This window comes from Rugamonas rivuli, from assembly GCF_009380165.1.
GTDB classification, from domain to species: domain Bacteria; phylum Pseudomonadota; class Gammaproteobacteria; order Burkholderiales; family Burkholderiaceae_D; genus Rugamonas; species Rugamonas rivuli.
Genome location: NZ_WHUF01000007.1, coordinates 166731 through 279524, shown reverse-complemented (window position 1 = coordinate 279524; position 112794 = coordinate 166731). Strand labels below are relative to the sequence as shown.

Annotated in this window: 109 protein-coding genes and 1 pseudogene (2 of these 110 running past the window's edge); 39 read left to right on the top strand and 71 right to left on the bottom strand. The window is 62.1% G+C overall.

The genetic code is table 11. From position 1 onward, the window contains the following. Positions 1-468, bottom strand: partial view of a M3 family metallopeptidase gene (locus GEV01_RS25080; RefSeq protein ID WP_235914563.1) — the 5' portion only. Its footprint begins 1656 nt before the window's first position; only the first 468 of its 2124 coding nucleotides appear in the window; its start codon is at positions 466-468; the stop codon falls past the left edge of the window. 215 nt (positions 469-683) lie between these two features. Here GEV01_RS25080 and GEV01_RS25075 point away from each other — a divergent pair, with 215 nt between their 5' ends. Together GEV01_RS25075 and GEV01_RS25070 are read left to right on the top strand one after the other, a co-directional pair. Beyond that, entirely contained in the window at positions 684-1049 is a 366-nt protein-coding gene (locus GEV01_RS25075) for an MmcQ/YjbR family DNA-binding protein (RefSeq protein ID WP_152808237.1), read from the top strand. Between the two features lie 10 nt (positions 1050-1059). Next, positions 1060-1821, top strand: a complete 762-nt coding sequence (locus GEV01_RS25070) for a hypothetical protein (RefSeq protein WP_217428491.1) — start codon at positions 1060-1062, stop codon at positions 1819-1821. Between the two features lies 1 nt (position 1822). Here GEV01_RS25070 and GEV01_RS25065 read toward each other — a convergent pair whose 3' ends face one another. Continuing rightward, the gene (locus tag GEV01_RS25065; RefSeq protein WP_328595617.1) at positions 1823-2287 is read right to left on the bottom strand and encodes a TMEM175 family protein; all 465 of its coding nucleotides are present in this window, start codon (positions 2285-2287) and stop codon (positions 1823-1825) included. On the opposite strand from GEV01_RS25065, the gene GEV01_RS25060 reads away from it, so the two are divergent. Next, entirely contained in the window at positions 2230-3804 is a 1575-nt protein-coding gene (locus GEV01_RS25060) for a recombinase family protein (RefSeq protein ID WP_175023207.1), read from the top strand. The genes GEV01_RS25065 and GEV01_RS25060 overlap by 58 nt on opposite strands. A 35-nt stretch (positions 3805-3839) precedes the next feature. Here GEV01_RS25060 and GEV01_RS25055 read toward each other — a convergent pair whose 3' ends face one another. Beyond that, the gene (locus GEV01_RS25055) at positions 3840-4619 is read right to left on the bottom strand and encodes a tetratricopeptide repeat protein (protein ID WP_235914562.1); all 780 of its coding nucleotides are present in this window, start codon (positions 4617-4619) and stop codon (positions 3840-3842) included. Here GEV01_RS25055 and GEV01_RS25050 point away from each other — a divergent pair. After that, a complete protein-coding gene (locus GEV01_RS25050) occupies positions 4570-4941 on the top strand; it encodes a helix-turn-helix domain-containing protein (protein WP_152808229.1) in 372 nt (123 codons plus the stop codon). The genes GEV01_RS25055 and GEV01_RS25050 overlap by 50 nt on opposite strands. Positions 4942-5091: 150 nt before the next feature. Here GEV01_RS25050 and GEV01_RS25045 read toward each other — a convergent pair whose 3' ends face one another. Both GEV01_RS25045 and GEV01_RS25040 read right to left on the bottom strand, forming a co-directional pair. Beyond that, positions 5092-5412, bottom strand: a complete 321-nt coding sequence (locus GEV01_RS25045) for a hypothetical protein (RefSeq protein ID WP_217428489.1) — start codon at positions 5410-5412, stop codon at positions 5092-5094. A 101-nt stretch (positions 5413-5513) separates the two neighbouring features. Continuing rightward, entirely contained in the window at positions 5514-6176 is a 663-nt protein-coding gene (locus tag GEV01_RS25040) for a recombinase family protein (protein WP_152808225.1), read from the bottom strand. 135 nt (positions 6177-6311) lie between these two features. On the opposite strand from GEV01_RS25040, the gene GEV01_RS25035 reads away from it, so the two are divergent. Continuing rightward, positions 6312-7223, top strand: a complete 912-nt coding sequence (locus GEV01_RS25035; RefSeq protein ID WP_152808223.1) for an AbiTii domain-containing protein — start codon at positions 6312-6314, stop codon at positions 7221-7223. Between the two features lie 3 nt (positions 7224-7226). Here the strand turns inward: GEV01_RS25035 and GEV01_RS25030 are convergent, their stop codons facing one another. The 3 genes and pseudogenes from GEV01_RS25030 to GEV01_RS25020 form a co-directional block, all read right to left on the bottom strand. Continuing rightward, complete coding sequence (locus GEV01_RS25030; protein WP_152808221.1) at positions 7227-7538, bottom strand: hypothetical protein; 312 nt, start codon at positions 7536-7538, stop codon at positions 7227-7229. Positions 7539-7604: 66 nt separating this feature from the next. Then, positions 7605-7826, bottom strand: coding sequence for a hypothetical protein (locus tag GEV01_RS25025; RefSeq protein ID WP_152808219.1), 222 nt, complete (start codon positions 7824-7826; stop codon positions 7605-7607). 885 nt (positions 7827-8711) lie between these two features. Continuing rightward, positions 8712-8885 (bottom strand): annotated as a pseudogene (locus GEV01_RS25020) (TMEM175 family protein); the annotation flags it as partial. A 153-nt stretch (positions 8886-9038) separates the two neighbouring features. On the opposite strand from GEV01_RS25020, the gene GEV01_RS25015 reads away from it, so the two are divergent. Then, the gene (locus GEV01_RS25015; RefSeq protein ID WP_152808215.1) at positions 9039-9395 is read left to right on the top strand and encodes a hypothetical protein; all 357 of its coding nucleotides are present in this window, start codon (positions 9039-9041) and stop codon (positions 9393-9395) included. Between the two features lie 14 nt (positions 9396-9409). On the opposite strand, the gene GEV01_RS25010 is transcribed toward GEV01_RS25015, so the two are convergent. Then, complete coding sequence (locus GEV01_RS25010; RefSeq protein ID WP_152808213.1) at positions 9410-9856, bottom strand: SRPBCC family protein; 447 nt, start codon at positions 9854-9856, stop codon at positions 9410-9412. A 172-nt stretch (positions 9857-10028) separates the two neighbouring features. On the opposite strand from GEV01_RS25010, the gene GEV01_RS25005 reads away from it, so the two are divergent. Both GEV01_RS25005 and GEV01_RS25000 read left to right on the top strand, forming a co-directional pair. Further along, positions 10029-11663, top strand: coding sequence for a TonB family protein (locus tag GEV01_RS25005; RefSeq protein WP_152808211.1), 1635 nt, complete (start codon positions 10029-10031; stop codon positions 11661-11663). 49 nt (positions 11664-11712) lie between these two features. Further along, the gene (locus GEV01_RS25000; RefSeq protein WP_008443008.1) at positions 11713-12180 is read left to right on the top strand and encodes a heme-degrading domain-containing protein; all 468 of its coding nucleotides are present in this window, start codon (positions 11713-11715) and stop codon (positions 12178-12180) included. A gap of 14 nt (positions 12181-12194) precedes the next feature. Here GEV01_RS25000 and GEV01_RS24995 read toward each other — a convergent pair whose 3' ends face one another. The 4 genes from GEV01_RS24995 to GEV01_RS24980 form a co-directional block, all read right to left on the bottom strand. After that, positions 12195-12410: a SlyX family protein gene (locus GEV01_RS24995; protein ID WP_008443009.1), complete on the bottom strand. Its 216-nt coding sequence runs from the start codon at positions 12408-12410 to the stop codon at positions 12195-12197. 37 nt (positions 12411-12447) lie between these two features. Further along, positions 12448-12903, bottom strand: coding sequence for a cache domain-containing protein (locus GEV01_RS24990; RefSeq protein WP_235914561.1), 456 nt, complete (start codon positions 12901-12903; stop codon positions 12448-12450). 64 nt (positions 12904-12967) lie between these two features. After that, complete coding sequence (locus tag GEV01_RS24985) at positions 12968-15028, bottom strand: UvrD-helicase domain-containing protein (RefSeq protein ID WP_152808209.1); 2061 nt, start codon at positions 15026-15028, stop codon at positions 12968-12970. 52 nt (positions 15029-15080) lie between these two features. After that, complete coding sequence (locus GEV01_RS24980; RefSeq protein WP_152808206.1) at positions 15081-16073, bottom strand: zinc-binding alcohol dehydrogenase family protein; 993 nt, start codon at positions 16071-16073, stop codon at positions 15081-15083. A gap of 101 nt (positions 16074-16174) precedes the next feature. On the opposite strand from GEV01_RS24980, the gene GEV01_RS24975 reads away from it, so the two are divergent. Together GEV01_RS24975 and GEV01_RS24970 are read left to right on the top strand one after the other, a co-directional pair. Further along, positions 16175-17083, top strand: a complete 909-nt coding sequence (locus tag GEV01_RS24975; RefSeq protein WP_152808204.1) for a LysR family transcriptional regulator — start codon at positions 16175-16177, stop codon at positions 17081-17083. A gap of 82 nt (positions 17084-17165) precedes the next feature. Beyond that, the gene (locus tag GEV01_RS24970) at positions 17166-17648 is read left to right on the top strand and encodes an SRPBCC family protein (RefSeq protein WP_070358817.1); all 483 of its coding nucleotides are present in this window, start codon (positions 17166-17168) and stop codon (positions 17646-17648) included. 1 nt (position 17649) lies between these two features. On the opposite strand, the gene GEV01_RS24965 is transcribed toward GEV01_RS24970, so the two are convergent. Beyond that, positions 17650-18786, bottom strand: coding sequence for an HD-GYP domain-containing protein (locus GEV01_RS24965; protein ID WP_152808202.1), 1137 nt, complete (start codon positions 18784-18786; stop codon positions 17650-17652). A 77-nt stretch (positions 18787-18863) separates the two neighbouring features. Beyond that, on the bottom strand, positions 18864-20306 hold the full coding sequence (locus tag GEV01_RS24960; protein ID WP_152808200.1) for a dihydrolipoyl dehydrogenase: 1443 nt from the start codon (positions 20304-20306) through the stop codon (positions 18864-18866). Between the two features lie 144 nt (positions 20307-20450). Between GEV01_RS24960 and GEV01_RS24955 the strand changes: the two genes are divergently transcribed. Beyond that, a complete protein-coding gene (locus GEV01_RS24955; RefSeq protein WP_152808198.1) occupies positions 20451-21341 on the top strand; it encodes an ArgP/LysG family DNA-binding transcriptional regulator in 891 nt (296 codons plus the stop codon). Here GEV01_RS24955 and GEV01_RS24950 read toward each other — a convergent pair. Beyond that, entirely contained in the window at positions 21338-23371 is a 2034-nt protein-coding gene (locus GEV01_RS24950) for a primosomal protein N' (RefSeq protein WP_152808196.1), read from the bottom strand. The genes GEV01_RS24955 and GEV01_RS24950 overlap by 4 nt on opposite strands. Before the next feature lie 783 nt (positions 23372-24154). Next, positions 24155-25237 (bottom strand): uroporphyrinogen decarboxylase, encoded by a 1083-nt coding sequence (hemE, locus tag GEV01_RS24945; protein ID WP_070267788.1) that lies wholly within the window; start codon positions 25235-25237, stop codon positions 24155-24157. Between the two features lie 114 nt (positions 25238-25351). Here hemE and GEV01_RS24940 point away from each other — a divergent pair, with 114 nt between their 5' ends. The 4 genes from GEV01_RS24940 (at position 25352) to GEV01_RS24925 (ending at position 34030) form a co-directional block, all read left to right on the top strand. Next, positions 25352-27325, top strand: coding sequence for a S9 family peptidase (locus GEV01_RS24940; RefSeq protein ID WP_152808194.1), 1974 nt, complete (start codon positions 25352-25354; stop codon positions 27323-27325). 6 nt (positions 27326-27331) lie between these two features. Beyond that, the gene (locus tag GEV01_RS24935; protein ID WP_152808192.1) at positions 27332-31495 is read left to right on the top strand and encodes a DEAD/DEAH box helicase; all 4164 of its coding nucleotides are present in this window, start codon (positions 27332-27334) and stop codon (positions 31493-31495) included. 103 nt (positions 31496-31598) lie between these two features. Next, positions 31599-33560, top strand: a complete 1962-nt coding sequence (locus GEV01_RS24930) for a DUF885 domain-containing protein (RefSeq protein ID WP_152808190.1) — start codon at positions 31599-31601, stop codon at positions 33558-33560. 119 nt (positions 33561-33679) lie between these two features. After that, entirely contained in the window at positions 33680-34030 is a 351-nt protein-coding gene (locus GEV01_RS24925) for a CCDC90 family protein (protein ID WP_152808187.1), read from the top strand. A gap of 8 nt (positions 34031-34038) precedes the next feature. Here the strand turns inward: GEV01_RS24925 and tatC are convergent, their stop codons facing one another. From tatC to GEV01_RS24775, 30 genes are all read right to left on the bottom strand, one after another. Then, positions 34039-34794 (bottom strand): twin-arginine translocase subunit TatC, encoded by a 756-nt coding sequence (tatC, locus tag GEV01_RS24920; RefSeq protein ID WP_008443039.1) that lies wholly within the window; start codon positions 34792-34794, stop codon positions 34039-34041. Further along, a complete protein-coding gene (tatB, locus tag GEV01_RS24915) occupies positions 34795-35289 on the bottom strand; it encodes a Sec-independent protein translocase protein TatB (protein ID WP_008443040.1) in 495 nt (164 codons plus the stop codon). A gap of 40 nt (positions 35290-35329) precedes the next feature. Beyond that, complete coding sequence (tatA, locus tag GEV01_RS24910) at positions 35330-35533, bottom strand: Sec-independent protein translocase subunit TatA (protein ID WP_026334731.1); 204 nt, start codon at positions 35531-35533, stop codon at positions 35330-35332. Between the two features lie 124 nt (positions 35534-35657). Continuing rightward, complete coding sequence (locus GEV01_RS24905) at positions 35658-36029, bottom strand: histidine triad nucleotide-binding protein (protein ID WP_008443042.1); 372 nt, start codon at positions 36027-36029, stop codon at positions 35658-35660. Positions 36030-36050: 21 nt separating this feature from the next. After that, positions 36051-36389, bottom strand: a complete 339-nt coding sequence (locus tag GEV01_RS24900; RefSeq protein ID WP_008443043.1) for a phosphoribosyl-ATP diphosphatase — start codon at positions 36387-36389, stop codon at positions 36051-36053. Then, positions 36386-36847 (bottom strand): phosphoribosyl-AMP cyclohydrolase, encoded by a 462-nt coding sequence (gene hisI / locus GEV01_RS24895; RefSeq protein ID WP_070267799.1) that lies wholly within the window; start codon positions 36845-36847, stop codon positions 36386-36388. The genes GEV01_RS24900 and hisI overlap by 4 nt, the downstream gene beginning before the upstream one ends. Before the next feature lie 24 nt (positions 36848-36871). Continuing rightward, positions 36872-37633, bottom strand: a complete 762-nt coding sequence (gene hisF, locus GEV01_RS24890) for an imidazole glycerol phosphate synthase subunit HisF (protein WP_070358809.1) — start codon at positions 37631-37633, stop codon at positions 36872-36874. Next, positions 37633-38427 carry a 1-(5-phosphoribosyl)-5-[(5-phosphoribosylamino)methylideneamino]imidazole-4-carboxamide isomerase gene (gene hisA, locus GEV01_RS24885; protein WP_008443046.1) on the bottom strand — a complete coding sequence of 265 codons (795 nt, stop codon included), beginning with the start codon at positions 38425-38427 and terminating at the stop codon, positions 37633-37635. The genes hisF and hisA overlap by 1 nt, the downstream gene beginning before the upstream one ends. A 32-nt stretch (positions 38428-38459) precedes the next feature. Then, complete coding sequence (gene hisH / locus GEV01_RS24880) at positions 38460-39098, bottom strand: imidazole glycerol phosphate synthase subunit HisH (RefSeq protein ID WP_152808185.1); 639 nt, start codon at positions 39096-39098, stop codon at positions 38460-38462. Positions 39099-39108: 10 nt separating this feature from the next. After that, positions 39109-39699: an imidazoleglycerol-phosphate dehydratase HisB gene (hisB, locus tag GEV01_RS24875; protein ID WP_090324507.1), complete on the bottom strand. Its 591-nt coding sequence runs from the start codon at positions 39697-39699 to the stop codon at positions 39109-39111. Between the two features lie 19 nt (positions 39700-39718). Then, positions 39719-40813 (bottom strand): histidinol-phosphate transaminase, encoded by a 1095-nt coding sequence (gene hisC / locus GEV01_RS24870; RefSeq protein ID WP_152808184.1) that lies wholly within the window; start codon positions 40811-40813, stop codon positions 39719-39721. A gap of 13 nt (positions 40814-40826) precedes the next feature. Next, positions 40827-41645: a DNA-methyltransferase gene (locus GEV01_RS24865; RefSeq protein WP_070267811.1), complete on the bottom strand. Its 819-nt coding sequence runs from the start codon at positions 41643-41645 to the stop codon at positions 40827-40829. Further along, the gene (gene hisD / locus GEV01_RS24860; RefSeq protein ID WP_152808182.1) at positions 41642-42958 is read right to left on the bottom strand and encodes a histidinol dehydrogenase; all 1317 of its coding nucleotides are present in this window, start codon (positions 42956-42958) and stop codon (positions 41642-41644) included. The genes GEV01_RS24865 and hisD overlap by 4 nt, the downstream gene beginning before the upstream one ends. Positions 42959-42964: 6 nt before the next feature. Continuing rightward, positions 42965-43627, bottom strand: coding sequence for an ATP phosphoribosyltransferase (gene hisG, locus GEV01_RS24855; RefSeq protein WP_008443069.1), 663 nt, complete (start codon positions 43625-43627; stop codon positions 42965-42967). Between the two features lie 2 nt (positions 43628-43629). After that, a complete protein-coding gene (gene murA, locus GEV01_RS24850; protein WP_116991405.1) occupies positions 43630-44880 on the bottom strand; it encodes a UDP-N-acetylglucosamine 1-carboxyvinyltransferase in 1251 nt (416 codons plus the stop codon). A 6-nt stretch (positions 44881-44886) separates the two neighbouring features. Continuing rightward, positions 44887-45123, bottom strand: a complete 237-nt coding sequence (locus GEV01_RS24845) for a BolA family protein (protein ID WP_070267817.1) — start codon at positions 45121-45123, stop codon at positions 44887-44889. A 15-nt stretch (positions 45124-45138) separates the two neighbouring features. After that, complete coding sequence (locus GEV01_RS24840; protein ID WP_152808180.1) at positions 45139-45906, bottom strand: ABC transporter permease; 768 nt, start codon at positions 45904-45906, stop codon at positions 45139-45141. After that, positions 45903-46817 (bottom strand): ABC transporter ATP-binding protein, encoded by a 915-nt coding sequence (locus tag GEV01_RS24835; RefSeq protein ID WP_008443082.1) that lies wholly within the window; start codon positions 46815-46817, stop codon positions 45903-45905. Before GEV01_RS24835 ends, GEV01_RS24840 begins: the two co-directional genes overlap by 4 nt. A gap of 184 nt (positions 46818-47001) precedes the next feature. Beyond that, positions 47002-47427, bottom strand: a complete 426-nt coding sequence (locus GEV01_RS24830; protein WP_152808178.1) for an STAS domain-containing protein — start codon at positions 47425-47427, stop codon at positions 47002-47004. An 11-nt stretch (positions 47428-47438) separates the two neighbouring features. Then, positions 47439-48080 (bottom strand): MlaC/ttg2D family ABC transporter substrate-binding protein, encoded by a 642-nt coding sequence (locus tag GEV01_RS24825; protein ID WP_152808176.1) that lies wholly within the window; start codon positions 48078-48080, stop codon positions 47439-47441. A 31-nt stretch (positions 48081-48111) separates the two neighbouring features. After that, on the bottom strand, positions 48112-48975 hold the full coding sequence (locus GEV01_RS24820) for an MlaA family lipoprotein (RefSeq protein WP_152808173.1): 864 nt from the start codon (positions 48973-48975) through the stop codon (positions 48112-48114). Then, on the bottom strand, positions 48972-49442 hold the full coding sequence (gene mlaD / locus GEV01_RS24815; protein ID WP_070267829.1) for an outer membrane lipid asymmetry maintenance protein MlaD: 471 nt from the start codon (positions 49440-49442) through the stop codon (positions 48972-48974). The genes GEV01_RS24820 and mlaD overlap by 4 nt, the downstream gene beginning before the upstream one ends. A gap of 36 nt (positions 49443-49478) precedes the next feature. Beyond that, positions 49479-50264 (bottom strand): lipid asymmetry maintenance ABC transporter permease subunit MlaE, encoded by a 786-nt coding sequence (gene mlaE / locus GEV01_RS24810; protein WP_008443093.1) that lies wholly within the window; start codon positions 50262-50264, stop codon positions 49479-49481. Continuing rightward, positions 50261-51076, bottom strand: a complete 816-nt coding sequence (locus GEV01_RS24805) for an ABC transporter ATP-binding protein (RefSeq protein WP_152808171.1) — start codon at positions 51074-51076, stop codon at positions 50261-50263. Before GEV01_RS24805 ends, mlaE begins: the two co-directional genes overlap by 4 nt. Positions 51077-51320: 244 nt before the next feature. Next, positions 51321-52784 (bottom strand): glutamate synthase subunit beta, encoded by a 1464-nt coding sequence (locus tag GEV01_RS24800; RefSeq protein ID WP_008443097.1) that lies wholly within the window; start codon positions 52782-52784, stop codon positions 51321-51323. Positions 52785-52898: 114 nt separating this feature from the next. Next, positions 52899-57626 (bottom strand): glutamate synthase-related protein, encoded by a 4728-nt coding sequence (locus GEV01_RS24795; RefSeq protein WP_152808167.1) that lies wholly within the window; start codon positions 57624-57626, stop codon positions 52899-52901. Positions 57627-57818: 192 nt separating this feature from the next. Further along, complete coding sequence (locus tag GEV01_RS24790) at positions 57819-58520, bottom strand: REP-associated tyrosine transposase (RefSeq protein ID WP_152808165.1); 702 nt, start codon at positions 58518-58520, stop codon at positions 57819-57821. Between the two features lie 100 nt (positions 58521-58620). Then, on the bottom strand, positions 58621-59301 hold the full coding sequence (locus tag GEV01_RS24785) for a response regulator transcription factor (protein WP_008443102.1): 681 nt from the start codon (positions 59299-59301) through the stop codon (positions 58621-58623). A gap of 55 nt (positions 59302-59356) precedes the next feature. Further along, positions 59357-60490 (bottom strand): PAS domain-containing sensor histidine kinase, encoded by a 1134-nt coding sequence (locus tag GEV01_RS24780; protein ID WP_328595615.1) that lies wholly within the window; start codon positions 60488-60490, stop codon positions 59357-59359. Beyond that, positions 60491-63640: a DEAD/DEAH box helicase gene (locus GEV01_RS24775; RefSeq protein ID WP_152808163.1), complete on the bottom strand. Its 3150-nt coding sequence runs from the start codon at positions 63638-63640 to the stop codon at positions 60491-60493. A 216-nt stretch (positions 63641-63856) separates the two neighbouring features. Here GEV01_RS24775 and GEV01_RS24770 point away from each other — a divergent pair, with 216 nt between their 5' ends. The 3 genes from GEV01_RS24770 (at position 63857) to GEV01_RS24760 (ending at position 67187) form a co-directional block, all read left to right on the top strand. Beyond that, entirely contained in the window at positions 63857-66205 is a 2349-nt protein-coding gene (locus tag GEV01_RS24770; RefSeq protein WP_152808161.1) for a Tex family protein, read from the top strand. An 81-nt stretch (positions 66206-66286) separates the two neighbouring features. Then, positions 66287-66598 (top strand): Grx4 family monothiol glutaredoxin, encoded by a 312-nt coding sequence (grxD, locus tag GEV01_RS24765; protein ID WP_008443113.1) that lies wholly within the window; start codon positions 66287-66289, stop codon positions 66596-66598. Beyond that, positions 66591-67187: a UbiX family flavin prenyltransferase gene (locus GEV01_RS24760; RefSeq protein ID WP_152808160.1), complete on the top strand. Its 597-nt coding sequence runs from the start codon at positions 66591-66593 to the stop codon at positions 67185-67187. Before grxD ends, GEV01_RS24760 begins: the two co-directional genes overlap by 8 nt. A 30-nt stretch (positions 67188-67217) precedes the next feature. Here GEV01_RS24760 and GEV01_RS30855 read toward each other — a convergent pair whose 3' ends face one another. The 3 genes from GEV01_RS30855 to GEV01_RS24750 all read right to left on the bottom strand — a co-directional run bounded on the left by GEV01_RS30855 (position 67218) and on the right by GEV01_RS24750 (position 69327). Beyond that, positions 67218-67388, bottom strand: a complete 171-nt coding sequence (locus GEV01_RS30855) for a hypothetical protein (protein ID WP_008443115.1) — start codon at positions 67386-67388, stop codon at positions 67218-67220. Positions 67389-67635: 247 nt separating this feature from the next. After that, positions 67636-68043 (bottom strand): hypothetical protein, encoded by a 408-nt coding sequence (locus GEV01_RS24755; RefSeq protein WP_008443116.1) that lies wholly within the window; start codon positions 68041-68043, stop codon positions 67636-67638. Positions 68044-68286: 243 nt separating this feature from the next. Further along, positions 68287-69327 (bottom strand): MBL fold metallo-hydrolase, encoded by a 1041-nt coding sequence (locus GEV01_RS24750; RefSeq protein ID WP_152808158.1) that lies wholly within the window; start codon positions 69325-69327, stop codon positions 68287-68289. An 87-nt stretch (positions 69328-69414) separates the two neighbouring features. Here GEV01_RS24750 and GEV01_RS24745 point away from each other — a divergent pair, with 87 nt between their 5' ends. The 6 genes from GEV01_RS24745 (at position 69415) to GEV01_RS24720 (ending at position 76051) form a co-directional block, all read left to right on the top strand. After that, positions 69415-69810, top strand: coding sequence for a MerR family transcriptional regulator (locus GEV01_RS24745; protein WP_152808156.1), 396 nt, complete (start codon positions 69415-69417; stop codon positions 69808-69810). 82 nt (positions 69811-69892) lie between these two features. Next, positions 69893-71077, top strand: a complete 1185-nt coding sequence (locus GEV01_RS24740) for an isovaleryl-CoA dehydrogenase (protein WP_152808154.1) — start codon at positions 69893-69895, stop codon at positions 71075-71077. Between the two features lie 133 nt (positions 71078-71210). Beyond that, complete coding sequence (aceK, locus tag GEV01_RS24735; RefSeq protein WP_152808152.1) at positions 71211-73034, top strand: bifunctional isocitrate dehydrogenase kinase/phosphatase; 1824 nt, start codon at positions 71211-71213, stop codon at positions 73032-73034. Further along, the gene (locus GEV01_RS24730) at positions 73027-74226 is read left to right on the top strand and encodes an acetyl-CoA C-acyltransferase (protein ID WP_152808150.1); all 1200 of its coding nucleotides are present in this window, start codon (positions 73027-73029) and stop codon (positions 74224-74226) included. Before aceK ends, GEV01_RS24730 begins: the two co-directional genes overlap by 8 nt. Before the next feature lie 4 nt (positions 74227-74230). Continuing rightward, positions 74231-74899: an SDR family oxidoreductase gene (locus GEV01_RS24725; protein ID WP_152808148.1), complete on the top strand. Its 669-nt coding sequence runs from the start codon at positions 74231-74233 to the stop codon at positions 74897-74899. A 24-nt stretch (positions 74900-74923) separates the two neighbouring features. Then, on the top strand, positions 74924-76051 hold the full coding sequence (locus GEV01_RS24720) for an acyl-CoA dehydrogenase family protein (RefSeq protein WP_152808146.1): 1128 nt from the start codon (positions 74924-74926) through the stop codon (positions 76049-76051). Positions 76052-76159: 108 nt separating this feature from the next. Here the strand turns inward: GEV01_RS24720 and arsH are convergent, their stop codons facing one another. From arsH to GEV01_RS24690, 6 genes are all read right to left on the bottom strand, one after another. Continuing rightward, on the bottom strand, positions 76160-76864 hold the full coding sequence (gene arsH / locus GEV01_RS24715; RefSeq protein ID WP_152808144.1) for an arsenical resistance protein ArsH: 705 nt from the start codon (positions 76862-76864) through the stop codon (positions 76160-76162). Positions 76865-76876: 12 nt separating this feature from the next. Continuing rightward, a complete protein-coding gene (locus GEV01_RS24710; protein WP_152808142.1) occupies positions 76877-78157 on the bottom strand; it encodes an arsenic transporter in 1281 nt (426 codons plus the stop codon). Continuing rightward, positions 78157-78639 carry an arsenate reductase ArsC gene (locus tag GEV01_RS24705; protein ID WP_152808140.1) on the bottom strand — a complete coding sequence of 161 codons (483 nt, stop codon included), beginning with the start codon at positions 78637-78639 and terminating at the stop codon, positions 78157-78159. Before GEV01_RS24705 ends, GEV01_RS24710 begins: the two co-directional genes overlap by 1 nt. Then, the gene (locus GEV01_RS24700) at positions 78636-78950 is read right to left on the bottom strand and encodes an ArsR/SmtB family transcription factor (RefSeq protein WP_152808138.1); all 315 of its coding nucleotides are present in this window, start codon (positions 78948-78950) and stop codon (positions 78636-78638) included. The genes GEV01_RS24705 and GEV01_RS24700 overlap by 4 nt, the downstream gene beginning before the upstream one ends. Before the next feature lie 373 nt (positions 78951-79323). Further along, entirely contained in the window at positions 79324-80241 is a 918-nt protein-coding gene (locus tag GEV01_RS24695) for a YihY/virulence factor BrkB family protein (RefSeq protein WP_152808136.1), read from the bottom strand. Between the two features lie 20 nt (positions 80242-80261). Then, positions 80262-81983 carry an ABC transporter substrate-binding protein gene (locus tag GEV01_RS24690; protein WP_152808134.1) on the bottom strand — a complete coding sequence of 574 codons (1722 nt, stop codon included), beginning with the start codon at positions 81981-81983 and terminating at the stop codon, positions 80262-80264. 108 nt (positions 81984-82091) lie between these two features. Here GEV01_RS24690 and GEV01_RS24685 point away from each other — a divergent pair, with 108 nt between their 5' ends. Next, positions 82092-83330, top strand: a complete 1239-nt coding sequence (locus GEV01_RS24685; protein WP_152808132.1) for a nucleoside recognition domain-containing protein — start codon at positions 82092-82094, stop codon at positions 83328-83330. A gap of 11 nt (positions 83331-83341) precedes the next feature. Then, entirely contained in the window at positions 83342-84826 is a 1485-nt protein-coding gene (gene dacB, locus GEV01_RS24680; protein ID WP_152808130.1) for a D-alanyl-D-alanine carboxypeptidase/D-alanyl-D-alanine endopeptidase, read from the top strand. 12 nt (positions 84827-84838) lie between these two features. On the opposite strand, the gene GEV01_RS24675 is transcribed toward dacB, so the two are convergent. From GEV01_RS24675 to GEV01_RS24655, 5 genes are all read right to left on the bottom strand, one after another. Beyond that, positions 84839-85840, bottom strand: coding sequence for a Gfo/Idh/MocA family protein (locus GEV01_RS24675; RefSeq protein WP_152808127.1), 1002 nt, complete (start codon positions 85838-85840; stop codon positions 84839-84841). After that, complete coding sequence (locus tag GEV01_RS30970; protein ID WP_268878374.1) at positions 85837-86799, bottom strand: fatty acid desaturase; 963 nt, start codon at positions 86797-86799, stop codon at positions 85837-85839. Before GEV01_RS30970 ends, GEV01_RS24675 begins: the two co-directional genes overlap by 4 nt. Next, positions 86792-87517, bottom strand: coding sequence for a CDP-alcohol phosphatidyltransferase family protein (locus GEV01_RS24665; RefSeq protein WP_152808124.1), 726 nt, complete (start codon positions 87515-87517; stop codon positions 86792-86794). The genes GEV01_RS30970 and GEV01_RS24665 overlap by 8 nt, the downstream gene beginning before the upstream one ends. Positions 87518-87519: 2 nt before the next feature. Next, the gene (locus GEV01_RS24660; RefSeq protein WP_152808122.1) at positions 87520-88281 is read right to left on the bottom strand and encodes a hypothetical protein; all 762 of its coding nucleotides are present in this window, start codon (positions 88279-88281) and stop codon (positions 87520-87522) included. Positions 88282-88495: 214 nt separating this feature from the next. Further along, positions 88496-89392 carry a LysR family transcriptional regulator gene (locus tag GEV01_RS24655; RefSeq protein ID WP_152808120.1) on the bottom strand — a complete coding sequence of 299 codons (897 nt, stop codon included), beginning with the start codon at positions 89390-89392 and terminating at the stop codon, positions 88496-88498. A 110-nt stretch (positions 89393-89502) separates the two neighbouring features. Between GEV01_RS24655 and GEV01_RS24650 the strand changes: the two genes are divergently transcribed. Further along, on the top strand, positions 89503-90480 hold the full coding sequence (locus GEV01_RS24650; protein WP_152808118.1) for an aldo/keto reductase: 978 nt from the start codon (positions 89503-89505) through the stop codon (positions 90478-90480). 8 nt (positions 90481-90488) lie between these two features. Here GEV01_RS24650 and GEV01_RS24645 read toward each other — a convergent pair whose 3' ends face one another. Both GEV01_RS24645 and GEV01_RS24640 read right to left on the bottom strand, forming a co-directional pair. Further along, positions 90489-91610 carry a hypothetical protein gene (locus GEV01_RS24645; RefSeq protein WP_152808116.1) on the bottom strand — a complete coding sequence of 374 codons (1122 nt, stop codon included), beginning with the start codon at positions 91608-91610 and terminating at the stop codon, positions 90489-90491. Between the two features lie 311 nt (positions 91611-91921). Further along, positions 91922-92389, bottom strand: coding sequence for a hypothetical protein (locus tag GEV01_RS24640; protein WP_152808114.1), 468 nt, complete (start codon positions 92387-92389; stop codon positions 91922-91924). 430 nt (positions 92390-92819) lie between these two features. Between GEV01_RS24640 and GEV01_RS31450 the strand changes: the two genes are divergently transcribed. Together GEV01_RS31450 and GEV01_RS24630 are read left to right on the top strand one after the other, a co-directional pair. Beyond that, complete coding sequence (locus GEV01_RS31450; protein ID WP_152808112.1) at positions 92820-94073, top strand: HlyD family secretion protein; 1254 nt, start codon at positions 92820-92822, stop codon at positions 94071-94073. 15 nt (positions 94074-94088) lie between these two features. Beyond that, positions 94089-96227: a peptidase domain-containing ABC transporter gene (locus GEV01_RS24630; RefSeq protein WP_152808110.1), complete on the top strand. Its 2139-nt coding sequence runs from the start codon at positions 94089-94091 to the stop codon at positions 96225-96227. Between the two features lie 18 nt (positions 96228-96245). Here the strand turns inward: GEV01_RS24630 and GEV01_RS24625 are convergent, their stop codons facing one another. From GEV01_RS24625 to GEV01_RS24605, 5 genes are read right to left on the bottom strand one after another with little or no spacing between them, the layout of a single operon-like run. Next, positions 96246-96857, bottom strand: a complete 612-nt coding sequence (locus GEV01_RS24625) for a M15 family metallopeptidase (RefSeq protein WP_152808108.1) — start codon at positions 96855-96857, stop codon at positions 96246-96248. A gap of 16 nt (positions 96858-96873) precedes the next feature. Further along, positions 96874-97743, bottom strand: coding sequence for an N-acetylmuramoyl-L-alanine amidase (locus GEV01_RS24620; RefSeq protein WP_152808341.1), 870 nt, complete (start codon positions 97741-97743; stop codon positions 96874-96876). A 22-nt stretch (positions 97744-97765) separates the two neighbouring features. Further along, positions 97766-98665: an N-acetylglucosamine kinase gene (locus tag GEV01_RS24615; protein ID WP_152808106.1), complete on the bottom strand. Its 900-nt coding sequence runs from the start codon at positions 98663-98665 to the stop codon at positions 97766-97768. 16 nt (positions 98666-98681) lie between these two features. Beyond that, positions 98682-100343, bottom strand: coding sequence for a glycoside hydrolase family 10 protein (locus GEV01_RS24610; RefSeq protein WP_152808104.1), 1662 nt, complete (start codon positions 100341-100343; stop codon positions 98682-98684). 42 nt (positions 100344-100385) lie between these two features. Beyond that, entirely contained in the window at positions 100386-101573 is a 1188-nt protein-coding gene (locus GEV01_RS24605) for an MFS transporter (protein ID WP_235914560.1), read from the bottom strand. A 145-nt stretch (positions 101574-101718) separates the two neighbouring features. Between GEV01_RS24605 and GEV01_RS24600 the strand changes: the two genes are divergently transcribed. Together GEV01_RS24600 and GEV01_RS24595 are read left to right on the top strand one after the other, a co-directional pair. Continuing rightward, on the top strand, positions 101719-102009 hold the full coding sequence (locus GEV01_RS24600) for a type II toxin-antitoxin system TacA family antitoxin (protein WP_152808101.1): 291 nt from the start codon (positions 101719-101721) through the stop codon (positions 102007-102009). Beyond that, complete coding sequence (locus GEV01_RS24595) at positions 102006-102506, top strand: GNAT family N-acetyltransferase (protein ID WP_328595614.1); 501 nt, start codon at positions 102006-102008, stop codon at positions 102504-102506. Before GEV01_RS24600 ends, GEV01_RS24595 begins: the two co-directional genes overlap by 4 nt. On the opposite strand, the gene GEV01_RS24590 is transcribed toward GEV01_RS24595, so the two are convergent. From GEV01_RS24590 to GEV01_RS24580, 3 genes are read right to left on the bottom strand one after another with little or no spacing between them, the layout of a single operon-like run. Next, entirely contained in the window at positions 102503-102955 is a 453-nt protein-coding gene (locus tag GEV01_RS24590) for a GNAT family N-acetyltransferase (RefSeq protein WP_152808099.1), read from the bottom strand. The two genes, GEV01_RS24595 and GEV01_RS24590, sit on opposite strands and share 4 nt — an antisense overlap. After that, positions 102952-103833, bottom strand: coding sequence for an N-acetylmuramic acid 6-phosphate etherase (locus GEV01_RS24585; protein ID WP_152808097.1), 882 nt, complete (start codon positions 103831-103833; stop codon positions 102952-102954). Before GEV01_RS24585 ends, GEV01_RS24590 begins: the two co-directional genes overlap by 4 nt. An 11-nt stretch (positions 103834-103844) precedes the next feature. Next, positions 103845-104585, bottom strand: coding sequence for a GntR family transcriptional regulator (locus tag GEV01_RS24580; RefSeq protein WP_008443158.1), 741 nt, complete (start codon positions 104583-104585; stop codon positions 103845-103847). Positions 104586-104749: 164 nt separating this feature from the next. On the opposite strand from GEV01_RS24580, the gene GEV01_RS24575 reads away from it, so the two are divergent. The 8 genes from GEV01_RS24575 to bioB form a co-directional block, all read left to right on the top strand. Beyond that, positions 104750-105184, top strand: a complete 435-nt coding sequence (locus GEV01_RS24575) for a YchJ family protein (protein ID WP_152808095.1) — start codon at positions 104750-104752, stop codon at positions 105182-105184. A 45-nt stretch (positions 105185-105229) separates the two neighbouring features. Further along, positions 105230-106852 carry a carboxyl transferase domain-containing protein gene (locus GEV01_RS24570; RefSeq protein ID WP_152808093.1) on the top strand — a complete coding sequence of 541 codons (1623 nt, stop codon included), beginning with the start codon at positions 105230-105232 and terminating at the stop codon, positions 106850-106852. A 13-nt stretch (positions 106853-106865) separates the two neighbouring features. Next, a complete protein-coding gene (locus GEV01_RS24565; RefSeq protein WP_235914559.1) occupies positions 106866-107741 on the top strand; it encodes a dienelactone hydrolase family protein in 876 nt (291 codons plus the stop codon). A gap of 8 nt (positions 107742-107749) precedes the next feature. Continuing rightward, positions 107750-108535 (top strand): enoyl-CoA hydratase/isomerase family protein, encoded by a 786-nt coding sequence (locus GEV01_RS24560; RefSeq protein ID WP_152808336.1) that lies wholly within the window; start codon positions 107750-107752, stop codon positions 108533-108535. Positions 108536-108638: 103 nt separating this feature from the next. Continuing rightward, positions 108639-109985, top strand: a complete 1347-nt coding sequence (gene bioA / locus GEV01_RS24555) for an adenosylmethionine--8-amino-7-oxononanoate transaminase (protein WP_152808088.1) — start codon at positions 108639-108641, stop codon at positions 109983-109985. Positions 109986-109987: 2 nt separating this feature from the next. Further along, positions 109988-111172 carry an 8-amino-7-oxononanoate synthase gene (gene bioF / locus GEV01_RS24550; protein ID WP_152808086.1) on the top strand — a complete coding sequence of 395 codons (1185 nt, stop codon included), beginning with the start codon at positions 109988-109990 and terminating at the stop codon, positions 111170-111172. Between the two features lies 1 nt (position 111173). Further along, positions 111174-111956, top strand: a complete 783-nt coding sequence (bioD, locus tag GEV01_RS24545) for a dethiobiotin synthase (RefSeq protein WP_152808084.1) — start codon at positions 111174-111176, stop codon at positions 111954-111956. A gap of 17 nt (positions 111957-111973) precedes the next feature. Next, positions 111974-112794, top strand: partial view of a biotin synthase BioB gene (bioB, locus tag GEV01_RS24540; RefSeq protein WP_152808082.1) — the 5' portion only. 229 nt of this gene lie beyond the right edge of the window; only the first 821 of its 1050 coding nucleotides appear in the window; the start codon lies at positions 111974-111976; its stop codon lies beyond the right edge, outside the window.

Genomic DNA, 112794 nt, shown 5'->3' with positions numbered 1-112794 from the left:
ATCGAGCTTGAGCTTGTCGCGCTTGTCGTACAGCGACTTGACGCGGGCGTACAGCTTGGCGTTCAGGTAGATGGCGTCGCCGTGGGCGGCCATCTTCGGCGACATTTCGCTATCGATGGCGTCGAGCTTGTCGTTGGTGTTGGCGCCCTGCAGGTTGCCGAAGGTGGTCTGCACGCGGGTCAGCAGCTCGCCGGATTTTTCCATCGCGACCACGGTGTTCTCGAAAGTGGCCGGCTGCTTGTTGTTGGCGATCGCCTCGATTTCCTTCAGCTGGATGCGCATGCCTTCGACGAAGGCCGGCTTGAAGTGCTCGTCCTTGATCTGGTCGAACGCCGGGTAGTGGAACGGCAGCTTGCTGGCGACGGCCAGCGGATTGCCGGCCAGCGCGGCAGCGGGAGCAGCCAGCACGGTCTGGGTGAAAGCCAGGCCGAGGGCGGCCGCGATAACGAGCATCTGAGGACGGGACATGATCACATCTTTCATTTAAACGACGAAGGAAAATGCTGACGCAGCGAAGCGCAGCATGGAAGCGCAAGATCATATCAGGGTGACATGGCGGCAGTCACTGGCAAAAAATGCTGCACTGCACTTGGTTGGAAAGCGGGGGCATTTCCCGAAGAAAGCTTTGCCGAATTGTCATTTTTGCAGCTACACTGACGTTTCGATGCAACGTGGCCATACACATGAATACTGAACAGCTGAAACGGCATTGCCGGCAGTACCCCGGCGCGGTGGAAACCCTGCATGGAGAACCGTCGAACATCCTGGTCTACAAGGTCGAGGACAAGACCTTCGCGTATTTCAAGACCAGCGAGCCTGAGCAATGGCGCTTCAGCCTGCGCGTGACGCCGGACCGCTTCCTGGAGCTGACCGACCGCCCGGGCGTGAAGCCGGCCCGCTACATGGGCCGTTTTCACTGGGTGACGATCGTCGATGTGGGCCAGTTCCCGGCCGACTACCTGACCGAGCTGGTGGCGGCCTCGTACCGCCGCGCGGTGGAGTCGCTCAGCAAGGCCAAACAAAAGACGTTGGCAACGCACGATGAATAAGGACAAGCCCATGTTCCGCCTGCTTCCCCTGGCCGGCCTGCTGGCCGCCGGCTGCTGTGCCGCCGCCGTCTCCGTCGCCACCTTCAAGCAAGTGATGCCGCCGCCGGGCCTGTACCAGATCGATACCGACGGCACCATACGCATGCCCGACGCCGGCACCAGCGCCCGCCAGCAAACAGACGGCGCCAGCGGCGACGTCACGGCCACCACCACCGCCCCCGGCGGCAAAGCCCGGCAGGACTTCAAGGGCGACGGCCCGATCCGCTTTTGCGTGCCGGCGCATCAGGTCGTCCCGCAGGTGCTGCCGGCGAACTTGGGGGCGGCAGCCTGCAAGACGCTGTCGACCACCGGCGGCGGCGACAGCATCGTCCACATCGCCCAGTGCGCCGGAGGGCGCTACAAGCTGACGGTGCGCCGCCTGAGCGAAAACACCTGGGAATTCATCGACCATGCCGACCTGGGGCCCACGCCCGGCGCACCCAGCATGGAAGCGCTGCGGCCGATGATGGAGCAGATGGCGAAGAACGGCACGCCGGAAGAGCGCGCCAAAGCGCAGCAGGCGCTGGCGGTGCTGCCTCAACAGCAGGCCGCGATGGACGCCGGGCGCGCGCAAGCCATGGCGGCACTGGCCAAAGCGCAGGCCGACGCCAAGACGCCGCAAGAGGCGGCGGCCGTGGCCAAGGCCATGCAGGCGATGGGACAAACGGGCATCCACATGCAGACCGATGCGCGCCGCGTATGGACGCGCATCGCCGAGCACTGCGGCAGCTAGATCAGCGGCGTTCGAAGCGGCGGTCGGGGATGAACCACATCATCGCCACTGCCACGTAGATGGCGAAGCCGGCCATCGGTGCGAGCAGGGACACGCCGATGCCGGTCAAATACAGCAGCGAGGACAGCTTGCCCTTGCGGTCCTTGCCCAAGGCGACGCGCAGCGCCTCGTTGTTGTTGGCCAGGCACTTGGCCAGGATAAAGTAGGCGCTGCTGGACATGAACAGGATGAAGCCATAGCAGGCCAGCGGCAGCGCGGCGAAATGGTTCTCGCCGACCCAGCTGGTGACGAACGGCACCAGCGACAGCCAGAACAGCAAATGCAGATTGCCCCACAGCGCGCCGCCGGTGATGTGGCTAACGGTGTGGATCAGGTGATGGTGATTCCACCAATATGTATAATACCCCCATGCAAAATACCTACCTCTACATCCGCTACTCAGACGACAAGCAAGCTCAGGGATCAAGCTACGAACGCCAACTAAGCCGGGCCAAGGAATACTGCTCTACCCTGATCGAAGACCGGGAACATGTCTACTTTGATGCGGGCAAGAGCGCCTTCAAAGGTGAGCACATGGCGGCAGGCGGTGAACTCAAACGGTTCTACGATAATGTCAAAGATGGACTTGTTCCCCACGGCAGCACGCTACTTGTAGAAGACTTGGACCGGCTGTCCCGCGCAGGGATGTGGAAAGCATCGGAAAAGCTGCGCGAGCTTGTCGAGAATGGGATAGCCGTCGTGACTCTTCGGGACGGCAAACGTTACGCCGGTGTACTGAACGTATCGGACGGCATTACAGCGCTCATCAAGCAGGACTTAGCAAATGAGGAAAGCGAGAAGAAGAGCGACCGTGTAGCCAAGAGCTACATAGATCGATATGCCAAGGCGCGTACAGGCGTGAAGGTGAAAGTTCTGCTTCCAAGCTGGATCGAGTGGGTGAGCGATAGCGAGTACAAACTCAAGGAGAAGGAAGCAGAGGTTGTGCGGACCATCTTCAGCATGGCGGCAGAAGGCTATAGCTACGCTGTAATCGCCAAGACACTGAATCAGCAAGGCATTGAACCATTCCGTAGTCGAGGCAAGGGGAAACTCTGGATTACTGCCAGCTTATTTGCGATCATCAAAGGTAGAGCCGCAATCGGCGACTATGCACCACGCGATGGCGGAGGTCTGATCGAAGGCTACTTTCCTGCCGTGGTGGACCGAACGACTTACGAAGCTGCACAGGGAGCACGCGCTGAGCGCAAGAAGGATAAGGTAACTCGCATCAGCACTTTTAATTTCAACATCTGGAGCAAGGTAGGAATCTGCGGGTGGTGTCAACGGCCACTTCATTGCCTTCCCAAGGGCAGGAATGCCAAACGATACCTTGTTTGCAGCGGAAAGACAGGGGGCACCTGCGATGCTCCGAATATCAAATCAGAACGAGCAGAACTGGCTTTCAGAGAGGTGCTCTTGCATGCCGTAAGTGCTGATTACTTCATTGGCGACAAGAGGCACGAGGAAATGGAGCTTCGGCAACTTGCAGGACAGATCGCGGAGATTGCAGAGAAGCGCCAGCGAGTGCTGGACATGTTTATAGATGAACCCTTAGACGAATTCGTGCTGACATTAAAGGCTTACAAAGCCAAGTTGGAGGTGCTCAAGGCACAGAAGGCAGAATTGGAACAGAAGGCCGCACGCGAGGTAAGTGTGGCCCGTAGCCGAGCCTTGCTAATGGCGAAGATCGATCTCATTGAAACGAGTTCTCGTATGGATGCAAACGCTCTTTTGAAGCGCCTTGGCATTAGCGTTGAAATCCTGCGTTCCGACCAACAGATCAATTACACCGTCAGACAAGGCGGCAAGAAAATTCTCTTCATCTACGACCGCGATGGGAAGATTGAGTCGATCAGCTACAGCCAGGAAACCGCACAAAAAATGTTCGACCTTGGAGACACAGCGGAACTTGAATACTTTGTGGAACTGTCCGAATTGGAATAGATAGGATGCCGTCGATCATAGGCGGCACCCATAACTTAATTTTTTGTTGGGTGCCTGCCGAGCCACTCAGTTGCCAGCTTCCTTGCCTGTGCTATCTGCGTAGGGTGGCCGTCTTCCAGTTCCAGTAGCCATGCAACAGCCTCTCGTACGCCATTTTTTCTAGCAATAGACGCCCATTTCATGGCTTCGACATAGTTTATCGGGGTTGCTTTTCCATCGACATACAACAGTGAGGCTAAGTATTGAGCCTCCACATGTCCATGCTCAGCGGCTTGGATACACCAGTCAAACGCCTGTACATAGTCAACTGGCTTGATCTTCCCAGACTGGTACATCAAGCTCAACTGAAACTCCGACGGAGCGTAGTGCTGGGCTGCTGCCTTTTGATACCAAGATGCCGCTTGGTCATAGTCCTTAGGGACAATTTCACCCTCACGATACGCGTCTCCCAAGGCATCTTGCGCGTTGGGATTACCTTGCTCCGCAGCTTTTCGATACCAGAACATTGCCTGTGACGGATTTTTCTTCAGATTATCTTTTCCTCGTTTGTACAGACCAGCAAGGGAGGTTTGAGCATAAGGATCACCGCTTTCAGACAAAGCTTTCAGCTTATTGATGGCAGCAACGGCTTTTGCTTTTCCACCCGGAGTGGCCTCAAAAATTGTGACCTCTAATCGGAGTTTGATCGCGACTGCTTCGCGTGCATCTCTTGTGTCGCCCCCCGTCAGTCCAGTGTCCGGGGTGGCTGTAGCATAAGCCGAACATATGAAAGCAGGCATCAACGCCAGCAAAAGTAGAAAGCATGTTTTTTTCAACAAAAACTCCGTGAGGTTAGTTGCATTTGCGGGATGTGATCCCGTAGAGCGAACTTTATCACAGAGGCAACATACGAGGGTGCCCACCCCATCCAAACATAGTCGCCATCCTGTGCTTACAGCACTTGGAACAGCCATTCGTCAAAGCAGGCGCAAGCTGAAATTGAGCCAAGAAGAACTTGCTCAGTTAGTAGGTATGGACCGAAGCTACATCGGCCAGATTGAGCGGGGCGAGAACAGCGTTGCGATGCTTCCACTGGTTGCAATAGCCGAAGCTTTGAACACTACTGTCGCGGCACTAATGACGGAAGCAGGCTTGTAGGTGTCAAGCCGGTGCGGTTATGCGCTTTGTTTGCTGGCGCTGGACAGTCAAAAAAAATTGCAAGCCCCCCCCTACTGACTGAACAGATGTGGCTAGGCCAAAGATATTCGACCGGGGCTTCTGAAAATATGTAGGCCGTCAGCAGAGCACTTAGCTTTGCTTTCGACCAGCACGCTCGCCCCTAGCAAGATCAACCGAACGACCAAGGCATAGGCTCGCTAAGGCGCAGTATCCCGTCACATCGCTATCAAACTGCGTGGACTTAGCGCGTTCGAGCAGTTCGTCCCCAACAGCTTTCCATCGCTCGCTTTCCGATGAACTCGCAAGAGCGTTAAGCATCGCCAACACATCCTCGTTAACTTTGCTGTTCTGCGGTGCCATGATCGGCAAAGCCATAAGAATCATCTGCATTACTTTCGCTGTCTCGTCCATGATTTCCCCCTGAGATTGTCTATTGATGAGATCAATCATACATCGGGAGATGTATTACGAAACACGTCGAACGTAATACGAAATCCATGCTTCCTGCGCCTCTAGCGCCAATTCGATGTCTCGTGACGCGAGGCGCAAGACTAGGTAGTTGCTTTCAACAGTCTTGATACAGTGGACTGGTGCCACATTTTTCCCAGTGCAGTAGCAGTACCTCTCTCGTTCAACTCTGCTGCGATCTGAGCCATCGTCATGCCTTGCGCTTGAAGTTGCTTAATGGTGGGCAGCAGCTTGGCATTGAAGGCCGCAGCCTTGGCTGCATTCGTAGCTTGCCCTGCCGCCTGTGCTTCCGCTAGATTGGTGCGGTTGCCTAGCTGGACACCCTTAGCCCTAAGACTAGCAAGCGCTGCCTTGGTGCGAGAGCCGATCAACTTGCGCTCCTTCTCGCTCAAGGCCGCATACAGGTGCAAGATGAACGGATCAGTATCCACACCCAGTTCAGCAACTACGAACGGCACACCACGCGCCATCAGACCAGAGATGAACGCTACGTCACGTGATAGCCGGTCAAGCTTCGCAACGATGACCGGGCAACGAAGCCTCTTCGCCTTGGTGAGCGCCTGCTTCAAGCCGGTACGATCTTCAAGGCCCAGCTTCCCACTGGCTACCTCTGTTACTGCTTCCACGATGGTGAAGCCTTCCGCTGTTGCGAACTGCTCGATAGCGCGCTGCTGCGCTTCCAGACCAAGGCCGCTCCTACCTTGCTCAGAGGTCGATACGCGGAGGTATGAAATAGCTTGCTTCATGGATGGTTTACCTGCTGGCGTGAATTATGCATCCATTATATGAACGTTTAATGGTCGCATGCAAGAAAAAGCTAAGCTTCCGTCAGCAAAGTAGAGCTGATATGCTCATCACTTCTAACCCAACCAACATGGCGGATGAAACTTCTGGACGATATCGTTGATTTGCTAATGCGCGAAGACGGCTCACTTCAAGAGGCGCTGCTCCGCACTAAGGTGCTATTGCACAAAATCGGACAACAAACCTTGGTCGATTGGGTCAGTAGCGAATTGACCGGGTACGCAAGGACTGATCAACTGCCTGATTATCGCTGCGTACGAGGGCGGGTGTACGGGAACATTTCTGATGGCTACAACGTCTACAAAAGAACGCTTATCCCGATCATGCACCTCAGTGAGCAGCAGCGAGATTACTTGGAAGGCGATGGTATGCGCCAAGCCTTAGGCGTCATGGAGAAGCTGTTAGCAACCGCCACTAGCACGAGTAGCTTAGCTATTCCAATAGCCCCAGAATTCAACCAGTCCATGGCTGGGTCACTTGCAACGGGTTGCTATGTTGAACAGGCTTGGGCGCAAACCGAGATGTCACAAGTACGACAGGTCTTAATCGAGGTCCGTTCACGTTTGCTGGATTTCATTTTGACGCTTCAGGGCGAGATAGGAGCAACCGTGTCGGTCGAAGATGCAAAACAGGCTACCGCTGGAATGGACGTACAGGGCATGTTTACAGGAGCCGTTTTGAAAGGCAATGTGACTGTACTCGTCGGGAACCACAATCATCAAAGCGTCCAGATTACTACCACCAAAGGCGACATGGCTGCATTGGTGGCTGAACTGAAGCGCCACAATGTAACCGATGAGGATACTGACGCCCTGACGGCTGCAATCCGCAACGATCCTACACCGACTGTCGCAGGGCAGTATGGGCCAGCGACACAGGGCTGGATGAAAAGCATGATGAACAAAGCCATCGAGGCTTCATGGAACATAGAGTTAGGCATCGCCGGAGGATTGCTGACATCTGCACTCCAGCGATACTACAACCTGTAAGTCCTAACGCACTCGCGATGCGAGTAGTTCCAGATCATCTTCGGTTGCCAATCCTGTCGAGAGCGCGTGTGCAAAACCCCATGCGAGCGATGAGTCGTTGTCGAAGCGTTTCATTTTCAGTAGTTGCATCTGGACGCTGTTTGCGGTCCAGTGCTTTGCCATCAGTGTGTAGACCTTGAACTGATTGAGGCGGTCAGCGAGGTACTGACTGGTGTATCCCTTGCGGATACCGATTAGTAGGTGGTGAACGATATTGTGAACCTTGGCCTTGGCCTTAGGGGCTTTGCATTTCTCGATGTACGCATCGTATGACATAGTTGCTACTCCTTTGCATTTGATTGATAAGTTGTGTTTTCATGTTTTCGTCCTTGGGTTGGTTGGTTAGTGCTCTGTCGGTTCGACTTGGAACCCTGCTGCATAACTTTGGAAGCCGTAGGCTTGCAGAAGCTGCTCTACCGCTTGCTCGTTGAATGGGTAGGTGGTTGATGATCGGATGCGTTGGTTAAGATATCCGGCTATTTGCTCTGGACTCAGGCCAGTGTCTACACAGTGAATGACGTAGCTTTCTGTGATTCGATTGCGTGCTTGCTCGATGCTGGTCATGCTCTCCTTCTTGGGTTACGTTACGTGTATGTGCCTGTTCAACAGGTGTATGTACGTGTTGATCCCCTTCCCTGAGCCATAGGACCACATTTGCTGATGCAAAAAGACGGTTCAAATGCTGAAGGGAATTGGCTCAATCACGCCAGTAGCGACTTGCTTTTTCACGTTAGAATTGGATTTAACCCGTAGGTGGGTTGTCACAGCTTGTCTCACGTACCCGGCTCACCATGATGTGATTACCATTGACCGTGGGGGCTGCCTGCTGAGTATTCTGTGTGTTGGTGCAAGAGTCTGGGGTATTGTTACTGAACTGCGCCCCAGATTGATTGACCGTGCCGGACCGTGATGGCACCCCCTCTAATACCCGGCTCACTTTGCGCGCTCTTATTTCCGGGAAGGGCGACGTGTCTTTGCAGAGTTACCCCCCGTTGACCGTCAATTTTCATACAAATTTCCATACCACGAATTATAGCATGAAGTCAACATATTTGTCGATATCTTAAATAACAACAATTCATTTTTTGCAATTATCGACACCATCACTCCATTTTGCAAACGTCTATGTCATAGTGGGTAGACATCCGGCTTGATCAAACACCCAAATTATTCGCACAAAAATTAAGCAAATCGAGGGGTTGTCTGTTGATTAGACAGAGCACAACCGAATTTGAGCAATACAACGTTCAAGTACATCTGAATTGTACGGTTGCAATCCGTTTCGTCAACAAAGCGATTAGAGGGGTGCAGATGTCGATTGGCTAGGTGTGTACCACCTAAGCAAGGTTTTGCCTGTAGAGGGGTCATACAACGCCCTGTAAGCGGTTGGAGAGTTTGGACAGGGAAAAATAGTCAAAATTCAGGTGGGTTATTTCTATACTGAAGCTTGTTCCAGTAGATGCCGACGTAGATGAAGCTCAGCACATAGCTGAGGAACACCGGCCACAAAGGCTGCAACGCCGCCCAATCCGCACCATGCGGCACCTTCAGTTCCAGCACCATGATGGTGATGATGATGGCGATGACGCCATCGCTGAATGCTTCCAACCTGCCCTTGCCCATGCCTGCTCCCACTCATCTTAAAAAATTACGGCAAGCTTAACCGAATCCTTCGCTGCCGGGGGCAGCCGTAGCGTTCAGAGCTGCATCAATCGTGTGCGCTATGCTGCGCATGCATGCTGGCGTAAAGTGATGGATGCCGCAGAGGAGTCCACCATGAATGGCAATAATCAACCCCAGCAGGAACAACACCGCATCGCCAAACGTGTTGCGCACCTTGAGACGGCGATCGACTACCAAGGCAAGGCTGTACAGGATCTGCGCGAGGAAATGCTGGCTGGATTCGTCCGCACGGACGCCGGCTTCGTTCGTACGGACGTCGGCTTCGTTCGTGTGGATGCCAACTTCACTCGTGTGGATGCAGAATTTGCTCGTGTACATGCCGAGTTTGTTCGCGTGCATGAGCAACTGACAAAGATACGCACCGTCGACTTCCGCATTCTGCTAAGCATCTGCCTGAGCACAGCCCTGGGCACGATGAGCTTGGTCGTGAAACTCTTCGGCCTGCTCTAATGCGCTAGCCGGCATCACTCGCGTATCTCAGGCTCCACCAGCTGCGCCAGCAGCACCAGCGATTCCTGCCAGCCCAGGTAGCACGCCTCCACCGGGATCACCGACGGTATCCCCTCCTGTACCACCTTCAACTCCACGCCGCAGAACACGTCGCGCAGCGTCACCGTGGTCTTCATCGCGCCCGGCAGATTCGGGTCATCAAAAGTACCGGTGTAGACCAGGCGCTCGTTCGGCACCAGCTCCAGATACTCGCCGCCGAAGCTGTGCTGCCCGCCGGTGGTGAAGTTGGTGAACGACATGCGGTAGCTGCCGCCGACCTTGGCGTCCAGCGCATGCACGGTGTTGGTAAAGCCATGCGGCGGCAGCCACTTGGCCAGCGCGGCGGCGTCCAGGAAGGCGCGGTAAACCCGGTCGGCCTTGGATTTGAAAACGCGGTGCAGTTGTACAGTATTCGTAGTCATGATCGTTGCTCCTGTGAGTGTGAAGGACGTCCCTCCATCCCTACGACGAACGACGCCCTGGAAATTCGACACGCACGATGGACGCCGCCGCACCTATCCTGCCCGTAATGGACAAGGAACGACTTTGCACCTATCCTGCCTGTTTTCAAATATGAAACATTAAGGATACGCTATGGCCCAGACTTTTTCCACCCGACGCTTGCTGGCTGCGGCACTGGGCATCGCGGTTTCGCTGGGCACCTGCGCTGCCGATGCGCCCAAGCTCAGGACTGCGGATTTCGAGGGCTGCGCCAAGCCGGTCTGGCCGAAGGAAGCACTGCGCAAGGAACAGACCGGAACCGTCACGCTGGCCTTCCTGATCGGCACCGACGGCAGCGTCGCCGACGCCAAAATCACCAGCTCCAGCGGCTTCCCGCTGCTGGACGACGCGGCCGTGACCGGCCTGCGCTCGTGCCGCTTCAAGCCCGGCATGGTGGACGGCAAGCCCGTCAGCGCCTGGCAGCAGATGCAGTACGTCTGGACGCTGGACGGCCCGTCCACCTTGAAGCCCGACCTGGCGGCGGTCAACCAGTACCGCGACGCCGCGCTGGCCGGCGATGCCGATGCGCTGTACCAGCTGGCCAAGGCCTACAGCAACGGCGAAGCCAACCAGGCCGTGACGTTGGGCCAGTTCCGCACGCTGCTGGATCACAGCCTGCCGGAAGCACAGTATCTGCTGGGCTTGCGGCTGGCCACCGGCCGCAGCGCGCCATCCAACCAGGTCGAAGCCGCGATCTGGTACCACAAGGCCGCCGAAGCCGGCCACGTGCAAGCGCAGGTTGAAACGGGCTACCGCTACGAGCACGGCAACGGCGTCACGCAAGACTATGCGCAGGCGATGGACTGGTATCTGAAGGCGGCCGAGCAAGGCGACCATCAGGCGGAAAACAATATCGGCCTGTTGCACGCCTACGGCCGCGGCGTGCCGCTCGACCGCGCCGTCGCGGCCGAGTGGTACCGCAAGGCGGCCGAAGGCGGCCATGCATGGGGCCAGGCCAATCTGGGCATGTTCTACCTGTATGGCCGGGGCGTGGAGAAAGACCTGCCGCTGGCGCAGCAATGGCTGGAACGGGCCGCTGCCCAACACAATCCCGCCGCCGAGCGCGATCTGTCCTCCATGTACCTGCGCGGCGAAGGCGTGTTCCACAGCGACGAGGAAGGCGCGCGCTACCTGCGCCAGGCCGCGCAGGACGGCGACACCGCCTCGCAAATCCGCTGGGGCATCGTGCTGACCTACGGCCTGCTCGGCGAGAAGGCCGATCCGGTCCAGGGCCTGGCGTTCCAGCGCACCGCCGCCAAGACCGGCAGCCCCGTCGCCCAGAACAACATCGGCTATGCCTTTGAAATCGGCAGCGGCGTGGCGCAGGACTATGCCGCCGCGCGCGACTGGTACACGCGCGCCGTCGCCCAGGGCAACGGCAACGCGCAGGCCGCGCTGGGCGGCATGTACGAACAGGGCAAGGGCATGGCCAAGGACTTGAGCAAGGCGGCCTCGCTGTACCAGGCTTCCGCCGCGCAAAACAATGCGGACGGCCTGTATCGCCTGGCGATGCTGACCGAGGCCGGCCGCGCCGTGCCGAAAAGCGCGTCGGACGCGGTCGATATGTACCGGCGTTCGGCCGAGCTGAACTTCCTGTCCGCCATGCGCCGCCTGGCTACCGCTTACGAAAAAGGCGAGCTGGGCCTCAAGCCGGATGCGGCGCAAGCCCAGCAGTGGCGGGAGAAGGCCGAGCAACGGGCCGCCGGCCCGCGATTCGTCTTCCGCTAATCCGGGCGGCTCGGCTACACTGCCGTCTTGTACCGGACAAGGATCAAGAATGGAAAACTACGCCGAGCTGCTGGAAACCCTGGCGCTGCAGGAAAAGGAATTGCAATTCACCACCTTCACCAGCGACACCGCGCTGGCGCTGGGCTTGAAAGTGATCGAGCTGGCCAGGCAGCGCGACAAGAGCGTCACGGTCAACGTCACCGTCAACGGCAAGGTGCTGTTCCATCACGCGATGCAGGGCGCCACGCCGGACCAGGCCGACTGGATACGCCGCAAGAGCAATGTGGTGACGCGCTTCGGCCGCTGCTCCTTCCACATCGGCACCGATTATAAAAATCGCGGCGTGGTGTTCGAGGATGTGAAATATCTGGACCCGAAGGAATACGCGCCGTACGGCGGTTCCTTCCCGGTCGTGGTCAGGAATGTCGGCCTGATCGGCACGGCCACCGTCTCCGGCCTGCGCCAGGCGGAAGACCATGCGATCGTGGTCGAAGCACTGCGGGCCGTACTGGCGTAACCGTATTGGCCTGATCAGTAATGCGGTGGCGGTTCGTGCGCCAGCGCGCCGCCGCCTCCGCTGCTTTGGGCCTGGTCGCGCACATGCTGGACCAGCGCCGCGCACATCTGCTCCAGCTTGTCGATCTGCTGCTGTTGCTCGTAGACGCGCTGGTTCAGCGACTCCACGATGTGCTCCTGGTGCGCCAGTTTGATTTCAATATCGATGAAGCGGTCTTCGGTGGTGCTCACGGCATACTCCCTGCTGGAAAGCACGCATTCTACCGCCTTACTTGAGGTAGACCCCGCCGCAGACCACCAGATCGTCTTCCGGCACGCAATACATGGCCTTGGGTTCGATCTGGCCGCTGGTCGGATTGGTGAACTTGTAGTCCTGCCAGAACGGCTGCTTTTTCTTCGCCAGCTCGACGCGCTCCTTGACGAAGGCCTTGCCGTCGACGTCCTTAATTTCCATCAGGTTCTTGCCGATCATCTTGGCGTTGGCGCCGTGCGCGCGCACCACGCCGTCGAGGCCGTACACGGTCAGGTACAGGTCGCGGTCGCTGAACTGGCCGTCCTTCTTGCTGATCTCGGCGTAGGTTTTGTCCTTGCCGTTGGCCTTCAAAAACTTCAAGCCCTTGTGCACCATCGCCTCGGCTTCCGGCTTGGTGGCGAACTCTGCGGCATGTGCCATCGGCAGCAGGGCGCAGGCGAAAACGAGAGACGCAATGAGTGGGGTACGCAAGGATCACCTCCGTCGGTATCGCGCCAGGACGGCACAAGCCGATGCTAGCACAAGGCCAGCCCGATTACGTCTTCGGTGTGGTTAATAGTTCCTTCATGCGTGCCAGCCGCTCCTTCGGCGTCATCACTTCGGACTCGGCCGGCACGGCGGTGCCGACGTCGAGCTCCATCTCCTTGATGAAGCGCGACGGATCGCAATGCACCTGCTCGCCCGCGCGCTTGCGCTTCTTGCACCAGGTGATCTGCAGCGTGCGCTGCGCGCGCGTGATGCCGACGTACATCAGGCGCCGCTCTTCCTGCACGCGGGCGGCGATGGTCTCGGCCGGCGCATCGGCATCGCCCTTGTGCGGCAGGATGCCTTCCTCGACGCCGACCAGGAACACGTGCGGATACTCCAGTCCCTTCGACGCATGCAGCGTCGACATGCGCACCGCGTCCGGATCCTCGTCCTGGCCTTCGAGCATGGACATCAGCGCCACCATCTGCGTCAGCTCCAGCACGTTCTTCTCTTCGCTGTCGCGGTCCTTGCCGCCACGGCCGCGCTCCTTCAGCCAGTTGGTGAACTCCAGCACGTTCTGCCACTTGCCCTGGGCCGCGCGCTCGTCGAACATATCGTACAGATAGGATTCGTAGTTGATCGCTTCCAGCAAATCGTCCAGCACCTGGGCCGCGTTGTCGCCGCTGCCGCTCGGGCCAGGCCGGCTGGCGCGCGCTTCGAGGTTGTTGATGAAATTGCAGAAGTCGCGCAGCGGGCCCAGTTGCCGGTCGGTCAGCAAAGCTTCGATGCCGCCCTTGAACACCGCCTCGAACAGCGAACACTGCCATTGTCCGGAGAAGGTGCCCAGCGTTTCCATGGTCGACTGGCCGACGCCGCGCCGTGGCGTGGTGACGGCGCGGATGAAGGCCGGATCGTCGTCGGTGTTGGCCAGCAGGCGCAGATAGCTGATGATGTCCTTGATCTCGGCCTTGTCGAAGAAGCTCTGGCCGCCGGAGATCGTGTACGGGATGCGTTCCTTGCGCAGGCACTGCTCGATGATGCGCGCCTGGTGGTTGCCGCGATACAGGATGGCGTAGTCGGACCACTTGTTCTTGCGTTCGAAATGGTCGGCCGAAATCATGATCGCCACCTGCTCGGCTTCCTGGTCGTCGTTGGCCATGCCCAGCACCTTGATCGGCTCGCCGAGGCCGTGCTCGGACCACAGCGATTTCTCGAACAGCTTGGGGTTGTTGCCGATCACCGCGTTGGCCGCTTGCAGGATGCGGGTGGTGGAGCGGTAGTTCTGCTCCAGCTTGATCACCGCCAGGTCGGGGAAGTCGGTCTGCAGCGTCTTCAGGTTTTCCACCGACGCGCCGCGCCAGGCGTAGATCGCCTGGTCGTCGTCGCCCACGGCGGTGAACATCGGCTTCTTGCCGACGCCCGTCACCATCAGCTTGACCAGCTCGTACTGGCAGGTGTTGGTGTCCTGGTACTCGTCCATCAGCAGGTAGCGCAGGCGGCGCTGCCACTTGTCGCGGATAGGCTCGTTGTTGCGGAACAGTTCCACCGGCAGGCGGATCAGGTCGTCGAAGTCCACCGCCTGGTAGGCCGACAGCGTGGCCACGTAGCTGGCGTAGATGCGCGCCGATTGCGCCTCGTCCTCGTCCTTGGCCTTGTCCAGCGCGATCATCGGATCGACCAGGCCGTTCTTCCACAGCGAGATGTCGGTCTGGATGCGCCGCACCACCTGCTTGTCGGTGGTGATGGCCAGGTCCTGGATCAGCGAGCCGCAATCGTCGGCGTCCATGATGGAGAAGCGGTCCTTGAGGCCGACGCCGTTGGCTTCCTGGCGCAGGATCTTCACGCCCAGCGAGTGGAAGGTCGACACCGTCAGCTGCTTGGCCTGGCGCGGCTGCTTGAGCAGCTTGGCGATACGCTCCTGCATCTCCAGCGCGGCCTTGTTGGTGAAGGTCAGCGCGGCGATGGTGCGCGGATCGTAGCCCCGGTCCTCGATCAGGTGGGCGATCTTCTGCGTGATCACGCGCGTCTTGCCCGAACCCGCGCCGGCCAGCACCAGGCATGGGCCGTCCAGGTACATGACGGCCTCGCTTTGCGGGACATTAAGACCGAATTGGGGGGCTTTGGACATCGGGTGACGATCTGGCTAGGGAACAGCCAGTCATTGTACAGCCCCCGGCCGCTTAGAAGCCCGACAACACGATCTTGCCGATGGTGCGGCGGCCTTCCAGCGCCTCGTGCGCGCGGCGCAGGTTGGCGGCGCTGATCTTGCCGTAGACCTCGCCCAGCGTGGTCTTCAGCTTGCCGGCGTCGATCAGCGCTGCCACTTCATTGAGCAGCTTGTGCTGTTCGATCATGTCCGGCGTGCCGAACATCGAACGGGTGAACATCATTTCCCACACCCAGGTCACGCTCTTGGCGAACAGCTTGTCCATGGCCAGCGGCGCGGTGTTGTGGACGATGCTGACCACCTTGCCCTGCGGCGCCACCACCTGGGCGATGGCGTCGAAGTGCGGGTCGGTGTCGCTCAGGCACAGCACGTAGTCGACGTCGGCGATCTCCAGCGCCAGCAGTTGCGCCGCCATGTCGCCGTTGTGGTCGATCACATGGTCGGCGCCCAACTCGCGCACCCACTTGGCCGACTCGGGGCGCGAAGCGGTGGCGATCACCGTCAGACCTGCCAGCTGCTTGGCCAGCTGGATGGCGATCGAACCGACGCCGCCGGCGCCGCCGATGACCAGCACGCGCTTGCCGGCGTCGGCGCCGTCGCGGCTGATCGCCAGGCGGTCGAACAGCGCTTCCCATGCGGTGATCGAGGTCAGCGGCAGGGCGGCGGCGTGATTGAAGTCCAGGCTGGCCGGCTTGCGGCCGACGATGCGTTCATCGACCAGATGGAATTCGCTGTTGGCGCCGGGACGGATGATGCTGCCGGCGTAGTAGACGGTGTCGCCGACCTTGAACAGGGTCACGTCCGGGCCGACGGCGGTGACGGTGCCGGCAGCATCCCAGCCCAGCACGCGCGGGGCGGCGTCGGCCGCTTCGCCGGCGCGCACCTTGGTGTCGACCGGATTAACGGAAATGGCTTCGATCTTGACCAGCAGATCGTGGCCGGTGGCGGCAGGCACGGCGATTTCCACATCTTGCAGGGCGGTGTTGGTGACGGCGATGGCTTTCATGGCGTTTCCTTGAAATAAGTTTGGATGGACGCAGTATGATTTGCCGCATTGCTTTTGATAATTGGCATAATGGTGAAATCATTCTTCATCAAAACAATCAAATGGCTCTGGACCTGACCGACGTGGCGCTGTTCGTGCGGGTGTGCGCGACCCGCAACCTGTCCGCCGCCGGACGCGAGTTCGGCCTGTCGCCGGCCGCGTCCAGCACCCGCATGGCGCAGCTGGAAAAGCAGCTGGGCGCGCGCCTGCTGCACCGGACCACGCGCCAGATCACGCTGACACAGGACGGCGAAGTATTCCTGGAACGGGCAATGGCGCTGCTGGACGCGGCCGAGCAGGCGTCCTCGGCGGTCGGCCACGGCAACGCCCAGCCGCAGGGCTTGCTGCGGGTGGCGGCCTCGGTGACATTCGGCCGGCTCTATCTGGTGCCGGAGGTGCCGCAGTTCCTGAAGGAGCATCCCGGCGTGCAGCTGGACCTGCGCCTGTCCGACAGCACGCACGACCTGGCGGCGGACGGCATCGACGTCGCCATCCGCATCGGCCCGCTGCGCGATTCGGCGCTGGTGGCGCGGCCGCTGGCGCCGAGCAAGCTGGTGTTGTGCGCCTCGCCCGAGTATCTGCGCCAGCGCGGCGTGCCGCAGCAGCCGTTCGACCTGTTGCAGCACGAATGCCTGGTGTTGCAGGCGATGAACCCGTGGCGCTTGCGCGAGCGCGACGGCGGTGAATTGCTGCTGCGCGTGAGCGGCCGCTTCCGCAGCGACAACGGCGAGGCGCTGCGCGACGCCGCCATCGCCGGCCTGGGCATCGGCCTGTCATCGACCTGGTTGGTGGCGGAACAGCTGCGCAGCGGCGCATTGGTACGGGTGTTGCCCGGCTACCAGACCACCGATTCGGTGATTTCCGCCGTCTACCTGAACCGCCGTTTCCTGCCGCCCAAGAGCCAGGCCTTCATCGACTTCTTCAGCCGGCGCTTCGGGCCGGAACCGTACTGGGACGAGGGCATCGCCTGAGCCGGCGCAGTCGCCTTTGTGACAGATGCGTTACCATGCGGGGATGAGGCGCGCGTGCGCCTGGCTTTGACATGGTTTTCCTATGAAATTCGAACATCTGATAGAAATTAACGACCCGCTCAACCCGCTGCTCGATGCGCTGAGCATCAAGCAACTGTGGAGCGGCCTGGTGCTGCGCGCCGAATCGCCGAAGCTGTTCGTGCCGCACCTGGACGAGTGCACCATCACCGACCGCAGCGAGAACGGCTTCAGCCGCAGCCTGCGCTACGGCGAGCTGGTCATCGACGACCGCGTGGTGCTGGAACCGATGCGCCAGGTGCGCTACGAGGTGGCGGCGCAGCAGGACATCAGCCAGTCGAGCCTGACGATGACCATCGAAACGCCGACCGCCGACACGCTGTACGTGCGCTTCCAGTACGACGACGGCCACGATGCAGCGACCGACGCCGCCAATGCGATGTACGACGAATTCCGCCGCTCGGCCTACCAGGAATCGGATATCGACACCATCCGCGTGCTGCGCGACCTGGCGCAGCAGGGCCGGCTGGACGCGCTGCTGAACTGAGTCAGACCGCCGCGCTGCGGCCCCACACCTGTTCCATGCGCAGCGGCGGCGCCTGCAGCGCGGCCACCTGCGCCGTGCTCAGCACTTCGCGAATGGCGTGCAGTTCGCCGCGCGTGTCGCGCTGCAGGAACAACTCCAGCGGCGCACCGCGCGGACCGATCACCGACGTCACATGCGGCGTGGTCGATTGCAGGCCGCGGCGCGACACCACGCCAATCTCGCCATTGATCAGCCGCACCCAGGTGCCGATGGGATAGATGCCCAGCTCGCGTATCAGCAGCGTCACCAGATTGCCGTCGATGGTGACGTTCGACTCCAGCAGCAGATCGCGCAAGGCCGCGTGCGGCGCCAGCGTCTTGCGCCACACGCGCTCGGCGACGCGGGCCGCGTAACGGTCGGCCAGCGCCAGCAAGCGCGCCAGCGGTGGAATCTGCGCGCCCGACTTGTGCAGCGGATAGCCGCTGCCGTCTTCGTTTTCATGGTGGTACAGGATGCAGTCCAGCCAGGCCTGGTCGGTGATGCCGGCCTGGCGCAGCAGCTGCACGCCGGCCTCGGGATGGGCCAGCATCGCGGCGCGGTCGGCGGCGTTGGGTTCGGCGCGGCTGTCTTGCAGGCGCTGGTGTTGCGCCAGCATGGCGACATTCATGGTCAGCGCGGCCAGCGTCAGGCTCAGGGTATCCTCCGGCGACAGCTGCTTCGCCTTCGCCAGCACCTGCACGATGACGGCGGTATCGACGCTGTGGCGCACCGCGTACGGCGTGGCCGTTTGATTGTGCAGCAGGGTGGCGGTGGCGGCGTCGACGTTGACGGCCACGGCGTCGGCGACCAGCAGGGCCACTTCTTCCAGGCGGCGGCGCAAGTCCGGCGGTGCCGCGTGCGCGGCCAGCGAAGGCAGCAGCGTCTGCAACGCCAGGCTGGCGGCGTTGAGCTTGCGCAGCGCCGAGTCCGGCTCTTTGGCCGCATCCTGCTGGCCGCTGTGATCCTCGAAGGAACCGCGCTCCACCAGGTAATCGATCTGATTGGCGCTGGCGATCATATGACCTTTGCGGACCAGCAGGGCGCCATTCTCACCGTACACATTCCACGGTATCAACATGCCCAGTTTCAGATCGGCTGCCGTCACTTTACGTATCTTCATTGCCGTTGATAAAAAACTATCGAGCCAGCAGCATACGGGGTTTCAGTGAGAATGTGTGAGTTTGTTGTATTTTGACCCTAGGGTCCGGGCGTGCAATCGACGCAGGCGCAATCGTGGGCCGGCGCGTTGGCCAGCTGGTGCGCCAGGTCGCGCAGCGCGGTGCGCACGCCTTCCTCCACCACCGGGTGGTAGAACGGCATGTCCAGCATGGCGCTGACGGTCAGCCCGGCCTGGCAAGCCCAGGACAGCAGATGGCCGATGTGCTCGGCGCGCGGGCCTATCATCTCGGCGCCCAGGAAGCGGCCGGTGGCGTGCTCGGCATACACGCGCAGCATGCCCTTGTTCTGCAACATCACGCGGCTGCGGCCCTGGTTTTCAAACGACACCTTGCCGACGGCGAAACGGCCGGCGTACGACGCGCACAATTCCTCGTAGCTGGCGCCCAGCGTGGCGATCTGCGGTTCGGTGAAGGCGATGGTCAGCGGCGTGCGGCGCAGGCCGGCCTGCACGGCCGGATAGCGCGCCGCGTTGTCGCCGGCGATGCGGCCCTGGTCGGCCGCTTCCGGCAGTTGCGGGCGTTCGTTGTCGGCGTCGCCGGCGATGAAGATGGCGCTGCTGCCACATTGCATCGTCTGCTTGTCATACAGCGGTATGCCCTGGTGATCGCGCTCCAGGCCGGTGTTCTCCAGACCCAGCTTGTGCACATTCGGACGCCGGCCTATCGCCGACAGCAGGTAGCTGAAATGCTCGGTGCGCCGCTGGCCGCTGGCGTCCTCGCTGGTCACATCCAGGCCGTCGCCCTGCTGCGCCACATGCACCACCCTGGTCTTGAAGCGCACGTCAAGCTCGTCGGCCATGGCGCGGCGCGCCACGTCCAGCACCTCGGGATCGCTCAACTGGGCGACGCTGCCGCCACGGCCGAACACGGTCACGCGCACGCCCAGCCGCGCCAGCGCCTGGCCCAGCTCCAGGCCGATGACGCCGGTGCCGGCCACGGCGATCGATTCCGGCAGCTCGTCCCAGTAAAACACCTCGTCGCTGGTGATCACGCGCGGGCCGGCCGCGCGCCACTCGTCCGGCACGATGGGCGTGGAACCGGTGGCGATGACGAAACGCTCGGCCTCGATCAGCGTGTGCTCGTCGATCTGCAACTGGGTCGGGCTGAGGAAGCGCGCATGGCCGTGGATCTTGTCCTCGGCCGGATAGCCGTTGACGCTGTCGACGACGAAGCCGACAAACCGGTCGCGCTCGCTGCGCACACGCGCCATCACGGCCTTGCCATCGATGCGCACTTCGCCCGCATGCACGCCGAAGGCCGGCGCCGCTTGCAGCGCGTGCGCCGCCTCGGCCGCCGCGATCAGCAGCTTGCTGGGCATGCAGCCGACGCGGGCGCAGGTGGTGCCGTAGACATGGGATTCGATCAGCAGCGTTTTTTTGCCGCCGGTGGTGGCGGCGCGGTAGGCGGTCATGCCGGCGGTGCCGGCGCCGATGACGGCGACTTCGGTACGTAGCGTTTTCATGCGCAAAGTCTACACCGTTTGGGCAGCGGGCATCGGCGCCTGCCAAATCCGGCGGCCGCGCACGATTGCTTGTAATCGAGTTTTACTTCAGGGCAAAAGAGTATTAGTATCTCTTATCGTTTTCAATTTTTATAAGTGCAGCTTATGGGAACACTGGACTATCGCGCACTCGCCGTGCTGGACGCCGTCGCCAGCCAGGGCAGCTTCGAAAAAGCCGCCCTGGCGCTGGGCATCAGCCAATCCGCCGTGTCCCAGCGCATCAAGGCGCTGGAGGACGCCGCCGGCCGCCTGCTGATCGTGCGCGGCCAGCCGGCCGTGCCGACCGGGCTGGGCCAGAGGCTGGTGTCGCACCACCGCAACGTCAAACTGATGGAAGCGGCGCTGGACATCGACCTCGGCCACAAGGTCAGCATGCCGGAGATCGCGCTGGCGGTCGATGCCGCCAGCCTGGCGACCTGGTTCCCCATGAGCTTGCAACCCCTGCTGTCGCCGCCGCGCTGCCAGCTGAAGGTGCAGCTGGCCGACCAGCGCATGGCCCTGCATCTGGTGCAGGAGGGTAGCGTGTTCGGCAGCATCGCCGCCGCCCAGGAGCATCCCGACCCGCACGCCAACGGCCCGGACGTGACGCCGCTGGGCAAGCTGCGCTATGTGTGCGTGGCGACGCCGGCGTTTGCCGGCCACTGGTTCGGCGACGGTTTCTCGCTGGAAGCCGCGCGGCTGGCGCCGGCCGTGGTCAGCGACCAGGATATGATGGCCGGCTTCCTGCGCACGGTGCTGGACCTGAACGGCCCGTATCCGCACCACACCATGCCGCAGTCGGCCGCCGTCACCGAATGCATCCACGGCAGCCTGGCCTACGGGCTGATGCCGCAGATCCAGGTGGCCAGCGCGCTGGCCAACGACCGGCTGGTGGACCTGGCGCCCGGGCACTACGTCGACGTGGCGCTGAACTGGCACGCCTGGAACTTGGACACGCCATTCACCCGCGCGCTGACCGAACAGATAGTCGCCACCGCGCAGCGTTTTTTGATCTAGATATCCAGCGGATCGACTTCCAGCGACCACTTCACGCGGCTCTTCATTTCCCGCAGAGTGAGTAACCACTCCTTCAGAAAGGCTTGCAGCATGGGCCTCGACGCCGACTCCACCAGCAACTGGGCACGGTCGACGTTGTGCACCCGCGTCATGCTCATCGGAATCGGATCGTTGATCGTGATGCCCGGATGCTCGACGCAATCGCGGGCGATGGTCAGGAATTCAATGGCCGTGGCCAGCTCCGGCGCCTCGGCCCGCAGCAGCGCCTGGAACAGATACGGCGGCAAGGCGGCCTGCTCGCGTTCCTCCAGCAGGGCCGACGCGAAGTGGTCGTAATCGTGGTTCACCACCGCGCCGTACAGCGGATGCTGCGGGTAGCGGGTCTGGATCAGCACCTCGCTGGCGCTGCCGCCTTCGGCCCTAGCGGCGCGGCCGGCGCGGCCCGCCACCTGCATCAATTGCGCGAACAGGCGCTCACTGGCACGGTAGTCCTGCGAAAACAGCGCCGTGTCCGGGTTCAGAATGCCCACCAGCGTCAACTTTTTGAAGTCGTGCCCCTTGGCCACCATCTGCGTGCCGATCAGGATATCGACCTCGCCCCGGTGCACCGTATCGAAGGCCGCCTGCGCGCTGCCCTTCTTGCGGGTGGAGTCGGCGTCGATGCGCAACACCCGCGCTTCCGGGAACAAGGCTTGCAAGCCTTCCTCCACGCGCTGCGTGCCGCGTCCCAGCGGTTGCAGGTCGACATTGCCGCAGGTGGGGCAATGGCGCGGGATACGCATCTCCAGGCTGCAATGGTGGCAGCGCAGCCGGTGCTCCGGGCGGTGCAGCACCATGAATGAGGTGCAGCGCGTGCATTCGCTGATCCAGCCGCAGGATTCGCAGCAGATCACCGGCGCATAGCCGCGCCGGTTCAGGAACAGCAGCGACTGCTCGCCGCGCTCCATGCGCTGTTTGATCGCCGCGATTAAATGGGACGTCAGCCCATCCTTGGGCTTGTCGCGTTCCATGTCCAGCAGCTTGACCTGCGGCAGCACGGCGTCCTTGACGGCCCGCTCGCGCAGCTCCAGCTTGCGGTAGCGGCCGGACTGCGCGTGGTGCCAGCTCTCCAGCGACGGCGTGGCCGAGCCCAGCACGATGGGGATGCCCAGCTGCCAGGCCCGCCACACGGCCAGGTCGCGCGCCGAGTAGCGCAAGCCTTCCTGCTGCTTGTACGAAGGATCGTGCTCCTCGTCGATGACGATCAGTTTCAGGTTCGGCAGCGACGCCAGGATCGCCAGCCGCGTGCCCAGCACGATGCGCGCCTTGCCCTGGTGCGCCGCCAGCCAGTGCAGCATGCGCTCGCCTTCGGACAGGCTGCTGTGCAAGGTCGCCAGCATCACGCCCGGGAAGCGCGCGCGGATATTGCCCTCCAGCTGGGGCGTCAGGTTGATTTCCGGCACCAGGATCAGGATCTGGGCGTCGGCGTCGCGCGCCAGCACTTGCGCGCAGGATTGCAGGTAGACCTCGGTCTTGCCGCTGCCGGTCACGCCGTACAGCAGCGTCGGCTTAAACCCTTGAGCGCCGCCGATGGCGTCCGCCGCCGCCTGCTGCGAGGGATTGAGTTGCGGCATGTTCAACGGCGTGCCGTCGTGCGGCGCGTCCAGCTTGGCCAGCTTCTTCAGCGCCCGGTCCAACGCCACCGTGGTCAGCACGCGCAGATTCTTCGGCAAGCCCGGCAGCGCCACCTCGCCCAGCGGACGCTGGTAGTAGTCGGCGGCGAAGCCCGCCAGCGCCAGCCACTGCGGCGACAGCGGCCCCAGCTGGCTGCGCACGGCCAGCGCATCCTTCAACTTATCCACCGGCACATCGGTCTCGGCCGCGACGCCGACGATCAGGCCCATCACCTCGCGGCGGCCGAACGGCACCAGCGCCAGCTGGCCGACCTGCGGCTGCTCTGTCGCGTCGCAATGCCAGCGGTAGTCGAAAATCGCGTTCAACGGCGTGTCGAGCGCAATCTGAAGAATGCAATGGTGGAAAAGGCCCTGCATAGATCCCGTCACAGTAGAAAATTCTTGCGGCAATTGGGCGCAAATACCGCCCCGACTGGGGCGCTTTGATGTATCCACAGTTTTTGTGGATAACTTTGTGGACAAAGGAATCTTAATCCCCGGAAAGCATAGACATCAAACTTGGTATCGTCGTAAACCGGGCAAAAATTCAAAATTATTTCTCTTTAAAATCAAACACTTGGAAAATGCTTCCTAGGAGAAGAAAAATTCTCGTTTTTTCTCCGCCGCTGTGCATAAGTGAAGTATTTAGGATGGTTTTTTTGGCGAAATCAAGCACTTTTTAGAACTTATCCACCGATATTGCAAAGCACAACACGGTACTTTCAGTGGACCGCAACACAGATACCTTATGTGTAAGGTTTGTCTGTTCGCAACTTCGTTATCACGGCCTAAACTTTGCCTAAAAATCGTGCAACGCAACATAAAGCTCAGGCAAAACAGCAACATTATGGCTAAGTCACGGTTTACTAAGTACTTTTATTTTTTATCCACAGTTTTTGTGGATAACTTTGTGGACAATGAGGAAATAAACTAGTTTCAGTCCCCCGTCAAGGTTTACGACTTGCCATCTATTGCCTCTTCGGCAAAAAAATTAACCGTTCATAATCAATGACTTGCGGAGTCTCCACGGGCTACGAAAAAAGCACTGCCTATTATTTCCGCAGCAAAAAAAATTGTGCATAAGTCGGTATTGCTTTCCTCCGCGCACCAATGAAAAAGGGCACGCCTCTTGCGAAACGTGCCCTTTGTTCGCAGACTACATCAACCGGCGCGCTGAGCCTTGCTATGGCTGTGAACGGCTTCGACCATGGCGGCGACGTTCTCCGGCGGCGTGAATTGCGAGATGCCATGGCCCAGGTTGAATACATGGCCATTGCCGTCGGTCGGCTTGCCGTAGGCGTCCAGCACCTTGTGGACTTCGGCGCGGATCTGGTCCGGGCTGGCGAACAGGATGGCCGGGTCCAGGTTGCCCTGCAGGCCGACCTTGTGGCCCACCAGCTTGCGCGCCTGGGTCAGGTTGACGGTCCAGTCCAGGCCGACCGCGTCGGCGCCGATGTCGGCGATCTGCTCGATCCACTGGCCGCCGCCCTTGGTGAAGACGATGGCCGGGATCTTGACGCCATCCTTGTCACGTTTCAGCAGGGAAACCACCTGCTGCATGTATTTCAGCGAAAACTCCTGGTAGGCGCCGTCGGCCAGCGCGCCGCCCCACGAGTCGAACACCATCACCGCCTGGGCGCCGGCGTCGATCTGGGCGTTCAGGTACTCGGCCACGGCCTTGGCGTTGATGCTCAGGATGTGGTGCATCAGGTCCGGGCGGTTGTACAACATCTTCTTAATGGTGTGGAACTCGCGCGAGCCCTGGCCTTCGACCATGTAGCAGGCCAGCGTCCACGGGCTGCCGGAGAAGCCGATCAGCGGCACGCGGCCATTCAATTCGGTGCGGATCTGGGTCACGGCCTTGAACACATAGTCCAGCGAGCCCAGTTCCGGCGCGCGCAGCGCCAGCACGTCGGCCTCGGTTTTCAGCGGACGTTCGAATTTCGGGCCTTCGCCTTCGACGAAGTACAGGCCCAGGCCCATCGCATCCGGCACCGTCAGGATGTCCGAGAACAGGATGGCCGCGTCCAGCGGGAAGCGGTCCAGCGGCTGCAGCGTCACTTCGGTGGCGTAGTCGGGATTGGTGGCCAGGCCCATGAAGGAGCCGGCCTTGGCGCGCGTGGCGCGGTATTCCGGCAGGTATCGCCCCGCCTGGCGCATCAGCCACACAGGCGTGTGGTCGGTCGGCTGGCGCAACAACGCGCGCAAGAAGGTGTCGTTCTGGAGCGGGGCAAATTGTGGCATGGAAGGCAATCGAAATCGGTCAAAAGACTATTATCGCATCCTGCGCGGATTTTTTTTGCTGGATGATAGGCCGTTCATTCACTATCATGCGTAGCACCCGACTTTGGAGACGCCATGACATCAGCTGAATTGAAAATGAGCCCTATCACCGCGCCCTACGGCGCCTGGCCATCGACCATCAGCGCCGCGCGCGTGGCCGCCGGCGCCACGCCCCTGTCCACGCTGATGCTGGGCGGCGCCGATGGCAGCGACATCTTCTGGCTGGCGGGCCGCGCCGCCGAAGCGGGCCGCAACACCCTGCTGCGCCACCACGGCGTGACCACCGGCGAACTGACGCCGGCCCCCTTCAATGTGCGCAGCCGCGTACACGAATATGGCGGCGGCGCCTATGCGGTGGACGGCGATACCATCTATTTTTCGCATTTCGCCGACAACGTCGTCTACAAACTTGATGTAGCCGACGATGGCGCACCCCCGGTGGCGCTGACCACGGCCGGCAAGCAGCGCTTCGCCGACTTCGTGGTGGACCGCGCGCGCAACCGCCTGATCGCCGTGCGCGAGCTGCATGGCGATGATCCGCACGCGCAGCCGGTCAACACCATCTGCGCCATCAACGCCGACGGCAGCGAGACCGTGCTGGCGCAGGGCGCCGATTTCTACTCGTCGCCGCGCCTGTCGCCGGACGGCCGCTCGCTGGCCTGGCTCAGTTGGGACCATCCGCGCATGCCGTGGCAAGGCACGACCCTGTGGCTGGCCGACATCGGCGACGACGGCCTGCCCGCAACACCGGTACGCATCGCCGGCGGCGCCGAGGAATCCATCTGCCAGCCCGAATGGTCGCCGGACGGCCTGCTGCACTTCGTCTCCGACCGCAGCGGCTGGTGGAACCTGTACCGCCTGTGCCGCGAACGCGATCGCACCGAGGGCCTGTGCCCGATGGAGGCGGAATTCGCCTCGCCGCACTGGACCTTCGGGAACTCGATGTACGGCTTCCGCTCGGCCTCCGAAATCATCTGCACCTACATCGACAAGGGCGTGAGCCGCCTGGCACGCCTGCTGCCCGGCAGCGGCAAGCTGGAAGCGATCGCCAACCCCTACGAGGAAATCCGCGAACTGCGCGTGGCCAAGGGCTATATCGCCATGCTGGCCGGCGGCCCCACCATCCCGATGGAACTGGCGCGCATCGACTTCACCGAGGAGGGCGTGGAAATCCTGGCGCAGTCGATCGAGGAACTTCCGGAGGAGGACTACCTGTCCATCCCGACCAGCATCAGCTATCCGAGCGCCAACGGCCGCACCTCGCACGCCTTCTTCTACCCGCCGCGCAACCGCGACGTGCAAGCGCCCGAGGGCAGCAAGCCGCCGGTGATCGTCATCAGCCACGGCGGCCCGACCGGCATGACCGTCAACACGCTGAACCTGAAGACCCAGTATTGGACCAGCCGCGGCTTCGGCGTGCTGGATGTGAACTACGGCGGCAGCACCGGCTTCGGCCGCGCCTACCGCGACCTGCTCAAGGGCCAGTGGGGCATCGTCGATGTCGAGGACTGCGTGGCCGGCGCGCAGGCGCTGGTCGAACGCGGCCTGGCCGACGGCGAGCGCCTGATCATCCGTGGCGGCAGCGCCGGCGGCCTGACCACGCTGTGCGCGCTGACCTTCCACAATGTGTTCAAGGTCGGCGCCAGCTACTACGGCGTCTCCGACCTCAAAGGGCTGGACCAGGATTCGCACAAATTCGAATCGCACTACAATGAGTACCTGATCGCGCCGCAGCCGCAGGCCGAGGCGCTGTACCAAGCCCGTTCGCCGATCAACCACACCGGCAAGCTGGCGCGCCCGATGATCTTCTTCCAGGGCCTGGACGACAAGGTCGTGCCGCCGCAGCAATCGGAGATGATGGTCGAGGCGCTGAAGGCGCGCGGCGTGCCGGTGGCCTACGTGCCGCTGGAGGGCGAAGGCCACGGCTTCCGCAAGGGCGAAAACATCGTCCGCACGCTGGAGGCGGAGCTGTACTTCTACCAGCGGATGTTCGGCCTGCACGATCCGGCCGCCACGCCGCCGGTACACATCGATAACCTGAAAGACTGACCCCGCATGGCCGACGCTAAGCTGCTCGCCGAATTTGACGCGCTTGAATTCAACGAAAAAATGATACTGGCGCTGCTCGCCCTGATCGGCGAGCCGGTGGGACGCACGGCCATCCTCGATCACCTGAACCACGCGCGCATCGAAGACAAGGACGGCAATCCCTACGGCGTCGGCACGCTGGACGAAGCGTTGCGCAAGCTGGAGCGGCTGGCCTACATCAGCGTGATGACGGGACGCGGCTTTGTCTGCAACCCCAAGCTGCGCTGGCCGGCGATGCGCGCCTCCATCGGCACGCACGCGCTGGACGACTTGTGCAGCGCCTACGACGAGCTGGTGCCGATGCGCCAGACCTGGAACAGCTTCGAACCGCGCAGCTACCGCGCCGGCATGGCCCGCCTGCGCATGGGCCTCCTGCGCGGCGTGGCGCCGCAACAAATCCAGCCGATACTGGCGTTCTGCCTGGGCAGCTACGAAGCGGCGCAGCTGCACCCGATAGTCGACATCTTCGGCCGGCCGTTCGAACCGGGCATGCTGGCGCGCGTGCATCCGCTGCTGCAGGACGACGTGCTGATGGTACTGCTGCAAAACGCCCAGCACGAATTCCTGACCGTGCCGGTGATCCGCGAATTCTGCGAGCAGCACATGCAGCGCCGCCTGGCCGTCAAGGACGACATCAGCCCCGAGCTGCGCATGGCGCTGGCGGAAGACGCCATCCTGTGCGGCCGCCTGGACGACGCCAAGCGCTACCTGGAACGCACCGCCGGCCCGCAGAGCCAATACCTCGCCAGCGCCCTGGTGCTGCTGCGCGGCGCCAGCGGCGCGGCCATTGTCGGCTTCGACGCGGCCCTGAAGACGCTGCGCCGCGACACCGGCAAACGCAAACACCTGTTCACCGGCATGTCCGGCTACCTGTACCTGCTGTCGATGCTGCGCAGCGGCGACGCCAAGCATCTGAAGGCGGCCGAGGCTTATCTCGAAATCGCCGTGCGCATGCCGCAGAACCACGACACCGCCGTCATCCAGCAGATCGACATGCTGCGCCAGATCCGCGCCGGCACCATGCAGACCGATGCCGTCGCCGCGCTGGCCTGGGACAACAGCCTGCAAACGCAGATGTTCCAGTGCCTGCTGTTCTTCTGGTTGTCGCTGCCGCAGCTGTCCGAGCGCAAGGCGCAGCTGCAGGAGCTGGCGCAGAACGCGGAACGCGCGGGCTACCTGTTCATCGCCGGGCAGGCCGCCTGCCTGCTGGGCCACCTGGGCGACGTCGAGCAGCAGCGCCACGCCAACGCGCTGCGCGCGCGCCTCGGCTATCCCGACATGAGCGTGTGGTTCGAACGGCAGGAGGCATGGCAACGGCAGCTGACGGCGCTGATCAACCTCCAGCAGCCCGCCACCGCCGATGCCGCCGGCAGCACGCGCCTGGTGTGGATGCTCAACTACGACAACCGCCACGGCCTGACCGACGTCGCGCCGGTCGAGCAGAAGCGCGATGCGCGCGGCCTGTGGAGCAAGGGCCGCGCCGTCGGCCTGAAGCGGCTGCGCTTCGAGGCCGAGCAGTTCGACTTCCTGACGCCGCAGGACATCCGCGCCTCCGAGGCGATCTCGGTAGCGCACCGCAGCTACCAGTCCAGCGGCCTCGCTTACGAGATCGATCCGCAGCGCGCAGCGGCAGCGCTGATCGGCCACCCGCTGCTGTTCTGGGTCGATGCGCCGGACACGCGGGTGGAAATGCTGGCCGGCGAGCCTGAGCTGCTGATCAAGAAAAGCCCGGGCAACCTGGAGCTGAAGCTGCATCCACCGATACCGGACGACAGCTCCTCCGTCATCGTCAGCAAGGAGACGCCGACCCGCCTGCGCGTAGTGAACATCCTCGACGAGCACCGCCGCATCGCCGCCATCGTCGGCGATGGCCTGAACGTGCCGGCGCACGCGGAGCAGCAGGTGCTGCATGCGATCAGCTCCATCTCGTCGCTGGTGACGGTGCAGTCGGAAATCGGCGGCGCCGCGCCGGACATGGAGCAGGTGGAAGCCGACATGCGCCTGCACGTGCACCTGCTGCCCTACCAGCATGGCCTGAAGATGCAGGTGCTGGTGCGTCCTCTGTCCAACGGCGCCTACTACGCGCCCGGCGCCGGTGCGGACAGCGTGATCGCCGACGTGAACGGCAAGCCGGTACAGGCACGCCGCAAGCTGATCGACGAACGCGACGCCGAGCGCGAACTGATCGCCAAATGCCCGGTGCTGGAATCGGCCGAGCAGGAGCACGGCGAATGGCTGCTGGGCCAACCGGCGCTGTGTCTGCAACTGCTGGTGGAGCTGCAAGAGATGCCGGCTGCCGGCATCGTACTGGCCTGGCCGGAAGGCGAAAGCTTCCGCGTCACCGCCAAGGTGGAAACCAAGCAGCTGCGCCTGGCCATCAAGAGCAACAAGGACTGGTTCGCGGCCAGCGGCGAATTGCAGATCGATGAAGGCAAAGTCATGGATCTGAAAACGCTGCTGGAGCTGATGCAGAAGAGCCAGAGCCGCTTCGTGGAACTGGGCGAGAACCGCTACCTGGCGCTGACCGAGGAACTGCACCGCCGCCTGATGGAAGTCTCGGTCTACGGCGAGATCACCGAGGACGGCGTGCGCCTGCATCCGCTGGCGTCGTTCGCGCTGGAGGAACTGGCCGACGATATCGGCGGCCTGAAATCGGACAAGCTGTGGAAGGAACACCTGGAGCGCATGGCGGCGCAGGCGGCCTTCGTGCCGCAGCTGCCAAGCACCCTGCAGGCGGAGCTGCGCGATTATCAGCTGGAAGGCTACAACTGGCTGTCGCGCCTTGCCCACTGGGGCGTGGGCGCCTGCCTGGCCGACGATATGGGCCTCGGCAAGACGCTGCAGGCGCTGGCGCTGATCCTGTCGCGCGCGCCGCAAGGCCCGACGCTGGTGGTGGCGCCAACCTCCGTCTGCATGAACTGGATCAGCGAAGCGGCGCGCTTCGCGCCTACGCTGAACGTCAAGCTGTTCGGCGCCGGCGACCGCGCCGAGACCCTGTCCACCTTGCAGCCCTACGATCTGGTGGTGACCAGCTACGGCCTGCTGCAACTGGAGTCCGCGCTGTTCGCCGGCGTGCAGTGGAATACCATCGTGCTCGATGAAGCTCAGGCCATCAAGAACGGCGCTACCAAGCGCTCGCAGGCCGTGATGGCATTGAAGGGCGACTTCCGCATGATCGCCACCGGCACGCCGCTGGAAAACCACCTGGGCGAGTTGTGGAACCTGTTCCGCTTCATCAATCCGGGCCTGCTGGGCAGCATCGAGCAGTTCAACCTGCGCTTCGCCGCGCCGATCGAAAAACCGCAGGACCACCGCGCCGAAGTGGGCGCGCGCAACCGCCTTCGTCGTTTGATCCAGCCCTTCATGCTGCGCCGGACCAAGGCCCAGGTGCTGACCGAACTGCCGTCGCGCACCGAGATCACGCTGGAAGTGGACCTGTCGGCCGAAGAAACCGCGCTGTACGAATCGCTGCGCCGCGCCGCGCTGGAAAACCTGGCCGCCGTCGAAGGCCCTGCCGAGAAAAAATCGATCCAGATCCTGGCCGAGATCATGCGGCTGCGCCGCGCCTGCTGCAATCCGAACCTGGTGGCGGCGGAACTGGGCCTGAAGAGCAGCAAGCTGGCGGCCTTCGCCCACCTGCTGGAAGGCTTGCTGGAGAACCGCCACAAGGTGCTGGTGTTCAGCCAGTTCGTCGACCACCTGTCGCTGATCCGCGAGCACCTGGACGCCAACAACATCAGCTATCAATACCTGGACGGTTCCACGCCCATGGCCGAGCGCAAGAAGCGCGTCGACCTGTTCCAGGCCGGCGAGGGCGATGTGTTCCTCATCAGCCTGAAGGCGGGCGGCGTCGGCATCAACCTGACCGCGGCCGACTATGTGATCCACATGGATCCGTGGTGGAATCCGGCGGTGGAAGACCAGGCCTCGGACCGCGCACACCGCATGGGCCAGCTGCGTCCGGTGACGATCTACCGGCTGGTGGCGCGCCACACCATCGAGGAAGGCATCGTCGACCTGCACCAGCACAAGCGCGACCTGGCCGACAGCCTGCTGGAAGGCAGCGATGTGTCGGGCCGCATGTCGGCCTCCGAGATGTTGAATATGCTGCAAGAAGGGATGCGAAAGTAGCCGTCCAGTTACAAACCGGAGGCTCTCAAACGGGCCGATTAGTGATAATCTCCTCCGCTTCGGCCCGGCACGCCCGGCCACCATATCGACAAGGCTGTTCAAGATGATCAAGACAAAAATCGCACTGGCTGTATTGATGACGACGCTCGCCGTCGCACCAGCCGGCGCCACCACGCACCACAAGGCGGCCAGCACCTCGGCCAAGAGCAAGAGCAGCGGCAAATCCGCGCACACGAGCCACTCCGCGCACGCCAAGAGCGGCGCCAAGTCGGCCAAGAGCAGCAAGGGCAGCAGCAAATCCAGCGGCAAGCACGGCAAGGCGAAAGCCGTCGCCGCCACCGCTGCGGTCGCCGCAGTGGCCGCGCCATCGCTGAAGCCGTCCGGCACGCCGGAGCGCCGCCAGGACCGGTCCTTCGATGGCCAGAGCAGCCAGTTCCTCAACGCGCTGTGGCGCATCGATTCGGAAAGCGCGATCTACGCCGGCAAGTACGATACCGCCGCCACGCTGTCGATCCCGGACAAGGCGGGCCAGGCCAAGGAGCTGGCTTTCATCGACGAATGGAAGCAGCGCTTCGGCGCGATCAACGCCAGCCAGCTGTCGGCCAAGCAGCGCACCGACCTGGCGCTGCTGATCAACAAGCTCGACAGCGACCGCTTCCGCCTGACCACGCTGAAGGAATACGAGTGGAACCCGGCCAGCTACAACGTGGCCGGCCCGATCGACCTGATCCTGAACACCGAATACGCGGCCCAGCCGCAGCGCCTGCGCACGCTGCTCAAGCGCATCGCCGGCATCCCGGCTTACTACGAGGCGGCGCGCGCCAACATCGTCAATCCGACGCGCGAGCACACACGTCTGGCGATCGCGCAGGCGCCCGGCGTGCAGACGCTGCTGACCGAGGTGGACAAGGCGGCGCAGGCATCGATCCTGACGCCGGTGGAGAAGCAGCTGTTCACGCAACGCGTCAATGCGGCACTGACGGCGGTGGACAGCTACGTGGCCTTCCTGACCGAGATGGACAAGCAGATGGACGCCAACGGCCGCCGCAGCTTCCGTCTGGGCAAAGAGCTGTACGAGAAAAAATTCGCCTTCGACATCCAGTCGGGCAGCAGTGCCGAGCAGACTTACCAGAAGGCCTTGGCCGCGCGCGAAGAGCTGCTGGCCAATATGGACCGCATCTCGGACGAGCTGTGGGAAAAGACCATGGGCGTCGCCGTCAAGCCGGCCGACCGCTTTGCCAAGATCGGCAAGGTGATTGACAAGCTGTCCGAACGCCATGTGAAGCGCGAGGATTTCTTCGCCGAGATCCGCCGCCAGGTGCCGGTGCTGCAGGACTGGGTGATCAGCCACAACCTGCTGACGCTGGATCCGAAGAAGCAGCTGGAAGTGCGGGCGACGCCTGCCTACCAGGCCGGTGTGGCGGGCGCCAGCATCGATGCGCCGGGACCGTATCGTCCGCAGGACCGCACCTACTACAACGTGACGCCGCTCGACGGCGCGACGCCGGAGGCGGCCGAGAGCAGCCTGCGCGAGTACAACCACTGGATCCTGCAGATCCTGAATATTCACGAGGCGATACCGGGACACTACGCGCAGCTGGTGTATGCGAACAAGTCGCCGTCCATCGTCAAATCCATCTTCGGCAATGGCGCGATGGTGGAGGGCTGGGCGGTGTATGGCGAGCGCATGATGCTGGAGTCGGGCTACGGTGATAACGCGCCGGAGATGTGGCTGATGTATTCGAAGTGGAACCTGCGCAGCGTGACCAACACCATCCTCGATTACAGCGTGCATGTGCTGGGCATGACCGAGGAACAGGCCATCGATCTGCTGACGCGCCAGGCCTTCCAGACGCGCAGCGAGGCGGTGGAAAAGTGGCATCGGGTGCAGGTGTCGTCGGTGCAGCTGACTAGCTATTTCAGCGGCTACAGCGAGATCATGGAATTGCGCGAGCAGCGCAAGCAGCAGTTGGGCGCGAAGTTCAACCTGAAGGAATTCCACGAGCAATTCCTGAGCTACGGCAGCGCGCCGGTGCGCGTGATCAAGGGCTTGATGGCGCAGTAAAAATGCATGGGTTTGCGCGCACTTGAGTGCGCGCAAACGACTCATCCATTGATTCGATACGCTAGTGAGCCGGCTCGCATTCGGGCCGGTTTCTGCTACGATTAAATCAGGGAGCGGTCATGAACATGCCTATTAAATTCGACACTCTTTCATATGCCAGAAAGCTTGAGGAAGCCGGGCTTCCTCAGCAGCAAGCCGAGGCCCAGTCACTGGCCTTGCGCGACGCGCTAGCCGAATCCACGGTAACACCCGGCGACATGCTACTGCTGAAGACAGACCTTATCGCCCGGCTGGAGATACTACGCAGCGATCTGCAAGGGCAAATCGACACGTTGAAAGCGCAGATCGCCGAGTTGAAAGCGCACATGAATATCCGGTTCAACATACTTTACATGCTGACCGGACTATCCTTGGTGCTACATGGCGTGACGCTCGGCGTGCTCTTCAAAATATTGAGCCGGCTACCATAGCCAGAAACTCAGGCCTTCTCTTCCGGCGCCGTCGACATGCGGACGAACATCGGCGCTACCAGCAGGCCCAGCTCGAACAGCAGACACATCGGAACCGCCAGCGAGAACATGCTGACCGCGTCAGGCGGCGTAACGATCGCGGCAATCACGAAAGCGCCCACGATGGCGTAAGGCCGTATCTCTTTCAGCTTGGCCACCGTCACCAAACCCATACGCACCAAAATCACCACCACCACCGGCACCTCAAAGGTCGCGCCAAACGCCAGACACATCGACATGACGAAATCGAGATAGTTCTCGATATCCGGCGTCACCGCAATCGACTGCGGCGAAAATTCCGAGATGAACTGGAACACGCGCCCGAACACCAGGAAGTAGCAGAACGCCACGCCGGACATGAACAGCACCGACGACGAAATCACCAGTGGCGCAATCAGCCGCTTCTCATGCGCGTACAAACCTGGCGCCACGAAGGCCCACAGCTGGTACAGCACCCACGGCAACGACAGGATGATGGAAATGACCAGCGTCACCTTCATCGGCACCAGGAAGGGCGAGATCACGCCGGTGGCGATCATCTTCGAGCCGACCGGCAGCGAAGCGATCATCGGCCGCGCGATGTAATCGTAGATCTGCGACGGACCAGGCCAGATCATCAGCGCGATACAAACAATGGCAATACCGATCGACGCCTTGACCAGACGGTCGCGCAGCTCGATCAGGTGAGAGATAAAGGTCTCTTCGCCCTTTTCAGGTGTAGTCATTTAGTAGAACGAAGAAGAGGAGTTGCTGCCGGGACGGAAGCGCGCCACGCGCGCGGCGCCGGAAGTCACGTGCATCTTGCCGCCGTGGCGCTGCTTGTACCATCCGGGTATGGCCGAATTACGCACCAGCTTCTTGCGGCGGAATTCGCGCGCCTTGCGCGACAGGTCGTCGGTGGTGACGTGGCTGATGCTCGGCGAGTGAATGGTCGGCGTGTCGTGCCAGGCGTTTTCCACCTCGGCCACGTGCTGCGACATCGAACTCTCGACGTCCGCCTTCACGCTTTCCGCCGCCGCCTGCACTTCCTTCTGGAGGTTTTTCAACTCTTCCAGTTCGATTTCGCGCGAGACTTCGGTTTTGACTTCGTTCAGATAGCGCTGGGCGCGGCCGTACAGCGTCCCGGCCATGCGAGCCACCTTGGGCAGCTTTTCAGGACCGATGACGACCAGCGCAACCACGCCGATCACAGCAAGTTTGGTAAGACCGAGATCGATCATAAGGTAGTTTCAGCGTGAAGGGAGCATGGGCTCCCCCAGCTTATTTCTTCTCTTTAGCGTCGACGTCGATGGTGCCGGGAGCGGCAGGAGCGGCCGGCTTGTCGTCGTCGCCCTTGACGCCGTCCTTGAAGCCTTTAACGGCCTTGCCGATGTCCGAACCCATATTGCCCAGCTTTTTGGTACCGAAAACCAGCATTACGATGACCAGAACGATTAACCAATGCCAAATACTGAATGAACCCATCATATTCCCCTTGCAAGGCGCGCGCGCCCCAATTGTCCGTTGATTCGAGAACTGCTGCGACAGTATAAGCGAACCGCCGCGTGTCATGTAGATGTCATGCAGCTATCGATATAACGCTGCCGTGTTAGCGCTGTCCGCGCCATGGGTGCGGGCCGCCGATCACGTGCAGATGTAGATGGTACACCTCCTGGCCGCCGTTAGGTCCACTGTTAATCAGCGTCTTGTAACCGCCGGTCGGCGAACCGTCCGCATCATAGCCGACGCCGCAGCCGGCTTCCTCTGCCAGACGGGGGGCCAGCGCCAGCATCTTGCCCAGCAGCGGCGCTTCGTTGGCGCTGCAATCCGACAAGGTCGCGAAATGTTTCTTCGGGATCACCAGCAAATGCACCGGCGCGGCCGGGTTGATGTCCTTGAAGGCCAGCAAATCCTCGTCTTCATAGACGATGGACGATGGAATTTTCTTTTCGGCTATTTTGCAAAACAGGCAGTTTTCCACAACGACTCCGTAAATGGGGGATTATTCTTTGCGGGCGGCTTTTTCATCGATGCCGGAAACGCCTTCGCGGCGCGCCAGCTCGTCGAGCACCTGCTGCGGCTTCAGATCGAACTGGGCCAGCAGCACCAGCGTATGGAACCACAGGTCGGCCACCTCGTACAGCACCTTGCCGCTGTCGCCGCCGGCGCGCGCATCCTTGGCGGCCATCACGGTCTCGGTGGCTTCCTCGCCGATTTTCTTCAGGATGGCGTCATCGCCCTTGGAGAACAGCTTGGACGTGTAGGACGTCGCGGGATCGCCTCCGTTGGCCAGTTTGCGCGATTCGATGATGTCGGCCAGGCGGTCCAGGATAGTGCTCATGTCGATTTCTTTGCTTTGGTTTTCGCCACGGTGGCGGGAGTGTAGATTTCCGTCGGGTCTTTCAGCACCGGCTCGGTGTTCTGCCAGTCGCCTTCCAGCGCGTCGCCTTCGAACTTCTGGAAGAAGCAGGAATGGCGGCCGGTGTGGCAGGCGATGCCGCCGGCCTGCTCGATCTTCAGCAGCACCACGTCCTCGTCGCAGTCGAGGCGGATTTCCAGCACCTTCTGCACGTGGCCGGACTCCTCGCCCTTGTGCCACAGCTTCTTGCGCGAGCGGCTCCAGTAGACGGCCTCGCCCAGCTCAACCGTCTTGGCCAGGGCGTCGCGGTTCATCCAGGCGAACATCAGCACATCGTTGCTGCCCGCTTCCTGGGCGATGACCGGCACCAGGCCGTGCTCGTCCCATTGGATTTTCTTCAGCCATTTAGCCTTGGCCAAGGCGCTTGCGGTGGTCGACATCTTACTTTTCCATGCGGTTAAAAACTACGCCAGGCGCATCGGAATGCCCTGTTGCGCCATGAAGCGCTTGGCTTCCTGCACCGTGTGCTGGCCATAGTGGAAGATACTGGCCGCCAGCACCGCGTCCGCCTTGCCCAGCTTGATGCCGTCGGCCAGGTCTTGCAGGCCGCCGACGCCGCCCGAGGCGATCACCGGGATGCCGATGGCGTCGGACACGCCGCGCGTCAGGCCCAGGTCGAAGCCGGACTTGGTGCCGTCGCGGTCCATGCTGGTCAGCAGGATTTCGCCGGCGCCCATCTGCTCCATTTTCTTCGCCCATTCGATGGCGTCGATGCCGGTGGCCTTGCGGCCGCCGTGGGTGAACACTTCCCACTTGCCGGGCGCGACCTGCTTGGCGTCGATCGCCACCACGATGCACTGCGAGCCGTGCTTTTGCGAAGCGTCGTACACCAGCTGCGGATTCGACACCGCCGACGAGTTCATGCTGACCTTGTCCGCGCCGGCGTTGAGCAGGCGGCGCACATCGGCCACCTCGCGCACGCCGCCGCCCACCGTCAGCGGAATGAACACCTGCGAAGCGACGGCTTCGATGATGTCCAGGATCAGGCCACGGTTGTCGCTGGTGGCAGTGATGTCGAGGAAGGTCAGCTCATCGGCGCCCTGCTCGTCGTAGCGGCGGGCGATTTCCACCGGGTCGCCGGCATCGCGCAGCTCGGTGAAATTGACGCCTTTGACGACGCGGCCATCGGTCACGTCCAGGCAGGGGATGATGCGTTTAGCGAGCATTATTCTTCCGTGTCTTCTTCTTCGACCAGGTCACCACTCAGCTCATCGGCGCGCAACTGCGCCGACGCCAGATCGATGGTGCCTTCGTAAATCGAACGGCCGCAGATCACGCCTTCGATGCCTTCGTCCTGGACAGCGCACAGCGCTTCCACGTCGCCCAGGTTGTGCAGGCCGCCCGAAGCGATGACCGGGATCTTGACCGCCTGCGCCAGCTTGACCGTGGCTTCGATGTTCACGCCGCCCATCATGCCGTCGCGGCCGATGTCGGTGTAGATGATCGATTCGACGCCATAGGCTTCGAACTTCTTGGCCAGGTCGATCACTTCGTGGCCGGACATCTTGCTCCAGCCGTCGGTGGCGACCTTGCCGTCCTTGGCGTCCAGGCCGACGATGATGTGGCCGGGGAAGGCGCCGCAGGCGTCGTGCAGGAAGCCCGGCTCCTTGACCGCTGCGGTGCCGATGATGACGTAGCTGATGCCGGCATCCAGGTAGCGCTCGATGGTGTCGAGGTCGCGGATGCCGCCGCCCAGTTGCACGGGGATTTCGTCCAGGTCGTTTTCTTCCGCGTATTCCTGCACCACTTGCAGGATGGCCTTGACCGCGGCTTCGTTCTTCGGCTTGCCGGCGAAGGCGCCGTTCAGGTCGACCAAGTGCAGGCGGCGCGCGCCTTGCTTCAGCCAATGCAGGGCCATGTCGGCCGGGTCTTCGGAGAATACGGTGGCGAGTTCCATATCGCCTTGTTTCAAGCGAACGCAGTGACCGTCTTTGAGGTCGATGGCAGGAATGAGCAGCATGATGGTTTCAGTAGATTAAAGGGTAAGTGAAATCAAGGGTTCCAGTGAACGAAATTTTTATACAACTGCAATCCGGCCGCGGCGCTTTTCTCCGGGTGGAACTGGGTCGCAAAAATATTATCACGGGCGACGGCACAGCTGAACGCCGCACCGTAGACAGTTTGTCCGACGGTGTGCTCGTCCCGCTCCGGCTGGGCGAAATAGCTGTGCACGAAATAGAAGTAACTGTTGTCCGCAATATCCTGCCACATCGGGTGAGACGCGTTTTGATGGACTTGGTTCCAGCCCATCTGCGGCACCTTGAAGCGCGAGCCGTCTTCCTGCATCTGGTCATCCAGCTGGAAGCGCACCACCTTGCCCGGCAACAGGCCGAGGCCGGCGGCATTGCCTTCCTCGCTGCCATCGAACAGCATCTGCTCGCCGATGCATACGCCCATCAGCGGCTTGGTCTTCGCGGCCACCAGCAGCGCTTCCTGCACGCCGGATTCGCGCAGGCTGCGCATGCAGTCCGGCATGGCGCCCTGGCCGGGCAGCACGATGCGGTCGGCGGTTTCGATATCGGCCACTTCGCCGGAGATCAGCACATTGGCTTCGGGCGCGACGGCGCGCAGGGCCTGCGCAACCGAGCGCAGATTACCCATGCCGTAATCAACTACTACGATTTTTTTCATGATGTATGTTTTACAGGCTGCCCTTGGTCGACGGGATCGTACCGGCGGCGCGCGGGTCCAGCTCGGACGCCATGCGCAGCGCGCGGCCGAAAGCCTTGAACACGGTCTCGCACTGGTGGTGGGCGTTGGTGCCGCGCAGGTTATCGATGTGCAGCGTCACCAGCGCGTGGTTGACGAAGCCGCGGAAGAATTCCAGCGTCAGGTCGACGTCGAAAGTGCCGATCATCGCACGCGTGAACGGGATGTGGTACTCGATACCTGGACGGCCGGAGAAATCCAGCACCACGCGCGACAGCGCCTCGTCCAGCGGCACGTACGAATGGCCGTAGCGGACGATGCCCTTGCGGTCGCCGATGGCCTTGGCCACTGCCATGCCCAGCGTAATGCCGACGTCTTCCACCGTGTGGTGGTTGTCGATATGGATGTCGCCGGTGGCTTCCACGTCCAGGTCGAACAGGCCGTGACGGGCGATCTGGTCCAGCATGTGGTCCAGGAAGGGCACGCCGGTGTTCAGCTTTTGCTTGCCGGTGCCGTCAAGGTTGATCGAAACGCGGACTTGCGTCTCGTTGGTGTTGCGGATGATTTCTGCGGTGCGGTTCATGAAGGGCTCGCGATGGGTCTCAGGATGCCAGCGATGCGGCGAAGGCATCGAGGAAGGCGGAATTCTCTTCCGGGGTGCTGACCGTGATACGTAAACAATTGGTCAGCACACTGTGCATTTTACTCACATTTTTGATTAATACCTTGCGAGACAGCAGTTTCGCGTAGGCATCGTCGGAATTTGGCACGCGTATCAAGATAAAATTCGCCGCCGACGGAAATACCGAGACGCCGGGCATGGCGGCCAATGCAGCCGCCAGATCGGCGCGTGCGGCGCGCAAAGCGGTGGCCTGCTGGTTCAGCACCTCCACATGGTCGAGCGCGAATTCGGCCGCTGCCTGCGTCAATACGTTGATGTTGTAAGGAGGCCGCACTTTGTCGAACTCCGCCAGCAATTGCGGCGCCGCCGACATGTAGCCGAGGCGGATGCCGGCCAGGCCCAGCTTCGATACGGTGCGCATCACCACCAGGTTCTCGAACTCCGGCAGGCGGTGCATAAAGGTCTGCTGCGCGAACGGCTCGTAGGCTTCGTCGACCACGGCCAGGCCGAAGCCATCGAGCGCCTTGATGATGGCGACGATATCTTCTTCGGCGAACAGGTTGCCGGTCGGGTTGTTGGGATAGGACAGGAACACCAGCGACGGCTTGTGTTCTTCAATCGCGGCCAGCATGGCCGGCATATCCAGCGTCAGATCGGCCTTGAGCGGCACGCCGACATAATCCATGCCCGCGAACTGCGCCGAGCGCTGGTACATGACGAAGGACGGCGTCGGCGCCAGCACCACGGCGCGGCGGTCCTGCAGCGCGCAGCCCATGCACAGGATCGAGATCAATTCGTCGGAGCCGTTGCCCAGCATGACGTCGTAGCCGGCCGGTACACCCAGCTTGGCGCACACGCTTTGCTTGATGGTGGCGTAGGAGGCGACCGGATAACGGTTCAGCGTCACCTCGACCAGGCGCTGCGCCAGCTCCTCGCGCAGATGATGCGGCAGGTGGTAAGGGTTCTCCATCGCATCCAGTTTGATATAGCCACTCGCGTCGGCGACGTGGTAGCCATGGATGGCGCGCACGTCGGAGCGGATGGTGGTGTTGACCAGGGTGTCGATGGAAGACATCTTACTAAGGCTCCTATGAGTTGACTAAACTTCGTTTGACAGCGGGTTTTTTCTTCTTCTCCGGCGGTGCGGGCACCTCCGGCATGGCGAGACGTTCGGCGATGATGGCGCAGTAGTCGGGATTCAGTTCGAAGCCGACGAAATTGCGGCCGCAGCGCTTGGCGGCGATGGCCGTCGTGCCGCTGCCCATGAACAGGTCCAGCACCACGCCGTCCGGCGGGCACGAGGCCTTGACCATGCGCTCGATGATCTCCAGCGGCTTCTGCGTCGGATGGTCGGCGCGCTCGGGATGCTCACGGTGCAGGCGCGACACGCTCCACAAATCCTTGGGGTTGTAGCCCACTTCCAGCCACTTGGCGCCGATGAAGATCGAGCGCGAACGGGCTTTCTTGGTTTCGGCGTCGTACGGGATGCGCACCGAGTCCAGGTCGAAGTAGTAGTCCTTGCGGCGCACGAAGAAGCCGATGGTGTCGTGCACCGACGAGTAACTGCGCACGCTGCCGCCCATCGATGGTACGCGGCGGTCCCAGATAATCTCGTTCATCATCGTCATGCGCTTTTTCAGCAGCACGAAGATCTCCGGCGAAAAGCGCCAGGTCAGGAAGATGTACAGGCTGCCGTTGGGCTTGAGCTTCGGCAGCGCGGCGTCGATCCATTGCTCGGTCCAGCGCAGGTAGTCTTCCACCGTTTGCGAATCCGAGTCGTTGCCGTAGTCCTTGCCCAGGTTGTACGGCGGGTCGGTCAAAATCAGGTCGATGGAACCGTCCGGGATGCGCGCCAGTCCGGCCAGCGCATCCTCACAGAAGACCTGATTGATCCATGCTTCACTCATTTGAGGCGCAGCTCCGCGCTGCGGGCGTGGGCCTGCAGACCTTCGCCGTAGGCCAGTTCGGCCGCGACCTTGCCCAGCGTTTGCGCGCCGGCTTCGCTGACGTGGATGATCGACGAACGCTTCTGGAAATCGTACACGCCCAGCGGCGACGAGAAGCGCGCGGTGCGCGAGGTCGGCAGCACGTGGTTCGGGCCGCAGCAGTAGTCGCCCAGCGATTCGGACGAATAGCGGCCGAGGAACATGGCGCCTGCGTGGCGGATCTGGTCGGCCCACTGCTGCGGGTTCTCGGCCGAGATTTCCAGGTGCTCGGCGGCGATGCTGTTGGCGATGGCGCAGGCTTCGGCCATGTCGCGCACTTTGACCAGCGCGCCGCGGTCGGTCAGCGAGGTGCGGATCGTTTCCGCGCGCGGCATCGTCGGCAGCAGCTTGTTGATGCTCGCTTCCACCTTGGCGATGTAGTCGGCGTCGGGGCACAGCAGGATGGCTTGCGCCAGTTCGTCGTGCTCGGCCTGCGAGAACAGGTCCATCGCGACCCAATCAGGATCGGTAGTGCCGTCGCAGACGATCAGGATTTCCGAAGGGCCGGCGATCATGTCGATGCCGACGATGCCGAACACGCGGCGCTTGGCGGCGGCCACGTAGGCGTTGCCCGGGCCGACGATCTTGTCCACCGGTGCGATGGTTTCAGTGCCATGCGCCAGTGCGGCGACAGCCTGCGCGCCGCCGATGGTGATGACGCGGGTGACGCCGGCAATCGCGGCGGCGGCCAGCACCATCTGGTTCTTCACGCCGTCCGGGGTCGGCACCACCATGATGATCTCTTCAACGCCGGCGACGTGCGCGGGTATCGCGTTCATCAGCACCGACGATGGATAGGCTGCCTTGCCGCCCGGGACGTAGATGCCCACGCGGTCCAGCGGCGTGACCTTCTGGCCCAGCACCGTGCCATCGGCTTCGGTGTAGGTGAAGCCGTTCAGTTCCTGCTTCTGGCGCTCGTGGAATACGCGGATGCGTTGTGCGGCGATGTGCAACGCGTTGCGCTGCGCTTCAGGAATCGCGGCCAATGCGGCCTGCAATTCGGCTTCGGGAATATCGAAGGCGGCCATGCTGGAGGCGCCGCCGTTCGGAATGCGGTCGAAGCGGTTGGTGTATTCCAGCACGGCGGCGTCGCCACGCGCCTTGACGTCGGCCAAGATGCCGGCGACGGCGCGTTCGATCGCTTCATCAGTACTCGCTTCAAATGCCAGCAGGGCATCCAGGGACTTTTTGAAATCGGCTTGGGTGGAATCGAGCTTGGTAATTTGAATCGACATGATGTTTTACTTTTTAGAGGCGCGTTCGAATGCTTCGATGATCGGTTGCAGGCGGGCGCGCTTGAGCTTCAAGGCGGCCTGGTTGACGATCAGGCGCGACGAAATGTCCATGATCGCTTCGACCTCTTTCAGGTCGTTGGCGCGCAGCGTGTTGCCGGTGCTGACCACGTCGACGATGGCGTCCGACAGGCCGACCAGCGGCGCCAGCTCCATCGAGCCGTACAGCTTGATCAGGTCGACGTGCACGCCCTTCTTGGCGAAGTGCTCGCGCGCGGTCTCGACGAACTTGGTGGCCACGCGCAGGCGCGCGCCCTGGCGCACGGCGGTTTCGTAGTCGAAGCCGTTGCGCACCGCGACCGACATGCGGCAGGCCGCGATGTTCAAGTCGATAGGCTGGTACAGGCCTTCGCCGCCGTGCTCCAGCAGCACGTCCTTGCCGGCCACGCCGAAGTCCGCCGCGCCGTGCTGCACGTAGGTCGGCACGTCGGTGGCGCGCACGATGATGACGCGCACGTCAGGATCGTTGGTCGACAGGATCAGCTTGCGCGAAGTCTCCGGGTTTTCGGTAACGGTGATGCCGGCCGCTTCCAGCAGCGGCAGGGTGTCCTCGAAAATACGTCCCTTCGACAGCGCGAGGATCAGCTGCGAGTTGGCCTGGAATGCGCTCATGATTATTTGATCCGTTTGATGTTGGCGCCCACTGCGGACAGCTTCACTTCCATCTGGTCGTAGCCGCGATCGAGGTGGTAGATGCGGTCGATCAGCGTTTCGCCGCGCGCGGTCAGGGCCGCGATCACCAGCGATGCCGAAGCGCGCAGGTCGGTCGCCATCACGGGCGCACCCACCAGCTGCTCGACGCCCTTGATGAAGGCGGTGTTGCCGTCGGTTTCAATCGACGCGCCGAGACGGTTCATCTCCTGCACGTGCATGAAGCGGTTTTCGAAAATCGTCTCGGTCACGCGGCTGGCGCCGTCGGCGATGGTGTTCACCGCCATGAACTGCGCCTGCATGTCGGTCGGGAAGCCCGGGTATTCGGTGGTGCGGAAGGTCACAGGCGTCGGGCGCTTGTCCATCTGCGCGCGGATCCAGTTGTCGCCGATGGTCATCTGCAGGCCGATCTCGCGCAGCTTGTCCAGCGCGGCGTCCATGATGTCGACGCGGGTGTTGCGGATCGTGATGTCGCCGCCGGTCGCCGCGACGGCGCACAGGAAGGTCGCCGCTTCGATGCGGTCGGAGATCACGGCGTGCTTGGCGCCATGCAGTTCTGCCACGCCCTGGATCGTCAGGCGGTTGGTGCCGATGCCTTCGATCTTCGCGCCCATCGCCACCAGCAGGTTGGCCAGGTCGGTCACTTCAGGTTCGCAGGCGGCGTTTTCCAGCACCGTCTCGCCTTCGGCCAGCGTTGCTGCCATCAGCAGGTTCTCGGTGCCGGTCACGGTGATCATGTCGGTGACGATGCGCGCGCCCTTGAGCTTTTTGCACTTGGCGTAGATGTAGCCGCCTTCGACGGTGATGTCCGCGCCCAGCGCCTGCAGGCCCTTGATGTGCTGGTCCACCGGACGCGAGCCGATGGCGCAGCCGCCCGGCAGCGAGACCTTGGCTTCGCCGAAGCGCGCCAGCAATGGACCGAGCACCAGGATCGAGGCGCGCATGGTTTTCACCAGCTCATACGGGGCTTCCAGCTTGTCGATGGCGCTGCCGTTGAGCGTGACCTTGTCGCCGTCCTGCGTCACTTTGAGGCCGGTCTGGCCCAGCAACTTGAGGATGGTCGCCACGTCGTGCAGGTGCGGCACGTTGGACAGTTCGACATCGCCCGACGTCAGCAGGCCGGCGCACAGGATGGGCAGCGCCGCGTTCTTCGCGCCGGAGATGTTGATGTCGCCGTTCAGGCGGTTGCCGCCTTGTATGAGGAGCTTGTCCATGCTTGCTTATCCTTGGTATTCGTCAGGGGTGAGGGTTTTCATCGACAGCGCGTGGATCTCTTCGCGCATGCGGTCGCCCAGCGCGGCGTACACGATCTGGTGGCGCTGGATCAAACGCTTGCCGACGAAGGCCGGCGAGACAATGATGGCCTGGAAGTGCTGGCCGTCGCCCTCCACTTCGAGGTGGGTGCATTCGAGGCCGGCGCTCAGGTAGCCGTGGATCAGTTCTGGAGTAGTGGTCATAATAAGTCCTTGGAATTAGTGACGCAGGCGGTAACCGCTGCGCAGCAAACGAATCGCCAGCAGTGCCAACACGACGAGGAAGGCGGAGACGATACTCACGCTGACCAGCGGGTTGACGTCCGACTGGCCGAAGAAACCGTAGCGGAAGCCGTCTATCATGTAGAAGAACGGATTCAAATGCGAGATCGTCAGCCAGAACGGCGGCAGCGAGTGGATGGAGTAGAACACGCCGGACAGGAAGGTCAGCGGCATGATCAGGAAGTTCTGGAACGCGGCCAGCTGGTCGAATTTCTCGGCCCAGATGCCGGCGATCAGGCCCATGGTGCCGAGGATGGCGGCGCCCAGCAGCGCGAACACCACGATCCACAACGGCGCCGTGAACGACAGATGGGCGAACCACGCGGTGACGACGAACACGCCGAAGCCGACCACCACGCCGCGCACCATGGCGGCGATCACGTAGGCCGAGAAGATCTCCCAGTGCGACAAGGGCGTCAGCAGCACGAACACCAGGTTGCCGGTGATCTTGGACTGGATCAGCGACGACGACGAGTTGGCGAAGGAGTTCTGCAGAACGCTCATCATCACCAGGCCGGGGATCAGGAAGGCGGTGTAGCTGACGTCCGCGTAGACGGTGACGCGGCCTTCGAGCACGTGGCCGAAGATCAGCAAATACAGCATGGCCGTCAGGATGGGCGCGGCGACGGTTTGCGTGGCGACCTTCCAGAAGCGCAGCGTCTCCTTGTAGACCAGGGTGCGGAAGCCGGTGGAGATGAAGTTCATACGGTGCCCTTATCCATGATCTGCAAGAAGATATCTTCCAGATCCGCTTGTTGCAGTTGCATTTCGTCGATCACGGCGCCGGACTCGCGCAGGCGGGCCAGCAGGGTTTCGACTTCAGCGTATTCGTTGACGCGCAGGCTGTACTTCTTGCCATGCTCCGACTGCTCCGGGTGCGTGACCAGGTGGCGCAGGTCTTGCGGCAAGTCGCCACTGCTCAGGTTCACGGTCAGCTGCGAGCCGGAGATGCGGCGTATCAGCGACGCCATCGTGTCCAGCGCGACGACCTTGCCGCTCTTGAGCATGGCCACGCGCTTGCACATGGCTTGCGCCTCTTCCAGGTAGTGGGTGGTCAGCACCACGGTGTGGCCTTCGCGGTTCAGGCGCGAGATGAACTTCCACAGCGTCTGCCGCAGTTCGACGTCGACGCCGGCGGTCGGCTCGTCGAGCACGATGACGGGCGGCTTGTGCACCAGCGCCTGCGCCACCAGCACGCGGCGCTTCATGCCGCCGGACAGGGCGCGCATATTGACGTCGGCCTTGTTGGTCAGGTCGAGGTTGTGCATCACCTCATCGATCCAGGCATCGTTGTTCGGCAAGCCGAAGTAACCCGATTGCAGGCGCAGCGTCTCGCGCACCGTGAAGAAGGGGTCGAACACCAGTTCCTGCGGCACCACGCCGAGCTTCTTGCGGGCGGCGCGGAAATCGCCGGTGACGTCGTGGCCGTGGATGGTGACTTTGCCGGCATCGGGCCGGATCAGTCCGGCGATGATGGAAATCAGTGTGGTCTTGCCGGCGCCGTTGGGGCCCAGCAGACCGAAAAACTCTCCCTCTTCGATCGAAAGGGACACGCCGCCCAGTGCCTGGAGCGACTTGTAGCGCTTCTCGACATTGCTTATTTGGATCGCTGTCATGCTTGACTTATCTGTAAGGTGCGGCGGCGCGAGCCGGCGCTGTGTGGCCTAAACGTGGCGGAAGATGCTGCGGGCGCCGCGGCTCTCAGGCAGCGGCAACGTTCAATTATATTGGAAATTCGGATCGGCAGAGCCGGACTGGCTATTTACCGGGGGTACTACGGGCGGCGGGGTGTGGCGGAGGTCAATGATGGTGGTGCGAGGCCGAGTCGTCGGCGAGACCGGTCTTCTTGGTGAAGAAGGTTTCCGGTGCATTGACCGGGGCAAATTCTTCGTGCAGCGGATTCGGCGCGGCAGGCGCACCCGGCTCCAGCGCGACCGACGACGGGAACAGCAGCGAGCATACGCCGTACAGCTTGGTCAGGCTTTGCAGCGCCGGCGGCAGGTTTTTCAGTTCCAGCTTGACGCCGGCGTCCTGGGCGGCGCGCTGCCACGCCAGCATGACGGACACCGCCACCGAATCCACCGTCAACACATGGCGCAGGTCGAACACGGTCTGGCCGGCCTTGAGGGCCGCCAGGCCGCGCTCCAGCGCCACGGAGGCGTTGAGCACGGTCAGGGTCGTGAGCGACTGCAGGTTGTCGAGGGGTTCGGAGACGGCGGTAGACATGGCGTTATGGCTTATTTGGAAACAGTTTTCAGTGGTTTGTTGGCCAGCGACTTGTTCTTTTCCGTCAGCGTCTTGATCAGGCCGTCGATGCCGCCCTTGCCGATTTCGGAAGCGAACGTGCCCTTGTAGGTCTCGACCAGCCACGCGCCCAGCACGTTGATGTCGTAGATCTTCCAGCCGGCAGGGGTCTTGGCGACGCGGTAGTTCAGCGGGATCGGTTCGCCGCGGGCGACGTTGACCTGCGAACGCACTTCGACTTCGTTGTCGGTCGGATCGGAACGCATCGGCTTGAACTCGATGGTTTCGTTTTTAATCTGCGACAGCGCGCCCGAGTAGGTGAAGATCAGCAGCGTGCGGAACTGTTCCGACAGCAGCTTTTGCTGCTCGGGCGTGGCATCGCGCCAGAAACGGCCGGCCGCCAGCGCGGTCATGCGCTGCGAATCGACGTACGGCAGGATCTTGCTTTCGACCAGGTCCAGCACTTTCTTCTGGTCGCCCGACTGGATCGCCTTGTCCGACTTGGCGGTTTCGATCACTTCCTGGCTGATGCGCTTGACCAGGACGTCCGGCGCTTCGTTGGCGGGGGCTGCGGCCTGGGCGTTGACGGCCAGGGCAACAGTTGCTACAGCGATAAGTTGTTTGATCAATTTCATGTTTTCGTTACCTTTGTGTGGTTCTTCGGGGTCACGGGCTGACGTTGCTTGCAGCCGGTGCGCCAGAGTTTAACTCTTTTGGCGCCGATTCGGATGACACGGGGGCAGAAGTTTGTGCGGTGGCAATCGTTGCAACGGTTGGCGCAACGGCTGGCTTGGCGTCGATTTCCGCCGCATCGTCCTTCTTGGACTTGCGTGGCGGCTCGTCGCCGTCCGGATGGATCTGGCTTTCGCGGCGCTGCAGGAAGCCGTCGCGGATGAACTCGTAGCGGTCCAGGGCGGCGTCTTCCAGCAGGCTGGTGGCGTTGAGCAAGTTGGAGCGCTGGTCGACCGCACGCAGCGCGGTGCCGCTGTTGCGGATGTAGACCGGTTCCTTGTAGCCCCAGATATCGCCTTTGATGTCCAGCGGCAGGGCCACCGTATCGCGCACGGTCGATGGGCCCAGCAGCGGCAGCATCAGGTAGGGGCCGGACGGCACGCCCCAGGTACCCAGCGTCTGGCCGAAGTCTTCCTTGTGCTTTTGCAGGCCGGCTTCCGAGGCGATGTCGAACAGGCCGACGATGCCCAGCGTGGAATTCAGCGCGAAACGGGTGACGTCCGACATGCCGGCTTCGCCCTTGCCTTGCAGCAGGTTGTTGACGCCGGTCCAGGCGTCGGCCAGGTTGCCGAAGAAGTTGTTGACGCCGGTCTGCACGAAGTTCGGCAGCACGTTGCGGTAGGCCGTCGCGGCCGGTTTCAGCGCGTAGGTGTCGACCGTATCGTTAAAGCTGAACATGGCGCGGTTGAAGCCTTCGTACGGATCGCGCGGGTTCGGGCCGGCGCAGCCGGCCAGCAGCACGGTGACGCCCAGCGCCAGTGCGGCACGGCGGAGGTGTTGCGGAGTACGGTGCGTCATTTGCTGTCCTTTCCTTCTGCAGCCTTGCTGTAGATGAACTGGTTGATCAAGTCTTCCAGCACGGCGGCCGATTGGGTACGGGCGATCTTGTCGCCGGCGGCCAGGTTATTGGTGTCGCCGCCGGCTTCGATGCCCACGTATTGTTCGCCCAGCAGGCCGGCGGTCAGGATCTTGGCCGAGCTGTCTTTAGGGAATTTGTAACCTTCTTCCATGTTCAAGGTTACCAGTGCCTGGTAACTCTTGTCATCAAACTTGATCTCTCCCACACGGCCTACCACCACGCCGGCCGCCTTGACCGCCGCTTGCGGGCGCAGGCTGCCGATGTTGTCGAACTTGGCGGTGATCGGATACACCTTGCCGAAGGACATGGAACCCATGTTGCCGGCTTTCAGCGCCAGAAACATCAGTGCGGCGACGCCGACGACGATGAACAGACCGACCCAGACATCCAGAGATTTACGTTGCATAGCGATTCCTTAGTTTCTTATCTTGTACTTTGGCGTTTATTTGCTGAACATCAGCGCCGTCATCATGAAGTCCAGCCACCAGATCATCAGCGATGAGATCACGACCGTGCGGGTGGTGGCGCGCGCCACGTCTTCCGGGGTCGGCTGGGCTTCATAGCCCTGGTACAGCGCAATGAAGGTGATGGCGATACCGAACACCACGCTCTTGGCAAAACCGTTGAAAATATCTTTCCAGATGTCGACGCCGCCCTGCATCTGCGACCAGAATGCGCCGTCATCGACGCCGATCAGCTGCACGCCGACCAGCCAGCCGCCCAGCACGCCGACCGCGCTGAACACCGACGCCAGCAGCGGCACCGAGATCACGCCGGCCCAGAAGCGGGGCGCCAGCACGCGCTGGATAGGGTTAACGGCCATCATTTCCATCGCCGACAGCTGCTCGCCAGCCTTCATCAGGCCGATTTCGGCGGTCAGCGAGGTGCCGGCGCGGCCGGCAAACAGCAGCGCGGTGATGACCGGGCCCAGTTCGCGGGTCAGGCCCAGTGCCACCAGCAGGCCCAGCGACTGCTCGGCGCCGTATTTGTTCAGCGTATAGTAACCCTGCAGGCCCAGCACCATGCCGACGAACAGGCCGGACAGGGTGATGATCAGCATCGAATAATTGCCGATGAAGTGCAGCTGCTCGACCAGCAGCGCCGGACGGCGCAGCAGGCCGGGCGAGACGCCCAGCATATTGGCGAAGGTACGGGCGCCGTAGCCTATGCTTTCCACGTAATCGCGCAGGGGTGCGCCCAGCTTGGACAACCAGTTCTTGATACTCATGCTTGCGCTCCCAGGCCCAGATCATCGGCCAGGGACTTGCCTGGATAGTGGAAGGGCACCGGACCGTCGGCCTCGGCGTTGACGAACTGCTTCACGTACGGGTCGGTCGACACCATCATGTCGGCCGGCGTGCCGTGCGCGACGATCTTGCCCTGCGACAGGAAGTAGACGTAGTCGGCGATGGCGAAGCATTCCTTGACGTCGTGCGAGACCAGCACGGTGGTCGAGCCCAGCGCGGTATTCAGGTTGCGGATCAGGTTGGCGGTGACGCCCATCGAGATCGGGTCGAGGCCGGCGAAGGGCTCGTCGTACATGATCAGTTCCGGGTCCAGCGCGATCGAACGGGCCAGCGCCACGCGGCGGGCCATGCCGCCGGAGATTTCGCCCGGCTTCAGCTTGGCGGCGTTGCGCAGGCCGACCGCGTGCAGTTTCATCAGCACCAGGTTGCGGATCAGCTCTTCCGGCAAGTCGGTATGCTCGCGCAGCGGGAAGGCGACGTTTTCAAAGACGGTGAGGTCGGTAAACAGCGCGCCGTGCTGGAACAGCATGCCCATTTTGCGCCGCAGCAGATACAAGCCGGCGGTATTTAGCTTGTGCACGACCTGGCCCTGCACCTTGACATGGCCGCGTTGTGGGCGGATCTGGCCGCCGATCAGGCGCAATACCGTGGTCTTGCCGCTGCCCGAGCCGCCCATCACAGCGATCACTTTCCCGCGTGGGAAATCCATCTGGAGGCCCGACAGGATGGCGCGCTTTCCGTAGGAAAAGTGTAGATCACGGATTTCGACTAGATTAGCCACGACTGAACTCATTGTTTTTAATGCCGTATTGTAGTGCAGAAAGGTTAATCTCTGCTGGCGCCCCCTCTTTTGTGACAGAGAGAGGCATCGTAAGTAGCAGATAATACAACACTAATGAACCTAAAGTCAGCAATTTACACCTATCAAGAATTGTTACATTGCTGCATTGCACAAGCCAAGGACGTAAAAAAACCGGTGGGAACAGGGATCACCCGTTCGCCACCGGCGGGAGGCAGGCTATCGCGGTGCGCTGGGATTAGCGCGGCAGTTCCGACGAGCCCATCAAAAACTCATCGACCGCGCGCGCGCACTGGCGGCCTTCGCGGATCGCCCACACCACCAGCGACTGGCCGCGGCGCACGTCGCCGGCGGCAAACACCTTGGGGGCGGATGTTTTGTAGCAGCCTTCGCCGTCCGTGCTGGCCTTGGCGTTGCCGCGTGCATCTTTCTCGATGCCGAATGCGTCCAGCACATTGGCCACCGGCGATACAAAACCCATCGCCAGCAGCACCAGGTCGGCCTTCATCTCGAATTCCGAGTTCGGCACTTCGGCCATCTTGCCGTCTTTCCACTCGACGCGGCAGGCGACCAGCTTCTCGACCTTGCCGTTCTTGCCTTCCAGACGCTTGGTGGCCACAGCCCAGTCGCGCTCGCAGCCTTCCTCGTGCGACGAGGAGGTGCGCAGCTTGGTCGGCCAGTACGGCCAGACCAGCGGCTTGTTCTCTTGCTCCGGCGGCATGGGCATCAGCTCGAACTGCGTGACCGAGGCCGCGCCGTGGCGGTTCGAGGTGCCGACGCAGTCGGAACCGGTGTCGCCGCCGCCGATCACCACCACATGCTTGCCGGTGGCTTTCAGCTGGTCCTTCACCTTGTCGCCGGCGTTGACCTTGTTTTGCAGCGGCAGGAAGTCCATGGCGAAGTGCACGCCCTTCAGCTCGCGGCCCGGCACAGGCAGGTCGCGCGGCTGCTCGGCGCCGCCGGCCAGGATGACGGCGTCGAATTCCTTCTCCAGGTCTTCCGGGAAGATGGTTTCCTTGGCCCAGTTGTTGACGTTGGCCGGGAAGTCCTTGCCAACCAGCACGCTGGTGCGGAACACCACGCCTTCGGCTTCCATCTGCTTGATGCGGCGGTCGATGTGCGACTTTTCCATCTTGAAGTCAGGGATGCCGTAGCGCAGCAGGCCGCCGACGCGATCGCTCTTCTCGAACACAGTGACGGCATGGCCGGCGCGCGCCAGCTGCTGCGCCGCCGCCAGGCCGGCAGGACCGGAACCGACGATGGCGACCTTCTTGCCGCTCTGCTTGGCCGCAGGCTGCGGCACGACCCAGCCGTGCTCCCAGCCTTCGTCGATGATCTTGTGCTCGATCGACTTGATGCCGACCGGATCGTTGTTGATGCCCAGCGTACAGGCGGCTTCGCACGGCGCAGGGCAGATGCGGCCGGTGAATTCCGGGAAGTTGTTGGTCGAGTGCAGGGTGTCCAGCGCCTCGCGGTAGTTGCCGCGATAAACCAGGTCGTTCCAGTCCGGGATGATGTTGTTGACCGGGCAGCCGGTGTTGCAGAACGGGATGCCGCAATCCATGCAGCGCGCGCCCTGCACCTTGGCCTGTTCATTGGTCAGGGTGATGACGAATTCGGAATAGTTTTTCAAACGCGTAGCAGGCGGCAAATAGCTCTCGTCCTGACGCTTGAATTCCATGAAGCCGGTGATTTTACCCACGATAAGTCCTTTAGTTATCTGTTGCTCCGTCATCCCCGCGCAAGCGGGGATCCATGCTGAGCTGGCGTTCTATGGATTCCCGCTTGCGCGGGAATGACGACGTTCTTGGCTGTCTTATGCTGCGATCGGCTGGACGACGGCGGCTTCGTTCGCCACGTCCTCGGCCATCTCGATCAGGGCGCGCTTGTATTCGCTCGGGAAGACCTTGACGAATTTGCCGCGGCCTTCGGCCCAGTTGTCCAGCAACAGGCGGGCACGGGTGCTGCCGGTGTGCTTGAAGTGGCGCTCGATCAAACGCTTCAGGATCACCTCGTCCGCCTCGCGGCCATGGTCCTTGTGCTGCACGTGCCAGGTTTCGCTCTGGGCTTCCTGCTCCTTGGCGGTCAGCACCGGCTCCAGCGTCACCATCGCGGTGTTGCAGCGGGCTTCGAAATCGCCCTCCGGGTCGTACACATAGGCGATGCCGCCCGACATGCCCGCCGCGAAGTTGCGGCCGGTGGCGCCCAGCACCACCACGGTGCCGCCGGTCATGTATTCGCAACCGTGATCGCCCGTGCCTTCGACGATGGCGGTGGCGCCCGAGTTACGCACGGCGAAACGCTCGCCGGCCACGCCGTTGAAGAAGGCTTCGCCGCTGATCGCGCCGTACAGCACGGTGTTGCCGATGATGATGTTGTTCACCGCCCAGCCACGGAACTCGGTGTTCGGACGCACGATGATGCGGCCGCCCGACAAGCCCTTGCCGACGTAATCGTTACCCTCGCCGACCAGGTCGATGGTGATGCCGTGCGCCAGGAAGGCGCAGGCCGACTGGCCCGCCGTGCCTTGCAGCTGGATGTGGATGGTGTCGTCCGGCAGGCCGGCGTGGCCGTAGCGCTTGGCCACTTCGCCCGACAACATGGTGCCGACGGTGCGGTTCAAGTTCTTCACCGGCGAGATGAAGGACACGCGCTCGCCTTTTTCCAGCGCCGCCTTGGCTTGCGCGATCAGCTTGTGATCGAGCGCCTTGTCGAGGCCGTGGTCCTGTTCCATCGTGTGGTAGATCGAATGACCTTCCTGCACTTCCGGCTGGTAGAAGATGTTGCTGAAGTCCAGGCCCTTGGCTTTCCAGTGCGTGATGGCCTTGGATTTGTCCAGCAGGTCGACGCGGCCGATCAGCTCGTCGTAAGTGCGGATGCCCAGTTGCGCCATCAGCTGGCGGGCTTCTTCGGCGACGAAGAAGAAGTAGTTCACGACGTACTCAGGCTTGCCGGAGAACTTGGCGCGCAGCACAGGATCCTGCGTGGCGACGCCGACAGGGCAAGTGTTCAGGTGGCATTTGCGCATCATGATGCAACCCTCGACCACCAGCGGCGCGGTGGCGAAGCCGATTTCGTCGGCGCCCAGCATGGCGGCGATGACGACGTCGCGGCCGGTACGCATCTGGCCGTCGGCTTGGACGCGGATGCGGCTGCGCAGGCCGTTCAGCACCAGCGTTTGCTGGGTTTCAGCCAGGCCCAGCTCCCACGGCGTGCCGGCGTGCTTGACCGACGACAGCGGCGAAGCGCCGGTGCCGCCGTCATGGCCGGCCACGACCACGTGATCGGCCTTGGCCTTGGTGACGCCTGCGGCCACCGTGCCGATACCGACTTCCGACACCAGCTTGACCGAGATCGAAGCGCGCGGATTGGCGTTCTTCAAGTCGTGGATCAGCTGGGCCAAGTCTTCGATCGAGTAAATATCGTGGTGCGGCGGCGGCGAAATCAGGCCCACGCCCGGCACCGAGAAGCGCAGGGTGGCGATGTATTCGGACACTTTATGGCCCGGCAGCTGGCCGCCTTCGCCAGGCTTGGCGCCCTGCGCCATCTTGATTTGAATCTGGTCGGCCGAGTTCAGGTAGGCCGCAGTCACGCCGAAACGGCCGGACGCCACCTGCTTGATGCGCGAACGCAGCGAGTCGCCTTCCTGCAGCGGAATGTCGACCACCATCTGTTCCTTGCCCATGACCGAAGCCATGGTCTCGCCCTGCTTGATCTTGATGCCTTTCAGTTCCATCGTGTAGCGCGATGGATCTTCGCCGCCTTCGCCGGTGTTGGACTTGCCGCCGATGCGGTTCATCGCCACCGCCAGGGTCGCGTGGGCTTCGGTCGAGATCGAACCCATGGACATCGCGCCAGTCGCGAAGCGCTTGACGATTTCCTTGGCCGGCTCGACTTCGTCCAGCGGGATCGCCTTCGACGGATCAAGCTTGAACTCGAACAGGCCGCGCAGCGTCAGGTGGCGCTTGCTCTGGTCGTTGATGATCTGGGCGTACTCTTTATAGCTGGAGAAGTTGTTGCTGCGGGTCGAATGCTGCAGTTTCGCGATCGCATCCGGAGTCCACAGGTGGTCTTCGCCGCGCACGCGGTAGGCGTACTCGCCACCGGCGTCCAGGTGGTTTTCCAGTACAGGATCGTTGCCGAAAGCCAGGTTATGCAGGCGCAGCGCCTCTTCCGCCACTTCGAACACGCCGATACCTTCAACGTTCGAGGCCGTGCCCTTGAAGTATTTGTCGACCAGCGACTTGTTCAGGCCGACAGCTTCGAAGATCTGCGCGCCGCAGTAGGACATGTAGGTCGAGATGCCCATCTTGGACATGACCTTCATCAGGCCCTTGCCGATGGCCTTGGTGTAGTTGTAGACCGCCTTGTCGCCCGACATATCGCCCGGCATGCCGTGCGCCATCTCGACCAGGGTTTCCATTGCCAGGTAAGGGTGGATAGCTTCGGCGCCATAGCCTGCCAGCAGCGCGAAGTGGTGGGTTTCGCGGGCCGAGCCGGTTTCCACGACGAGGCCGGTGGAAGCGCGCAAGCCCTTGCTCACCAGGTGCTGATGGATGGTGGATGTCGCCAGAAGCGCGGGGATGGCAACACGATCGGCGCCAACCGAGCGGTCCGACACGATCAGGATGTTGTGGCCGGACTTGACCGCATCGACCGCCTCGGCGCACAGCGAGGCCAGGCATGCTTCCACGCCTTCCTTGCCCCAGGCCAGCGGGTAGCAGATGTTCAGCTCGTACGACTTGAACTTGCCGCCGGTGTGCTGGCTGATGCCGCGCAGGCGGGCCATGTCGTCGAAGCCCAGAACAGGCTGCGACACTTCAAGGCGCATCGGCGGGTTGACGTTGTTGGTGTCCAGCAGATTAGGTTTCGGGCCGATGAAGGACACCAGCGACATCACCATCGCTTCGCGGATCGGGTCGATCGGCGGGTTGGTCACTTGCGCGAACAGCTGCTTGAAGTAGTTGTACAGCGGCTTGAGCTTGTTGGACATGACGGCCAGCGGCGAGTCGTTGCCCATCGAGCCGGTGGCTTCTTCGCCGGCGGCGGCCATCGGCGCCATCAGGAACTTCAAGTCTTCCTGGGTGTAGCCGAAGGCTTGCTGGCGGTCCAGCAGCGACGGCAGGGCTTTTTCGCCCTGGGCCGGCGCGATGTCCTTGGCGCGGTTGTGCGCCAGCTGGCTTTCGCTCAGCTTGATTTCGTTGAGCTTGATGCGCACCGCGTTGATCCATGCCTTGTACGGCTTGGCGTTGGCGTAGGTGTCTTTCAGCTCTTTATCGTCGATGATGCGGCCGGCTTCCAGGTCGATCAGGAACATCTTGCCTGGCTGCAGGCGCCATTTCTGGATGATCTTCGATTCGGGAATCGGCAGCACGCCCGATTCCGACGCCATCACCACCAGGTCGTCGTCGGTGACGATGTAGCGGGCCGGACGCAGGCCATTGCGGTCCAGCGTGCCGCCGATGTAGCGTCCGTCGGTGAAGGCCATGGCGGCAGGGCCGTCCCACGGTTCCATCATGGCGGCGTGATATTCGTAGAACGCGCGGCGATTGTCGTCCATCGTGCCGTGATTTTCCCAGGCTTCCGGGATCATCATCATCATCGCCTGGGCGATCGGATAGCCTGCCATCAGCAGCAGTTCTAGCGCGTTGTCGAAGCAGGCGGTGTCCGACTGGCCTTCGTAGATCAGCGGGAACAGCTTGTGCAGGTCGTCGCCCAGCACGGCGGATTTCATCACGCCTTCACGGGCGCGCATCCAGTTGAAGTTGCCCTTGACGGTGTTGATCTCGCCGTTGTGGGCGATCAGGCGGTACGGGTGGGCCAGCGGCCATTCCGGGAAGGTGTTGGTCGAGAAACGCTGGTGCACCAGCGCCAGCGCGGACACGCAGCGCGCATCCTGCAGGTCTTTGTAGTACACGCCGACCTGGTCCGCCAGCAGCAGGCCCTTGTAGACGATGGTGCGGGCCGACAGCGAGGCCACGAAGAATTCTTTGCCGTGGATCAGCTTCAACGCCTGAATGGCGTGGCCCGACGATTTGCGGATCACGTACAGCTTACGCTCCAGCGCATCGGTCACCATGATGTCGGCGCCGCGGCCGATGAAGATCTGGCGGATCACCGGTTCCTTGGCGCGCACGGTAGGGGACATCGGCATGTCGCAGTCCACCGGCACGTTGCGCCAGCCCAGCACGACCTGGCCTTCGGCGCGCACGGCGCGCTCGATTTCCTGTTCGCAGGCGATGCGCGATGCATTTTCTTTAGGCAGGAACACCATGCCGACGCCGTATTCGCCTGGCGGCGGCAGTTCCACGCCTTGCTTGGCCATTTCGTCGCGGTAGTACTGGTCCGGGATCTGGATCAGGATGCCGGCGCCATCGCCCATCAGCGCATCGGCGCCGACGGCGCCCCGGTGATCGAGGTTCTTCAGGATCAACAGACCCTGTTCCACGATGGAGTGGCTCTTGTTGCCCTTGATGTGGGCGACGAAACCGACGCCGCAGGCATCGTGTTCATTGGACGGATCGTACAGACCTTGGGCTTTCATGGGCTCTCCACTGCAATTTTGACTAACGAAAAACTAGAGTAGTGCAATGCAGCAGAAAATTCAACAATAAAAATTAGGGTCGGAGTCGGATTAATTTTTTTAAAGTTTCCTGAATTTTTAATTAGGGACGGAGTGATGGTGAGGCTGAAAAAACCGCAGGAACCGGCGATTCCTGCGGCTTCCGCTAGCTGTTCAGGCAGCTTCCGGCTTGATTTTGAACGGCCTGCCGCGCTTGGCGGGCAATACCTGGCGCTTGACCTTGTGCTGCAGCGCCGTCTTGAACTGCTCGCTGCCCAGCGGCCAGCCTTTGAGCAGCGCCTTGCTGATATGCGCCACCTCTTCCTCGCTCAAAGCCGCCTCGGCCAGCGCGATATACGCGGCCTCGCGCTGGAATGGCGTGTTGCCCAGCTCCCAGAACTTCGGATGGTCGACGATCAGGCCGTCCGGACGCAGCCCGGCGTGGTGCGGGTAGCTGGACCACGGATAATCCTCGGCCCGCCCCACCATGCAGTTGCGCACCGGATTGAACTCGATATATCGGCTGCACGACATGAAGTATTGCTCGGCGTCGATGAGCGAGGTTTTGTAGCGTCCGTTCCACAAAGTTCCACTGCGGCCATATTTTTGATTGAAATAAGGCACGTAATAGCGGCCTATCCACTGCATCATCTGGCCCAGGCCGTCCGCGTCGGCCGGTGTCACCAGCAAATGCAGGTGATTCGGCATCAAAACATAGGCATGCACGGCCACTTTGTAGTTTTTGGCGGCGGTGCGCAGCCAGCCGAGGAAGGTTTGATAGTCTTCGGCATCCAGGAACACCGGCTGGTTGTTATTGCCGGTCTGGATGACGTGGTGAGGTTGGCCAGGGACGATCAAGCGGGGGAGACGTGCCATAATTTTGAGCAGAATAAATCGGATGCACCGATTCTACACCACTCTGCCCCCGATTATTCAGGCGCGCCGAAAAACCGGCGCGACTCTGCCCCTATTTTTATCAGGAGAGGTTGAAGCTGGCGGACAGGCTGTAGCCTTCGCCGTAGGCGCTGCGCAGCGGCAGATCCTGGCCCAGGCCGGTGCGCGCCTTCTTGCGCAGGCGGTACACCAGCATGTCGACGCGGCGTCCGGCATCCGGATCGTCGCCGCCGATGCCGGCCACGATGACCTGGCGCGGCACGGGACGGGTGTTGATCGTCAGCAGATGCAGGAAATTGCATTCCTTTTCAGTCAGCGTGATCGCCATGCCTTGCAGCTCCAGCTGGCGGGCGCTGACCTTCAGCGTCCACTTGCTTGGCGCCGGGATGGTTTCCTGTGGACCGACGCGGCGGTCCAGCGCCTCGATGTGGGCGGCCAGTTCCGGGAATTTGATCGGCTTGGTCAGGTAGTGGTCGGCGCCCAGGCGCAGGCCGAGGATGCGGTTGTCGAAAGCGACACGGCCGGTCAGCACCAGCAGGCCGATTTGCGGGTAGAGCTGGCGCATTCGGGGTATCACGTTGAAACCGTCTTCGTCCGGCAAGCCCAGATCGAGCACCACCACGCCCACGTTGCCCTGGCTCAGGGCGGACCACATATCGCTGGCATTGTTAGTGATGTGCACTTCGTGTTCAAGCTCAGTCAAGAACTCTGCCATCTCCTCGGCATAGTCCAGATTGTCTTCCACGATGAGTATTTGCGTCATTGATGCGCCATTCGATCGATTATTGAGCAACGGTGCTCAGTCCTGCCCTGCTGCTTCAGCTTGCGTCCAAGGAATTATCACTGCTGCCATCCGCCCGCGCAAGGCTTTTCCCGGCGCTGGCCGCCACGGGCAGCCAAATCCTAAATTCCGTGCCGCTTTCAGAAACATTTGTTGCCGTCAGCGTGCCGCCATGTACGTCCACCACCGCGCGCGCCATATACAAGCCCAGGCCCGATCCGGCAATGCCGGCGGCGTTACTGCCACGGAAGGATTTGTCGAACACCTGCGCCCATTCCGCCGCCGGCAAACCGGCGCCGCGATCGCGCACCAGAAACTCGACGCCACCCTCGCTTGCCATTTTGCCTATCAATTCTATCGGAGTATTAGCTTCTGTGTACTTAATTGCATTGTCCAGCAAAATTTCTAAGCATAAGCGCACACCGGCGGGGTCGCAGCGCATCCACTGCGGCAGCGTTTCCAGCCGCAGCGTGATGCCGCCGCGGCGGCTGCGCGCCTGCTCGACCACAGCCTCCAGCAGCGCGGCGGGGGAGATTTCATTGGGCTGGCGCTCGCGGCCGATGCTGGCCATGCGCTCGGGCGACAGGTATTCGTCCAGCATCGCCAGCATGCGGTCGACCGCGGTCTGGATCTTGCGGTAGCGCTTGCGGGTGCCTTCGTCGTGATGGGTGCCCGTCATTTCCAGGCGCTGCACGGCGCCGTCGATGGTCGACAGCGGCGTGCGGAATTCGTGCGACAGCATGGACGCGAATTTTTTCTGCTGTGCGGCCAGCTCGCGCCGCGCGCTCAGGTCGCGCACCACGCCGACCACGGACACCGCCACGCCCTGCTCGTCGACGATCAGCGTGGATTCGATTTCCACCGGCACCATGCGGCCGTCGGCATGCGGCAACTCGGTTTCGCGCAGCAGGCGACGGCGGCTCAGGTCGCCGCCAGCATGGCGCTCCAACCGCGCCGGCAGCTGTTGCAGCAAGCTATCCGCCAGCGCCTGGGCGGAGTCCAGCGTGTAGCCGAACTGGCGTTCCGCGGCCGGACTGAGCCAGGAAAGCTTGAGGCTGGCGCAATCGGCCATCCAGCTGACCTCGCCGCTGTGTTGGAGCAGCAGGCGATAGCGCTCCGCCTCCGCCTGCGACTGGCGCAATGCCGCTTGCAGTTCGGCGACGGTCGCCACTTATTCCGCCAGCGGCGCGAAGATCTGCTGCAGATCTTCCTGGGTGAGCGCCATTTTCTGCGACTCGCCTTCGGCCAGGATGGATTGCGCCAGATCGGATTTCTTCTGCTGCAGCACCTGGATTTTTTCCTCCAGCGTGCCCTTGGCGATCAGCTTGTAGACGAACACCGGCTTGTCCTGGCCTATGCGCCAGGCGCGGTCGGTGGCCTGGTTTTCCGCCGCCGGATTCCACCACGGATCGTAGTGGATCACGGTGTCTGCCGCCGTCAGGTTCAGGCCGACGCCGCCGGCTTTCAGGCTGATCAGGAAGATCGGCACCGCGCCCTGCTGGAAGGCCGCCACTTGCGCGCTGCGGTCCTTGGTTTCGCCGGTCAGCAGCGCATACGGGATATCGCGCGCTTCCAGTTCTTCCTCGATCAACTCCAGCATGCTGGTGAACTGCGAGAACACCAGGATCTTGCGATTCTCTTCCAGCAAATCCTCGACCATCTGCATCAGGTCGACCAGCTTGGCCGAGCCGGCCGTCTGCTTCTTCGACGGCAGCGACTTGACCAGGCGCGGATCGCAGCACACCTGGCGCAGCTTGAGCAGCGCCTCCAGGATGACGATCTGGCTGCGCGCCACGCCCTTGCGGTCGATTTCCTCGCGCACCTTCTGGTCCATGGCCAAGCGCACGGTTTCGTATAGGTCGCGCTGGGCGCCGGTCAGCTCGACCTTGCGCACCATCTCGGTCTTGGGCGGCAGTTCCTTGGCCACATTGTCCTTGGTCCGGCGCAGCAGGAAGGGCTTGATGCGGCGGTTCAGCAGCGCGCGCCGCAGCGGGTCGTCCTGGCGCTCGATCGGATGGCGGAACACGGTGTTGAAACCCTTCTCGTCGCCGAGCAGGCCCGGCAGCAGGAAGTGGAATTGCGACCACAGCTCGCCCAGGTGGTTTTCCAGCGGCGTGCCGGACAGGCACAGCCGGTGGCGCGCGCGCAGCAGGCCGGCGCTTTGCGCGGCCTTGCTGCGGGTGTTCTTGATGTAGTGCGACTCGTCCAGGATGACCAGGTGGAAATCGTGCTCGCGCAGCTTTTCCTCGTCGCGCGGCAGCAGCGCGTAGGTGGTCAGCACCAGGTCGGCTTCGTCGATCTGGTCGAACTGGCCCATGCGGTCTTTGCCTTGCAGCAGCAGCACGCGCAGGCCGGGCGCGAAGCGCGCCGCCTCTTCCTGCCAGTTGCCCATCAGGCTGGTCGGCGCGATCACCAGCGCCGGCGCGGTCAGGCGGCCGGCTTCCTTCTCCACCAGGATGTGGGCCAGGGTCTGCACGGTCTTGCCCAGGCCCATGTCGTCGGCCAGGATGCCGGCAAAGTTGTATTCACGCAGGAACTGCATCCACGACAGGCCGTCGGTCTGGTAGTCGCGCAGCGTGGCTTGCAGGCCGGCCGGGGTGGCGATGCGCTTGACGGCGCCAAACTGGTTCAGGCGCGCGCCCATTTCGCGCAGCTCCTCGCCGCCGTGCCAGTTCAGCTCGACGTTGCGGGCCAGTTCGTCCAGACGCGCGGCGTCCAGCGTGGCCATGCGCAGCGAGGTCTTGATCTTGTCGCTGAAATACAACTCGCCCAGCGTGGTCAGGATGGGTTTGACGCGGCCCCAAGGCAGCGCGACCCGGCTGCCGTCGGGCAGCGTGGCCAGCATCTGGTCTTCGTCGCCGTGCTGGGCGATGGTCTTGGGATTGAAATCGTTGGGCGCGCTGCGGATCATCTGCACCAGTACCGGCAGCAGCGGCACGCGGTCCTGGTCGACCATGATGCCCAGTTCCAGCTCGAACCAGGCGCGGCCGCCATCGGCCGGATCTTCCGTCACCTCCGCATACCAGTCGCCAACCTCGGTGACGTCGTAGCGGTACTTGACGGTTTTTTCCACTTTCCAGCCGGCGTCCTTCAGCGCGGCGACGCCGTCGCGGGCGAAGCGCAGCCATTCGGCCTGGCTCGGCAGCAGCAGGCCGCCCTTGACGCTGCTCAGCGGCAGCGTGGCCGGCGGCACGAAATGGCGCTCGGTCAGCAGCGCCAGCGCCAGCTCTTCGGCGGCGGCGTCGCGCTGGATGATCTCGGTCACTTCGCCCTTCTGGCGCACCACGCGCTGCGACGGATCGAAGGATACGCGCTCGCCGTCGTAGTCGAAGGACAGCACGGCGAAATCGTGCCAGCGCTGCAGCGAACCGTCGGCCAGCATGGCGGCGTCCAAGGTCAGCACCGGGCGCGGCTTGACGTCGTCGCGCACGCGCTGCGGCAGCGGTTGCGGCAGCGGCATCAGCTGTTGCAGGCCGTGGGCCAGCAGCAGTTGCGACACGCGCATCTTGTCGTTGCTGGTCAGCAGCGGCGCTTGCGCCACCAGTGCCTGCAAATCGGCCAGCGGTATCGAAGCGCCGCCCTGGTTCAGCTGCAGCACGCCGCAGGACAGGTTGTCGATGTACCACGGCGGATCGGTCGGCAGCATGTAGTCGACCTGGTCGGCGCCGACGTGCTTGGCGTTCGGCGGCGCCTGCACCTGCCAGCCGAGCCGCAGGCCCTTGCCTTCTTCGCGCCAGGCCAGGTTGGCTTCGCGCATCACGCCGCCCTTGAGCGGGTAGACCAGGCCGTTGCCGACGTCGGCCCAGGAATTCGCCCAGAGCAATTTATCCTGTTCGGCCAGCATGTTCAGCAGCGCCGCGCCGATCTTGCCGCGCGGCTCGGTGGCGGAACCGGTCTGGGAATTCTGTCCGCTGCGCATGGCAACGAAGAAACGGATCAAGTCCTCGTCGCCGGCCGCGAGGAAGCTCGGCGGCGCCGACAGCAGCGAGAACACTTCGCTGACCGGGCTGGCCGCGGCGACGTCGCCGTTCGAGCGCAGGCGGGCCTTGTACAGGCACAGCGCCACATGGCGGCCGCCGCTGGTGGGCGCCATCACGTAGATCAGCTTGTATTGGGTTTGTTGCTTCGGATCGCTATCGACCGGCGGCGCGTTCAGTTTGGCTTTGGGATGCGCTGCCGCATCCACACGCTGCAGCCAGGTGGCTACGGCGTACGACAATTGATTCGCGGGCGGCGCAGGGCGAGCGGGAGATGCTGGGGCGGCCGGAGCAGCTGGCTTGGCGGGAACATCGTCGGTGGCGTCGTCGCGGGTAAAATCCATAGGTCGCATTGTTGGTCAAAGATGGTTCAAAAACGGCAACAGGCGATATTATCCGCCATACACGCGTTCGTGTTTGCGGATTCTTCATAAAACCCGCATGTAAACGTGTTACTAGCGTGTTCTCCGGGCTGCGCACAGTCCTTTTGGACTGTCAAGACTGGCACATTCGCGCCGATTGCGTATGATTCCGGGCTTGACTGCTTAGGAATCGCCCACATGTTGCCTTCTATCGAACAACGTCTTGCCCTGGAACTGAACGCCAAACCGGTGCAGGTTGCCGCCGCTATCGCCCTGTTGGACGAAGGCGCCACGGTGCCCTTCATCGCCCGCTACCGGAAAGAAGCCACCGGCGGCCTGGACGACATTCAACTGCGCCTGCTCGAAGAACGGCTGCGCTACCTGCGCGAGCTGGAAGACCGCCGCGCCGCCATCGTGGCATCGATCACCGAGCAGAACAAAATGACGCCGGAACTGTTAGATGCTGTCATGCATGCAGAAGACAAGACCCGTCTTGAAGACTTATACCTGCCATACAAGCAAAAACGCCGCACCAAGGCGCAAATCGCCATCGAAGCGGGCCTGGCGCCGCTGGCCGACGGCCTGCTGGCCAATCCGGAACTGACTCCTGAGATGGAAGCCAACAAGTTCCTGCGCGAAGCTTTCACCACCGCCGACGGCAACAATCCGGGCGTGGCCGACACCAAGGCAGCACTGGACGGCGCCCGCCAGATCCTGATGGAACGCTTTGCCGAAGATGCAACCTTGCTGCAATCCTTGCGCGAATACGTGCTCGATCACGGCATTGTTGAATCCAAGGTCGTGGAAGGCAAGCAGGACGAAGGCGAAAAGTTCGCCGACTACTTCGATTATTCCGAAACCATCGGCACCGTGCCGTCGCACCGCGCGCTGGCCCTGCTGCGCGGCCGCCGCGAAGGCATCCTGGACGTCACGCTGCGGCTGGACACCGAAGCCGAGAAACCGAAGTGGGACGCGCCGCACAACCCGTGCGAAGGCCGCATCGCCGCCCGTTTCGGCATCAAGAACCAGGGCCGTCCGGCCGACAAATGGCTGGGCGACACCGCCCGCTGGACCTGGCGCGTGAAGAGCTTCATGCACCTGGAAACCGAACTGATGGGCGCACTGCGCGAGCGTTCCGAGCTGGACGCGATCAACGTCTTCGCCACCAACCTGAAGGCGCTGCTGCTGGCCGCGCCGGCCGGCCAGCGCGCCACCATGGGCCTGGACCCGGGCCTGCGCACCGGCGTCAAGGTGGCGGTGGTGGACGCCACCGGCAAGGTGGTCGATACCGCCGTCATCTATCCGCACCAGCCGAAGAGCGACTGGGACGGCTCGCTGCACACGCTGGGCAAGCTGGCCGCCAAGCACAATGTATCGCTGATTTCCATCGGCAACGGCACCGCCTCGCGTGAAACCGACAAGCTGGCGCAGGATTTGATCAAGCAATTCCCTGATCAAAAAATGAGCAAGATCGTCGTCTCGGAAGCGGGCGCGTCGGTGTACTCGGCGTCGGAATTCGCCTCGCGCGAACTGCCGGACATGGACGTGTCGCTGCGCGGCGCGGTGTCGATTGCCCGCCGCCTGCAGGATCCGCTGGCCGAACTGGTCAAGATCGATCCGAAATCGATCGGCGTCGGCCAGTACCAGCACGATGTGTCGCAGACCCAGCTGGCCCGCTCGCTGGACGCGGTGGTCGAGGATTGCGTGAACGCGGTCGGCGTGGATGTGAACACCGCCTCGGCGCCGCTGCTGGCGCGCGTGTCGGGGCTGTCGTCGACGGTGGCGCAGGCCATCGTCACCTACCGCGACTCGAAGGGCGCCTTCACCTCGCGCGCCGGCCTGAAAGCCGTGCCGCGCCTGGGCGACAAGACCTTCGAACAGGCGGCCGGTTTCCTGCGCGTGATGGGCGGCGAGAATCCGCTGGACGCGTCGGCGGTGCACCCGGAATCGTATCCGCTGGTGGAAAAAATCCTCGGCGACATCAAGAAGGACATCAAGGCCGTCATCGGCGAAACCGCGCTGATCAAGACGCTGAACCCGGCCAAGTACGCCGACGACAAGTTCGGCGTGCCGACGATCACCGACATCCTGAAGGAGCTGGAGAAGCCGGGCCGCGATCCGCGTCCCGAGTTCACCACCGCCACCTTCAAGGAAGGCGTGGAAGAAATCCGCGACCTGCGCCCGGACATGATTTTGGAAGGCGTCGTCACCAACGTGGCGGCCTTCGGCGCCTTCGTCGACATCGGCGTGCACCAGGACGGCCTGGTGCACATCTCGGCGCTGTCGAACACCTTCGTCAAGGATCCGCACACGGTGGTCAAGGCCGGCCAGGTGGTCAAGGTCAAGGTGCTGGAAGTGGACGAGAAGCGCAAGCGCATCGCCCTGACCATGCGCCTGACCGACAGCGCGCCGCAAGCCGGTTCGCAGCCGCAGCAGCGCGGCGACCGCAACGACCGCAAGAGCATGGGCCAGCACCAGAAGCAGGCCGCCAAGTCCGAGCCTATCGGCGGCAGCATGGCGGCGGCGTTCGCCAAGCTGCGCGGCTGATCGAACGGCCATAAAAATACCGGTGCCGGCGTTTTCTTATAAAATGACGGCATCTATTTACATCTTTTCACTGAGGCAGCTATGAGCGACGTACAAACCTGGATCAAAGAAACCGTGACCAACACCCCTGTGGTGCTGTTCATGAAGGGCACCGCCCAGTTCCCGCAATGCGGCTTTTCCGGCCGCGCCATCCAGATCCTGAAAGCTTGCGGCGTTGAGAACATTGCAACCGTGAACGTGCTGGAAGATCCTGAAGTCCGCCAGGGCATCAAGGATTACTCGAACTGGCCTACCATCCCTCAGCTCTACGTCAAGGGCGAGTTCATCGGCGGTTCGGACATCATGAACGAGATGTTCGAATCGGGCGAACTGAAGGCCTTGCTGGATGCCTGATCGGCCGCAGCGGATCATCATCGCCATCACCGGCGCCACCGGCGCGGTGTATGGCGTGCGTCTGCTGCAACAGTTGCAACATACCGCCGGCGTGGAGACGCATCTGATCGTCTCCGACGCCGCGGTCCTCACGCTGCACCAGGAAACCGGCTTGCAGCGGCGCGACGTCGAAGCGCTGGCCCATGTGGTGCACAAGGTGCGCGACGTCGGCGCCTCGATCGCCAGCGGTTCCTTCCAGTCGGATGGGATGATCGTCGCGCCATGCTCGATGAAGACGCTGGCGTCCGTGGCGCACGGCCTGTCGGACAACCTGATCGCGCGCGCGGCCGACGTGGCGCTCAAGGAGCGCCGCCGGCTGGTGCTGATGGTGAGGGAAACGCCGTTCAACCTGGCGCACTTGCGCAATATGACGGCGGTGACGGAAATGGGCGGGATCATCTTCCCGCCGCTGCCCAGCTTTTATCACAACCCGCAAAGCATTGCGGAGATGGTCGACCACACGGTCGGCCGGGTCATCGATTTGTTCGGCATCGAGCATGCGTTGGCCCCGCGCTGGAACGGCATGAAGCCCGTCAGCGTATCCAACTAAGTCCAGCCGTACTGCGCCCGCTACTTCAGCCTAGCGTTTATCGAACTGCGATCCGCTAGCCTTTTTCAAATCCCGTGCTTCCTCGACCATGCGGCGGTGGGCAATGCGCTTGCGCATTACTTCCGCGTGCTGGGCTGCGGTCATCGGGGGGGCGGTCATCAAATCTTTTAGCTGCGCGACGTTGCTGTAGTTACTTTTCATAAGACGGCTCAAAAGCTGGACTCCCGAAGTAAATGCTGCGCATCAGCGGTGCTGATCACCTATTGTGCCTCAAATCCATGTCGAAACTATGACAATTCGTAAAGCCTGTGAAAATAAAAAGGGCGCCCCCTGAGGAGCGCCCTTTCCGAACAAAAACTGGTTGAAGCGTGAAACTAGTTTCACATGGAAACACCCGAAACGTCAGCCACAAACGGTAAAAATAACTCCGTAGTAGTACGTAAAATGACTACTTTTGGTAGTTAATTCGCACCAGCATGCGGATAAATTCGCGTGCAATCTGGCGATGATGCTCGTCCAGGCGTTGCAAATCGGCGATTAACTTGACGTCGGCCGACTCGAAGCGCGACAGGCCGTTGCCGCCTTCACCGGCCGGCGCATCGGCTTCGGCGCCGCCAAAGCGCAGCCATTCGGCCGGCACGCCCAGCCACTGGGCGATCATGCGCAGCTTTTCCTGGGTCGGAATCGCTTCGCCTACCAGCCACTTGCGGGCGGCGTGGACGGTGATGGGTCGTCCATCGAAGCGGATATTGAATTCCCGCGCCAATCGAGTCGGGCTGTCGGGGGAGTAGTGGGCGTTTTTGAGAGCCTGTTGCAAGCGCTGGCTAAAGCTTTCGCGTTCATTAGAAGAATTCATAATTGCACTATTTCACGTTGCGTCATGAAAGTCAGTCTCTTGTTTTTAAGACCTGATTGTGACGTGATGGGATTTTATAATTGACACTTTATCCTCTGTAAGTGCAAGCGCACGTAACAAGCTGCGCCGAACTTTATTCGGTTTCCCGCTGAGAAATGCACCGATGCCCCGGAGCCGTTTTCAGCGGAAATAGTGAAGTTATTACAATAACACTACTGCTAGTTTACGGCCAGACTTTCAGCGCTACTTGAGGCGGAAGCGTATGATGCCGTCCGCTCCTGTTTCACGGCGCACGATACCGTCGTGCCACAATTTGTGCAGGTGGGCCAGCGCCTCGCCCAGCGCAAAGCCAAGCTGGTGGGCGTCCAGCGGCCGTTTGAACATCAGCGGCACGATGTCGGCCGCCGACTGCCAGTCGCCACAAGCGTCGACCACCTCGGCCAGCCGCTCGACATGATGCTGTTGCAATTGTGCAATACGGGTGCGGAGGCCGTGGAACGGTTTGCCGTGCGAGGGCAAAACCAATACATCATTCGGCAAGTCAACAAACTTGGCCAATGAATCCAGATACAGCGTCAGCGGGTTCGATTCCGGCTCCACGGCGAAAACCGACACATTGGTGGAGATGCGCGGCAGCACCATATCGCCGGCGATCAGCACATTGAGCGCGGCGCAATACAGTGAAGCGTGTTCGGGAGCATGGCCGAAGCCGGTGATGACCTGCCATTGATGGTCGCCAATTGCGACCAACTGTCCATCCTGGATGCGGGTGTAGGCGGTTGGTACCGACGGTACCAAGGTCGGATAGTAATTTTTCCGGCCAGCCATCTTTTCCAGCATGTCGGGGTCGCGCAGGCCGTGGCGCTGGAAGTGCGGCAGCGCCGCAGGGCCGTCCACGCCCGGCAGGGCGGCCGACATCATGCGCGCGAACGCGTATTCGCCGGTGGTGGTCCACAGCGGCGCGTCCCAGCGCTGGCACAGCCAGTCGGCCAGGCCGATGTGGTCGGGATGGCAATGGGTGGCGAACACGCGCCGCAGCGGCAGGCCGTCCAGGCCGCTGTCGAACACGGTTTCCCAGGCGGCGCGGGTGGCGTCGCTCGCCACCCCGCAGTCGACCGCGCTCCAGCCGTCGCCGTCGCGCAGCAGCCAGAGGTTGATATGATCCAGCGCAAACGGCAGCGGCATGCGCAGCCAGCGCAGGCCCGGAACGATCTCGTGCACGGCGCCGGCGGCCGGGATGGTGTCGCCCAGCGGGTAGTCCAGTTGCGATTCGAGCAGGTTCATATTTGTTCTCTCCGATGGGCAGGCGCGCTACAATGTGATTGACGTTGACGTAAACGGAAATTGTACGACTTTACCGCACACCCTGAGATGCCCAACACTTACACCATTACCGAACTGGCCCGTGAATTCGACATCACGGCGCGCGCGATCCGCTTTTACGAAGACCAGGGCTTGCTGAGCCCGTCCCGCGAAGGCGCGGGCGGCCGCAACCGAGTCTACACGCCGCGCGACCGCACCCGCCTCAAGCTGACCCTGCGCGGCAAGCGCCTGGGGCTGTCGCTGTCGGAGATCAAGAGCCTGGTCGACATGTACGAATCGCCGAAGGACACCAGCGCCCAGATGAACCGCTTCCTCGGCGTGCTGGCCCAGCACCGCGAGACGCTGGAACAGCAGCGCGAGGATATCGAAATGTCGCTGGCCGAGATCACCGCCCACGAAGACGAGTGCAAGCGCCTGCTGGCGGCCATCGGCGAAGGCGCCTGATTCCGAGTTTACTTTACGTTTACGTTAACGTCACACCCGCGTATTATTGACGCTTCAATCAAAACACAAGAATGAGGACGACATGCTCCATCTCCCAGGCCTGACCTTTGACCACGGCGAAGACATCGCCGCCCTGCGCGAAGCCGTGCAACAGTTCGCCGCCGCCGAAATCGCCCCGCGCGCCGCCGAAATCGACCGCAGCGACCAGTTCCCGATGGACCTGTGGCGCAAGATGGGCGATCTGGGCGTGCTCGGCATCACCGTCGGCGAAGAATACGGCGGCGCCAACATGGGCTACCTGGCCCACATCGTCGCGATGGAAGAAATCTCGCGCGCGTCGGCTTCGGTCGGCCTGTCGTACGGCGCCCACTCGAATCTGTGCGTCAACCAGATCAAGCGCAACGGCACCGAAGAACAAAAACAAAAATACCTGCCGAAACTGATCTCCGGCGAACACGTCGGCGCCTTGGCGATGTCCGAGCCGAACGCCGGTTCCGACGTGGTCAGCATGAAGCTGCGCGCCGATTTCAAGGGCGACCGCTGGGTGCTGAACGGCACCAAGATGTGGATCACCAACGGCCCCGACGCCGACGTGCTGGTGGTCTACGCCAAGAACGACCTGGAAGCCGGCCCGAAAGGCATGACCGCCTTCCTGATCGAAAAAGGTTTCAAGGGCTTCTCCGTGGCCCAGAAGCTCGACAAGCTGGGCATGCGCGGCTCGCACACCGGCGAGCTGGTGTTCGACAACTGCGAAGTGCCGGCCGAGAACGTGCTGGGCGGCCTGGGCAAGGGCGTCAACGTGCTGATGTCCGGCCTGGACTTCGAGCGCACCGTGCTGTCCGGCGGCCCGCTGGGCATCATGCAGGCTTGCATGGACGCGGTGGTGCCTTACATCCACGACCGCAAGCAATTCGGCCAGCCGATCGGCGAGTTCCAGCTGATGCAGGGTAAGATTGCGGACATGTACTCGACCATGATGGCGTGCAAGGCATATGTGTACGCCGTCGGTCAGGCCTGCGACCGGGCCAAAACCCCGGAAGCGGTCCGCCAGTTGCGCAAGGATGCAGCGGGAGCCATTTTGTATAGCGCAGAAAAAGCGACCTGGATGGCCGGCGAGGCGATCCAGACGCTGGGCGGCAACGGCTACATCAACGAGTATCCGGTCGGCCGCCTGTGGCGCGACGCCAAGTTGTATGAAATCGGCGCCGGCACCAGCGAAATCCGCCGCATGCTGATCGGCCGCGAACTGTTCGCGGAAACCAAGTAAGAACCGGTTAGTCGTCGTTCCCGCGAAAGCGGGAACCCATGCTGAGCTGATTTAGCCGGCGTTCTATGGAGGGAATCCATAGAGTCTATGGATTCCCGCTTTCGCGGGAACGACGCTCACTAACGGAACTGACATGATCCAGGCTGCATTCCCCAAACTGCTGCGCTCGCAGATTGCGTTCGACATCGCCCGCACCATCCGCGACGGTTTCGACAAGCACTACCGCTTGTTCCGCCAGACCAGCCAGCGGGCGCGGCAGCTGTTCGAGCAGGGCGCCTGGAGCGAATCGCAGCGGGTCGCGCGCGAGCGCATCGGCTTTTACGACCAGCGCGTGCAGGAATGCGTGCACACACTGGAAGACGAGTACGACCCGGCCGAGCTGACCGATGAAGTGTGGCGCGAACTCAAGCTGCACTACATCGGCATGCTGTCCGACCACAAGCAGCCGGAGCTGGCCGAAACCTTTTTCAACTCGGTCTGCTGCAACATCCTGCACCGCAGCTACTTCCACAACGAATTCATCTTCGTGCGCCCAGTGGTGTCCACCGAGTACATCGAAACCGAGGAAATCGCGCCGACCTACCGCGTCTACTACCCCGGCACCGACGGCCTGCACTACACGCTCAAGCGCGTCATCACCAACTTCCAGCTGGCGACCAAGTTCGCCAACCTGACGCGCGACGTGGCGCAGATCGAAGGCCGGCTGCGCACGCTGTTCGGCGGCATCAAGCTGGAGCCCAACCACCAGATCCATGTGCTGTCGAGCCTGTTCTTCCGCAACAAGGGCGCCTACATCGTCGGCAAGGGCATCAACGGCAACAAGGAATATCCGTTCGTCGTGCCCATCCTGCACAACAAGCACGGCGAGCTGATCCTCGACACCGTGCTGTTCGACCACGAGCAGATCACGATCTTGTTCTCGTTCACGCGCGCCTACTTCCTGGTCGACATGGAAGTGCCGTCGGCCTACGTGCAGTTCCTGCGCACGCTGCTGCCGCGCAAGCCGCGCAGCGAGATCTACACCATCCTCGGCCTGCAGAAGCAGGGCAAGACGCTGTTCTACCGCGACTACCTGCAGCACCTCAAGCATTCGTCCGACCTGTTCGACATCGCGCCCGGCATCCGCGGCCTGGTGATGCTGGTGTTCGCGCTGCCGTCCTTCCCGTATGTGTTCAAGGTCATCAAGGATTTCTTCCCGTCGCCCAAGGAGACCACGCGCGCGCTGATCAAGGAAAAATACCTGCTGGTCAAACACCACGACCGCGTCGGCCGCATGGCCGACACGCTGGAATATTCCAACGTCGCCTTCCCGCGCCACCGCTTCAGCGAAGAGCTGATCGCCGAGCTCAAGCACTTCGCGCCGTCGCTGCTGGAAGAAGAGGGCGACCAGCTCATCATCAAGCACCTGTACATCGAGCGCCGCATGGTGCCGCTGAACATGTGGCTGACCAACGCCGACCAGGACCACGACGACCTCCAGATCGAACACGGCGTGCTGGAGTACGGCAACGCCATCAAGGAACTGGTGGCGGCCAACATCTTCCCCGGCGATATGCTGTACAAGAACTTCGGCGTCACGCGCCACCAGCGCGTGGTGTTTTACGATTACGACGAAATCGAATACATCACCGACTGCAATTTCCGCGTGATCCCGGAAGCCCGCACGGAGGAAGAGGAAATGGCCTCCGAACCGTGGTACCCGATCGGCAAGTACGACGTTTTCCCCGAGCAGTTCGGCCGCTTCCTGCTGGGGAACGCCAAGATCCGAAAATATTTTATGAAGCACCACAGCGACCTGTTGACGCAGGCGTGGTGGCAGGCGCGCAAGCAGCGCATCCTCGATGGCTACGTGGAAGACGTGTTCCCGTATCCGCAACACATCCGTTTTTGCAATCAGCACACCACCCCACCGGCGGCGATCCAGCCGCCATTTATGGAGACCTTAGAAAATGAATGATCCTATCGTAATCGTCGGTGCAGCCCGCACCCCTATGGGCGCCTTCCAGGGCGACTTCTCCAGCAAGGCCGCGCACGACCTGGGCGCAGTCGCGATCCAGGCCGCCGTCGAACGCTCCGGCATCGATGGCAAGCTGGTCGAGCACGTCTACTTCGGCAACTGCCTGATGGCGGGCCAGGGCCAGGCGCCTGCGCGTCAAGCCTTGTTGAAAGCCGGCCTGCCGACTTCGACCGGCGCCGTCACGCTGTCCAAGATGTGCGGCTCGGCCATGCAGGCCGCGATCTTCGCGCACGACCAGCTGGTGGCCGGCAGCGCCGAAGTGGTAATCGCCGGCGGCATGGAATCGATGACCAACGCGCCCTATCTGGTGCCGAAGGCGCGCGGCGGCTACCGCATCGGCCACGGCATGCTGTTCGACCACATGATGTACGACGGCCTGGAAGACGCCTACTCGCGCAACGAGAAAACCGGCGAAGGCCGCTCGATGGGCACCTTCGCCGAAGAGTGCTCGGCCAAGTACGAATTCACCCGCGAAGCGCAGGACAACTTCGCCATCGAATCGGTCAAGCGCGCACAGGTCGCCACCAAGGAAGGTTACTTCAAGTGGGAAATCGCGCCTGTGACCGTCAGCAGCCGCGCCGGCGACACCGTCATCGAACAGGATGAAGGCCCGCTCAAAGCCAAGGTCGAAAAGATCCCGACGCTGCGCGCAGCGTTCAAGAAAGACGGCACCATCACCGCCGCCTCGTCGTCGTCGATCAACGACGGCGCCGCCGCGCTGGTCATGATGCGCGAATCGACCGCCAAGAAACTGGGCGCCACCATCATCGCCAAGATCCACGGCCACGCCACCTTCGCGCAGGAACCTAACCTGTTCACCACCGCACCAATCGGCGCGGTTGAAAAGCTGTACAAGAAAATCGGCTGGGGCAGCAAGGACGTCGACCTGTTCGAGATCAACGAAGCGTTTGCCGCCGTGCCGATGGCCGCCATGCGCGACCTCGACATCCCGCACGACAAGGTCAATATCCACGGCGGCGCCTGCGCGCTGGGCCACCCGATCGGCGCATCCGGCGCGCGCATCATCGTCACCCTGATCGGCGCGTTGAAGCGCACCGGCGGCAAGAAGGGCGTGGCGGCGCTGTGCATCGGCGGCGGCGAAGCGACCGCGATGGCCATCGAACTGGTGTAAGCGGATGGCGACGGCACTGATCATCGGCGCCTCGCGCGGCATCGGCCTGGAACTGGCACGCCAGTACCTGGCCGACGGCTGGCGCGTGATCGCCACCGCGCGCAAGGCGGAAGACGTGGACGCGCTGGCCGCCATGGGCGCCGAAGCCCATGGGCTGGACGTGACCAATGTCGAAGCCGTGGCCGGCCTGGGCTGGAAGCTGGACGGCGAGGAGCTCAACGTGGCCATCCTCAACGCCGGCGTGTACGGCCCGCGCCATGAAGGCTTCCCGCTACAGTCGGACTTCGACAGCGTGATGCACACCAACGTGCTGGCGGCGATGCGGCTGTTGCCCATCCTCGCGCCGATGGTATGCGCGGTGCGCGGCAAGCTGGCGGTGGTGTCGTCGAGGATGGGTTCGTTGAGCGAGCGCGGCAATCCTATCGGATCGCTGTACCGCGCCAGCAAGGCGGCGCTGAACTCGGTGCTGATCGACACCGCGCTGACCTTCGGCAAGCAGGGCGCCACCTGCGTCGCCCTGCATCCGGGCTGGGTACGCACGGACATGGGCGGCAGCGAGGCCGATCTGTCGGTGGAAGAAAGCGCGGCCGGCATCCGCGCAACGCTGGCGACGCTACCCGCGTCCGAGCTGGCGGTGTATCGCGACTACGATGGCACAAGCATCGGCTGGTGATTCAATAACGATAAACGAGACAATATGATACTGAGCGAAGAACACGAAATGATACGCGACGCCCTGCGCACCTTTGCGCGGGAGCGCCTGGCGCCCAACGCGGCCCGCTGGGACAAGGAACATCACTTCCCGAAAGAGGAGTTGAAGGAGCTGGCCGCGCTGGGCGCATTCGGCGTCGCGGTGCCGGAGGCGCTGGGCGGCGCCGGCATGGATTACGTGTCGCTCGCCTTGGTATTGGAAGAGATCGCGGCGGGGGATGGCGGCACGTCCACCATCATCTCCGTCAACAACTGCCCGGTGTGCAGCATCGCCATGATGTATGCCAACGACAAGCAGAAACAACAGTGGCTGCGTCCGCTGGCACAGGGCGAGATGCTGGGCGCCTTCTGCCTGACCGAGCCGCACACCGGCAGCGACGCCGCCGCCCTGCGCACCACCGCCACGCGCGACGGCGACGAGTATGTGATCAACGGCGTCAAGCAGTTCATCACCAGCGGCAAGTATGCGGACGTCGCCATCGTCATGGCCGTCACCGACAAGGCGGCCGGCAAGAAGGGCATCAGCGCGTTCTGGGTGCCGACCTCGGCGCCTGGCTACATCGTTGCTGGGCTGGAGCAGAAGATGGGCCAGCATTCGTCGGACACCGCGCAGATTCTGTTCGAGAACTGCCGCATTCCGGCGGAGAACCTGATCGGCGAAGAAGGCCAGGGTTACAAGATCGCCTTGTCGGGCCTGGAAGGCGGCCGCATCGGCATCGCCTCGCAGGCGGTGGGCATGGCGCGCGCGGCGTATGAGGCGGCGCTGGCGTATGCAAGGGATCGTGAGAGCTTCGGCAAGCCGATCTTCGAGCACCAGGCGGTGCAGTTCCGTTTGTCGGACATGGCGACGCAAATCGAAGCGGCGCGCCAGCTGATTCGCCATGCGGCGTCGATGAAGGATGCGGGTTTGCCGTGCTTGAAGGAAGCGGCGATGGCCAAGCTGTTCGCCTCCGAAATGGCGGAGAAGGTTTGCTCCGACGCCATCCAGGTGCATGGCGGCTACGGCTACGTGTCCGACTTCCCGGTGGAGCGCATCTACCGCGACGTGCGCGTGTGCCAGATCTACGAAGGCACCAGCGACATCCAGAAACTGCTGATCGCCCGCGCGCTGTGAGGTAACGGCCGCTACTCCGGGGTCAAGTCTGACATTTGGACACGAGCGCTGCCGTAAGCGCCTGCTTAGCGCAGAGCCCGTGTCCGAATGTCAGACTTGACCCCACAATTAAATTTTCCCCAGTTGTCGATTGATCGCCTTCACCGAACGCTCGTTGCGTTCGCTGTAGCGGTCGGTCAGGTAATCGGTGCGGCCGCGCAGGAGCAAGGTCATCTTGAACAGCTCCTCCATCACATCCACCACCCGCTCATAATAGCCTGAAGGACGCATGCGGCCGTTATCGTCGAATTCCTTGTAAGCCATCGGCACCGACGATTGGTTGGGTATCGTGAACATGCGCATCCAGCGCCCCAGCAGGCGCAGCGTGTTGACCACGTTGAAGGACTGCGATCCGCCGCACACCTGCATCACCGCCAGCGTGCGGCCCTGGCTCGGCCGCAGCGCGCCTTGTTCCAGCGGGATCCAGTCGATCTGGTTCTTCATCACCGCCGTGATGGCGCCGTGCCGCTCCGGGCTGCACCACACCTGGCCCTCGGACCATAGCGACAAGGCGCGCAACTCCTGCACCTTGGGGTGGTCTTCCGGCACGCTGCCCGCCATCGGCAACTCGGTCGGGTCGAAGATTTTCACCTCGGCGCCGAAGTGCTCCAGTATCCGCGCCGCCTCTTCGGTCAGGAAGCGGCTGAAAGAACGCTCGCGCAACGAGCCATACAGCATCAGGATGCGCGGCGGATGATCGAGGTCGCCAACCGGCGCCAGCTTGTCCAGCGTCGGCGTCTCCAGCAACGAGGGATTGATGTTGGGCAGGTCCATATGGTTGTCCTCTCAGCTCAAGCGTACGGCGAGCGCCGCCAGCGTCACCAGCAGCACCGGCAAGGTCAGGCAGATGCCGACGCGGAAGTAATAACCCCACGATATGCGCACGCCCTTGTTCGCCAGCACGTGCAGCCACAGCAGCGTGGCCAGGCTGCCGATGGGCGTGATCTTCGGCCCCAGGTCGCTGCCGATCACGTTGGCGTAGACCATGGCTTCGCGCACCACGCCCTGCGCAGAGCTGGCGTCGATGGACAGCGCGCCGATCAGCACCGTCGGCAGATTGTTCATGATCGACGACAGGATGGCCGTGATGATGCCGGTGCCCAGCGCCGCGCCCCACACGCCCTGCTGCGCGCACGCGTTGAGCGCGGCTGTCAGGTAGTCGGTCAGCCCGGCATTGCGCAGGCCGTACACCACCAGGTACATGCCCAACGAGAACACCACGATCTGCCACGGCGCATTGCCGATGACCTCACGCGTGGAAATGCGATGGCCGCGCGCCGCCACCGCCAGCAGCATGACCGCGCCGACGGCGGAGGTGGCGCTGATCGGCACGCCCAGATCCTCCAGCCAGAAGAAGCCGATCAGCAACAAGCCCAGCACCCACCAGCCGGTGACGAAGGTGGCGCGGTCGTGGATCGCGTCTTCGGGGCGCTTGACTTGCGCCATGTCGTAGTCGGCCGGGATATCGCGGCGGAAGAACCACAGCAGCACCGCCAGCGTGGCCGCCACGGCGACAAAATTCACCGGCACCATCACCGCCGCATAACGCGCGAAGCTGACGTTGAAGTAATCCGCCGACACGATGTTGACCAGGTTGGATACGACCAGCGGCAAGCTGGCCGTGTCGGCGACGAAGCCGGCCGCCATCACGAAGGCCAGCGTGGCCTTGCCCGAGAATTTCAGCTCGCGCAGCATGGCGATGACGATGGGCGTGAGTATCAGCGCCGCGCCGTCATTGGCAAACAGCGCCGACACCGCCGCGCCCAGCAGCACGAACATCGCGAACAACAGCTTGCCGCTGCCGCGTCCCCAGCGCGCCACGTGCAGCGCGGCCCACTCGAAGAAGCCGGCCTTGTCCAGCAGCAGGCTGATGATGATGATCGCCACGAAGGTGCCGGTGGCGTTCCAGACGATGTGCCACACCACGGGGATGTCGCCGACGTGGATCACGCCGGCCAGCAGCGCCACGCAGGCGCCGGCCACCGCGCTCCAGCCTATGCCCAGGCCGCGCGGCTGCCAGATGACGAGGATCAGCGTCGCCAGGAAGATCAGGAAGGCGGCCAGCATCAGGCCACGCTCAGGCCGCCGATGCGGTCCAGCTCCAGCTTGAATGCCTGCTTGTCGGCCGCCAGCTGCGCCAGCGGCAAGGCCAGGAAGGCCTCGATGCGCGCGCGGATGATGCGGTAAGCCAGCTCGAACGCCGTCTCGATTTCTTCTTCAGTGCCGACCACATGGCTGGGATCGTCCACGCCCCAATGCGCGCGCAGCACCTGGCCCAGATAGGCGGGGCAGGTCTCGCCGGCCGCGCTGCCGCAAACGGTAATAACGATATCCGGCGTCGCCGGCAAATCGTTCCACGACTTGCTGTAGTAGCCCTCGGTGGAGATGCCCTTGTGCGCCAGCAGCGCGACCGCGCGCGGATGCAGCGCCCCGGCCGGCTGGCTGCCGGCGCTCAGCGCGCGCCAGCCTTCAGGCGCCAGATGGTTGAAGACACCTTCGCTCAACACCGAGCGGCAGGAATTACCGGTACACAGGAAAAGAACATTCATGGGGTGCATTCGTTGACGCCGCAGGGCAGGCCGCCGCAGCAGTTTTCGGTAAGGAAGCCGATCAGGCCGTTCATGGCGCCCACCTCGGCGGTGTAGATGACGAAACGACCATCCTGGCGCGAGCCGACCATGCCCGCATGGCTCAGCTCCTTCAAGTGGAAAGACAGCGACGATGGCGAAATCGCCAGCCGTTCGGCGATTTTGCTGGCGGCCATGCCATCCGGCCCCACCTGCACCAGCAGCCGGAACACGGCCAGCCGGCTTTCCTGGGAAAGCGACGATAACGCCGCCAGAGCTTGTTTGGTATCCATGCGCCCATGCTAGCGTAAACGATTCGATATTTCAAATAATATCGAAATGAAGAGACAATAAAAAAAAGCCCGCATCTCTGCGGGCTTTGTTCCAATGTATTACCAATGCTTTAATCGTATGCCGGGGTCCAGTGCTATCTGCAAAGTGACTCCAGAGTCTCGGACGCCCATGCTATCTGCAAGGTGCCTCCAACGTGTAAATCGACCATCGTATTCGGAATTACAACTCCAGTTTTTCGCGTCAACTGCGGTTCGGTCTTACACATATCGAACTGCGGCGCTCATCCTGGAAGTGGGACTGTTTTCCGGAATTCCTCCCGTACAACCTCAACCACGGACGTAGTGTAACACAGTTCTTTGTGCGATGCACAAATTATTTTACTTCTGTAGCGTGGGTGGTCATCGGGGTCGCTGCGCGCTGCGGCCGGTGGCGGCCGACCCGCTCGAACTCGGAAATCACCTGCGCGCCGAACAGCAGCAGCGTGGCGCCGATTTCCAGGCTGAACATGACGATGATGGCGGTGGTCATCGAACCGTACACCACGTTCACCTGCGACAAGGTTGAAAAATACCAAACCAGAATGCGGCGCGCCAGCTCCCACAGCAGCGCCGCCGTCACCCCGCCGATCAGCGCGTGCGACAGCGACAGCCGGCCCACCGGCATGACCAGGTAGATCGAGGTCAGCACCAGCACCTCGCCGCCCAGGCCCAGCAGGTACAGCAGCGCGCCGGACACGCCGTGCAGCGACCAGCTGTAGCCGAGGAATTGCACGCTCTCCTCGCCCAGCACCTGCAAGCTGCCAGCCACCAGCGTCACCAGCAGCATGCCGACGCCCAGCGACAGGATGTAGCAGTAGGGCATGATCGCCGAGATCAGGAAATGCCGGCGCCGTATCTCGACCCGGTGCTTGAAGATCACGCACATGGCGTTTTCCAGCACCGTGAAGGCCAGCGAGCTGAAGAAGATCATGCTGACCACCAGCACGCCGCCGATCAAATCGCGATGTTCAAGGAAATGGCCGACCTCGGTGACGATGGGCTTGGCCTGCCCGGGCACCAACCAGTTCAGATAGCGGCCCAGCGTGGCCAGCAGCTCGTCCTGGGCGATGAAGTGCGACAACGCCACCACCACCAGCATCACCAGCGGCACGATGGACAGCAGCGAGTAATAGGCGACCGCACCCGCCAGCAGCAAGCCTTGATTGGCGCGGAAGCCCTTCAGGCATTGCACCAGAAAGTCCATCGGGTGCGCGCTGACATAGGCCAGCGCCCTGCGGTTGAATAGTCTCATGCACCCATTGTACGCATGGATCAGCGCGGGTTATGTGCGTCGACGTCCAGATAGCGCCAGTTGGTCAATTCCACCGGATGGCGCCGGTAATGCTTCAGCCATGGCTGCTGCAAATCGGCGGAAATCGGATGGGTCAGCAACACCCATGGCGTGTAGGCATGGATGAGCTGCGCCATCTCGTCGTACAGCGCGGTGCGCTGCGGCGAGTCGCCCATGCTGCGGCTCTGCTCGTAACGCTGGTTGTAGGCGGGCAGGTTGAAGCGGGCGTAGTTGGCGCGGCCGCTGTTGGGGCCGTACAGCAGCTGATAGAAATTCTCGCCGTCGGGGAAGTCGGCGACCCAGTTGGTTTCGAACATCATCACCGAGCCCAGGCGCGAGGCTTTGATGATCTCGGTTTTCTTGTCGCTCTTGAAAGTCACGTTGAGGCCGATGGCGTTCAGGTTCTTGCGCCACAGCTCGTCCCGCAGGCGGCCGACGGTGGATGATTCGCTGTGCATCACCAAGGTCAGCGGCTTGCCGCCGGGCTGGGTGCGGAAACCGTCGGCAGCCTTGCGGTAGCCGTAGCGGTCCAGCAGCGCATTGGCCAGCGCGGGATCGTAGGCGACCGGGTTGCGGTAGCGCGCATCGTAGCCCAGCACGTTCGGCGGCAGCGGCGTGACGGCCGGCAGGGCCAGGCCCTTCTTCATCAACGCCACGTCCTCGCCGCTGTTGTAGCCCAGCGCGATGGCGCGCCGCAAGGCCACCTTCTCCTTGCTGTAGCCGCCGATCAGCGGGTCTTCCATGTTCATCCACATGTAGTAGGTCTGCAGCACGGGGAAGGGCGACAGCACCATGCCCTGCTGCGCCAGCGCCGGTTTCAGCGTGGGCTTGAGGTCGCCGGTCAGCACCATATCCTTCATCGATTCCGGCAGCTGTTCGAGGAAATCGAATTCGCCGTTCAGAAAGCCCAGCACGCGCGACTGGTATTCCTCGACGATCTTGATGTCGACCTGGTCCAGCAGCGGCAGGCGCCGGCCCTCGAACATCGTCGGCCGGAAATCGCGGTTGGCCAGCAGCGTGATCTGGTCGCTGTGCTTCCACTTGCCCATCAAGAAGGGGCCGCTGCCGACCGGATGGTTGCCGGCCTGTGCGCCGTAGGCTTCGATCACCTCGCGCGCGACCACGCCGGTGGATGGCGTCGCCAGGTAGAACAGGAAGTTGGGATCGGCGGCCTTGAGCTTGATGCGCAGGGTGAACTTGTCCACCGCCTGCAGGCCGGCGACGTTGCTGTCGTAGCTGAAGGCGGTCTTCAGCGCCTCGTCGCCGGCGATCTTGCCCTCCAGCAGAAACAGCCACGGCGATTTCAACAGCGGATCGTACAGGCGCGTCAGGCTGTAGACGTAATCCTGCGCCGTGACTTGCCGGTGCACGCCCTTGAACGCCGGGTCGGGCGTGAAGTAGACGTCCTGCCGCAGATGGAAGGTGTAGCTCAGGCCGTTATCTTCCACGGTCGGCATGGCGCTCAGCGTGTTGGCTTGCAGCTTGACGGGGCGGGCCAGGTAGTCGTAGCGCAGCAGCGGGTCGAACAGGTTTTCCAGCAGGCTGAGGCTGGCGATGTCGGAAGCCACCGCCGGATCAAGGCCGGTCTCGCCGGTGCTGAGGAAGGCGTGCAGGACTTTGGGCGGCGCTGCGGCGGCCGGCAGCGCGCCGAACACCAGCGCCAGCATCAGCAAAGGCAAGGCTGCGGCATAACTTTTGGGCATCAGATCCCTTCCACATCGCATACGTAAAGCGGCAGCTTATAACTTTTTTCGCTGGCTTACCCGCTATACTTTGCAAATCGCCCACTGCTTTCAGGAAAATTTCTACCCATGTCGCTCAATTACATCTGGTCCGGCTTCTTCCTGGTCGGCTTTGCGGCCGCGCTGGCGCAGTTCCTGCTGACGGGCGACACCGAAATCTTCAAGCGCATCATCGACGGCACCTTCGACTCCGCCAAGGCCGGCGTGATGGACATCGCGCTGCCGCTGGCCGGCGTGATGACGCTGTGGCTGGGCATCATGAACATCGGCGAGAAAGCCGGCGCCATCGACCTGCTGGCGCGGCTGATCGCGCCGTTCTTCTCGCGCATCTTCCCCGGCGTGCCGAAGAACCATCCGGCCACCGGCCACATGGTGATGAACTTCTCGGCCAACCTGCTGGGCCTGGACAACGCCGCCACGCCGTTCGGCCTGAAGGCCATGGAAAGCCTGCAAACCCTCAACCCCAGCAAGGACGAGCCGACCGACGCGCAGATCATGTTCCTGGTACTGCACACCTCGGGCCTGACCTTGATCCCGCTGGCGATCATGGCGCAGCGCTCCATCCTGGGCGCGGCCGATCCGTCCGACATCTTCATCCCCTGCATGATCGCGACCTATGTGGCGACTGTGACCGGCATCATCGCCGTCGCCATCCGCCAGCGCATCAACCTGTTCAACGGCGTGGTGCTGAGCTGGCTGGGCGGCATGACGGCCGCCATCGCCGGCATGGTCTTCTACTTCACGCACTACCTGACCAAGCTTGAAATCGAACTGTTCTCCAAGGTCTTCAGCAACCTGGTGCTGATGGTGGTGATCGCCGGCTTCATCATCGGCGCGCTGCGGCGCAAGGTCAACGTGTATGAGGCGTTCATCGAAGGCGCCAAGGGCGGCATCCAGACCTCGATCACAGTGATCCCCTACCTGGTCGGCATGCTGGTGGCGATCAGCGTGATCCGCAACGCTGGCGTATTCACCTTCGTCGTGGACGGCTTCAGCTGGCTGTTCGGCCACTTGGGCTTCAACACCGATTTCGTGCCGTCGCTGCCGACCGCGCTGATGAAGCCGCTCAGCGGCAGCGCCGCCAAGGCCATGATGATCGACACCATGCGTACCTACGGCGTGGATTCCTTTGTCGGCCGCCTGGCCTGCGTGTTCAACGGCTCGGCCGACACCACCTTCTACATCGTCGCGCTGTACTTCGGCTCGGTGGGCATACGCAAGACGCGCTACGCGATTTCCTGCGGCCTGATCGCCGACCTGGCCGGCGTGATCGCCGCCATCTTCGTCTCCTACATTTTCTTCCATTGAACAGGGCCGCCATGCTTCGTCGCCTCATCCTCGCCGCGCTGATTGCCACCGGCACCGCCCACGCCGAACTGCCGGAACCCATCAGCGCCCTGCTGCAAGCGGCGCATATCCCGCCGGAAGGCGCCGGCATCGTCGTCATGCGCGGCGACGCCACGCTGGTTTCGCACAACGCGCAACAGAGCATGCAGCCGGCATCGACCATGAAGCTGTTCACCACGCTGACGGCGCTGGAGCAACTGGGCCCGGCCTTCCGCGCCCGCACCGAGTTCCGCACCAACGCCGAGGTGGTCAACGGCGTGCTGCAAGGCGACCTGATCCTGCGCGGCGGCGCCGATGTCGACCTGAACGAGGACGTGTTGCTGCACATGCTGCAAGCGCTGCGCAACCAGGGCATCCAGAAGATCAAGGGCGACGTGATACTCGACCGCCAGCTGTTCCAGCCGGCGCGGCCCGATGTGGGGCAGCCGCCGTTCGACGAGTATCCATGGGCCTACTACAACGTGATCCCCGATGCGCTGCTGACTGGCACCAATCTGCTGAAGCTGGAAATGCGTTCGACCGGCAGCAAGGTGGGGCTGGTGATGATGCCGGAGATGGACAAGGTCGGCATCCGCTCGGAGATGAAGCTCAGCGATGCGCCATGCGCGTCGTGGGAGCAGGGCTGGCGTTCGCCGGACGCCTCGCGCAACGGAGACAAGATCGACGTGGTGCTGCATGGCAGCTTCCCTAAAAACTGCAACAAGTCGATCAGCGTCGACGTCCTGGACCACCACGACTATCTGGAGCGCCTGCTGCGCGCCACCTGGCGCAAGCTCGGCGGCAGCATCAGCGGCGAGGTGCGCGAGGCCAGCGCGTCAGCGGCTGCGACCGAAGCGGCGACAACGCCAGCCGCCGCCCCGGCCACCCGCCTGCTGGCCGAACACGTCTCCCGCCCACTGCCGGAAATCCTCCGCGACATCAACAAATTCTCCGACAACACCCTGGCCCGCACGGTGTTCCTGATGCTGGGCAGCCTGGAAGCCGACCCCGTGCTGGGCAGCCGCCCGCTGCCTCCCGACGGCAACCTGGCCAGCACCCCGATGCGCGCCGAAAGCGCGATCCGCGCCTGGCTGCAAACCCAGCGCATCGACGCCAACGGCCTGGTGTTCGACAACGGTTCCGGCCTGTCGCGCACCGAACACGCCACGCCGGCGCAACTGGCCGGCGTGCTGCAAGCGGGCCTGAAAAGCCTGTGGATGCCCGAGTTCCTGTCCAGCCTGCCGATCGCCGCCACCGACGGCACCATGCGCAAGCGCCTCAAGGACAGCCCGGCCGCACTGCGCGCCCGCATCAAGACCGGCAGCCTGAAAAGCGTGATCGCCATCGCCGGCTACGTCACCGATGCCAACAATCAGCCCTGCATCGTAGTCGCCATCCTGAACGACGAGCACGTGGCCAACGGCGCCGGCCGCACCGTGCTGGACGGCGTCATCGACTGGGTGGCCCGCTCCAGGTAAGCCGAGCATCCATCAAGCCAGCAGCTCGATGGACCGTCCTTCCCGCGCCGAATCGCTGATCGCCTGCGCCACCTGCAAATCGCGCAGGCTGTCCTCGGGGGCGTTGCGGCCACGCGGACCGCCCCAGGCCAGATCGATGAACGCGTGGGCCTGCGACACAAACGCATCCGGCGCCTCGGCAAATTCATACATATCGATTTCATTGCCGTGCGAAACGCGCAGGCAACCGTTATCCATTTCCGTCGGCTGCAACTCCATCACGCCCTCGGTGCCGACGATGGTCAACCGCCATGCATCGCAACTGCCCGGCTTGACATAGCCGGCCAGCATCGAGCACATGACCTCGTTCGGGAACTGCAGATGCGCGACGCAGGTCTCCTCGCGCACATGATGGGCAGCGGTATGCTTGATGCGGTTGGCAAAAGCCGAAACCCGCAACGGCTCGCCCAGCATCCACCGCAAGGGGTTGATGAAGGTGTAGCTCATGTGGGTCAAGGGCATGCCCCCGCTGGCCTCCTGGTTGTAGTACCAGCTGTCCGGATTCCCATCCCACAAGGCCATCGATTGCACGGCAATCGGCCGGCCGATGCGTCCGGCATGCAGCAATTCCCTCGCCGTTTCCCACACCGCCTTGTAGCGCGCCTCAAAGCCGCACTCGACCGGCACTCCGGCCTGCCGCGCCGCATGCAGTATCGCCTCGCCGCCTTGCACGGAAGCGGACAGCGGGCCGCCGATCAGCGTAGGCAGCCCCTGCGCAATGGCCCACAACACCAGTTCGTCCTGGCCTTGATGCGGCACTTCGATCAGCAAGGCATCCGGCTCGCAGTCGAGCAGGCGGCGGTAATCGTCGTAGCAATGCGTGCAATCCAGCGCCGCGCCCATGGCCTGCGCACTGGGCAGCCGACGCGCGGCGATGCCCACGATCTGCGCCCGCCCGGTGGCGACAAACGCCCGCGAGCGGCGCCCCGCCATCATGCCGGCGCCGATGACCGCCAGACGCAGCATGCGGCTCATGTGATGCCCGCGTCCGACGGCGCCCGCAAGCGGACGGTATTGCGAAACACCGTCCAGCGCGGATCGCAGATGAACCGCACCATCAATTGCAGGCGGGAAGAAAACCCGGCCTGGCCGGCATAAAACTCGGGCGCGATGCGGCGCAGGCGGGGCAGCCGGTTCCAGGGAATATTGGGAAAGTCATGATGCTCGATGTGGTAGCCGAAATTGCACTCGAAGACATTGGCCCAGCCGGTGAAATTATTCGTCTCCTGGCCGTCGGCGACGACGAAATGCTCTTGCACCACACGCGTGCCCAGCGGATGGAAGCCGAGTGCAAAAAATATCGACAACCCCAGATACAGCAAGGCTTGCCAGCCGAGCAGCTGCACGATCAGGATATCCACCGCGAGCTGGAGCGCGGCATTGAACGCCATCCAGCCGCTCCAATAGGCTTTGGTCTCAGGGAACTTACGCGTCCTCAACGCCTGGACGATGGAAAAGAAAGCCAGCCACGCGGCCTTGCGCCACGCACTGTTGCCGACCCACACAGCCTCAGCCTCGGTCGGCACGCCGACGTCGCGCTCATAATCGCCCAGGCCGCGATGGTGCCAGAGGTGATAGCGAAAAAAAGGCACGGCGCTCCACATGACCAGCGGCAGATTGGCGCAACAGACTGCCAGATGATTGGCCGCGCGTCCGCGCAGGATCAGCAAATGGCTAGCGTCGTGAATCATCGCGAACAGGCAGGCGGCGACATAAGCGCCGGCTAGCCACGCCAGCAGCAGCATCTGCCACCACGCGGCCTGCTGCGCCAGCGACGCCAGGCCCAGCTGCAAGGCCACCAGCGCGGCCGTCAATCCCAACGACCACGGGTTGGGTCCGAACAGGCCGCGTATCTGCGGATGGGCGCGCAGCATGTCCCTGCGCCTTTGTATGTGCGGGTCACGGCGTTGCGTGACGACGAACAGCTCAGGCATTTTGAGGGTTGGCTGCGACATGGTCCGCATGCTCGATATCCACTCCGGCCAAGGTACGGCGGATGCTGATCAGGGTGAAATACGCCAGCGGCACCAGATTGGGCACCAGCAGCCAATTGCCGTTCAGGTCAGGCCGCAACAGGGCAAAGCCGCCCACCACCAGCCACAGCGCGAGGAAGGCAAAGGAAAACACCCGAAACTTTTTGACGCGCAAAGGGTGCACCACTTTGATCGGCACGCAGGTCAGCACACACAGCACGGCAACGATGGCCGCAGCCACCGTCGGCGACACCGGAAAGCGATACAGATAAAACACCGCGATATTCCAGAACGCAGGAAAGCCGACGAAGTAGCCGTCCTCGGTCTTGATGTCCAGGTTGCAGTAGTGATGCAGCGCCGTCACCAGGATGGCGGCCGCGCCGGCAATGCGCAGCGGCTCCGGCAGGATCGTCGAGTGGCACAGCACCAGCGCCGGCACGATGACGAAGGTCAGGTAGTCCACCAGCAGGTCGAGCGTGCTGCCGTCGAAGCGGGGCAGCACGGTCTTGATGCGTATCAGGCGGGCGATCGGGCCATCGACGGCATCGATCACCAGCGCCAGCAGCAGCCAGCCGAACACCACCTGCCAATCGCCTTGCTCCACCGCCAGCAGGGCCAGCAGGCCCAGCACGACGCCGCTGGCGGTGAACCCGTGCACGCACCAGGCAAACCAGCGCATGCTCACCGCTGAGCCGAGGTCAACTGCACGGTTTCCTCGATCCATGGCCGCGCATGTTCGGGCCAGAATTCCGTCGGCGCATAGGTACGCTGCTCAGGATTGAACACCCAGCCCAGATGGGTCTGGACGTCGCCGTCGCCGGAAAAAATGCCGGTGGCGTCGAGCGGATTGCCCGGGTAGTTCTGCACGAAGAGCTTTTTGCACTCGACCGGATCGGCCTCCTTGGGCCAGTGGTGCTGCGTTGGATGCTGAATGATGGTGTGCCGGTTGCTCCACAGCCCGCGCGCCAGTTCCGCATCGGTATCGCGGTCGACGTACTCCAGGCGCGGCGTCTGCACGCGCACGCCGAAGGCGCTCAGCGCAGCGGCCATGCCGAGTTCATCGCACAGATCGCCCGGCCAGTGCACATGGTCTTCGCGCGCCAGGTCGCCCAGCTTCCATTCGTCGATGATGCGTATCCAGGCGTCCAGCCAGGGGATGCAGCTCTCGTCGGCCATGACGGTGCCGGAGTTGTAGCGTATCCAGAATTTCTGTTCCGGCCAGCGGATCGACACCAGCGGCGCTTGCCATGATTCCGGAATCGGCGCCACGATGCGGCACTCGACGTCCATGTAGAGCACGGTACCGAAGTCCTCCACACCCTGTCGGATGATGCGCGGATGGTTGCACCACGCTTGCAGCAGACTGGAATAATCCTGGTCGATTTCGTACAGGTGGCTGGGGTAGCCGAACCGTTCGCAATCAGCCTGCAAATTTTTGAACATTGCCTTGTAGGGGCCGGAAGCCCAGGCGATACAGGTAAATCTGTGTGGATGGTTTTTATTCACGGTTTTTTTACGCCTCGCTAAAATTTACGTGGCACTGCTGCATCAACCGTGAGTGTAAGTAAAGTGTCAACTAAGAATCTATCGGATTGTCACATTTAACATTAGTAAGTATGCAATCTCGATAAATTAACAATTGCGTGTCATTTATACATCATCCTGGCAGCCCTTGCTCCACCAGATAGTCGATAAACGCCCGCACCTTCAGCGCCAGATGCGGGCCGGGCATGTAGACCGCGTGCACGGTGCCGGCATATGGCTCGTCGAACACCCACTCCGGCAGCACCTGCCGCACCCGCCGCTGCGCCAGCGCCGGACGCGCCGTGAAATCCGGCACCAGGCCGATACCGCCGCCCGCCTCCACCACCGCCATCAGCGCCGCGCTGTTGTTGATCGTCAGCCGCGACGGCACGCGGACGCTGGCCGTCTCGCTGCCGCGCCGCAAGCTCCAGGCGTCGCCGAAGCGCGCGTAGCCCAGGTAGCTGCACTGATGCGCCGGCAATTCCTGCGGCGATTGCGGCTCGCCGTGCTCATCCAGGTACTGCTGCGTGGCCACCAGCACATAAGTCACCGGCCCCAGCGTGCGCGCCGCCAGGCCCGGCGCCAGCTCGGTCGCGATGCGGACCGCCAGGTCCATGCCTTCTTCGATCAGGTCGATCTTGCGGTCCATCAGCTGCAATTCGACATTCACCTCGGGATAGCGCGCCAGGAAGCCCGGCAGCTTGGGCGCCAGCCACACCTGGCCCAGCACGATGGGCGCGCTGACGCGTATGGTGCCGTTCGGCCGCGCGCTGTAGCTGCCGGCCAGCGCATGCACTTCGCGCGCCGTGCTCACCATGCGCACGCAGGCCGCGTGCACCTGCTGGCCCAGCTCGGTCAGCGACAGCGAACGCGTGGTCCGGTGCAGCAGCCGTCCGCCCATGTGCGCCTCCAGCCGCGACACGTGGCGGCTGACCGCCGACGTGGTCAGCTCCAGTTGCCGCGCCGCCGCCGAAAAGCCGCCGCTGTCGACCACCTGTGCAAAGATGGCCATCTCCTTCAACATTTCCATCGCATTACTCCGCCGTTGCAGCTACATCAACAATGCTTTGCATTTTAAGCGGATTGTGTATTTTTTGTGCAGCACCGATACTCAAAGCACCACATCACGCAGAGGTCATCATGAAACAACGCATTTTGGGCAGCCAGGGTCTGACGGTATCGGCACAGGGTTTGGGCTGCATGGGCATGAGCAATACCTACGGGCCGGCCGACCAGACGGAGGCGGTCGCCACGCTGCACCGCGCGCTGGAGCTGGGCATCAACTTCTTCGACACGGCCGAGCAGTATGGCCCCTACGACAATGAAGCCCTGCTGGGCCGCGCCTTCACCGGCCGCCGCAGCGAGGTCATCCTCGCCACCAAGTTCGGCTTCGATATACGCGACGGCAAGACCGTCGGCGTGACCAGCGACCCGGCCCATATCCGCGAAAAGGTCGAAGGCTCGCTGCGCCGTTTGAACACCGATTACATCGATCTGCTGTACCAGCACCGCATCGATCCGCTGGTGCCGGTCGAGGACGTGGTGGGCGTGATGGCCGACTTGGTGCGCGAGGGCAAGGTGCGCTACCTGGGCTTGTCAGAGGCGGGCGTGGCCAATATCCGCCGCGCCCATGCGGTGCATCCGATCAGCGTGCTGCAAAGCGAGTATTCGCTGTGGGAGCGCAACCTGGAGGCCGACGTGCTGCCGGCGCTGCGCGAACTGGGCATCGGCCTGGTGGCGTTCAGCCCGCTGGGACGGGGTTTCCTGGCCGGTACCGCCAAGCGTGCGGAAGAGTATCCGCCCAGCGATTTCCGCCATCTGGATCCGCGTCTGCAAGGGGAGAACTTCGACCGCAACATGGAGGCTGCCGCCATCGTGCGCGAGCTGGCCGATCACCGTCTGGTGACGCCGGGGCAGATCGCGCTGGCCTGGGCCATGCACAAGGGCGACGATATCGTGACCATCCCCGGCACGCGCCGCCGCACTTTCCTGGAGCAGAACGTGGCCGCAGCGGAGATCACGCTGGATGAGATGGAGATGGCGGTGCTGGATAACGCGCTGAAGCAAGTGTCCGGCCTGCGCTACAGCAAGGAGCGCATGGCGATGGTGGACCGCTAGGTATCCTGTCAATTAACGGGTGAAAGAGGGACCATCCAAATGGAATCAATGGTTTTAACCACTGCATCCAAAGCGATGGAGCTAACTTTTTCGTTCCCATCCTCGAGTCCATGCCCGAGCTTGGGCAGGATCAGAAACGCACAATACTCGACACCTGCAGCCTTTGCATTGGAGCATACATGATCGTTGGGCAGGCGCACCAGATTATCCGCAGCACCATAAATGAGGCCAATAGCACCGTGGCTTTTCCCTATATTTTCCAACATCTTTGTCTTGGATGAAAACACTTGATCGTAATACGCCGCCGCCCATGCGCGCTGTATATTGATGCCTCGAAAAGTTCCATTCATAGCCGTGTCGCGAGGAAAACTGGCAAACTGTTTTTGCAAGTCCAAATAAAAATTTGAGAAATAGATCTTTCGTTGAGGGATATTTTCTCGAACAAGAACATCACCGTCAGCCATTTCTCTGGCCCAAGCGTGTTTTTGCTGCGTAATTTGTACTTGTCCGCAGCGAAATAATTCGAACATGGTGAGGCTGGTTTGATTGCATTTCTGGAATGCGGCATCAGCCAAGTCAAAATAATATTGGCGGGTAAGTTGGTATTCAAAAGTAGCCGACATGGATTCGACCGGTCCGCCGATAGTCACCATCTTTCGTGTATCGATTCTCGAAGCGCCGATCAGCGTCGCCGCATGGTAGCTTCCTTCAGACCAAGCGAGAGCAATTTGCTCAAATGTCGAGGTAGCTGGATGGCGTGACAGGGCGCGAAAAATAGTCTCGGTATCATTCGTGATCGTAGCCAATGTCACGCCGGCTCGCACCGGTTCGTCGATGCAGTGCTCCACGTACGACACCGCGCGCTCAAAAGCAGTATCGCCAGCAACGCAAGTGCGCAATTGCCGGAATCCACGCTGGCTATAAAAAGCAACGCCATATCCGGCATTCACTAACGCCGCAGTTGTCCCGCCCCTGGAATCCGGCATGAATGCGCTTTGTCCCAGTTCGCGATCAAAGTATGGGTCCGAAAGACCTCCAGTTCCGGGCACGGCAATGACCAGAGCTTTCGGTTTTCCCGATATGGGAAAGTACACCTCAACGGTAGTATTAATACCGGTATCAAGATTCACATTTATATCCAAGCGCCTCCATTGGTCATGAGCTGCATGGGCCACTCCCGCAGTGAACATCAGTAGAGAAAGCAAATATGATAAAACTATGTTTCTTAAAAATTGCATAAAAATTCCGTAGTACTTCGCTCATCATAATTTATGACGAGTAATCATACAAAAAAGCCGACCTGAACGATTTGCCAAAATTACAGCGGAATAGCACCACATCAAAACAGCGCTGGAAGGTATACGAAATCGGCAACAGGACGCTCTTGCCGATTTCGATATGAGAACGGATTACTTAAATAAGCAATTTCGTCGTTTTGTGATTAGCCGCCGTCTTCCTCCTCGGGGTGGGTGCCTTGACCAGGTTCATGACCACCACCATAACTGGGTTTCTCATCGGGACCTCCACCGCCGTTATTCACCACCACTACCACCACTACCGGTGCAGGAGGTGGAGGTGGAGGTGGAGGCGGAGGTTGGATATTCGGCACGCAAGCCGTAGTGACCGTGTAGGTTGTGGTCGTTGTACCAGGACTCAAGGTTACAGAGCCCTTAGGCACATTTCCATCCATACCAACACTGCCGCTGGCATTAGGTTTAAGTACTGCAGATGAAGACGAAGTTGTGGTAGCTACGCCATAGCCTGGCGGACACATAGTTTGATCCACACCATAGGCACCACCAGCAACAGCAGCAATGTCTTTTGCATCGAGAATACGCATTATTAAAACCAACTCCAAAGTAAAATTCAAATAAAGGTCTTGATTTCTATCCGGGACAATCTTCATCACGGGTATTTATTGCCTCGGAAAACATATCACAAACAATAACGAGTAAAGGATAAACTTCACTGGCAGTGTAAGAATAATGATTGCGCTTCCTAAACAATTGCGCAGCATTTTCAATGTTTAATTTTCAATTGTCAAATAAAAATTATTCTTTTCCTAATATCAACATTAGAACAGCATTGCATACTGCTCAGCAAAAATTATTTTCATAATATCGGAAGAACTTCAATTAATACAAAATTAATTAAAAAATACACATCAGTTGCTGTATAATAACTGTTTCTTAAACTGCATTGGTTCTGCACGATATAAAGTCGAATTTAGTGTTCTTTTGAGTCCTTTATTTAATGTCTTCTTCATCTCATCTCTCTATCTTCTTGGCACGCAGTAGCAGGTTCTTTGATTTCTATTCTCAGCTGTTGGTGACAATATCGTGAGCAATCAGTTGTTTCGAGACGAAGTAATTGAGGCTCCACGCAACCGCATCCATGGCAATGTACTATTAATTCATCCGGTTGCACATTACCTGTTCGTGCTGATGGCCATATCCTTAGCTGCCTTGTTGTGCGCTTTCGGCATAATGGGTGAATACACACGCCGTGAAAGCGTAGGCGGCGTGCTGGAACCTAGCCGTGGCGTTATCAAATTGTATGCGAGTCAAGGCGGCATGTTGCAGATTGTCAACATACAGGAAGGCCAACCCGTCAAAAAGGGCGATGTGCTGCTGGTGTTTGCCACCGAACATCAAGGAGGTAGTGGTAAAGCCATTGAAGCTGAACTTGACGCCAAGCTGCTGGGCCGCCTTGGTACACTCCATGGCGAACTGGCCGACACGCTAAAACTGCAAGGTACTGATGCCATTGCAGCTCGTGAAAACCTAGAAAGTTTGCGTAGCAATCGCGTCACCCTACACGCCGAACACGCCACTTTGCAGGAGCGTGTGCTTTCAGCGGAACAAGCTTTGGCTCGCTATGAGAGCTTGCGGCATGCGGGCTATATGCCAGAGGCGCAGGTTCAACAAAAGCGGGATGAGCTACTGGACCAGCGCTTGCGCCTAAATGATGTGCAAAAAGCTCTCAACAGCACGAATGCCGATATCGCTCGAGTCGAACGTGACCTAGCCAATGTTCCCTTACGTAATTCAGTGACCAAAGCACAGATGGCCCGGACTATTTCCGCGTATGAGTCGGATTTGAGCCGGCAAAAGAATGAGCACGAGTGGGCGGTTGTTGCCCCATGTGACGGTGTTATCGGCTCGCTCACAATTGCTCACAACCAGACTGCCGGTCCTGGCGTCCCTTTGGTAAGTATCATCCCGAGCGCCAGCGAACTGCACGCCAAGCTATATGCTCCCAGTCGCACTCTGGGCTTTATTCGGCCGGGGCAGAGTGTCAGACTCAAGGTGGATGCGTTTCCATATCAGAAATTCGGTTTTATTATGGGAAAAATAAACGCAGTAGCAGATAGTCCGGTAGCCGCTGGTGAAGCGTCTCCATCTACCCGCATTAGTACCGCTAGTATCTCGAACGAACCACTCTATTCAATCAACGTGACGCTGGACCAGCAGTCCGTGAAAGCCTATGGCACCACACAAAGACTACGCACCGGCATGCAACTTGTTGCGGATATCGAGCTAGACACCCGCGCCGTTTATGAGTGGGTATTCGAACCCCTTTTCAGTCGATAACTCCGATGACTCACCATGAATAATCAACGCGATTTAAAATTTTCGCTCAGCAAACGAGTTCCAGTAATCTTGCAAACGGAAGCGTCCGAATGCGGCTTAGCTTGTCTCGCCATGATCGCTTGCTATCACGGCTATCAGACCGACCTGCCTGAACTCCGCAAACGCTTCCCCATTACCCTCAAAGGGGCGAACCTGGAACAATTGATCCATATCGGCACTCAGTTAGGCCTGAGTGCGCGGGCACTACGTCTGGAGCTTGATGAGCTCGCTCAATTGCAAATGCCAGCTTTGCTGCATTGGGATTTAAACCATTTCGTCGTACTCGAGTCAGTCCGCGGTCCGTGGGTTGTGATCCATGATCCTGCTCATGGCGAATTGAAACTGCCACTCAAGCAAGTATCTCAACACTTCACTGGGGTAGCCGTGGAGCTGTCGACAGGGATGAATTTCCAACGTAAACGCGCACCCGCTCCGCTACAGCTGAGTCAATTAATGGGCAAGGTCGTAGGTTTAAAGCGCGGGCTTCTACAAATTCTAGGTCTGGCACTAGCACTTGAAGTGCTCGCTCTTGCTTCGCCCATGATCATGCAATGGATTACCGACGATGCCATCGTGGTCAACAACAGAGGCTTACTCAATTTACTTGGCTTAGGTCTGGTCGGCATAGGAATATCGACCACGGCAATCGGCGCCTTGCGTTCCTGGATCGGCATCTACATCAGTACGCATTTCAATCTGCAGTGGATGTCAAACATCATGGGGCACCTGCTCAAGCTGCCCGTCGAGTATTTCGAGCGACGTCATCTAGGCGATATCGTATCTCGATTTGGTGCAGTGCGCGTTATCGAACACAGTCTCACCAGTGCAGCCGTCGATGCGCTTCTCGACGGCCTGTTAGCAGTCAGTACGCTAATCATGATGCTCTTGTATAGTCCGTCGTTGACCGCAGTCAGCTGCTGCGCCGTGCTTTTATATGGAGCCATGCGCTGGGTCCGCTATGGTAGCCTGCGCCGTGCCTCGGCAGGGGTGCTTGTCAAGCAGGCTAAGGAACAGACTTTTTTTTTGGAAACCATACGCGGCGTGCGCAGCATTAAATTGTTCGGACGCGAACAAGAACGTCGTTCAGTCTGGCTCAATCTTTGCATCGATGCCATCAATGCCAACTTGGTGACGCAAAAGCTCAATTTATTTTTTAGCACAGGCTGGGGTACCCTATCGACACTGGAGCGTGCAGCAGTGCTCTGGCTAGGCGCGCAAGCGGTGCTGGATCAGTATTTCACCGTAGGCATGTTATTCGCCTTTTTAGTCTACAAAGAACAATTTTCCACACGCATCAATCAATTAATTGATCGGTTTATTGATTTCCGTATGCTTAGCCTGCACGGAGAGCGCTTGGCTGACATCGTACTCACTCAGCCAGAAGAAACGGAAAGCTATCATTCCCGTGAAATGCCTGACGATTTCACGCTCACATTCAACAAACTCAACTATCGCTACTCCCGCGACGACCCCTATATTCTAAAGGATGTAAATTTAGTGATCCGGCCTGGAGAGTGCGTAGCCATTATCGGCCCCTCCGGCTGCGGCAAAACGACATGTTTGAAGCTGATGCTGGGCATGCTAACGCCAACCAGTGGTCAAATTTTAGTTGGAGATATACCGTTCAAGCATATCGGCTTGCGAAGCTACCGTTCCGTCATCGCCACAGTTCTGCAGGACGATCATTTGTTCGCAGGTTCGTTATATGACAATATAGCTTTCCTTGACAGCAAACCGGATCAGGCTTGGATGGAGGAATGCGCCCGCGCAGCAAATATCCACGAAGAAATCAAAGCCATGGTCATGGGATACCATACTTTGGTTGGCGATATGGGGACAGTCTTATCTGGCGGACAAAAGCAACGAGTATTATTGGCTCGCGCTTTGTATCGTAAGCCGAAGATTTTATTCCTTGACGAAGCAACCAGTCACCTCGACGTGGAGAACGAAGCTCAAATTGGCGCTGCCATCGCCGCGCTGAAAATTACACGGATTATGATTGCTCATCGCCCTCAAACCATTTCGATCGCTGATCGCGTAATCAGTCTCAACAAAGGCCAGTTTATTGAACTACCAGAAAGTAACGGCATACTTGAACAAAACCTTGCAGCGTAAATATATGTTTGCCAACTGTCAAATCACGCGGATGTAGTCGCGGCGCACCAGCAAGCGGTCGCCGCAATCGAAGTGCCACCACTCGCTGTTGATGCCGACCCAGCCGGCCTGGAACATGGCGTCGCGCAGCAGCTGGCGGTTGGCGATCTGCTGCACGGTCAGCTCGCCGCGCGCCAGCATCCCGGCCTCCAGCGCCGGATGCGAGCGTTCGGACAGATCATCGAAACCGGTGCCCATGTCCAGCTCGCGCCCTTGCGCGTCGAGCAAGGTCAAGTCCAGCGCCATGCCAAAGGAGTGTATCGAACCGCGCACCGGATCGGCGATATAGCCCAGCAGCTCGGTGCCCTGCAGCGCCAGCCACAGCTGCTCCTGCACGCGTTGCGGACGCAGCGCATCGAGCACCAGCACCTTGCAATCGGGCCGCCGTTCGGCCAGCCACACCACCACCCGCTCCAGCGCCGCTGCCGCATTGTTGTGCAGCCAGCCGCAGTCCAGCGGCGAATACAGATCGCGGCCGACGAAGTTGTCCGGCGTGGCATAACGCAGGTCGACGGCGATGCCATCTATGCTGTCGAGACGCCGGAAGTCGCCATGGCCGGCAATTTCTTCACAGGTGATGGTGACAGCCATGCGACGCTCCCGGAGTCTATTCGGTCGGCAGCGTGCCAGGCGCCGGCTGCGGCTGCGGCATTACGGTCGGCGGGATCGCCATCACCGGCACCGGGCTGGTCAGCACGTCGAGGATGGCCGCCGATTCCGCGTCCGGCACGCCGTCGTACAGCGACTGGCGATACTTCGATTGGAACACCACCATCACATTGCGGGTGGCCTGGTCCAGCTCGCCCGTCTGCGGCACCGCGTAGCCGTGCTGGGCCAGCTTGCGCTGGAACCAGGCCACGTCCGGCAACTGCTGCTGGAACAGCGGCAAACGCGCCGCCACGCGGCTGGCCTCCGGCCACGCGACCAGGCCGGCGTCGGCCAGCCGCTTCCACGGGAACATCGGGCCGGGATCCTGCTTGCGCTGCGGGGCGATATCGTTGTGGCCGAGGATGTTTTCCGGCTTGATGTCGTGGCGGGCGACGATCTGCTTCAACAGCAAGATCAGCTGGTCGATCTGCGCCGGTGGGAACGGCGCGTACACGCGGCCCTGCGGCGTCTCGACAAAACCGGGATTGACGATCTCGATGCCGATCGATGCCGAATTGAGCTGGTTGTAGATCTTCCAGCTGCTCAGCCCGGCATGGTTGGCCTGGCGCGATTCGTCCACCAGCGTGTAGAAGAAGGGCTGTTCCGTGTCGGTCAGCAGATAGTGGGCGCTGACTTCCTGCTGGGTCAGGATCTTGATCGAACGCGGCAGGTCGCTGACCGTGTAGTGGATGATGATGTACTTGATGCGGTCGCTCTGGCTGCGCGCGCTCAGCGTGGTATCGATACGCGGCCCGGCGGGCGGTGCGGTGGCGCAACCGGCCAGCAGGGCGGCGGCGGTGGACAGGGCGGCAAGCGGCAGTAGCTTCATCATTAGCGGTCTCGGCAACGTTTCAATTCCGTGAGTGTAGAGCAATGCGGGCCGCAGCGTGGTGCGCCTGTGCTTCTTTTTGTCGCAGCGACAGTTCCGCCGGCAGCGCAGCGCGCATCGCCTGGGCGATCAGCGGATGCAGGCCGGCGGCCCGTCCGCTCAGCACGACGGGGCGCGGACCATAGCGACCCACCAGCGCCAGCGCGATGCGCGCCAGTTCCTGCCCCGCTTGCTCAAGGACGGCGTGCGCCACCGGATCGGCATCTGCACTGGCGGCCACGGCCAGCGCCAGGCGGCCGATCGCACCCCGGTCCTGGCCGTAGACGAACTGGCGCGACAAGGCCCAGTCGCTGCCGCCTATCTGTTCGAACACCGCGCGCGCCATCGTCGATTGCTGCCAGGCGCCGGGCTGTTCATCCTCGCGCCGCCAGATGTGGCGCAGCGCCTCGCGTGCGATCCAGAAACCGCCGCCGCCATCGTCCAGCGTGACGCCGCGTCCGCCCGCGCGGTGGAAGGCGCCGTCCGCATCGATCCAGGCGGCGATCGAGCCGGTGCCGGCGTAGACCAGATAGCCTTCGCCGGGTGCGAAGCTGTCGAGGTAGGCGATCTCCACGTCGTTGCGCAGCATGACGGCATGCGGTGCGATATGCAGCAGTTCAGCCAGCCATTGCGCCGGCAGCGTGGCCAGGCCGTCAAAGCCGGTCAGGCCCGCGCACACGCCCTGCGGCCGGCCCGCCGCCAGCACCTGCGCGGCCAGCAGCGAGAAGATGCCGCGCACCGCGTCGCGGCCGGCGGCATGGGCCATCTGCGTGGCCGACATGCCGGCCACGGCGCCCTCGGCAACGATGCGTCCGTCCCGGTCGGCCAGGGCCCAGCGGGTTTGCGTGCCGCCTGCGTCGATGCCCAGTCCCAGCTCGTCCATCATCGCTCCTCGATGGTCAGCGTATGACGCTGACGCGTTCGCTTTCATTGCCAAGGCGGTCGACCGCACTGACCACCACCGCCTGCGCCGAGCCGCCTGCCGCATCGTCCGGCAACAGCAGCACTGGACGCGAGGCCGGAGCCAGCGCGAAACGCCACTCCGAACCGTAGCGCGACCAGATCGCGTAATGTGCGACCGGCTTGCCGGCGCCGGCGGACAGCCTCAGCGCCACGCCATTGCCTTCGCGCCGCGCGGACGCGGCCGGTGCGGGCGGCAGGTCCGATCCCAGCCACGGGCTGGCCGGGGCCAGCGCCGCAGTCTGGTAAGCCTGCGCCTTCAGCTGGTCGGCGATGCCCTTGCGGTTTTCCATCAGCGCCGCGATGCTGAAGTGCAGATGGCCCTGCACGCCCGCGCGCGTGCGCGTGACGCCGATCTGCTTGACGATCTCTTCCGGCGCAAACGCCTTGGCGCTGTTGTCGATGCGGCTGGTGTACAGGCCCGGCCACACATGGCGCGCACGCGTGTTCTGCGCCAGCCAGTAGTCGAGCAGCACGTCGAAGGCTTGCGGCGCCTGCGCCACCGGCCAGTACAGCTGCGGCGCCAGGTAGTCGAGCCAGCCGTTGGCCAGCCACAGCTCGGCGTCCGCATACAGCTTGTCGTACTGGCTGAAGCCGACGATGCCGGGCGGGCGGCGATCCGGCCGGCCGATGCCGAACGGGCTGATGCCGAAGCGCACCCAGCTCTTTTCCTTGTGGATGCCGAGGTAGAGCGCCTCGATCAGCGAGTTGACGTTCTGGCGGCGCCAGCCGGCGCGGTCCAGCGTGCCGCCGCCCAGCAGATAGTGCTGCCACGACGCCTGGTCCGGGAACTCCAGCTCCTGCTTCTGGCCGACGCCGGCGTCCAGCGCCACGCCTTCCGGGCCGGCCGTGGCGGCCGATGCGTCGATAGGATAAGGGTAGAAATAGTCGTCGATGTGGACGCCGTCGATATCGTAGCGGCGCACCACGTCCAGCACCACATCCAGCGTGTGCTGCGAGGCGGCGGCTTCGCCCGGGTCCATCCACAGGTAGCGGCCGTAGGATTTGACCACTTCCGGATGCGTGCTGCCGATGTGGTTGCGCGCCAGCGGCGACTTGGCCGTCGCGTGGCGGGCGCGGTAGGGGTTGAACCACGCATGCAGCTGCAGCCCGCGCGCATGCGCCTGCTCGATCCAGAACTGCAGCGGATCCCAGGCCGTGGCCGGTGCTCGGCCTTGCTGGCCGGTCAGGAACTCGGACCACGGCTCCAGCTCGGACGGATAGATCGCATCCGCGCTCGGCCGTACTTGCAGCACGATGGCGTTCAGATTCAGCGCCTGTGCGCGGTCGAGAATGGCGAGGGCTTCGGCCTGCTGCTTGGCCATGGTCAGGTTGTTACGGCTGGGCCAATCGATATTCGCCACGGTCGACACCCAGGCGGCGCGGAATTCGCGCGGCGCCGGCGGCGGCTGGTTCATATCGAACGGCGCCGGCGGCGCCATCGGTACGGTGGCGCCAGGGGCCGCTGGACGCGGCGCGGCGCCGGCCTCCGGGCCAGGCGCGGTCGGTGTGCTGGAACAACCATCCAGCAGCACGGCCAGGGCGCCGGCCACGCCGGCGGACAAGGTCAGCCGCTTCTTTGCATTAAAAACCAAAACCATTCCCCGAATCTGTTGAGCACCGTATTGTAATGCGCCGGACGTTTATTCCTTGCCGAATTGCGGATCGATCCGCACCAGCGCCGTCATGAAGAACGCCGGCAGCGTGGCGACGCAGGCCCAGATGAAGAAATACTGGTATCCCAGCTGCTGCTGTATCCAGCCGCTGACCATGCCAGGCACCATCATGCCGAGGGCCATGAAACCGGTGCAGATCGCGTAATGCGCGGTCTTGTGCTCGCCGTCGGCCACCAGCACCATGTACAGCATGAAGGCCGAGAAGCCGAAGCCATAGCCGAACTGCTCGACCGCCAGGCAGGCGGAGATCAGCACGTTGCTGGTCGGCAGGGCGGTGGCCAGGTAGACGAACACCAGGTCCGGCACGTGCATGATGAACACCATGGGCAGCAGGCTGCGCTTGAGGCCGAAGCGGGCGATCACCACGCCGCCTGCCAAGCCGCCCAGCACCAGCGCGCACACGCCGACGGTGCCGTAGACCACGCCGAAGGTTTCCGTGCTCAGCCCGAGGCCGCCCTGCGAACGCGGATCGAGCAGGAAGGGCGCAGCCATCTTCAGCAACTGCGCCTCACCCAGGCGGTACAGCAGCAGGAAGCCGATGGTGGCCTTGATGCCGGGTTTCTGGAAGAAGCTGCGGAAGGTATAGACGAAATCCTTCCACAGCGCACCGCCGCCGGTGTGGCTGCGGTCGGTATCGGGGCGGGGCAGGATCAGCTGGTGATACGCGCTCAGCGCCAGCATCAGCGTCCCCATCGCGCCGAACACCAAGGACCAGGCCCAGGCGGGATCGCCGCTGCTGGCGGTCAGGCGGCCGGCGAGGTAGACCAGGCCGCCTTGTCCGGAGATCATCGCCAGCTTGTAGAAAGCGCTGCGCACGCCGACGAAGGCGGCCTGCTGGTGCTGGGTCGGCAGGCCGAGCATGTAGTAGCCGTCGGACGCGATATCGTGGGTGGCCGAGCTGAACGCCATCAGCCACAGCGCGGCCAGGCTCATGCGGAAGAACTCCGGCAGGTGCAGGGTCAGCGCCACACTGGCCAGCGCCGCGCCGGTCAGCAGTTGCAACAGCACGATCCAGCGCCGCTTGGTGCCGAACAGCTCGACGATAGGCGACCACAGCGGCTTGATCACCCACGGCAGGTACAGCCACGCGGTGTAAAACGCCAGGTCGGTATTGGACACACCGAGCTTCTTGTACATCACGGACGACAGCATCATCACCGCGACGTAAGGTACAGCCTGACTGAATGAAATACTGGGCACCCAGAACCAGGGGCTACGTTGTTGCGCTCGATCCATACATCCTTCGATTTTGTTCGGCAAAATTCGGACTACAATTCAGACAGCCATCGGAGATCGAGACATGTCCACACCAGCCGATACTCAAAGCAAGCCGGAAACGCTCACCATACGCATGGGTTCGGAAGAACGCAACCTCATCGAGCGCGCCGCCCGGCTCTCTGGCAAAAGTCGCGACGATTTTATCCTGGACGTCCTGCGGCGAGCCTCCGAAGATGCTTTGCTGGACCAAATCAACATCGTCGCCAGCCCCGAAGCCTACGCCGAATTCCTGGCTCGGCTGGAATCACCTCCGGCACCCAACGCCCGCCTGCTCAAGACCATGCAAACCAAGGCGCCCTGGGATAAAAAGTGATCCTCCGGCTGCCAGAGCCGCTGACCAGCCAGCATGCTATCAACCGCTTCTCCTGCGGGGTCGACAGTCTGGATGTTTGGCTCAAACGTCGCGCCATCCCAAACCAGGCCAGCGGAGCCTCGCGCACTTTTGTTGTCTGCCAAGGAAAAAGCGTCGTTGCATACTACGCGCTGGCGGCAGGCGCTATCGCTACCAGTGCGGCCGCCGGAGCTTTTCGCCGCAATATGCCGGATCCCATTCCCGTGGTGTTGATTGGCCGCCTCGCCATCGACCGGCGCCTTCAGGGCAAAAATCTGGGGCGCGCACTGGTTCGAGATGCCAGTCATCGCATACTCCAAGCCGCCGAGGCCATCGGCATCCGCGGCGTCATCACGCACGCGCTTACGCCGGCAGCCAGGTCGTTTTATGAACGGGTAGGCTTCGATGTTTCACCGCTGGACCCAATGACACTCATGATCACGCTGTCCGATTTAACCGCGACGCTTATAGTTGACTAAAGCAGCTTCCGATACACGATGAAGCCGGACTTGTCGGCGACTTTGTCGTACAGCTGCATGGCGGTGTGGTTGGTTTCGTGGGTTTGCCAGTAGACCCTCGGACTGCCGGCGGCGCGGGCTTGGGCATACACGGCCTCGATCAGCTTGCGCGCCACTCCCCGGCCTCTGGCGGATTCGGCGGTGAACAAGTCCTGCATGTAGCAGCTCAGGCCTATCTGCGTCGTGCCGCGATGGTAGAGGTAGTGGGCCAGGCCGACCAACTGCCCCTCATGCACGGCCACCAGCCCATGCACAGGCTCAGCTTCATCGAAAAAACGCGACCATGTGGTCCGGGTGATTTCTTCCGGCAGCGCGGTATCGCCGTGGCGGCCGTAGAATTGGTTGTAGCCCAGCCATAACACATGCCAGGCGTCGTAATCCTCAGGCGCGACCGCTCGTATCTCGATCATGGCTTCAGCGTCGCGCGCACATTGCCATCGGACTCATCCAGCAGGCTTTGCGCTTCTTCGATGGAGGTGTTGTTCAGCAGCGCGACAATGGCGACCTTGACCTGGAAATGGCAGCGCTCCAGCACGCCGCGCGCGATGCCGGCGTCGACGCCGGTGGCGTGCATGGTCAGCCGCACCGCCCGCTCGACCAGCTTGGCGTTGGTGGCATGCAGGTCCACCATCAGATTGCCGTAGACCTTGTTCAACCTCACCATCAACGCGCTCGACAAAGTGTTCAGCACGATCTTCTGCGCCGTGCCCGCCTTGAGCCGCGTGCTGCCCGAGATCACTTCCGCCCCGGTATCGATGGTGATGCCGATATCGGCGTCGCCCGTCAGCGGCGTGCCGACGTTGTTGGCGATGCCCACCGTTAAAGCGCCCACCGTGCGCGCCGCCTGCAACGCACCCAGCACATACGGCGTAGTGCCCGACGCCGCCACCAGCAACACCACATCGTTGTAGACCGGATAGAGCAGCCGCAAGTCAGAAGCGCCCTTGGAACGATCATCCTCCGCCCCCTCCACCGCCTCGAACATGGCGCCGAGGCCGCCGGCCAGCAGCGCAATGGCGCGCTCATGCGGCCAGGAGAAAGTGGGGAACAGCTCCACGCTGTCGAGTATGCCCAGCCGCCCGGAAGTACCAGCGCCGACATAGATCAGCCGTCCACCGGCGGCGATGCGCGGCGCCATCGCGTGCACGGCCGCGCTGATGCTCGATTCGGCGGCTTGCACCGCCTGCACGGCCTGCGCCTGGTCATCGACCAGCGCCGCCACCAATGCCTCAACCGAATATTGATCCAGCTGCGCGTGCTGCGTACTCGGCGTTTCGGTTTTTAACATGGGTAGTTTTGTTACGTTGCGCGACGCATCTCCGCGACGAAATCATAGTGATCGCTGTGGCAATACGAATGGGTCAACTCCATCGCCTCGCCCGATTCCAGATAAGCAATCCGGGTAATGTACAGCACCGCCTGCCCTTCGGGCACGCCCAGCTGCTTGGCCAGCTCGGCCGATGCGTTCATCGCGCGGATGTGCTGCAAGGCGCGCGCCGGCGCCTGGCCTATGCTTTCCAGATACTGGTACAGCGAGGCGCCGACCGCGTTCGGGTCGTTGAGCACGGTCTGCGGCAGCACCGACACCTCATACGCCATCACCACATCGTCGGCCAGGCGCAAACGCTCCAGCCGCGCCACCTTGGAATACGGCGACAGGCCCAGGCTCAGCTGCTCTTCCGGCGTCGGCGTCACCACCGCGCGCTTGAGCCAGCGCGAACCGGGGATGTGGCCGCGCTGCTGCAACTGCTCGGAAAAACTGGTCAGGTTGGACAGCGGCTGCTCGATGCGCGGCGCAATATAATTGCCCGATCCGCGACGGCGCACCACCAATCCCTGGTCCACCAGCTGGTCGATCGCCTTGCGCGCAGTCACCCGCGAGACGTTCAACAGCTCCGACAGGGTGCGCTCCGACGGCAGCGCCTGGTCCACCTGGTAGCGGCCGTTATGTACATCATCGCTCAATTTACGGGCAATTTGCATGTACAGCGGCGTACTGTCGTTGGCATCCGCCTTGAATTCAAAACTGGTCTGGCTCATTCAAATCTCCTCACGCCTCTAGTGTAATAGCGTTACACGAAACATGTACGCATCGGGACGCTGAAAGTCACAATATTTATATCCATAGCATAACGGCAAGCCCGGCGGAATGCGGCTATTTGGCGGATAATGCTGGATTGTTACATCAGCCCGACCGTCCCCACATGTCCAAGAAGTCCACCGCAACCGCGGCCTGCCCCTGCGGCGGTCCCTCTCTCGCAAGCTGCTGCGGCCCGTATATCGACGGCCTCGCCATCCCGCCCAGCGCAGAAGCGTTGATGCGTTCGCGCTATACCGCCTATGTGCAGCGCAACGAGCCCTACCTGATGGCAACCTGGCACGCCAGCACCCGTCCGGCCGAGCCGATTATGAGCAAGGAAGAAAAATTGCAGTGGCTGGGACTTGAGGTAAAATCTGCTTTACGTTTACGTCAACGTAAAGCAGAAGACGCCGACCTGACCAAGGATACGGTGGAGTTTGTCGCCCGGTTCAAGACCAATGGCCGGGCGCAGCGTCTGCACGAGATCAGTAATTTTGTGCGCGAACCGGCCGAAGGCGGGCTGCGCTGGTTTTACGTTGACGGTAGTTTTCCAGAATAAATCACTATGACGCGTTTTTGAGACCACGCGCACAAAGGAAAAGCAATGCCGCAGATCGAAAGCAAACTCAATCCCCGCAGCGAGGATTTCAAAGCCAACGCAGCCGCCATGCAGGCCGTCGTCGATGACCTGCGCGACAAGGTCGCCAAGATCGCCCTCGGCGGCGGCGAAGCGGCATCGGCCAAGCACGTCGCCCGTGGCAAACTGCTGCCGCGCGACCGCGTACAGATGCTGCTCGATCCCGGCACGCCCTTCCTCGAACTGTCGCAGATGGCGGCCTACGGCATGTACCAGGACGCCAACGGCGTCGACGCCGCACCGGCCGCCGGCATCATCACCGGCATCGGCCGCGTGGCCGGCCAGGAATGCGTGATCGTCTGTAACGACGCCACAGTCAAAGGCGGCACCTACTACCCGATCACCGTCAAGAAGCACCTGCGCGCGCAGGAGATCGCCGACCAGAACAACCTGCCGTGCATCTATCTGGTCGACTCGGGCGGCGCCAACCTGCCCAACCAGGACGACGTCTTCCCGGACCGCGACCACTTCGGCCGCATCTTCTACAACCAGGCCAACCTGTCGGCCAAGGGCATTCCGCAGATCGCCGTGGTGATGGGTTCTTGCACCGCCGGCGGCGCCTATGTGCCGGCGATGAGCGACGAATCGATCATCGTCAAGGAACAGGGCACCATCTTCCTGGGCGGTCCGCCGCTGGTGAAAGCCGCCACCGGCGAAGTCGTCACCGCTGAAGACCTGGGCGGCGGGGATGTCCACACCCGCCTGTCCGGCGTGGCCGACCACCTGGCGCAGAACGACCTGCACGCGCTGTCGCTGGCGCGCACCATCGTCTCGAATTTGAACCGCACCAAGCCCCAGCAGGGCGCGTTGCGCGAGGCGTCGGAACCGAAGTACGCCACCGAAGAACTGTACGGCGTGATTCCGGTCGACACCCGCAAGCCCTTCGATGTGCGCGAAGTGATCGCCCGCATCGTCGACGGCAGCGAGTTCGATGAATTCAAGGCGCGCTACGGCACCACGCTGATCTGCGGCTTCGCCCACATCTTCGGCATGAAGGTCGGCATCATCGCCAACAACGGCATCCTGTTCTCCGAGTCCGCACTGAAGGGCGCGCACTTCATCGAGCTGTGCGCGCAGCGCAAGATCCCGCTGGTGTTCCTGCAAAATATCACCGGCTTCATGGTCGGCCGCAAATACGAAAACGAAGGCATCGCCCGCAACGGCGCCAAGATGGTGACGGCTGTCGCCACCGCCGCCGTGCCCAAGTTCACCGTCATCATCGGCGGCAGCTTCGGCGCCGGCAACTACGGCATGTGCGGCCGCGCCTTCTCGCCGCGCTTCATGTGGATGTGGCCTAACGCCCGCATCTCCGTCATGGGCGGCGACCAGGCCGCGTCGGTGCTGGCCACCGTCAAGCGCGACGGCATCGAAGGCAAGGGCGGCTCGTGGACGGCGGAAGAAGAAGCCGCGTTCAAGCAGCCGATCAAGGATCAATACGAACACCAGGGCCACCCGTACTACGCCACCGCGCGCCTGTGGGACGACGGCGTGATCGACCCGGCCGACACGCGCATGGTGCTGGGCCTGGGCCTGTCCGCCGCACTGAACGCGGAAATCCCGGACACCACGTTCGGCGTCTTCAGGATGTAAGCAGAAGATGACCATGCAGACCCGATACCGACAAGGACTGGCCACGCTGCCGCTCGCAGCGGCATGCGCTGCGGCGCACGCCGGTCCTTTGCCGGTGGTCGATGCGCGCATGGGCGAGCAGGTCGTCGCGATCCCCGCCAAAATAGGCGGTGCCGACATCACGCTGCAAACCACCATCTACAAGCCGCCGGGCGACGGCCCGTTCCCGGTGCTGTTCATGAACCACGGTAAAAACGGCGGGGACGCGCACCAGCAGCCGCGCGCGCGCTACCCGGTCATCAGCCGCGAATTCGTCAAGCGCGGCTACGCGGTCGTGATCCCGATGCGGCAGGGCTTTGCCGGTTCGGGCGGCACCTACGTCAACTCCCACTGCCAGGCCAAGCTTAACGGCGAGGACCAAGCCTCATCGCTGTACTTCGCGATGGCCTACGCGATGAAGCAGCCGTGGGCCGACCAGCAGCACGTCATCATCGCCGGCCAGTCGCACGGCGGCCTGACGGCCATTGCAGCAGGTAGCCACAACATCAGCGGCGTGCAGGGCGTCATCAACTTCGCCGGTGGCGTCAACAGCCGCTCGCACTGCAACTGGCAGGCCGCGCTGGTGGACGCCTTCAAAGCCTACGGCGCGGTCAGCACCACGCCGAGCATCTGGTTCTACGGCGCCAACGACCAGCACTTCGGCCCCAAACTGGCGGCCGAGATGTACGCGGCCTACACCGGCGCAGGCGGCAAGGCGCAGCTGGTGGCCTACGGACCGTTCAAGCGCGACGCCCACAGCATGAGCTCCAGCCCGGACGGCGTCGCCATCTGGCTGCCCGAGACTACGCGCTTCCTGCAAGGCGTGGGCATGCCGACCGAAATCAAATACACCATCAAGGAATCGAGATGAGCTTAGAGATGAGCTTTACCACGCTGACCATCAGCCGCGAAGGCAAGGTCGCCACCGTCACGCTGAACCGCCCGGACGTGCGCAACGCCTTCAACGAAGAGACCATCGCCGAGATCACGCGCGCCTTCGGCGAGCTGGGTACGGAAGAAGACCTGCGCGCCATCGTACTGGCCGCCAACGGCCCGGCCTTCTGCGCCGGCGCCGACTTGAACTGGATGAAAAAAATGGCGGGCTACACGCACGCCGAAAACCATGCCGACGCTCTGCAACTGGCGGAGATGCTGCGCACGATCTACCTGTGTCCCAAGCCAGTGGTGGCCAAGGTGCAGGGCGATTGCTACGCAGGCGGCATGGGCCTGGTGGCCGCATGCGACATCATCGTCGCGGTCGACCAGGCCAATTTCTGCCTGAGCGAAGTGAAGCTGGGATTGATCCCCGCGACTATTTCGCCGTATGTGATCAAGGCCATGGGCGAGAACGCGTCGCGCCGCTACTTCCTCACCGCCGAGCGTTTCGGCGCGCAGGAAGCGCTGCGCATCGGCTTCGCGCACGAAGTGGTGGCCGCCGACGCGCTCGACGCCAAGGTGGCGGAGATCGTCAAGGCGCTGGTCAACAACAGCCCGAACGCCGTGAAGCAAGCCAAGACGCTGGTGCGCGACGTGGTCGGGCAAACCGTCAACGATGCGCTGCTGGCCGACACCGCCGAGCGCATCGCCCATATCCGCGCCTCGGAACAGGGCCGCGAAGGCGTGGCCTCGTTCCTGGAGAAGCGCAAGCCGTCATGGCTGGTTTAGTTACCCCGTCATCCTCGCGTACGCGGGGATCCATGCTGAGCGTCTTATGTGCCGCCGTATGGATTCCCGCCTGCGCGGGAATGACGGCGAGATTGGAGTAGTTTTGGAATTGAATAAACAAAGCGACTGGGTCGCACGCAGCCTGCGCAGCGTATGGCATCCGTGCACCCAGATGCAGCACCACGCGCAGTTGGACAACCCTGTGCCCCTGATTCCGGTCAAGAGCGGCAAGGGCGCGTGGCTGTACGACCATGAAGGCCGCCGCTACCTGGATGCGATCAGCTCCTGGTGGGTGAACCTGTTCGGCCACGCCAACCCGCGCATCAACGCCGCGCTGAAGGAGCAGCTGGACACGCTGGAACACGCGATGCTGGCCGGCTTCACGCACGAACCGGTGATTGAACTATCCGAAAAACTGTCGGCGCTGACCGGCCATGTGCTCGGCCACAGCTTCTACGCCAGCGACGGTGCATCGGCGGTGGAAATCGCGCTGAAAATGAGCTTCCACTCCTGGCGCAACAACGGCAAGAGCGGCAAGCAGGAATTCGTCTGCCTCAAAGGCAGCTACCACGGCGAAACCATAGGCGCATTGGCCGTCACCGACGTCGCCCTGTTCAAGGACGCCTACGGCCCGCTGCTGCGCGCCTCGCAAACGGTGATGTCGCCGGACGCCCGCAAAGCCAATGCGGCTGAAGGCGAAACCGCCGAAGACATGGCCCGCAAAGCCGCCGCCGATGTCGAACGCCTGTTCATCGAACGCGCCGACAAGATCGCCGCCATCATCATCGAACCGCTGGTGCAATGCGCCACCGGCATGGCGATGCACGACCCGCTGTACCTGAAGCTCGTGCGCGAACTGTGCAACCGCCACTCGGTCCACCTGATCCTCGACGAAATCGCCGTCGGCTGCGGCCGCACCGGCACCTTCTTCGCCTGCGAACAGGCCGACGTGTGGCCGGACTTCCTGTGCCTGTCCAAGGGCATCAGCGGCGGCTACCTGCCGCTGTCGCTGGTGATGACGCGCAACGAGATCTATGAAGCCTTCTACAGCAGCGACGTCACGCGTGGCTTCCTGCACTCGCACTCGTACACCGGCAACCCGCTGGCCTGCCGCGCCGCACTGGCGACGCTGCAAATCTTCGAGGAAGACGATGTGCTGGCCGCCAACCGCATCAAGGCCGCACGCCTGACCGCAGCGCTGCAACCGCTGGCGCAGCACAAGCAAGTGCGCAACTTCCGCCAGCGCGGCATGATCTGGGCCTTCGACGCCATCGACGCCACGCCGGACTTCTCGCGCCGCTTCTTCGCCACGGCCGTGGAGCATGAACTGCTGATGCGCCCCATCGGCTCCACCGTCTACATGATGCCGCCGTATATCCTCAACGACGAGGAAATCGACGGCCTCGCCGCCAACACGCTGGCCGTGTTCGACAAAGTGATGGCGGGCTGACCATGGACATGCTCAATCGCCTCAGCCAGCAGCTGCAAACGCTGGAAGAACAGGACTTGATACGCACCCGCCGCACCGTCGACACGCCCTGCGGCCCACGCGTATCGGTGGACGGCCGCGAACTGCTGGCCTTCTGCACCAACGACTACCTCGGCCTGGCCAACCACCGCAAGATCAAGCTCGCGCTGCAGGAAGGCGCGGCGATGTACGGCGTCGGCAGCGGCGCCTCGCACCTGATCAGCGGCCATGGCCGCGCCCACTCCATGCTGGAAGAGCGGCTGGTGGAATTCGTCGGCGCACATCTGGTATCGCCGCGCGCGCTCACCTTTTGCACCGGCTACATGGCCAACCTCGCCATCGTCACCGGCCTCACCGCCGGCGACCGCGATGCCGACATCTTCTCCGAATCGCTGAACCACGCCTCGCTGATCGACGGCGCCCGCCTGTCGCGCGCCAACGTCCAGGTCTACCCGCACGCCGACCTGGAAGCGCTGGCGCAGATGCTGGCCGCGTCCAAGTCCGCTACCAAGCTGGTAGTGACGGACAGCGTCTTCAGCATGGATGGCGACCTGGCGCCGCTGCCGCAGTTGCTGGCCTTGTGCGAACAACACGGCGCCTGGCTGGTGGTGGACGACGCCCACGGCTTCGGCACGCTGGGCGACAACGGCCACGGCGCGCTGGAACACTTCAATCTGCGTTCGCCCAACCTGGTCTATATGGGCACGCTGGGCAAGGCGGCCGGTGTCAGCGGCGCTTTCGTCGCCGCGCACGAGACGGTGATCGAAACGCTGATCCAGAAAGCACGTCCCTACATCTTCACCACCGCCACGCCGCCGGCACTGGCGCACGCGCTGCTGACCAGCCTTGAGCTGCTGGAAGGCGACGAAGGCCGCGCGCGGCGCGCACAGCTGCAAGCTTTGGTGGCACAATTGGACGATGGCCTGCGCCTGAAGCGCTGGCAGCGCCTGCCCTCGATGACTGCGATCCAGCCCATCCTGATCGGCGATAATGCCGAAACCATGCGCGCCGGCGCGGCCTTGTACGAACAGGGCCTGTGGGTCGGCACCATCCGTCCGCCGACCGTGGCGCCGGGCACCTCGCGCCTGCGCGTGACGCTGTCGGCAGGGCATAGCAGCATGGAAGTCGCAAAGCTGATAGCTGCGATCAATGCATTGGAAAGGACTTGATATGAGTCTCGATGATCCCGTCATCACCGTGGCCGCACCGCAGACGCAGGTGCAGCCAGCGCCCGCCGCCACCGGCATCCCGCCGCGTTTCAGCTGCTTCGTCACCGGCACCGACACCGAGATCGGCAAGACACTGATCTCATCGGCGATGCTGTACGCGCTGGTGCAGGCCGGCGTGCGCGCCTGCGGCATGAAGCCGGTGGCCGCCGGCGCCGAACTGCGCGACGGCGCATGGCACAACGACGACTGCGACCAGTTGGCCGCCGCCGGCAATGTCCACCTGCTGCAATCGATCACCACGCCGTTCCTGCTGAAGGAACCGGCCGCGCCGCACATCGCCGCCGCGCTGGAAGGCATCACCATTTCGCCGGTGCCGATTCTGGCGGCCTACGTCGAAATCAACGCCGCCTCCGACGCCACCGTGGTCGAAGGCGTGGGCGGCTTCCGCGTGCCGCTGAACGACGACTTCGACACCGCCGACCTGGCCGAACAGCTCGACCTGCCGGTGGTGCTGGTGGTCGGCCTGCGGCTGGGCTGCATCAGCCACGCGCTGCTGACGGTGGAAGCAATCGAAGCGCGCGGCCTGCGCCTGGCCGGCTGGGTCGCCAACGAAACGCAGGCCGACATGGCCTTCGCCGACGAAAACGTCGCCGCGTTGGAACAGCGCATCAGCGCACCGCTGCTGGGCCGCGTGCCGCGCCTGGCCGAACCCGGCGCACGCGCCGCCGCCGAATATATCGACTTTACGCAGCTGCCCAACTGGCCAGCTCAGAACAAACTTTGAACGAAGAAGGAATCACGATGTCCCTGAACACCCTGCAAGAACCGAAAACCGTAGCGCTGCACCGTCCAACGGCCGCCATCACCTTGCCGCCCGCCGCGACGTGGCCGCTGGACGACGTGATGGCCTTGTTCGACCTGCCGTTCAATGACCTGATGTTCCGCGCACAGGAAACCCACCGCGCCAACTTCCCCGACGGTGACGTTGAACTGGCCACGCTGCTGTCGATCAAGACCGGCGGTTGCGAGGAAGACTGCGGCTACTGCCCGCAAGCGGCGCGCTACGACACCGGCGTCGAAGCCAAGAAGATCCTCGACATCGACACCGTGCTGGATGCGGCCAAGCAGGCCAAGGACAACGGCGCGACCCGCTTCTGCATGGGCGCAGCATGGCGCAGCCCGAAAGACCGCGACATGGACAAGGTCGAAGAGATGGTGCGCGAAGTGAAGGCGCTGGGCCTGGAGACTTGCGCCACGCTGGGCATGCTGGAAGAAAAACAGGCCGAGCGCCTGAAGGCCGCAGGCCTCGATTACTACAACCACAACCTGGACACCGCGCCTGAGTTCTACGACAACGTGATCTCGACCCGTGAATACCAGGACCGCCTGGACACGCTGGGCCGCATCCGCGAAGCTGGCCTGAAGGTCTGCTGCGGCGGCATCGTCGGCATGGGCGAATCGCGCCTGCAACGCGCAGGGTTGATCGCGCAGCTGGCCAATCTGAATCCGTATCCTGAATCGGTGCCGGTCAACCATCTGGTGCAGGTGGAAGGCACGCCGCTGTACGGCATGGACCCGCTGGACCCGTTCGAATTCGTACGCACCATCGCCGTTGCGCGCAT

What these genes read in the sequence shown, in the direction of transcription:
- GEV01_RS24600 (WP_152808101.1), top strand. Translation starts at nt 101,719, where the DNA reads ATGTCCACACCAGCCGATACTCAAAGCAAGCCGGAAACGCTCACCATA.
- bioD (WP_152808084.1), top strand. Translation starts at nt 111,174, where the DNA reads ATGAGTCTCGATGATCCCGTCATCACCGTGGCCGCACCGCAGACGCAG.
- GEV01_RS24965 (WP_152808202.1), bottom strand. Translation starts at nt 18,786, where the DNA reads ATGAAGATACGTAAAGTGACGGCAGCCGATCTGAAACTGGGCATGTTG.
- tatA (WP_026334731.1), bottom strand. Translation starts at nt 35,533, where the DNA reads ATGGGTTCATTCAGTATTTGGCATTGGTTAATCGTTCTGGTCATCGTA.
- GEV01_RS24590 (WP_152808099.1), bottom strand. Translation starts at nt 102,955, where the DNA reads ATGATCGAGATACGAGCGGTCGCGCCTGAGGATTACGACGCCTGGCAT.
- GEV01_RS25040 (WP_152808225.1), bottom strand. Translation starts at nt 6,176, where the DNA reads ATGAAGCAAGCTATTTCATACCTCCGCGTATCGACCTCTGAGCAAGGT.
- arsH (WP_152808144.1), bottom strand. Translation starts at nt 76,864, where the DNA reads ATGGACCTGCCCAACATCAATCCCTCGTTGCTGGAGACGCCGACGCTG.
- GEV01_RS25035 (WP_152808223.1), top strand. Translation starts at nt 6,312, where the DNA reads ATGAAACTTCTGGACGATATCGTTGATTTGCTAATGCGCGAAGACGGC.
- GEV01_RS25000 (WP_008443008.1), top strand. Translation starts at nt 11,713, where the DNA reads ATGGAAAACTACGCCGAGCTGCTGGAAACCCTGGCGCTGCAGGAAAAG.
- GEV01_RS25050 (WP_152808229.1), top strand. Translation starts at nt 4,570, where the DNA reads ATGAAAGCAGGCATCAACGCCAGCAAAAGTAGAAAGCATGTTTTTTTC.
- hemE (WP_070267788.1), bottom strand. Translation starts at nt 25,237, where the DNA reads ATGCCACAATTTGCCCCGCTCCAGAACGACACCTTCTTGCGCGCGTTG.
- GEV01_RS24840 (WP_152808180.1), bottom strand. Translation starts at nt 45,906, where the DNA reads ATGAACTTCATCTCCACCGGCTTCCGCACCCTGGTCTACAAGGAGACG.
- GEV01_RS24660 (WP_152808122.1), bottom strand. Translation starts at nt 88,281, where the DNA reads ATGTTCAAAAATTTGCAGGCTGATTGCGAACGGTTCGGCTACCCCAGC.
- GEV01_RS24845 (WP_070267817.1), bottom strand. Translation starts at nt 45,123, where the DNA reads ATGACCACTACTCCAGAACTGATCCACGGCTACCTGAGCGCCGGCCTC.
- GEV01_RS24575 (WP_152808095.1), top strand. Translation starts at nt 104,750, where the DNA reads ATGTCCAAGAAGTCCACCGCAACCGCGGCCTGCCCCTGCGGCGGTCCC.
- GEV01_RS24610 (WP_152808104.1), bottom strand. Translation starts at nt 100,343, where the DNA reads ATGGTTTTGGTTTTTAATGCAAAGAAGCGGCTGACCTTGTCCGCCGGC.
- grxD (WP_008443113.1), top strand. Translation starts at nt 66,287, where the DNA reads ATGAGCGACGTACAAACCTGGATCAAAGAAACCGTGACCAACACCCCT.
- GEV01_RS24955 (WP_152808198.1), top strand. Translation starts at nt 20,451, where the DNA reads ATGGGAACACTGGACTATCGCGCACTCGCCGTGCTGGACGCCGTCGCC.
- GEV01_RS24695 (WP_152808136.1), bottom strand. Translation starts at nt 80,241, where the DNA reads ATGAGACTATTCAACCGCAGGGCGCTGGCCTATGTCAGCGCGCACCCG.
- GEV01_RS24655 (WP_152808120.1), bottom strand. Translation starts at nt 89,392, where the DNA reads ATGGAAATGTTGAAGGAGATGGCCATCTTTGCACAGGTGGTCGACAGC.
- GEV01_RS24565 (WP_235914559.1), top strand. Translation starts at nt 106,866, where the DNA reads ATGCAGACCCGATACCGACAAGGACTGGCCACGCTGCCGCTCGCAGCG.
- GEV01_RS24605 (WP_235914560.1), bottom strand. Translation starts at nt 101,573, where the DNA reads ATGATGCTGTCGTCCGTGATGTACAAGAAGCTCGGTGTGTCCAATACC.
- mlaD (WP_070267829.1), bottom strand. Translation starts at nt 49,442, where the DNA reads ATGCAACGTAAATCTCTGGATGTCTGGGTCGGTCTGTTCATCGTCGTC.
- GEV01_RS24985 (WP_152808209.1), bottom strand. Translation starts at nt 15,028, where the DNA reads ATGTCCAAAGCCCCCCAATTCGGTCTTAATGTCCCGCAAAGCGAGGCC.
- hisC (WP_152808184.1), bottom strand. Translation starts at nt 40,813, where the DNA reads ATGTCTTCCATCGACACCCTGGTCAACACCACCATCCGCTCCGACGTG.
- GEV01_RS30855 (WP_008443115.1), bottom strand. Translation starts at nt 67,388, where the DNA reads ATGAAAAGTAACTACAGCAACGTCGCGCAGCTAAAAGATTTGATGACC.
- GEV01_RS24760 (WP_152808160.1), top strand. Translation starts at nt 66,591, where the DNA reads ATGCCTGATCGGCCGCAGCGGATCATCATCGCCATCACCGGCGCCACC.
- GEV01_RS24975 (WP_152808204.1), top strand. Translation starts at nt 16,175, where the DNA reads ATGGCTCTGGACCTGACCGACGTGGCGCTGTTCGTGCGGGTGTGCGCG.
- hisB (WP_090324507.1), bottom strand. Translation starts at nt 39,699, where the DNA reads ATGAACCGCACCGCAGAAATCATCCGCAACACCAACGAGACGCAAGTC.
- GEV01_RS24825 (WP_152808176.1), bottom strand. Translation starts at nt 48,080, where the DNA reads ATGAAATTGATCAAACAACTTATCGCTGTAGCAACTGTTGCCCTGGCC.
- GEV01_RS25010 (WP_152808213.1), bottom strand. Translation starts at nt 9,856, where the DNA reads ATGACTACGAATACTGTACAACTGCACCGCGTTTTCAAATCCAAGGCC.
- GEV01_RS24620 (WP_152808341.1), bottom strand. Translation starts at nt 97,743, where the DNA reads ATGAAGCTACTGCCGCTTGCCGCCCTGTCCACCGCCGCCGCCCTGCTG.
- GEV01_RS24820 (WP_152808173.1), bottom strand. Translation starts at nt 48,975, where the DNA reads ATGACGCACCGTACTCCGCAACACCTCCGCCGTGCCGCACTGGCGCTG.
- mlaE (WP_008443093.1), bottom strand. Translation starts at nt 50,264, where the DNA reads ATGAGTATCAAGAACTGGTTGTCCAAGCTGGGCGCACCCCTGCGCGAT.
- hisD (WP_152808182.1), bottom strand. Translation starts at nt 42,958, where the DNA reads ATGTCGATTCAAATTACCAAGCTCGATTCCACCCAAGCCGATTTCAAA.
- GEV01_RS24580 (WP_008443158.1), bottom strand. Translation starts at nt 104,585, where the DNA reads ATGAGCCAGACCAGTTTTGAATTCAAGGCGGATGCCAACGACAGTACG.
- GEV01_RS24830 (WP_152808178.1), bottom strand. Translation starts at nt 47,427, where the DNA reads ATGTCTACCGCCGTCTCCGAACCCCTCGACAACCTGCAGTCGCTCACG.
- GEV01_RS24770 (WP_152808161.1), top strand. Translation starts at nt 63,857, where the DNA reads ATGTTGCCTTCTATCGAACAACGTCTTGCCCTGGAACTGAACGCCAAA.
- GEV01_RS24710 (WP_152808142.1), bottom strand. Translation starts at nt 78,157, where the DNA reads ATGCTGGCCGCCTTCCTGATCTTCCTGGCGACGCTGATCCTCGTCATC.
- GEV01_RS24790 (WP_152808165.1), bottom strand. Translation starts at nt 58,520, where the DNA reads ATGGCACGTCTCCCCCGCTTGATCGTCCCTGGCCAACCTCACCACGTC.
- GEV01_RS24935 (WP_152808192.1), top strand. Translation starts at nt 27,332, where the DNA reads ATGGCCGACGCTAAGCTGCTCGCCGAATTTGACGCGCTTGAATTCAAC.
- GEV01_RS24650 (WP_152808118.1), top strand. Translation starts at nt 89,503, where the DNA reads ATGAAACAACGCATTTTGGGCAGCCAGGGTCTGACGGTATCGGCACAG.
- hisF (WP_070358809.1), bottom strand. Translation starts at nt 37,633, where the DNA reads ATGCTCGCTAAACGCATCATCCCCTGCCTGGACGTGACCGATGGCCGC.
- GEV01_RS30970 (WP_268878374.1), bottom strand. Translation starts at nt 86,799, where the DNA reads ATGCCTGAGCTGTTCGTCGTCACGCAACGCCGTGACCCGCACATACAA.
- GEV01_RS24970 (WP_070358817.1), top strand. Translation starts at nt 17,166, where the DNA reads ATGAAATTCGAACATCTGATAGAAATTAACGACCCGCTCAACCCGCTG.
- hisH (WP_152808185.1), bottom strand. Translation starts at nt 39,098, where the DNA reads ATGAAAAAAATCGTAGTAGTTGATTACGGCATGGGTAATCTGCGCTCG.
- GEV01_RS24560 (WP_152808336.1), top strand. Translation starts at nt 107,750, where the DNA reads ATGAGCTTTACCACGCTGACCATCAGCCGCGAAGGCAAGGTCGCCACC.
- GEV01_RS24755 (WP_008443116.1), bottom strand. Translation starts at nt 68,043, where the DNA reads ATGAATTCTTCTAATGAACGCGAAAGCTTTAGCCAGCGCTTGCAACAG.
- GEV01_RS24865 (WP_070267811.1), bottom strand. Translation starts at nt 41,645, where the DNA reads ATGAGTGAAGCATGGATCAATCAGGTCTTCTGTGAGGATGCGCTGGCC.
- hisI (WP_070267799.1), bottom strand. Translation starts at nt 36,847, where the DNA reads ATGTCGACCACCGCAAGCGCCTTGGCCAAGGCTAAATGGCTGAAGAAA.
- GEV01_RS25045 (WP_217428489.1), bottom strand. Translation starts at nt 5,412, where the DNA reads ATGATTGATCTCATCAATAGACAATCTCAGGGGGAAATCATGGACGAG.
- GEV01_RS24980 (WP_152808206.1), bottom strand. Translation starts at nt 16,073, where the DNA reads ATGAAAGCCATCGCCGTCACCAACACCGCCCTGCAAGATGTGGAAATC.
- hisG (WP_008443069.1), bottom strand. Translation starts at nt 43,627, where the DNA reads ATGAGCGCATTCCAGGCCAACTCGCAGCTGATCCTCGCGCTGTCGAAG.
- GEV01_RS25015 (WP_152808215.1), top strand. Translation starts at nt 9,039, where the DNA reads ATGAATGGCAATAATCAACCCCAGCAGGAACAACACCGCATCGCCAAA.
- GEV01_RS24805 (WP_152808171.1), bottom strand. Translation starts at nt 51,076, where the DNA reads ATGAGTTCAGTCGTGGCTAATCTAGTCGAAATCCGTGATCTACACTTT.
- GEV01_RS24705 (WP_152808140.1), bottom strand. Translation starts at nt 78,639, where the DNA reads ATGAATGTTCTTTTCCTGTGTACCGGTAATTCCTGCCGCTCGGTGTTG.
- tatB (WP_008443040.1), bottom strand. Translation starts at nt 35,289, where the DNA reads ATGATCGATCTCGGTCTTACCAAACTTGCTGTGATCGGCGTGGTTGCG.
- GEV01_RS24950 (WP_152808196.1), bottom strand. Translation starts at nt 23,371, where the DNA reads ATGCAGGGCCTTTTCCACCATTGCATTCTTCAGATTGCGCTCGACACG.
- GEV01_RS24775 (WP_152808163.1), bottom strand. Translation starts at nt 63,640, where the DNA reads ATGGATTTTACCCGCGACGACGCCACCGACGATGTTCCCGCCAAGCCA.
- GEV01_RS25075 (WP_152808237.1), top strand. Translation starts at nt 684, where the DNA reads ATGAATACTGAACAGCTGAAACGGCATTGCCGGCAGTACCCCGGCGCG.
- GEV01_RS24570 (WP_152808093.1), top strand. Translation starts at nt 105,230, where the DNA reads ATGCCGCAGATCGAAAGCAAACTCAATCCCCGCAGCGAGGATTTCAAA.
- dacB (WP_152808130.1), top strand. Translation starts at nt 83,342, where the DNA reads ATGCTTCGTCGCCTCATCCTCGCCGCGCTGATTGCCACCGGCACCGCC.
- hisA (WP_008443046.1), bottom strand. Translation starts at nt 38,427, where the DNA reads ATGCTGCTCATTCCTGCCATCGACCTCAAAGACGGTCACTGCGTTCGC.
- GEV01_RS24930 (WP_152808190.1), top strand. Translation starts at nt 31,599, where the DNA reads ATGATCAAGACAAAAATCGCACTGGCTGTATTGATGACGACGCTCGCC.
- GEV01_RS24720 (WP_152808146.1), top strand. Translation starts at nt 74,924, where the DNA reads ATGATACTGAGCGAAGAACACGAAATGATACGCGACGCCCTGCGCACC.
- GEV01_RS24630 (WP_152808110.1), top strand. Translation starts at nt 94,089, where the DNA reads ATGAATAATCAACGCGATTTAAAATTTTCGCTCAGCAAACGAGTTCCA.
- GEV01_RS24625 (WP_152808108.1), bottom strand. Translation starts at nt 96,857, where the DNA reads ATGGCTGTCACCATCACCTGTGAAGAAATTGCCGGCCATGGCGACTTC.
- GEV01_RS25005 (WP_152808211.1), top strand. Translation starts at nt 10,029, where the DNA reads ATGGCCCAGACTTTTTCCACCCGACGCTTGCTGGCTGCGGCACTGGGC.
- murA (WP_116991405.1), bottom strand. Translation starts at nt 44,880, where the DNA reads ATGGACAAGCTCCTCATACAAGGCGGCAACCGCCTGAACGGCGACATC.
- bioF (WP_152808086.1), top strand. Translation starts at nt 109,988, where the DNA reads ATGGACATGCTCAATCGCCTCAGCCAGCAGCTGCAAACGCTGGAAGAA.
- GEV01_RS24835 (WP_008443082.1), bottom strand. Translation starts at nt 46,817, where the DNA reads ATGACAGCGATCCAAATAAGCAATGTCGAGAAGCGCTACAAGTCGCTC.
- GEV01_RS24585 (WP_152808097.1), bottom strand. Translation starts at nt 103,833, where the DNA reads ATGTTAAAAACCGAAACGCCGAGTACGCAGCACGCGCAGCTGGATCAA.
- GEV01_RS24960 (WP_152808200.1), bottom strand. Translation starts at nt 20,306, where the DNA reads ATGAAAACGCTACGTACCGAAGTCGCCGTCATCGGCGCCGGCACCGCC.
- aceK (WP_152808152.1), top strand. Translation starts at nt 71,211, where the DNA reads ATGATCCAGGCTGCATTCCCCAAACTGCTGCGCTCGCAGATTGCGTTC.
- GEV01_RS24925 (WP_152808187.1), top strand. Translation starts at nt 33,680, where the DNA reads ATGAACATGCCTATTAAATTCGACACTCTTTCATATGCCAGAAAGCTT.
- GEV01_RS24740 (WP_152808154.1), top strand. Translation starts at nt 69,893, where the DNA reads ATGCTCCATCTCCCAGGCCTGACCTTTGACCACGGCGAAGACATCGCC.
- GEV01_RS24690 (WP_152808134.1), bottom strand. Translation starts at nt 81,983, where the DNA reads ATGCCCAAAAGTTATGCCGCAGCCTTGCCTTTGCTGATGCTGGCGCTG.
- GEV01_RS25025 (WP_152808219.1), bottom strand. Translation starts at nt 7,826, where the DNA reads ATGACCAGCATCGAGCAAGCACGCAATCGAATCACAGAAAGCTACGTC.
- GEV01_RS24795 (WP_152808167.1), bottom strand. Translation starts at nt 57,626, where the DNA reads ATGAAAGCCCAAGGTCTGTACGATCCGTCCAATGAACACGATGCCTGC.
- tatC (WP_008443039.1), bottom strand. Translation starts at nt 34,794, where the DNA reads ATGACTACACCTGAAAAGGGCGAAGAGACCTTTATCTCTCACCTGATC.
- GEV01_RS24685 (WP_152808132.1), top strand. Translation starts at nt 82,092, where the DNA reads ATGTCGCTCAATTACATCTGGTCCGGCTTCTTCCTGGTCGGCTTTGCG.
- GEV01_RS24665 (WP_152808124.1), bottom strand. Translation starts at nt 87,517, where the DNA reads ATGCGCTGGTTTGCCTGGTGCGTGCACGGGTTCACCGCCAGCGGCGTC.
- GEV01_RS25030 (WP_152808221.1), bottom strand. Translation starts at nt 7,538, where the DNA reads ATGTCATACGATGCGTACATCGAGAAATGCAAAGCCCCTAAGGCCAAG.
- GEV01_RS24745 (WP_152808156.1), top strand. Translation starts at nt 69,415, where the DNA reads ATGCCCAACACTTACACCATTACCGAACTGGCCCGTGAATTCGACATC.
- GEV01_RS24675 (WP_152808127.1), bottom strand. Translation starts at nt 85,840, where the DNA reads ATGAGCCGCATGCTGCGTCTGGCGGTCATCGGCGCCGGCATGATGGCG.
- GEV01_RS24785 (WP_008443102.1), bottom strand. Translation starts at nt 59,301, where the DNA reads ATGACGCAAATACTCATCGTGGAAGACAATCTGGACTATGCCGAGGAG.
- GEV01_RS24615 (WP_152808106.1), bottom strand. Translation starts at nt 98,665, where the DNA reads ATGGACGAGCTGGGACTGGGCATCGACGCAGGCGGCACGCAAACCCGC.
- GEV01_RS24730 (WP_152808150.1), top strand. Translation starts at nt 73,027, where the DNA reads ATGAATGATCCTATCGTAATCGTCGGTGCAGCCCGCACCCCTATGGGC.
- GEV01_RS24700 (WP_152808138.1), bottom strand. Translation starts at nt 78,950, where the DNA reads ATGGATACCAAACAAGCTCTGGCGGCGTTATCGTCGCTTTCCCAGGAA.
- GEV01_RS24900 (WP_008443043.1), bottom strand. Translation starts at nt 36,389, where the DNA reads ATGAGCACTATCCTGGACCGCCTGGCCGACATCATCGAATCGCGCAAA.
- GEV01_RS25060 (WP_175023207.1), top strand. Translation starts at nt 2,230, where the DNA reads ATGCAAAATACCTACCTCTACATCCGCTACTCAGACGACAAGCAAGCT.
- GEV01_RS24940 (WP_152808194.1), top strand. Translation starts at nt 25,352, where the DNA reads ATGACATCAGCTGAATTGAAAATGAGCCCTATCACCGCGCCCTACGGC.
- GEV01_RS24725 (WP_152808148.1), top strand. Translation starts at nt 74,231, where the DNA reads ATGGCGACGGCACTGATCATCGGCGCCTCGCGCGGCATCGGCCTGGAA.
- GEV01_RS25070 (WP_217428491.1), top strand. Translation starts at nt 1,060, where the DNA reads ATGTTCCGCCTGCTTCCCCTGGCCGGCCTGCTGGCCGCCGGCTGCTGT.
- GEV01_RS24750 (WP_152808158.1), bottom strand. Translation starts at nt 69,327, where the DNA reads ATGAACCTGCTCGAATCGCAACTGGACTACCCGCTGGGCGACACCATC.